A 112,938-nucleotide genomic window follows, 5' to 3' on the forward strand; every position below is an offset into this window, starting at 1 on the left:
ACGACGTGGTGCGCTCGGCGGCCCGGCCGTAAGCACAAGCGACGGGAGAGGAGTTCACCACCAAGGCACCAAGACACCAAGAATCCTCGCGCCCGGCACACCGTGGACTCTTGGTGTCTTGGTGCCTTGGTGGTGAAAGCCCCCCGCGCTAGGCCAGCGTCACTTCTTCGAACCGCGCCCGCCGGTCCGCTCCACGTCCACCTCGGTCTTGCGGGCGGTTTCGCGCACCGTTTCCTTGTGCTCCGTGGTCGACTTCGTCAGTTCGACCTCTCCGATCAGGCGGGCGGCCTTGCGGACTTCGGCCTCCTCCGTGGTTTCGGTCATGTCCACGCTGGTCTCCTTGAAGGCCTTTTCCGCCTCCTCCGGACTCAGTTCGCGGTCAGCCTCGCGGTGCCGCACCCGGACCTTCTCCTCCTCCAGGGTCAGCGTCTTCTCGACCGGCCGTTCGGTGACGTGGGTGCTGGCGCGCACGCCCCGGACCACCCGACGCTTGCCGATCCGCACCTGCTCCTCCACCTCGGGCAGGACCTTGCGCTCGCCGCGCGCGCTCTTCTCACCGGAGCCGCGCTCCGGCTGCTCCTCCTTCTCATCCTCGTAGACGTCCACGGCGCGGGCCTCGCTGCGTTCCAGGCGGGAGCGTATCTCGTCCGCCTGGTCGTCCTCGACCTCGACCGCGATCACCGCGGCCCCCTTGGCGATGGCGCCGGAGAAGGCGCGGGCGTCCTCCTCGTCGATCCCGAATTCGGCCAGCGCGGAGGCCAGGTCGTCCCGCGGCGTGTCGAACAGTTGGACGCTCTCCTCCGGGCATCCGGCCTTCGTCAACTCTTGGCAGGCCCGGTGGGCCGGCTCGGGCGTCTGAAACAGTCCGATGACGGTCATCGACATGCGTGGTCTCCTGTGTTCCGGTGTGGGGTATTCCCGTGTCGGCTGGGGCGGGGCGGGCCGTTCGGCGTCCTCCCGCTCCACCGTGACTTCGGATCGGCGGACCGGCACGCGGTCCCGGTAGCGGCGGATCGTGCGCCGGCGCGTCACATGCACCTCTTCGACCAGGCGCAGGCGCATCACGACGACGGGCACCTCCTCGACCACGGGAATGATCAGGGTGTCGCCTTCCCGCCGCTCGGCCGGGGCTTGGTCGACCCAGGCGCCGACCGGGACGTGCTCGACCACCACCTCCGTGGACTCAAGCGGCTCGTCGATCTCCTCGATTTCCTCAAGGACGCGCCGGTGCACATGCACGATCCCGGTCGGCCGGGCGTGCTTCTCGATCTCGACGGTTTCCTGGACGACGGGAATGACGACGCGTGTCGGTTCGGCGTCGGTGGTCATGACGGGAGCCTCACGAATGGGAAGTGCCGGACGTCGCGCGCGCCGCAAGGCGCCAGCCGCGTGCAGTCCCATCAACAGGGCCTTTCCGGCTCCGTTCCGCACCCGCGAAGACCAATACGGGCGATGCAAACACCCTTCTTTCGAAGGTGCCTTGTCGTCCATCTACCGTTTCAGTGCTTTGGCAATGCTTCCGGCACTGCAATCCGATGGGGCTTGGCGCGCTCGCGGTCTTTTCCCGCAGTGCACATCCATTCAGAAAGAAAAAGAGCGACTCCAAAGAGCCGCCCTTCCTCCCTTATCGTCCCGCCCAGCTTGCGGTCGGCGCTTGCGGTCAGTACAGGCCGCCGGTCCCCACCGTCGCCGACGACGGGGCACCGGGCGCCACCCCGGCCGGGGCCGCGCCATAGGCGCCCGTGGCGGCCGGATCGCCGAAGCCGCCGCCGGGCAACGCCGCCCCGGTCAGGCCGCCCTCCCCGCCTCCCCCGCGGGCCGAGCCGTCGAGCACGAGCTGCGGCTGGTCGGGGTTCGGCTCGGTGCCGGGGATGAAGGCCTCCCAGATCGCCTTGCGGTCGCCGGGCGAGGCCAGGCGCCCGGTTTCCGGGTTGACGCGGACGAGGCGCAGGCCGCGCGGCACGCGGAACGGCGTCGCCGGCTTGTCCTTCAGCGCCACCTCCAGCACGTCCTTGACCACGGGGACCGCGGCGGAGCCGCCCGTCTCCTTGGCGCCCAGGGAACGCGGCTGGTCGAAGCCGATGTAGGTGCCGACCACCAGATCGGGCGAGAAGCCCATGAACCAGGCGTCGTTGCTGTCGTTGGTGGTGCCGGTCTTGCCGGCCAGCGGCTTGCCGAGCGACAGCAGCTTCGTCGCCGTGCCGCGCTGGACCACGCCTTCCAGGATGGAGACCATCTGGTAGACGGTGCGCGGGTCGTTGATCTGCTCGCGCGTGTCGGGCACGGCGGGCACCGCAACCCCGTCCTTCCACGCCACGTGGTTGCAGCCCTCGCAGGCGCGGTTGTCGTGGCGGAAGATGGTCTTGCCGTTGCGGTCCTGCACCCGGTCGATGAAGGTCGGGGTGATGCGCTTGCCGCCGTTGTCCAGCATGGCGTAGGCGGCGGCCATGCGCAGCACGGTCGTCTCGCCGGCCCCCAGCGACATCGGCAGGTAGGGCTGCAGGTTGTCGACGATGCCGAACTTCTCGGCTGTGGCCTTCACCTTGTCCATGCCAATGGCGTTGGCGAGGCGGACGGTCATGACGTTGCGCGACTTCTCGATGCCCACGCGCAGCGGCGTCGGGCCGTAGAACTCGTGGCTGTAATTCTCCGGCCGCCAGATCGGCTGGCCGTGGCCGGGGTCGTATTCAAAGGGCGCGTCCATGACCAGCGACGACGGGGTGAAGCCCTGGTCCAGCGCCGTCAGGTACACGAACGGCTTGAAGGAGGAGCCCGGCTGCCGCATCGCCTGGGTGGCGCGGTTGAAGGCGCTCATGTGCGGGGAGAAGCCGCCGACCATGGCGAGCACCCGGCCCGTGTGCGGGTCGAGCGCGACGAGGCCGCCCTGCACCGCCGGGATCTGCCGCAGGGCGTAGCTGCCCGGCGGGTAATCCTTGCCCTTCTCGTCCTTGCGGGCCGGTTCCACCAGGATCAGGTCGCCCAGCTTGGCGACGTCCGACGGCCGGCGGATGTCGGGGCCGAGGCGGTTGTCGTCCTTCTGGGCGCGCGCCCAGCGCAGCTCGGCCAGCGGCACGCGCCCGCGCGCCCCGTCGGGCAGGCCGATGTCCAGCGCGTCGGCCGCGTCGTCCTTCAGCACGACGGCGAGGTGCCAGCCCTCCGACCCGGCGGGCGGCGCCATCCCGGCCAGCTTCTTGGCCCAGTTGTCGAAATTGTCCATCTTGCCGACCGGCCCGCGGTAGCCGTGGCGCCGGTCGTACTGGACGAGGCCGGTGCGCAGCGCCTTGGTCGCCGCGTCCTGGAGGACCGGATCCATGGAGGCGCGCACCGACAGCCCGCCCTCATACAGCGCCTGCTCGCCGTACAGCTTCACCAGTTCGCGCCGGACCTCCTCGGCGAAATACTCCGAGGTCACATATTCCTGCTCGTCGCGCTTGCGCACGGCCAGCGGCTTGGCCTGGGCGGCCTTGGCCTCCTCCGGGGTGATGTGCCCGTCATCGGCCATGCGGCTGATGACCCAGTTGCGGCGGGCGAGCGCCGCGTCGCGCTGGCGTTCCGGGTGGTAGTTGCTGGGCGCCTTGGGCAGGGCCGCGAGGTAGGCGGCCTCCTCGATGTCCAACTCGTCCAGCCCCTTGTTGAAGTAGTTCAGCGCCGCCGCCGCCACGCCGTAGGACCGGAAGCCGAGGAAGATCTCGTTCAGGTACAGCTCAAGAATGCGGTCCTTGCTGAAGGCGCGCTCGATGCGCACGGCCAGGATCGCTTCCTTGATCTTGCGGGCGAATGAGACCTCGTTGGTCAGCAGCATGTTCTTGGCGACCTGCTGCGTGATGGTCGAAGCGCCCATGGGCCGGCGGTCGCGGCCCAGGTTCTCCACGTTGGTCAGGATGGCGCGGGCGATGCCGATGGGATCGACGCCCTTGTGCTCGTAGAAGTTCTTGTCCTCGGCCGCGAGGAAGGCGTTGATCACCCGCTTGGGCATCGCGTCGATCGGCACGAACACGCGCTTCTCCGACGCGAACTCCGCCAGCAGGCGCCCGTCGCCGGCGTGCACGCGGGTGGTCACGGGCGGCTGGTAGTTGGCCAGCTTCGTGTAGTCGGGCAGGTCGCGGTCGTAATAGTCCAGCACATAGACGAATCCCCCGGCTCCGACCAGCACGAGCATGACGAGGGCCATCAGGACGGACAGAATCAGGCGCATGACGAATCCCAAACAGGCCAATTCCCAAACGGGCAGAACGGCGGGCCGCCCGCTCCCCTGGGGAAGCGGCCGGACCGTCCGATGAGCGGCATCCTACACCGCGGAAGCCGGCACGCCGACTCCCACGCAGGCATGTCAGGAAAATGTGACGCCCACAAGGCGCATGCAAGAAAGTGGTATCGGTCCATCCCGAATACCCGCGCCGCGTTTCCGTCAGGGGTAAGCGCTGCGGGGTGGGCCGCTTCCCGCGCTCAGCTCTTCGCCCTCAGCTCTTCTTCGCGGCGCCCAGCCACTTGAAGTAGGAGTCGATCGCCCGCAGCAGCGCGCGGCCGAATCGTTCGCGGTGCGCGGCCTTGGTCAGAAGCCCGGCGTCCTGCGGGCTCGACAGGTAGCCCATCTCGACCAGGGCCGACGGCATGTCGGGCGCGGTCAGCACGGCGAAGCCGGCCTGCCGGATCGGCTTGTTGGGAATGACCGTGACGTCGCGGCGCAGATGGTCCAGCGCCAGGTTCGCGAAGCGCTTGGAGTGGTTCATGGTGTCGCGCTGCGCCAAGTCGATCAGGATCGTCGCCACCAGGTCGTTCTCGGCCGACAGGTCCATGCCGGCCAGCGCGTCGGCCCGGTTCTCCTTGGCGGCCAGGTTCTCCGCCTCGCGGTCCGACGCCTTGTCGGACAGGGTGTAGATCGACAGGCCGCGCATGTTGCTGGCGCCGATGCTGTCGGCGTGCAGCGACAGGAACAGGTCGGCGTCGGCGTCGCGGGCGATGGCGACGCGGTCGCGCAGGCGGATGAAGACGTCCTTGTCGCGGGTCAGCTTGACCCGGTAGCGGCCGGACCCCTCCAGCTGGCGCTTCACCTCGCGCGCCATGGCCAGCGTGATGTCCTTCTCATAGATGCCGCCGACGCCGATGGCACCGGGATCGACGCCGCCGTGCCCCGGGTCGATGACGACCAGCGGCTTTTCCGGCACCGCCCGGTCGGGGTTCGGCGCGGAGCGCTGCGGCGCCGGCTGCGGGATCGGCGGCGTCATGGCCGCGGCGGCGGGCAGGATCGGTGCGGGCTGGTACGGCGGTGGGGCCGGCACCGGCCGGCCGGCGCTCACCGCGGCACTCTGGGGCGCCTCCACGGCCGGCGCGCGGGCCGGCGGGGCTTTGGCGGCCGGAATATTGGCGGCCTGGGCGAACTCCGCGGCGGTGGCCCGCACGACGTCCAGCACGAAGCGGGGCTTGTGGCCGTCCCTGGACGGGATGGTGAAGGCTTCCGACACCTTGACCGGCCCCGTGGTCTCCACGACGAGGCGGGAGGCGCCGCCCTCGCGGCCTTCGAACCGGTAGCGCGTGACCAGCCCCTTGCCGGCGACCGTTGCCGCCCCGCCGGGCCAGCTCACGTCCGGCAGGTTGACCACGACGCGGTAGGGATCGGCGTGCACCGAGACCGCGAAGGCAACCGATTCGCTGAGTTCCAGGACCAGGCGTGTCTTGTCCGGATGCAAGCCGAGCCGCGCGTCCAGCACCTCCACCCGCTCCTGCGCGGGCGGCGGAAAGGGCAGCGCCGCGGTGGTTTGCGCGTGGACCGGGCACGGAGTCAGCGCGACCGCCCCCGCAAGAGCGCCCAGCACGACGACGATCATCGCGAGCATTCGGGCCATCGCATCCACCAAACCGCAACACGGCTACAGCCAGCCATGACCTATAGCTTAGCGGAATCAACATCTTCAACGACAACGGTGAGACGGCGCGCGAAATCGGCGAACAGGGTGCCGTTCCTGCAACAGTGCACAGCGACCGCGGAGAAGCGCCGCAGGGCGCGGAGTCCGCCGGCCAAGCCCGCGCCGGCTGCGGCGACGGTGGGCGCGACCGATTGCGGCGGCATGTTCGTTTCACCGAATTCCACCGTTGTGCAAGTTTTCATGCTTGTCTATGGTAGCCCTGCGACATACCGCGACCCACCAGACCACTTCCGCGGGGGGATTTCCCTCCAAGGCAGACCTGTGGCGTCGCCCGCGGACCTTCCCGGCCGACTTCGATCATCGGCCGCGGTCTGGGGCGTGACGCGTCTGGGTTGCCGGTGAAAGGGACGAAACCTCGAAGCTGGCGCCGGCCGAAACTCCGGCGCCCGGAGTCCGAAGTCCGTCTCGTCCTGGCTGCTTCACCAGCGCCGTTCGACGAGGTTGGGGCCGGTTCCGCAGGCTTCGCACACAACGATGACGCGTCCGGGCGGCCCGATCGTCGCACGGGCACCCCGGGGGCGTCATGGGGATCTTGTATGGCCAAGCGCATGCTGGTGGACGCCACGCACCCGGAGGAAACCCGGGTTGCCGTGGTCAATGGTAACAGACTCGAAGACCTCGACTTCGAAATCGCGACCCGGAAGCAACTCAAGGGCAACATCTACCTTGCCAAGGTGACCCGGGTCGAGCCGTCGCTCCAGGCGGCCTTCGTGGAATATGGCGGGAACCGCCACGGCTTCCTCGCCTTCTCGGAAATCCATCCCGACTACTACCGCATCCCGATCGCCGACCGCGAGGCCCTGCTGGCCGAGGAGCGCCGGCTTGAGGAGCAGGCCGAAGCCCGCGCCGAGGCCGCGGCCGACGGCGCCGTGATGGCCGAGCCGATCCGGCCGGAGCAGGTGGTCGAGGAATTCTCGCCGATGCCGTCGAGCTACGGCGAAGACGCGGGTGTCGAGGGCGACGCGGACGGCGAGACCGACGGCTACGCCACGGCGACCGCCGACGCCGATGACGCGGTTTCCGCCGGGTCCTTCACCGACGCCGCCGGCGGCGACGTGGATGGCGAGACCGACGGCGAGCAGGCCGGCGAGGACGCCGTCAGCCCCGACGTGATCGGCGGCGACGAGGTCGAGGACGCCCACCGCCGCCGCACGCGCCCGCTGCGCAGCTACAAGATCCAGGAGGTGATCAAGCGCCGGCAGGTCATGCTAGTCCAGGTCACCAAGGAGGAGCGCGGCAACAAGGGTGCTGCGCTCACCACCTACCTGTCGCTGCCGGGCCGCTACTGCGTGCTGATGCCGAACACCGGCCGCGGCGGCGGGATTTCCCGCAAGATCACCAACCCGGCCGACCGCAAGCGCCTGAAGGAGATCCTGTCGGACCTCGACGTGCCGGAAGGCATGGCGGTCATCCTGCGCACCGCGGGGCTGGAGCGCTCCAAGCAGGAGATCAAGCGCGACCTGGAATACCTGCTGCGCCTGTGGGACGACATCCGCGTCCAGACGCTGAAGTCCTCGGCGCCCTGCCTCATCTATGAAGAGGCGAACCTCATCAAGCGCTCGATCCGCGATCTCTACAGCGACGACATCGACGAGATCTGGGTGGAAGGTTCGGCCGGCTTCAACACCGCGCGCGACTTCATGCGCATGATGATGCCGAGCCACACCAAGCGCGTCATGCAGTACCGGGACGAGACGATCCCGCTGTTCCACCGCTACCAGGTGGAAACGCAGATCGACGCGATCCACAGCCCGGTCGTGCAGCTGCGCTCCGGCGGCTACATCGTCATCAACCCGACCGAGGCGCTGGTCTCCATCGACGTCAACTCGGGCAAGTCGACGCGCGAGCGCAACATCGAGGAGACGGCCTACAAGACCAACCTCGAAGCCGCGGAGGAGGTGGCGCGCCAGCTCCGCCTGCGCGACCTCGCGGGCCTCATCGTGATCGACTTCATCGACATGGAGGAGCCCCGCAACAACGCCGCGGTCGAACGCCGCCTCAAGGAGGCGATGAAGAACGACCGGGCGCGCATCCAGCTCGGCCGCATCTCCGCTTTCGGCCTGCTGGAGCTGTCGCGCCAGCGCCTGCGCCCGTCGCTGCTGGAAACCAACTTCGAGCGCTGCCCGCACTGCTCCGGCACCGGCGTCATCCGCTCGGTCGAATCCTCGGCGCTGCACGTGCTCCGCGCCATCGAGGAGGAGGGCATCCGCAAGCGTTCGGCCGAGATCACGGTCTTCGTGCCGACCCGCATCGCGCTCTACATCCTCAACCAGAAGCGCGTCGAGCTGACCAAGATCGAGGAGCGCTACCGCTTCCGCGTCATGGTCCAGGCGGACGACACGCTGATCGCCCCCGACCTGCGGCTTGAGCGCGTCAGGGCCCGCACGCCGGAGGACGACGTCCCGCTGGTCAGCGCCGAGCGCGTGCTGGCCGAGACCGACCGCATCCTGGCCGCCGAGGCCGAGGAAGCCGAGGAGGAGGTCGTCGAGGAGACCGCCGCCGAGGCCGAGACGACCGAGCGCGCCGAGGCCGTCGCCGGCGAGAGCGAAGGCGACCGCCGTCGCCGCCGTCGGCGCCGCCGTGGCCGCGGACGCGACCGCGAGGAGGGCCGTCCGGTCCTGGCGAGTCCGGCCGCCGACCGCGAAGCCGCGGACGCCGAGGCGGGCGACGCCGAGACCGACGGCACCGAGGTGGACGAGGAAGCCATCGAGCGCGCCCAGATCGACGCTCCGGAGTTCGTGATCAACGACGTCGATGTGCGCCATCACCTCGACGCCGCGAACGACGAGGGTGAGGACGAGGCGGACGCCGAGGAAGGCGACGAGGCCGCGGGCGAGTTCGCCGGCGAAGGCGAAGGCAACGGCGACGCCAACGGTGAGCGCAAGAAGCGTCGCCGCGGCAAGCGCGGTGGCCGCCGCCGGTCGCGCCAGCGCGAGGGCATGGAGGGCGAGGCCCAGTCGGATGAGGTCGCGGAAGCCGTGGCTGAACCGGCCGCTCCGGTCCCGGCCGCCCAGGGTCCGGTCACCGAGGAGCCGATCGACTTCGATTGGATCCTGACCACCGGGGAGCCGGCCGAGGTTGCGGCCGAAGCCGCTCCGGAAGCCCCGGCGGAGACTCCGGCCGTGGAGGAAGCGCCGGCCAAGAAGCCGCGCAGCCGTCGCGGCGCCAAGGTGAAGGCCGAGGCCGCGGACGTGGCGGAGACCGTGTCGGCCGAGGCGCCGGCCCCCGCGCCGCAGCCGGAAGCGCCCCAGACGGCAGCGCCGAAGGGCCGCAAGGGGAGCAAGGCCCCGAAGGCCGCCGCGGCCGAGCCGAAGGCGGAAAAGCCGGCGAAGGCTCCGGCCAAGGGGCGTGGCCGCAAGGCCGCCGCCGCCGAGGCTCCGGCCGAGCCGGCGCCCGCTCCGGCCCCGGCTCCGGTTGCCGAGGAGGCCCAGCCCGAGTCTCAGGCCGAGCCGAAGAAGCGCGCGCCGCGCAAGCGGAAGGCCGCGGCGGAAGCCCCGGTCGAGGCGGCGCCGGCTCCCGCGCCGGCCACCCCGGCTCCGGTTGCCCCGACCCCGGTCGCCGAGGAGGCCGCTCCGGCCGCCAAGACGCGGGCTCCGCGCAAGCGGAAGGCCGCCGCGGAGGCTCCGGCCGAGGCGGCGCCCGCCCCCGCGATCAGCGAGCCGGCCCCCGAGCCGGCCGCCGCGGAAGAGAGCCAGCCGCCGGCCAAGCCGCGGCGCGGCTGGTGGGCCCGCTGACGGCAAGCCGAACGCCGATTGGGCCAAACGCAGACTGGAAAAGGCGCCTCAGGGCGCCTTTTCTGTTTCATACGGGTGTTTCGACAGGCAGAACGGGTTGCGACGATGAGCAAGGCTTTCACGCGGGAGAACGACTCGGCTGACGACGATGACGGCGACGATCCGAAGCCCCTGCCCGCCGGCTTCAAGAACTACATGACGCCCGCCGGCTTCCAGCGGATGCAGGCGGAACTGCGCAACCTCCTGCGCGTCGAGCGGCCGAAGGTGGTGGAGGTCGTGTCCTGGGCGGCCGGCAACGGCGACCGCTCGGAAAACGGCGATTACCTCTATGGCAAGAAGCGCCTGCGCGAGATCGACCGGCGCATCCGCTTCCTGAACAAGCGGCTGGAATCGGCGGAGGTGGTGGATCCCACGCGCCAGACGAATCGCGACCGCGTGTATTTCGGCGCGACCGTCACCTACGCCCGCGAGGACGGGGCGGAGAACACCATCACCATCGTCGGCGCCGACGAGGTGGACCTGGACCGCGGCCACGTCAGTTGGATCTCGCCGATCGCCCGCGCCCTTCTGAAGGCCCAGGAAGGCGACCTCGTGGACCTGCGCACGCCCGCGGGCGTGGAGCAGATCGAGGTGGTCGCGATCACCTATCCGGGGGATGAGTGAGGGTTCTGGAGTTGGGCCCCCCTCCCAACCTCCCCCCACTTCGCGGGGGGAGGGGCTTTGGTCGCGGAGCGGCGGAGTTCCCTCCCCCGTCGAAGATGGGGGAGGGTTAGGGTGGGGGCCCAGTTCCAGAACTCCTACAACAACCCCAACCCCTCCAGCTCACCCCGCAGCCGATCCGCGCTGCTGAAATGGTGGGCGACCATGCCGACCATGCGGGCGGCTTCCACGTTGGCCGCGCTGTCGTCGATGAAGAAGCAGTCCTCCGCCACCAGCCCATAGCGGTCCAGCAGCAGGCGGAAGATGGCCGGGTCGGGCTTGACCAGCCGTTCCTCCCCCGACACGACGATGCCGTCGAAGACGTTCAGGAAGTCGAAGCGCTGGCGGGCCAGCACGAACTTCTCGGCCGAGAAGTTCGTGATCGAATAGACCGGAGTTCCCCGCCCCTTCAGCTCCAGCAGGATCTCCGGCGTTCCCGGCATCGGGCCGGGCACCATGTCCTCCCAGCGCTCGTGGTAGGCGCGGATCAGCTCGGCGCAGTCCGGGTAGGCGGCGGTCAGGGTCGCCACCGCCTCGTCCCACGGCCGGCCGCGGTCCTGCTCCAGGTTCCAGGCCGGCGTGCAGACCGTCTCCAGGAAATGCTCCATCAGGTCCTCGTACCCCTCGAACAGCTCGCGGTAGAGATGCCGCGGGTCCCATTCGATGAGCACTTGCCCGATGTCGAAGACCACCGTCGTCGGAGCAGCCATGGCCGGGTCAGCCCTTGCGCGCGGCGCCGACGAGGCGCTTCATCTCGTCCAGCTTGATGGCGCCCGGCACCAACTCGTCGCCGAAGATGAAGGCCGGCGTGCCGCGGATGCCCAGCTGCTCGGCCAGCGCCTGGTTGCTGGCGATCACCTTCAGGACGTCGGGGCTCTCCATGTCCTTCTTCAGCTTGTCGCCGTCGATTCCGACCGACTTCGCCAAACGCATGATGGTGTCCTCGTCCAGCTGGCCGCGGTGGGCCATCAGGGCGTTGTGGTACTCCACATACTTGCCCTGCGCGCGCGACGCGAGCGCCGCCTTGGACGCGACGACCGACGCCGGGCCGAGGATCGGGAACTCCTTCAGCACGAAGCGGATCTTGCCGTCGTCCTTGATCAGCTTCTGCGTGTCGCCCTGCACGGCCTTGCAGTAGCCGCACTGGTAGTCGAAGAACTCGACCACCGTGATGTCGCCCTGCGGGTTGCCGACGACCGGGTCGGCCGGGTTCTGGAACAGCGCCTTCTTGTTGGCAGCCAGCGCCTGGCGGGCGCGGTCCTCCTCGGCCTGCTTCTGGCGCTGCTGCAACGCGTCCACGGCCTCCAGGATGATTTCCGGGTGCTGCATCAGGTAGTCGCGCACCACCCCTTCGATGGCCTTGCGCTGGGCGTCGTCCATGGTGGACTGCGCCTGGACCGCGACGGGGGAAAACGCCGCCAATGCTGCGGTCAGCATCAGGACGGCGGGGCGGAAGCGGGTCATGGGGAAAAACCTCCGGGTGCGGACGCGTGCGCTGGTCATTGAATGGATACTTGTGACGGGGAAAGTGCGGCCGGGCAAGTCAACTCCCCGCGACCCGACCGCCAACCGTGCGCGCGGGTCATTTCCCACCCGCCTGCCCACGGATGTCCTGAGCGCGCAGCCAGCCGGGGGAGCCCGCCGGCAACAGCTTTTCCGCCCGTTCCGCCTGGGCGCGGGCCATCGGCTTGTCCCCGCGGGCGAAGGCTTCCTCCGCGGTGGCGTAGGCGACCATGCCGTTGTTGCCCTTCATGCTCCAGGCCTGGGCCTGCAGCCGCCACAGGAAGGAGGACTGGCCCTGCTGCGACTTGGCGGCGACCTGGAGATTCTTAAGCGCTTCGTCGGCAAGGCGTGGGTCGTTCTGCTCCAGCAGCGCGTGGGCGAGCGACACGCGGATGGAGTTGGCGTCGGGCTGCAGCTCGATGGCTTTGCGGTAGGGGGCGACGGCGTCCGGGGCGCGGCCGGTCTGCAGCATCAGATCGCCCTTCACCTCGTACATGAAGGGGTTCTTCGGCTCCTGCGCGATCAGCCCGTCGACCAGCGGTAGCGCCTGCTTGACCTCGCCGCGCCGGAAATAGGCGTAGGCCCGGCCGTAGCGCGCCACGAAGGACGGGTCGTCCGCGCGGTAGCGGCGCAGCGCCCCGTTGGGGTCCAGATAGGCGTACAGCTTGGCCTGGATGCGGCGGAACTGCTCGTTCCAGGCGGCGGGGATCGGCCTGTTGCCGTAGCGCGAGTTGGCGACGAAGCGCTCCACCGAATCCAGGCGCTCGCGGGTCAGCGGGTGGGTGCGGCGGTAGCCGGCGTCGGGGTCGCTGGTCAGCAGCGGATCCTCGTTCACCCCCAGCTTTTCCAGGAAGGTCTCCATGCCGCGGGCGGAGATGCCGGACTGCTCCAGGTAGGACAGGCCCGCCTGGTCGGCTGAAGACTCCTGGCTGCGCGAGAAGGACAGGAAGTTGCGCTCCGCCAGATGCTGGCCCAGCATCAGGCCGGCGGCGCCGGCACCCGCGTTCTTGGCCGCGATGCCGCCGAGCACGCCGATGCCCATGCCGATCAGCGAGGACAGGAACGCGTTCTCCATGGCGTCGGCGCCGCGCACCAGATGGCCGCCGGCGATATGCCCGGTCTCGTGCGCGATCACGCCCAGCAGCTGCCCGGCGTCGTCGACGTTCAGCAGCAGGCCGGTGTGCAGGAAGATGTTCTGCCCGCCGGCGACGAAGGCGTTGATGGTGTTGTCGTTGACCAGGATGATGTTCACGGCGGCGGCATCGATGCCGGCGGCCTGGAAGATTGGCCGGGCCATGTCGCGGATGATATGTTCCGTCTCGGCATCGCTGAGGAGTTGCATCTCCTGGCGGCGCTGCGCGCCCGCGGGCGGCGTCCAAGACAACACCATCACGGCGACCATGGCGACAACCGAAACGAGCCTGCTGGGCTTGCGCACCGTTACGACCTCCGAACAGCGGATCCCGAAACACCGGATGGCGGAACCACCGAAAACCTCGGCCCATTCCACACGCCGAATCTGGCGAGGGTTGGGCGCGATTGCCATAGTGGCAGCACTGCTTCCGGGCTGCGTCAACACCAAGTACAAGACGAACGCCCCGGTCCAGAGCTATGTGGTGGCGGACGAGCCGCGCGCCGCCTCCATCGGCCGCGACATCATCGCGCAGGGCGGTCGCGCCGGCGACGCCGCGGCGGCGATGGCGCTGGCCATGGCGGCCACCCTGCCCTCCCGCGTCGGGCTGGCCGGCGGCGGCGTCTGCGTGGTGTTCAACGCCGCCAAGAAGGAAAGCCGCACGCTCGACTTCCTGCCCCGCCCCGCTGGCTCCAATGGAACCGCCGTGCCCGCCTTCCTGCGCGGCGTCTACGCGCTCCAGGCCGGGGCCGGCGTGATGCGGTGGGAGCAGGTGGCCGTGCCCGCGGAGCAGTTGGCCGGGGGCGGCGCCACCGTCAGCCGCGCGCTCGCCCAGGACCTGTCGGCCAACGCCGCGCGCCTGTCCGCCGATCCGGAGGCGCGGCGCGTCTTCCTCCCCACCGGCGTTCCGCTGGCGGAGGGCGCGCCGATCCGTCAGCCGGACCTCGCCGCCAGCCTGTCGCAGGTCCGCCGCGGCGGTGTCTCGGCGCTCTACGGCGGCCCGCTGGGCGCCACCGTCGGCCCGGCGCTCGGCATCGACCAAGCCGCGCTGCGCGGCTACCAGCCGCGCTGGGGCGAGACCGCGTCGGTGCCGCTGGGCATCGTCTCCATGCAGTTCGCCCAGCTGCCGGAGCGCGAGTCGGGCGCCGCGCTGGTCGCCGCCTGGAACGCCGCCGCCGACCTGCCCCCGGCCCAGCGCGCCGCCCGCGTCGCCCAGGCGCTGGGCGCCACCGGCAACGGCACGAACGCCCCCGGCGCCGGCCTCGCGGTGATCGACCCGGAGGACAATGGCGTGGCCTGCACCTTCACCATGGGGGCGCCCTTCGGCACCGGCCGCATGATTCCGGGCACCGGCATGCTGGCCGCCCAGGGCGTGACCCGCGCCGATTTCGGCGCGCCGGGCCTGCTCGCCAACGCCATCGTTGGCCGCACCCAGTTCGCTGGCACCGGCACGGCGTCGGGCAGCGACGGCCCGTCCGCCGGCCCGGCCGCGCTGCTGTCCACCGCCCTGCCCGCCGCGCTGGAGAAGCAACCCGGCGACGCCATCCAGGCCGCCCGCCCGGCCTCGGCCCCCGGCCGCGCCAGCTTCGTCGCCTGCCAGACCTCGATCGAGAGCGGCTGGAAGGAATGCCAGATCGCCGCCGACCGCAACGCGCACGCCCTCGGATTCCTGGTCGAAACGCCGCGCGAATCGGACTAAACCAAGCCCACCGGGACTCACAGCCTAGTTTGGGATCATGAGCAAGCAGCCGAAAGTCTCCACCCGGGGCGCCATCCCGCCCTTCTTCGTCATGGAAGTCATGCGCGCCGCCGCCGAGCGTGAGGCCGCCGGGCTGGAGGTCCTGCACATGGAGGTCGGGCAGCCCTCCACCGGCGCGCCGAAGGGCGTGCTGGAGGCCGCCCACCGCGCCTTGGACACCGACGTGCTGGGCTACACCGGCGCGCTCGGCATCCCCGCGCTGCGCGCGGCCATCGCCCGCTGGTACCAGGACCGCTACAAGGTTGCGGTGCCGGAACGTCGCGTGGTCGTAACGACCGGCTCCTCGGGCGCCTTTCAGCTGGGCTTCCTGGCCGCCTTCGATCCGGGCGACCGGGTCGCCATGGCCTCGCCCAGCTACCCGGCATACCGCCACACGCTGACCGCCATCGGCGTCGAGCCGGTGGAGCTGCCGACCGGGCCGGAGCACCGGTTCCAGCCGACCATTGCGCTGCTGGAACAACTGGACAAGCCGATCCAGGGCCTGATCGTGGCGAGCCCCGCCAACCCCACCGGCACGATGCTGAGCCGGGAAGAGCTGACGGAGATCGCCGCCTGGTGCGACGCCAATGGCGTGCGCCTTGTGTCGGACGAGATCTACCACGGCCTGACCTACGGGCCGGAGGCCGTCACCGCGGCGGAGGTCAGCGAGACCGCGCTGGTGGTGAACAGCTTCTCCAAATACTTCTCGATGACCGGCTGGCGGCTCGGCTGGATGGTCGTGCCGGACGACCTGATCCGCTCGGTCGAATGCCTGGCGCAGAACCTGTTCATCTCCGCCCCGACCCTGTCGCAGGCCGCGGCCGTCGCCGCCTTCGACTGCACCGCGGAGCTGGACGGCCACGTCGCCCGCTACGCCCGCAACCGCCAGATCCTGCTGGAGGAACTGCCCAAGGCCGGCTTCGACAAGCTGGCGCCCGCCGACGGCGCCTTCTACGTCTACGCCGACGTGTCGGCCATGACCGACGACAGCGAGGCCTTCTGCAAGCGCATCCTGGCGGAGACGGGCATCGCCTGCACGCCAGGCATCGACTTCGACCCGGCCCGCGGCCACCATTTCGTCCGCTTCAGCTTCGCCGGTTCGGAAGCGACCATCGCCGAAGCCGCCCGGCGGCTGATCGCGTGGAAGAAATAAAAGACACAGGACCGTAGGTTGGGTGGAGGCGTCAGCCGAAACCCAACACACGCCGCATCGCGACGATGTTGGGTTGCGCTGGCGCTCCACCCAACCTACGCATTTTTCTCAGGATCAGTACGCGTATTCCTTGAACACCGGGTCGACGCTGCCGCCCCAGGGGCCGTTGAACTTCGCCAGAAGCTCGTCGGCCGGGGTTTCGCCGCTCTCGGCGATGCTGACCAGCGTGTCGAGGAAGTGGCTTTCGTCGTCGCCCCAGTTGTCGTTGCGGGCGCGGCGGACGAGGCCGTCGCGGGCGATGGCCAGCACCTCCAGCGCGACCTCGCGCACCGTCCGGTTCCGGAAGGTGGTGCGCAGGCCATGGCGCGGCACGTTGGCGCGCAGGTGCGCACGCTCTTCCGTCGTCCAGTCCTTCACGAGGTCCCAGGCGGCGTCGAGCGCCTGGGCGTCGTACAGCAGCCCGACCCACAGCGCCGGCAGGGCGCACAGCCGCCGCCACGGGCCGCCGTCGGCGCCGCGCATCTCCAGGTACTTCTTCAGGCGCACCTCGGGGAAGGAGGTGGTCATGTGGTCGGCCCAGTCGGTGATCAGCGGGGTTTCGCCCGGCAGCACCGGCAGCTTGCCGTCCATGAAGTCGCGGAAGGACAGGCCCGCGGCGTCGATGTACGCGCCGTCGCGGTAGACGAAGTACATCGGCACGTCGAGCAGATAGTCGACGTAGCGCTCGAACCCGAAGCCGTCCTCGAACACGAAGGGCAGGTCGCCGGTGCGGTCGGGGTCGGTGTCGGTCCAGATGTGGCTGCGGAAGGACTGGAAGCCGTTCGGCTTGCCCTCGGTGAAGGGGGAGTTGGCGAACAGCGCCGTGGCGATGGGCTGCAGCGCCAGGCTGACGCGGAACTTCTTCACCATGTCGGCTTCCGACGCGAAGTCCAGGTTCACCTGCACGGTGCAGGTCCGCGTCATCATGTCGAGGCCGAGGCTGCCGCGCTTGGGCATGTAGTCGCCCATGATCTTGTAGCGGCCCTTGGGCATCCACGGGATCTCGTCGCGGCGCCACTTGGGCTGGAAGCCCAGACCCATCATGGCGATGCCCAGTTCGCCGCCGACCTCCTTCACCTGGCGCAGGTGGCGGTGCACCTCGGCGCAGGTCTGGTGCAGGGTCTCCAGCGGCGCACCGGACAGTTCGACCTGCCCGCCGGGCTCCAGGGTGATGTTGGCCATGCCCTGGGTCAGGGCGATGATGTTGCCGTTCTCCTCCACCGCGTCCCAGCCGAAGCGCTGGAGGCGCTTCAGCAGTTCACCGATGCCGTCCGGCCCGTCGTAGGGCAGCGGACGATTGTCGGAGACGCGGTAGGCGAATTTCTCGTGCTCGGTCCCGATGCGCCAGTCCTGGGCCGGCTTGGAGCCGGATTCCATATACGCCACCAGCTGGCGGCGGTCGGTGATCGGTTCACCACGCGTCTTCGGAGGTGCGGACATGAATGCTCCCGCTATCGAAAATCAAACGGCCGGGCCGGCCGGATCAGCCGGAGACCGGAATGGCGGACGTGTGTCGCCGCCCTCGGCCGTCCAGTCCCCCGAAAGGGCCTGCCAGCAGGCGAGCGCGGCCACCACCGCCGTGTCGGCCCGAAGGATGCGGGGCCCCAGGCCGACGGGGACAACAGAGGGTAGTTTACAAATTTCGTCAAGTTCCGACTGTGCAAAGCCGCCCTCCGGCCCGATCAGGAAAGCCGCCGGTCCGCGGCCCCCGTTATGCGCAGTATCGCGCACCGCCTCGGCGATCGGGCGTACGTTGCCGGCTTCCGCGCACAGGTACAGCGTACGCCCCTCCGGCCAGCCGGCCAGCGCCTTGTCCAGCGGCACGGGGTCGGACAGTTCCGGCACGGTCAGCCGCTCCGACTGCTCGGCCGCCTCGATGGCGTTGGCGCGCAGGCGGTCGGTGTTGACGCGGTTCGGGTCGGTGCGCCGGGTGAAGACCGGCCACAGCCGCGACACGCCCATTTCCGTGGCCTTTTCGGCCACGAAATCGATGCGGCCGCGCTTGATCGGCGCGAAGAGCAGCCAGAGGTCCGGCCCGTCCGCCTGGGCGCGCCGCTGAACCGTGACGGTCAGCGAGCACCAGCCCTTGCCGAACCCGTCGATTTCGGCCAGCCACTCCCCGTCCTTCCCGTTGAAGACGGCCACCGCGTCGCCCTTGTCGAGCCGCAGCACGTGGCGCAGGAAATGCGCGCGTTCATGGTCGAGCCCCACCGCCTGGCCCTCGGCCAGGGGGCTGTCCACGTACAGGCGCGTTTTCGGCTGGTCCGACATCAGTTCTCATCTCCCCACATCGCGCCCGACTATAGCGGCAACAGCCGATGGACTGCGAGCGTTCGGGTCCGCCTTTTCGCCGACCTTTCCGCAGGGCAGCCCGGCCTTGCGGCGCCCGGAGTCGGCCGTTACCCTGCCCCCGCCCGCCCCACCTCCGACCGATGCGCGAGTTCGCCATGACCAGCCCCGCCTCCCCCGCTCCCGCCCCCGGAGACTACACGGACATCCGGGTCGGCGACTGGATCGACCGTTACGCTCCGGCACCGATCCGCCCCTACCTGCGGCTGGCGCGGCTCGACCGGCCGATCGGGACGTGGCTTCTCCTGTTCCCGGGCTGGTGGAGCATAGCGCTGGCCGGCGCCGGGCCGCTGCCGGACTTGTGGATGATGGCGCTGTTCGGGATCGGGGCCGTGGTCATGCGCGGGGCCGGCTGCACCGTGAACGACATCCTCGACCGCGACTTCGACGCGATGGTCGAGCGGACGCGGACGCGGCCGATCCCCTCCGGCCAAGTGTCGGTCAAGCAGGCGCTGGCCTTCCTGGTGTTCCAGCTGCTGATCGGGCTGGCGATCCTGGCGCAGTTCAACGGGCTGACCATTGGGCTGGGCGTGTTGTCGCTGGTGCTGGTCTTCACCTACCCGCTGATGAAGCGCATCACCTGGTGGCCGCAGGCCTTCCTGGGGCTGACCTTCAACTGGGGCGCCCTGATGGGCTGGACGGCGGTGCGCGGCGAGTTGGAGTGGCCGGCGCTGGCGCTCTACGCCGCGGGGATCGTCTGGACACTGGGCTACGACACCATCTACGCCCACCAGGACAAGGAGGACGACGCCCGCATCGGCGTGAAGTCCACCGCCCTGCGGCTGGGCGACCAGAGCAAGATTTGGATCTACGGCTTCTACACCCTGACCTTCGTGGGGATCGGCATCGCCGGACGGCTGGCCGGGCTGGGCGGCCTGTACCTGCCGCTGCTGTCGCTGGCCGCCCTGCAACTGTCCTGGCAGGTGGCGACCTGGAACCCCGACGACCAGACCGACTGCCTGACCAAGTTCAAGTCCAACCGCTGGTTCGGCTGGCTGGTCCTGGCCGCGATCCTGGCCGGGAAAGTATAAGGAGAATCGTAGGTTGGGTGGAGGCGCAGCCGAAACCCAACATCGTCGGCGCGGCAAGGTGTGTTGGGTTGCGCTTCGCTTCACCCAACCTACGGTGCCGCCTACGGTGCCGAGATGCCGTTACTCCGCCGACAGTTCGGCGACGGCGCTGGAGCCGGGTTTGCGGCCGGGCATCAGGGTGCGCAGGCCGTCGACGGAGGCAACCTCGCCCTTCGCCAGCGCGGGGCCGGCCGGCTTGCGGCGCGGCAGCACGGAAACCACCGCGCCCTCGTGCTTGGCAGCGTTGCTCGTCGTGCTTGAGGTCGCGAGGGACGCCATCAGAACCTGCGGCTTGCGGCCCGGAACGGCGACGGCGCGGCCCTTCAGCGAGGCCTCCAGCAGGCGGGGCCCGGCGGAGGCCGGCTTGCCGCGGCCGTGCGGGGCGACCGTGAAGCCGGTGTCGATGCCCGAGTCGTTGGCGTCCAGCGTGCGGCCGCGCGGGGCCTCCCCTTCCGGCAGGATGAAGCCGTAGGTGGTGTAGACGCGCAGGCCCAGCTGGTCCGACGGCTCGTGCCAGACGCGGACGGCCGACCAGTCGTTGCGGGCCGACACGTCCACCACGCGCATGTTGCGGCGCAGGCCGTTGCGGTCCAGCCAGGAATGGTCGACCTCGATGGTGCGGCGGTCGACGATGTGGCTGACCAGCGAGACGTGGCCGCGGCTCAGCCGGCCGGAGCGCTTGAAGACCAGGACCGACCCGAGCGCCGGGTGCTTGTCGCGGTCGTACTGGCCGGCGGCGTGGTTCCACCAGGTCCAGGCGTCGCCCTGGATGGTAAAGTCGGAGATGGCGCGGACGGTGCGGACGCAGTCGCCCACTTGGGCGTAGGCCTTGGATATGGCGGTGGGGCTAAGCGCGAAGAGTGCCGCGAACGAAACGCAGATCGCCAGTCCCCTCGACCGCATGTCGACCCCATGCCTTTGTTTTGTCTCTTTCGACTGGGTAACACGGGCCGGCTGGCGAGTCTACTCCGTTTGAATTATGTAACCAAAACGGGCTGTGGACAGATCAACCATGCGGCCCTCGCACAGCCGGGAATCCAACATGACCACGCTTTCTCCGAACGACTTCGTCCGGACCAACACGACCGTCGCGACGACTCCGTTGCTGCCGGAAATCCGCCTTCATTTGGCAACGGAAGTCACGCCGTTGTGGGAAGCGACCGAGGAGACCTTGCGCGAGTCGAACGTGCCGCCGCCCTACTGGGCCTTCGCCTGGCCCGGCGGGCAGGCCGTGGCGCGGCTGGTGCTCGACCGGCCGGACCTCGTCGCCGGCAAGTCGGTGCTGGACTTCGCCGCCGGCACCGGGCTGGTGGGCATCGCCGCTATGAAGGCCGGCGCCGCGCGCGTGCAGTCCTGCGACATCGACCGCTTCGCGCTGGCCGCCATCGCGGTCAACGCCGAGCTGAACGGGGTGGAGGTGAAGGCCGTCAGCGCCGACCTGGTCGGCCGCGACCTGCCGGGCATCGACGTCGTCCTGGCCGGCGACGTCTGCTACGAAAAGCCCATGGCGGAACGCGTCACGGCTTGGCTGCGCGGGGTCGCGGCGACGGGCACGCTGGTCCTGCTGGGCGATCCCGGCCGCGCCTACGTCCCGACGACCGGCATCGAGCGCGTCGGCCGCTACACCGTGCCGACCTCGCTGGAGCTGGAAGACCGGGAAACGCGCGACACCACCATCTGGCGCCTGCTGCCGGAGTGAGCCTCCCTTTTCCTTGACGCGGCGCGATCCGCGCCGATGCTAGGCGCCCCACATCCTTTGACCAGCGACGGACCGTCCATGCCTTACACCTCTCTGCGCGACTTCATCGACCGGCTGGAGAAGACGGGGCGTCTGGTCGTGGTCCGGGAACCGGTCTCCACCGTGCTGGAGATGACCGAGATCCAGACCCGCCTGCTGGCCGAGGGCGGGCCGGCGGTGCTGTTCGAGAACGTGATCAAGGCCGACGGCACGCGGTCGGAGATGCCGGTGCTGGTCAACCTGTTCGGCACGGTGGAGCGCGTCGCCTGGGGCATGGACCGCGAGCCGCACGAGCTGCGCGCGGTCGGCGAGACGCTGGCCTTCCTGAAGCAGCCGGAGCCGCCGGGCGGCTTCCGCGAGGCGCTGGAGCTGATCCCGCTGGCCAAGACCGTGCTGTCGATGAAGCCGAAGACCGTCGGCTCCGCACCCTGCCAGGAGGTGGTGCTGACCGGCGACCAGATCGACCTCGGCCGCCTGCCGGTGCAGAGCTGCTGGCCGGGCGAGCCGGCGCCGCTGATCACCTGGCCGCTGGTCGTCACCAAGGGGCCGACCGGCAAGCGCGAGGACGACTTCAACCTCGGCATCTACCGCATGCAGGTGCTGGGGAAGAACAAGACCATCATGCGCTGGCTGAAGCACCGCGGCGGCGCGCAGCACCACCACCGCTGGCAAGCGAGCGGCAAGCGCGATCCCCTGCCCTGCGCGGTGGTGCTCGGCGCCGATCCCGGCACCATCCTGGCCGCCGTCACGCCGGTGCCCGACACGCTGTCGGAATACCAGTTCGCCGGGCTGCTGCGCGGCCGGAAGGTGGAGCTGGTGGACTGCAAGACCGTCCCGCTGAAGGTGCCGGCCCAGGCGGAGATCGTGCTGGAAGGCCATGTCAGCCTGGACGAGTACGCCGACGAGGGGCCCTATGGCGACCACACCGGCTACTACAACTCGGTCGAACCCTTCCCGGTCTTCACCGTCACGGCGATGACCATGCGGCGCAATCCGATCTACCTGTCCACCTTCACCGGCCGCCCGCCCGACGAGCCCTCCGTCCTGGGCGAGGCGCTGAACGAGGTGTTCATTCCCCTGCTGATCCAGCAATTCCCGGAAATCGTGGACTTCTGGCTGCCGCCGGAGGGCTGCTCCTACCGCATCGCGGTGGTCAGCATGAAGAAGGCTTACCCCGGCCACGCCAAGCGCGTGATGATGGGGGTCTGGTCCTTCCTGCGCCAGTTCATGTACACCAAGTGGGTGATCGTCGTGGACGACGACATCGACGCGCGGAACTGGAAGGACGTGATGTGGGCGATGAGCACCCGCATGGACCCGGCCCGCGACATCACGGTGATCGAGGGCACGCCGATCGACTACCTGGACTTCGCCAGCCCCGATTCGGGCCTCGGCGGCAAGGTCGGGCTGGACGCCACCAACAAGTGGCCGCCGGAGACCAAGCGCGAATGGGGCCAGAAGATCCGCATGGACCAGTCGGTGGTCGACGAGGTCTCCCGCAAATGGGACAGCTACGGCCTGCCCGGCAGCGGAACGCCCATCTGGAAATAGCCGTCCCTTCTCGCCAAGGAGGCCCGCCATGCCCCGCTCCCCCGCCCATCCCATCGGCACCGTCCGCCTGGACTTCCGGCCGGGCAGCAAGACGGCGGAGGACCTGTCGGTGGTGGAGCGGGCGGGCAACGCCCTGTTCGCCGCGTCCGACGAGGGGGCGGAGTTGGTCCGGCTGGTCACCGCGGACGGGGGCGCCAGCTACCGCGAGGACGCGGCCTTCCCGCTCGCCGGCATCTTCGACCTGCCGGCCGGACCGGACGAGTCGGCGGAGGCGGACATCGAGGGCATGGCGGTCGCCGACGGCTGGCTGTGGGCCGTCGGCTCGCACAGCCTCGCCCGCAAGAAGCCGCGGGCGAAGGACGACGACGCGGCGGCGCTGGGGCGCCTGACGGAGGTCCGGCGCGATCCCAACCGTTTCCTGCTCGGCCGCATTCCCCTGCGCATGGACGACGGACAGCCTCCGGAACCGGTCCGCAAGCACCAGGGGAACACCGCGCGCTGCCTGCCCTTCAAGCCCGGCGGCAACGCCCTGACCAAGGCGCTGGCCGACGACGCGCTCCTCGCCCCCTTCCTGGCGATCCCGGCCAAGGAGAACGGCTTCGACGTCGAGGGGCTGGCCGCCTGCGGCGACCGCCTGTTCCTGGGGCTGCGCGGCCCGGTCCTGCGCGGCTGGGCCTGCATCCTGGAACTGGCCGTGGAGGAGGACCCGGACAGCCCCGACCACCTGATGCTCCAGCGCATCGGGCCGGACGACGCAAAGGTCCGCAAGCATTTCCTGGACCTGGACGGGCTGGGCATCCGCGAACTGGCCTTCGACGGCGAGGATCTGGTGATCCTGGCCGGGCCGACCATGGACCTGGACGGTCCTGTAGCGCTGTGGCGCTGGACCGACGCGCTTGAGGCCGAGGACCAGAGCCTCGTCCGCGGTGACCGTCTGGTCCGCCTGCTCGACCTCCCCTTTGGCGAGCGGGCCGACCACGCCGAGGGCATCGCCCGCGTCCCGCGCGCCGGCGCCTCCCCCGCCCTGCTCGTCGTCTACGACAGCCCGGCCCCGGAACGGCGGCACGGCGACGGCGTGGACGCCGACCTGTTCGCCCTGCCGTCCCGCTACGACCCGGCGAATTCCTTCCTGGCGTGAGCGTTCGCGTCGGTCGGTGGTTCACCACAGAGACACGGAGGCACAGAGGGATGATTCTCTGTGTCTCCGTGTCTCTGTGGTTCATCGCCTCTCGCCAAGCCTACGTTGCCAGACCAGCAACAATCAGTGCACAACTAAGCGGATTATCCCAATCCCGATCACGGCTAGTCTTGCCCTCAGACGACACCGGCCCCGGCACCAACGCCAATGCGGGCCACCACTCAGGGACAAGGAGACCACGCCATGATCGATAATCGCACCGCCCCCTACGCCGCCTTCCTGCTGCGCGTCAGCCTGGGCCTTCTCTTCATCGCCCACGGGCTGGTCCTGAAGGTCCTGACCTTCGGCATCGCCGGCACGGTCGGCTACTTCGAGAGCATCGGTTACCCCGGTGTCTTCGCCTACCTTGTCATCCTGGGCGAGATCGGCGGCGGCCTGCTGCTGGTGGCCGGCGTCTTCACCCGCTGGATTTCGCTGGCCCTGCTGCCGATCCTGATCGGCGCCACGCTGCAGCACATCGGCAACGGCTGGGTCTTCTCGGCGACCGGCGGCGGCTGGGAGTTCCCGGTCTTCTGGACCGTGCTGCTGCCCATCCAGGCCCTGCTGGGCGACGGCGCCTTCGCCCTGAAGCTGCCGACCTCCACCCAGACCGTTTCCGTGCAGGACCGGCTCGCCTGAACTAGGTCATCGGGTAGACGAGGAAGGGGCGCGCCTGAGGCGATATGCCCCTTCCTCTTCTGTGCGGCGCTCCCATTTGCTAGACAGGCGCGAGACCTAGCGGAGACCGTGATGCCCGTTTCGACCACCTCCCAGAGCGACGTTCTGAACCTGCTGGAAGACCTGATCCGCAAGGCCAAGGGCGCCGGGGCCGACGCCGCCGACGCCGTTCTGTTCGACAGCGCGTCGCTTTCGCTGAGCCAGCGCCTCGGCAAGACGGAAAAGCTGGAGCGGTCCGAATCGGGCGACCTCGGCCTGCGGGTCTTCGTCGGGAAGCGCCAGGCCATCGTCTCTTCCACCGACCGCAGCGCCAAGGCGCTGGACGAACTGGTGGAGCGGGCCGTCGCCATGGCCCGCGTGGTGCCGGAAGACCCCTTCACCGGCTTGGCCGACCCCGACCAGCTGGCGCGCGAGTTCCCCGACCTCGACGTGCTGGACCTGTCCGAGCCGACCGCCGAGATTCTGATCGAGCGCGCCCGCATCGCCGAGGAAACCGCGCTCGCCGTCGAGGGCGTCACCAACTCCGAAGGCGCCGACGCGAGCTGGAGCCGCTCCACCATCGCCATCGCCGCCTCCAACGGCTTCAAGGGCAGCTACGGCGTGTCGCGGCAGTCGCTGTCCGTGTCCGTCCTCGCCGGGACCGGCACGGGGATGGAGCGCGACTACGACTACGACAGCAAGGTCTACGGCGCCGACCTCCGCGACCCCGCCGCCATCGGCCGCGAGGCCGGGGAGCGTTCGGTGCGCCGCCTGAACCCGCGCCGGGTGAAGAGCTGCAAGGTCCCCGTAGTGTTCGACCCGCGCGCCTCGCGCGGCATCCTGGGCCACCTCACCGGCGCCATCAGCGGGCCGAGCATCGCGCGCGGCACCAGCTTCCTGAAGGACAAGATGGGCCAGCAGATCTTCGCGGCGGGCATCACCATCGTGGACGACCCGCATGTGAAGCGCGGCCTGCGTTCCCGACCCTTCGACGCGGAGGGCATCGCCACCAGCCGCCGCAACCTGATCGAGGACGGGCGTCTGACCACCTGGCTGCTCGACCTGCGCTCCTCCCGGCAGCTCGGCCTGTCCACCACCGGCCACGCGGCGCGCGGCACCTCCGGCCCGCCGGGCCCGGCGCCGGCCAACGTCTACATGGCCCCCGGCGCGAAGAGCCGCGACGACCTGCTGGCCGAAATCAAGGACGGCTTCTACGTCACGGAACTGATGGGTATGGGCGTCAACGGCGTCACCGGCGACTACAGCCGCGGTGCGGCCGGCTACTGGATCGAGAACGGACAGCTCGCCTACCCGGTGAACGAGCTGACCATCGCCGGCAACCTGAAGGACATGTTCCTGAACATGGAGCCGGCGAGCGACCTGGAACTCCGCTTCGGCATGGACGCCCCGACCGTCCGCATCGACGGCCTGACCATCGCGGGTATGTGACACACCCCAACGGGGCGCTCCTTCGGGGGCGCCTCGTCACCACCGCTCACGCGGCCTTTGCGCACCTGACAGGGTGCGGCAAATCATCATGCATGCGTGTGGGTGTTGCGCGCCCCTCCCGCGTCGCGCGAAATGCCGGTGCGTACGGGGTGGCGGGTGGTCCACCACTCCCGCCGCACAACGGAGGGTACGAGGATGCGAGAACTCCTCACTCTCCTGATCCTGGTCCTGGACCTGATCAAGCGGCTGCTTGATCTCCTGACCTAAGATCGGGCCTGGAGGATGGGGGTAGCAGCCCCCGTCCTCCTAGCCGAATAGTGGGGTCGGCGCCCCCGCCTGTCAACCGGCGCCCCGCGCCCGCCCCTGCGTCCCTTCGCCCTACCGCCCCTTCCCGAGCGTCAGCGCACCACGTTGCGGACGATGTCCGCGATGGTGCCGTGCACGGCGTCGAGGATCAGCATGTCGGCGCCGGCCAGGATGCATTCCCAGCCGTTCATGCAGACCGGAACCCGCTGGCGCAGTTCGATGGGCGCCATCTTCTTGGCGATGCCCGGCGGCAGGGGCTTTCCGCGCGCGAGGTTCTTCGCGATGCCCGGCGGCAGAGCGGACGCCCCGACCGGGTGATCCACGAAATAGGTGCGGATGACGTTCACGTCGGTGCGGCTCACGACAACCGTGGAGCCGCCAGGACCGCCACTCTCGCGCTTGCCTCCGCCCTGTCCCTTTCCGTGGCCGCTTCCGTGACCATTGCCTGGGCCGGTGTCATCGGCCGAGGCCGCTCCATGGCCCTTCCCATGACCGCCGCCCTGACCTCCTCCAGCCCAGTCCGGCTTGTCCGCCAACGCCGGACTCGCCACGGCGAGCGAAGCCAGCAGCGCCAGTGCGGCCCGTTCGATCCGATGCTTGCGCATTCTGCTTTTCCCTCACCCGCAACGGCCATGAGCCGCCGATTCCGCTCACGCTAAAGGCGCCCGGCCCCGAACGCCCATACTCCAATCGATTTAGCCGAGGAGACCAGGGCGTGGCCTGTTGCAAGGAAGGGATAAGCGAAGCGAAGCACTCAGACGGCCCCCACCAGCATCGGCAGCGTCCAGGGCGCCAGCGCGATCTCCACCGGCAGGCGCGCGATGACGTCGCCGTCGCCCTGCACCGCGTCGCCCTCCGGCCCCTCGATCGTCACGCGCTCGGCCGGCACGATCCGGTAGTCGGGGAATCGCGGCAGCCGCCCCGCGGTCACCCCCCAGATGTAGCGGACCGCGTTCCACCGCCCCGCCCCCGGGAACAGGCAGACGTGCAGGCGCGGGTCGGACAGCCGGGCTTCCGGCGCGCAGACGAATCGCCCGGCGTAGAAATGCCCCTTGGCGACGATCACCGACGCCGCCTCCTCCACCACGCCGTCCACCGTCACCCGGTAGCGCGTGTCCCGGTAGGCGGCGAGCTGCGCCAGCGTCTCCGTCACATAGGCGCCCTTGCCGATCAGGCGCTTCAGCCGCGGGTCCACCCGCTCCACCACCTGAGCGTCGAGCCCCGTCCCGGCCATCATCGCGAAGCAGCGCCCGTTCGCCACGCCCAGATGCACCGGCAGCGGAGCCCCCTCCGCCAGCACCGACGCCATCCCCTCCACGTCGAAGGGAAGGCCCAGTTCCTGCGCCAGCACGTTGGCGGTGCCCAGCGGCACGATCCCCAGCGGCACCGGCGGCATCCCGCCGCGCGCGCCGAGCCCGTTGACCACCTCGTTGATCGTCCCGTCGCCGCCGGCCGCCACCACCGCGTCGTAGGCGCCGGGCGCCACCGCGCGGGCCATCGCCTCGGCGTCGCCGCGCCCGCCGGTCCCCTGGACGGTCACCTCCGCCGCGAAGCGCTGGTCGAGTGCGTCCAGCACCGCGCGCAGGCGCCGCGCCCGGCACGCGCCGGCCACCGGATTGTGGATCACCAGGAACCGCCGCCGCAGGAATGGCGCGGAGTCGGGATGGCAGGGCGCCGTGGCGGAGACGGTCAGCAACAATTCAGCCCTTTCGTTCCAAGGCGCATTCATTGTTACGCGCCAATGACAGAATTAATACGGGGTCGTTTCAGCATTACGACAACAGCAAGAAGTCTTCTTAAAATCACCGACAGCACTTCCTGCGCCGTACGGGAGGGATTGTCAATAGCGACATCTGTGGCTATACGGACCCCGTCTTGACTACATCTTGTCTCAACGACGAGGGAGTGGGGCATGAGCGCCTCAGCCGAGGTGACGCGGTACCGCAGCGTCTGGATATCCGATGTCCACCTGGGAACCCGCGGGTGCAAGGCGGAGTTCCTGCTGGATTTCCTGAAGCACCACGAATCCGAATACCTCTACCTCGTCGGCGACATCGTCGACGGCTGGCGCCTGCGCAAGACCTGGTACTGGCCCCAGGCGCACAACGACGTGGTCCAGAAGATATTGCGGCGCGCGCGCAAGGGCTCGCACGTCTACTACATCCCCGGCAACCACGACGAGGCGGCCCGCGACTATGTCGGGCTGCAATTTGGCGGGGTGCATGTGGTCGACGAGCTGGTCCACGTCACCGCCGACGGCCGGCGCTTCCTGGTGACGCACGGCGACCGCTTCGACGTCGTCGTGAAATACGCCAAATGGCTGGCCTTCGTCGGCGACAACGCCTACGTGGTCCTGCTCCAGGCGAACACGCTGTTCAACTGGGCGCGGCGCAAGCTGGGCTTCGACTACTGGTCGCTGTCCGCCTTCCTGAAGCACAAGGCCAAGAGCGCGGTCGAGTTCATCGGCCAGTACGAGGACGCGCTGGGCGACGAGGCCCGGCGGCGCAAGGTGGACGGCGTCATCTGCGGGCACATCCACACCGCGGAAATGCGCGACATGGAAGGGATCCTCTATTGCAACGACGGCGACTGGGTCGAATCCTGCACCGCGTTGGTCGAACACCCCTGCGGCCGGCTGGAAATCATCGATTGGGCGGCGGAAATCCGCCGGCGGTCGTCGGTGAAGGCCCTGCCCAAGCCCGAGACGAAGCCGGCGGCGAAGGCGGCGGCGTGAACATCCTGATCGTCTCCGACGCCTGGTTGCCGCAGGTCAACGGCGTGGTGCGCACCATCAGCACGGTGCGCGCCGAGTTGGAGGCGATGGGCCACCGGGTGGAGGTCATCGGCCCCGACCGCTTCCGCACCGTGCCCATGCCCACATACCCGGAAATCCGGCTGGCGCTCGGCGCCGGGCGCCGGCTCTGGTCGATGATCGACGCGCTGCGGCCCGACTGCATCCACATCGCGACGGAAGGGCCGCTGGGCTTCGCCGCGCGGCGCTATTGCCTGAAGCGGGGCAAACCCTTCACCACCGCCTACCACACCCGCTTCCCGGAATATGTGCGCGACCGCGCGCCGGTGCCGCTGGCGCTCAGCTACGCGGTGGTGCGCCGCTTCCACAAGCCGTCCTCGGCGGTGATGGTCGCCACCCCGTCGATCGAGAACGATCTGGCGGCGCGCGGCTTCAGCAACATCCGGCGCTGGACCCGCGGCGTGGACACGGAGCTGTTCCGCCCCCGCGCGAAGGGCTTCCTCAACGTCCCCCGCCCGATCTCCCTGTATGTCGGCCGCGTGGCGGTGGAGAAGAACCTGGAGGATTTCCTTCGGCTCGACCTGCCCGGCACCAAGATGGTGGTCGGCGACGGCCCCGCCCGCGCGGAGCTTCAGCAGAAATACCCCCACGTCGTCTGGGCCGGCGCCAAGCATGGGGAGGAGCTGGCCCGCCATTACGCGGAGGCCGACGTCTTCGTCTTCCCCTCGCGCACCGACACCTTCGGACTCGTGCTGCTGGAGGCGCTGGCCTCGGGCGTGCCGGTCGCCGCCTACCCGGTGCCCGGCCCGCTGGACGTGGTCGACGGCTCCGGCGCCGGCTGCCTGGACGAGGACCTGAAGCGCGCCATTGAGACCGCCCTGACCATCCCCGCCCAGCGCTGCCGCGATTACGCCCTCAGCTACTCCTGGCGCCGCTCGGCGGAGCAGTTCCTGTCGAACCTGAAGCCGTTCGGCTGAGCTGCATCCTTGCCCCTCTCCCTGCCCCGCAGGGAGAGGGGCAAGAAAACCTCACGCCGCGCGGATGCGCCGCAGGAAGTCGTCCACGCTCTCGCGCAGCCGGTCGGCCTGGCGGTGCAGGCCGTCGGCGGCGCCCAGCACCTCGCCGGCGATGGCGCCGGTCTCCGACGCGGCGCTGGTCACGCGGTCGATGGTGTGGGTGACCGCCTCCGTTCCGCCGGCCGCCTGCTGGGCGTTGCGGGCGATCTCCTGCGTGGCGGCCGTCTGCTGATCCACCGCGACCGCCACGGTGGCGACGATCTCGTTGATGCGGCTGATCGTCGTGCCGATGCCCTTGATCGCGTCGGCGGAGCTGCGCGCCGCGTCCTGCATCCCGGCGATCTGGGCGGAGATGTCCTCGGTCGCCTTGGCCGTCTGGTTGGCGAGGTTCTTCACTTCCTGCGCCACGACCGCGAAGCCCTTGCCGGCCTCGCCCGCCCGCGCCGCTTCGATGGTGGCGTTCAGCGCCAGCAGGTTGGTCTGCGACGCGATGTTGGTGATCAGCTGGAGCACGGCGCCGATCTTCTGCGCGGCGTCCACCAGCCCGCTGACCGTGCCGTTGGTGCGGTCGGCCTCCTCCACCGCGGAGCGGGCGATCTGCGAGGACTGGGCGACGTTGCGGCTGATCTCGCCGATCGACGCCGTCAACTCTTCGGACGCCGACGCGACGGTCTGGACGGCGCTCGACGCCTGCTGGGCGGACGATGCCACCTCCAGCGACTGGCTGTTGGTCGCCGCGGCGATCTGCGACATGCGCTCGGCGTGGGCCCTCATATCGTCCGACGCGGCCACGGTGTTGCCGACGATGGACTTGATGCTGCCCTCCAGGCTGTCGGCGAGCCCGTGCAGGATGGCGCGCTTGCTGTCCTGCTCCGCCGCCGCGTAGGTCTCCAGCAGGAGTTCCAGGTCGAGCCAGGTCACCCGGCTCAGCGCCTCGCGCATCGCCGCCTTGTCCGCCTCCTTCCGGCCGCCGAACAGGGAGGAGCCGCGCCTCGCGCCCACATCCGCCAAGCCAAGCTCCCGGATGATCCCGCTGGACACGGTGTGATGGCAGATGGCGACGGCGTAGCCGGGAACCCCGTTGTCGTAGAAGGCCTGCGCCAGCGTCCGCGCCGATTCCAGGAAGCCGTCGCCAAGCCGCCCGGACGCCACCCGCGCCCAATGCGCCAAGCGCACCTGGTGCACCTCCGGCGTCTTCAGCGCGGCCTGGATTTCCGGCCAGGCTTCGAACGACCCATGCCATTGCTCCAGCAGCGCGGGCAGTCGGCGCGCGGCGAACTCCGCGTTCCTGCCGAGGAGGACGATGTCCCCCTCGGTGATGTTGAAGGCATGAAGCCGCTTCTCCTGGCTCATGCGATCCTGGTCCCCCGCCACCATCCGCCTCATCCCCCCGTTGCGCGCGCGGTGCGGTCCCCGATCATCGCCGGACCGTGACCGCGCATCTGTATAAAACTCTAAATTCTTTGTACGTAACGCCGGGCGCCCTGGATTTGCCCAAAAACGACATACACCGTTATGCAACGGTACCAGGGAGGCTTGGTCGAGGACTAGGCCGAGCGGTCGCGCCGGTCACCGCGCAAAGCCTTACCTCTGCCACAAGGCACCGTGCTAAAGTGGTGGGGTCCGCGGCCGGGAAACCGGCCGCTTGTGCTTTTCGGATGGCGTTTCGACCCGAATGTTGCAGTCCCTCTACCGCGGCCTGACGACCCTTGCCGGGCCGGCGGTGCGTCTCTACCTCGACCGTCGCCGGGCCGCCGGCAAGGAGGACTCCGCCCGCCAGGCGGAGCGGTTCGGCGCGGCCTCGCGGACCCGCCCGGCCGGCCGGCTCGCCTGGATCCACGCCGCCAGCGTGGGGGAGGCCAACTCGGTCCTGGTGCTGGTCGACCGCCTGCTGGACCGGTCGCCAGACTTGACCGTGCTGATGACGACGGGGACCGTGACCTCGGCGCAGCTGATGGGGCGCCGCCTGCCCGCACGCGCGATCCATCAATATGTGCCGGTGGACCTGCCCGACGCGGTGAACCGCTTCCTCGACCATTGGCGGCCCGACGTGGTGCTGTGGACGGAATCGGAGATCTGGCCGAACCTGCTGGCCGCCGTGCGGTCGCGCGGCATCCCCGCGGCGCTGGTCAACGCGCGCATGTCGGAACGCTCCTTCGCGCGCTGGCGCTACGCGTCGGGCCTGATCACGCCGCTGCTGTCCACCTTCCAGGTCACGCTGGCCCAGTCGGAGGGCGACGCGGAGCGGCTGCGCAAGCTGGGCGCCCGCGCCGTCGCCAGCGTCGGCAACCTGAAATTCTCGGCCGAGCCGCCGCCGGCCCGCCCGGACCAGCTCGCCGCCCTGCGGGAGGCCTGCGCCGGCCGGCCGGTGTGGCTGCACGCCAGCACCCACCCGGGGGAGGACGAGGTCGCCGCCGCGGTGCACGAGGCACTGGCCACCCGCCTGCCCGGCCTGCTGACCATCATCGCCCCGCGCCACGCCAACCGGGGCGCCGACATCGCCGCCCTGATGCGGGCCCGCGGCCTCGCGGCGTCCCGCCGCAGCGAAGGCGCCCTGCCCGACACCACGGACGCCGTGTACATCGCCGACACGATGGGGGAGCTTGGCCTGTTCTACCGGCTGGCCCCGGTGGTGTGCATGGGCGGCTCCTTCGTGCCGCACGGCGGGCAGAACCCGGTGGAGCCGGCGCAGCTCGGCTGCGCGGTGCTGTACGGGCCGCACATGTGGAACTTCGACGAGATCACCCGCCAGCTGGAGAGCGCCGGCGGCGCCCTGCCCCTGGCCGACGCCGCGGCCCTGACGGAGGCGGTCGGGCGCCTGCTGGCCGACCACGAGGCGCGCGGGCGCATCGTCGCGGGGGCGGCCAGCGTCACCGACCGCAACCGCCGCATCGTCGACCGCGCGCTGGAGGTCCTCGACCCCGTCCTCGGCGCCGGCGGAATCCGGTCCGCCGCATGAGGCCCCCCGCATGAGGACCGTCACATGAGGACTCCGGGCTTCTGGTACCGCACGGCTGGCCCTGCGGATTCGGCGTTGGCCTGGGCACTGTCCCCCATCGGGACGCTCTACGGCCTCGCCGGCCGGCTGCGCATGGCCACGCGCCAGCCCGCGCGCGCGGCGGCGCCGGTGCTCTGCGTCGGCAACCTCGTGGCCGGCGGCGCCGGCAAGACTCCGGTCTGCATCGCTGTGGCCGAGGCCTTGAAGGCGCGCGGGATCGAGCCCGCCTTCCTGACCCGCGGCCACGGCGGGCGGGAGCGTGGCCCCTTGCTGGTCGACCTCGCCCACCACGACGCGGCCGGCGTCGGCGACGAGGCGCTTCTGCTCGCCGCGCATGGTCCTTGCTGGGTGGCGCGCGACCGTGCCGCCGGGGCCGGGGCCGCCGTCGCGGGTGGTGCGGCGGCCATCGTCATGGACGACGGCTTCCAGAACCCGGCGCTGGCCAAGGACCTGTCGCTGGTCGTGGTGGACGGGGCCGTCGGCTTCGGCAACGGGCGGCTGGTCCCCGCCGGTCCCCTGCGGGAGCCGGTGGCGCGCGGCCTTTCCCGCGCCGACGCCGTGGTGGTGCTGGGCGAGGATAGGACCGGCGTCGAGGCGCAGATCGCCGCCGCCTCCGCCCGCCCGCTGCCCGTCCTGCACGCCTGGCTGGAGCCCGCGCCGGAGTCCCGCGCGCTCGCCGGCCGCGCCGTGCTGGCCTTCGCCGGCATCGGCCGGCCGGAGAAGTTCTTCGCCACGCTGGAGGATCTCGGTGCCAACGTCGTGGACCGGGTCGGCTTCGCCGACCACCACCCCTACCGGCCGGAGGAGGTGATGGCCCTGGTCGACCGCGCCGCCATGCTGGGCGCCGTGCCCGTGACCACCGCCAAGGACGCCGCCCGCCTGTCCGACGAGCTGCGCACGCTGGTCCGCGTGGTGCCGGTGCGGGCGGCGTGGCGCGATCCCGCGCTGCTGGACCGATTTCTGGACCGGCTTATCGAAGGCGGAGCGTCCCATGGCTAAGCCCCGCGGCCCCCTCGCGAAATGGCTGCTGCGCCGGGTCGGCTACCCGCTGGAGGCGGCCTTCGTGTTCGGCATCGCCGGCCTGTTCCGCGCCCTGCCGCTCGACGCGGCCTCCGCGCTCGGCGGGCGGATCGGCCGCACGGTCGGCCCCTTCCTTCCCGGCAGCCGCACCGCGCGCCGCAACCTGGAGCGCGCCTTCCCGGAGAAGCCGCGCGCGGAGATCGACGCGATCCTCCGCGGCATGTGGGACAATCTGGGCCGCGTCATCGCCGAATACCCGCACCTGGACGAGATCGGCGGCTTCGGCCCCGGCGGTCGGGTGGAGGTGATCGGCGCGGAGCACATCGACGCCCTGCGCGAGGACGGCAAGGCTGGCATCCTGGTCTCCGGCCATTTCGCGAACTGGGAGGTGCAGTCCGTCACCTCCCGCAAGATGGGGGTGGAACTGGCGGGGGTCTACCGCGCGCCCAACAACCCCTATGTCGGCGCGCTCCTGATCGATCTACGCAGCGCCGCGGGCGGCACCCACATCCCCAAGGGGGCGGAGGGCGCGCGGACCCTGCTCCGTGTCCTGTCGAAGGGCGGGCATGTCGGCATGTTGATCGACCAGAAGATGAACGACGGCATTCCCGTCCCCTTCTTCGGCCGCGACGCCATGACCGCCCCGGCGGCGGCGCAGTTGGCGCTGCGGCTCGGCATCCCCTTGGTGCCGGCGCGGACGGAACGGCTGGGCGGCGCGCGCTTCCGCATCACCGTCCTGCCCCCGGTGGAGCCGCCGGCCACGGGCGACCGCAACGCTGATGTGCGAATTTTGATGGAGCGGTTGAACCATCTGTTGGAGCAATGGATTCGGGAGCGCCCGGCCGAATGGCTGTGGGTGCACCGGCGCTGGCCCAACTGACCGCAAGCCCCGCGTTCCATCACAGGTTCTTTTGAGAGGTTTCCCGCCATGGCCCTGCCGCTCGACCCGCACCTCGTGCAGCTCTACCTGATCGCCGCGATCGTCCTGGTCCTGGCGCCGGGGCCGGATTCGCTGCTGGTCCTGTCGCGCAGCATCACCGACGGGCGCGACGCCGGGGTCGTCGCCACCATCGGCATCACCGTCGGCAACCTCGTCCACTCCACCCTGGCCGCCGCCGGCATTTCGGCCCTGATCGCCGCCTCCCCCGCCCTGTTCGACCTGCTGCGCTACGCCGGCGGGGCCTACCTCGGCTGGATCGGCGCGCGGGCGTTGTGGAGCGCGCTCAGCGCGGCCCGGGCGGACAAGGGGGCCTCCGCCATCGCGTCCGAATCGGCGCCGGCCAGCCGCGTCTTCCTCCAGGCGCTGCTGACCAACCTGCTGAACCCGAAGGTCATCCTGTTCTACCTCGCCTTCGTGCCGCAGTTCGTCGCGCCGGAACTGGGCCACGTCGCGGTGCAGACCTTCGTTCTGGGCGCCATCCTGGCCGGGCTCGGCTGCGCCTACCTGCTCGGCGTGTCGGCGCTCAGCGCCGGGGCGGCGCGCAAGGTCCTGGCCAGCGCGCGGGTGAAGGCGGTGCTGGACGGCGTCGCGGGCGTGCTGTTCCTGGGCTTCGCGCTGCGCCTGTTGCTGACCGACCGCCGCATCGCCTGATTCCGCCCTTCCAATGCAGGAAAAACGCCACAGAGTCTGTGGACGCGGGTGCATTGCGGTGTCATAGTGCCGCCCGCGTTAAGACTCAGCTATTCCGTTGGGGCCTATTCCCTTGGGCCGCACAGCCTTTCCGACCGCGAGCGACGATGAGCGAGAAGATCTCCCTGATCACCTGGATGGCGAACATCCACATCCGGTTTGTGACCTGGCGCCGGGGCACGAAGGTCGGCACCGACCGCTTCGGCAACGTCTATTACCGCGCCAAGAGCGCCCATCCCGGCGTGAAGGAGCGCCGCTGGGTGCTGTACAACGGCGAACCGGACGCGTCGAAGGTTCCGCCGGAATGGCACGCCTGGCTCCACCACACCACCAAGGAGCCGCTGCCGGAGGGGAACAGCCAGTTCCACAAGCCCTGGCAGAAGGAGCACATCCCGAACCAGTCGGGCTCGCTGCAGGCTTACCGGCCGCCGGGGCACCAGTATGCCGGCGGGCAGCGCGTGGCCGCCACCGGCGACTACGAACCCTGGACGCCGAGCTGAGACGCCGCCGGCACGCACCGTCAGCCGCGTCTCCTTAGGAAATTCGCATGCGCCGCAACGTGATCGAAACCGTGCTCGGCGGGGTCGTCCTCGCCGTAGCCGGCTTTTTTCTCGCCTTCGCCTACACCAGCGCCGACCTGCGCAAGGTGAACGGCTACGAGATCACCGCCAACTTCTCCAGCATCTCCGGCCTCCAGGCCGGCGCGGACGTGCGCATCAGCGGCGTGAAGGTCGGCTCGGTCACCGAGCTGACGCTCGACCCCAAGAGCTATCAGGCGGTCGTGCACATGTCGATCCACCCGGACATCAAGCTGCCCAAGGACACCGCGGCGCTCATCGCCTCGGAAAGCCTGCTCGGCGGCAAGTTCCTGGCGCTGGAGCCCGGCGGGGAGCCGGACATGATCAAGCCGAACGGCCGCGTGGAATACACGCAGAGCACGCCCGGCATCGAGCAGCTGCTGGGCCAGGTCATCTTCTCGCTGCAGAACATGAGCAAGCCCGGCGGCCAGGCCGGCGAACAGCCGCCGCCCCCGGCCGGCGAGAACCCGAAGATGTGATCCCGGCCCGCCGATGGCGTTGCCGTCCGGTGCAGGATCGCCACGACGACGAAAAAAGGGGCCGAAAGGCCCCTTTGCTCGTCTCAGATGCAGGAACCAACCACACGCGCCGGCGTTTCCTCCGCAATTCGCGATAAACAGGAGGGACCGAAGATGAAGGCGCGTGTTCTGGCGGTGCTTGGTCTCAGTCTGCTCGCCGCGGCTTGCGGCACCAACACGGAAGAGAAAGCGGGGAGCGGCGCTCTCGGCGGGGCTGCGGCCGGCGCGGTCGTCGGCGGCCCGGTCGGCGCGGTCGTCGGTGCCGGCGTGGGCGCCGGGGTCGGCGCCGGGACGCAGAAGGTCGAGGACCGCTACGGCAACGGCACGTCCGACTCGAAGAAGGTCCAGGGCCAAAAAACGACGACGACGCGGCAGACGACGACCCGCAACGACGCGACGACGGGTGCGGCGAACCGCAGTACGACGACCACTCCGGCCACGACCAACCCCGGCCCGGCCGGCACCTCCGGCAGCACGGCCGGCGGCACGACGACCGCCCCGGCCGACACCACGACCGGCGCCACTGGCACCACCCCCAACGCCGGCGGCAGCGCAGCCCAGTGAGACCGCGCAGGTCACGGTCCACTCTAGTGGACGGCGGCACGCTTCCGGGTTAGAAGGCTGGCGGGTTAGAAGGCAAGCGGGCATCCCCCGCGCCGTTCGACAGCACGGAAGCGATCCGACGTGACGAACCTGAAGAACCGTTTCGGCAAGAGCCTGTTCGGCGCGGCCCTCGTGGCCGCGCTTTTCTGCGCCCAGGGCACGCCCGGCGCCGCCCCGGTGCCGGAGGAGATGGTCAACCGCCCGGCCGCCAAGCTCCAGGGCCTGGACAAGATCACCGCCCGCACCACCACCTTCACCATCGCGGTCGGCGAGACGAAGCTGCTCGGCAGCCTGCGCATCACGTTGCGCGCCTGCAAGGAGAACCCGCCGGTGGAACCGCCGGAGGCCGCCGCCTTCCTGGAGGTGGTCGAGAACAAGCCCGGGGAGCAGGCGGAGGCCATCTTCAGCGGCTGGATGTTCGCCTCCAGCCCCGCCCTCTCCGCCATGGAGCACCCGATCTACGACGTCTGGGTCCTCAGCTGCGCGGACAACTGACCGCGCGACAACGTTTCGGGCCTCACCCCTCTCCGCCCAGCAGCCCGGCGATGGCGCGGTCCTGGTCGACGCCGCGGAAGTCGGCTTCCACGGCCAGCGCCGCGGCCAAGCGGCGCCGATACTCGGCGCGGGGGATTTCCTGCGCGCCGAACTGGCTCAGGTGCTCGGTCACGAACTGCGCGTCCAGCAGCCGGTAGCCGCCCGCCCGCAGCCGCGCCACCAGATGGACCAGCGCCACCTTGCTGGCGTCGGTCACGCGGCTGAACATGCTCTCCCCGAAGAAGGCGCCGCCCAGCGACACGCCGTAGAGCCCGCCGACCATCCGGCCGCCGCTCCAGCACTCCACGCTGTGGGCGCAGCCCATTTGGAACAGGTCGGTGTAGAGCCGCAGGATGTCGGCGTTGATCCAGGTCTTCGGACGGTCGGGGGTCGGCTCCGCGCAGGCCTCGATCACCCCGCGGAAGTCGCTGTCGAACCGCAGATCGAATGGACTGCGCCGCACGGTCTTGCGCAGCTTGCGCGGCACGTGGAAGCCGTCCAGCGGCAGGATGCCGCGCCGCTCCGGGTCGAACCAGTACAGTTCCTCCGAGTCGGCGCTCTCCGCCATCGGAAAGATGCCGGCGGCGTAGGCGCGCAGAAGCAGCGGTGCGGACAGGTCGATCATCGTCAACACTATATCCGTTCGACCCCGCCCACCGGCAACGGCGATCATGGGGACGCCCCGACGGATCCACTTCCGCGCGACAGGCGCCGCCCACCATGGTATGCAACGCTCAATCGAGCCTTTTGGGGGAGTCACGTCATGCGGAAGGTTCTGTCGGCCATCGCCCTCGCGGCGGTTGCACTCCTGTCGGCGACCGGCACGTCCTGGGCGCAGCGCCGGGCGGAGCCCGGTGCCTTCGACTATTACGTCCTGACGCTGTCCTGGTCACCCGCCTTCTGCGCGAAAGCCAAGGGGTCGTCCGATCCCGACCAGTGCGGCATGGACCGCAAGTTCGGCTTCGTCGTCCACGGCCTGTGGCCGCAGAACGCCGACGGCGGCTACCCCGCCAACTGCACCCGCGACCGCAGCGTTCCCAAGGCCGTGGTGGACCAGATGATGCCCATCATGCCCAGCGTCGGGCTGATCGTCTACGAATGGGCCAAGCACGGCACCTGCAGCGGCCTGAACGCCACCGATTACTTCACCCGCCTGCGCGAGGCCTACGCCAAGATCAAGGTTCCCGAACCGCTGCAATCGCCCGACCCCGACCTGTCCGTCCCCGCCATGCAGGTGGAGCGGCTTTTCGTCCAGGCCAACCCCGGCCTGGCGCCGGAGTCGGTCGCCGTCGTCTGCTCCAAGCGCGACGTGGCGGAGGTCCGGATCTGCATGAACAAGGATCTGGGCTTCATGCCCTGCGGGTCCCGGATCGTCGACCGCTGCCGCCGCGACGCCGTCCTCACCGCAACCCGGTAAGCGTCCGGGCCGCCGCCATCTGGCCAAAAGATGAGGAACGCCGCCGGCCTCCGCCGGTTGACCGGTAGGTCGGGATCGCCCGATCAACACCGGTTCGATGGAGGCCACAATGGCAACGCAAGAAGCACGGCACGCCCGCGGCCAGGACCGCAGGCACCAGCCGCGCGGCTGGGATGACGGCAGACGAAGCAACAGCGGACAGGCGGGCGACGAGGGGCTGTCGCGCGCGCTGGGGTGGTTCAGCATCGGCCTGGGGCTGGCGGAACTCACCGCGCCCAACGCCGTCGCGCGCCTGATCGGCATCCCGGAGGACGACTCGAACCGGCGCATGCTGCGCGCCTTCGGCATGCGCGAGCTTGCCAACGGCGTCGGCATTCTGGCGCAGCCGCGCGAATCCGGCTGGATGTGGGCGCGCGTCGGCGGCGACCTGATGGATTTGGCCTTCCTCGGCAACAACCTGCGTTCCCACGAGTCGCAGCCGAACCGGATCGCGGCGGCCGCGGCGGCCGTCGCCGGGGTGACCGCGCTCGACGTGCTGTGCGGCCAGCGCATGGCGCAGGACGGCGACAGCCAGTCCCACGGCGCCAACCGCCTGTGGAGCCGCCACATCGACGTCCGCCAGACCGTGGCGATCAACCGCAGCCCGGAGGAGATCTACACCTTCTGGCGCGACTTCCGGAACCTGCCGCGGTTCATGAGCCATCTGGAGCGGGTGGACGTCCAGGACGACCGCCGCTCCCACTGGGTTGCCAAGGCGCCCGCCGGGCGCACCGTCGAATGGGACGCCGAGGTGACCGAGGACCAGCCGAACCAGCGGCTCTGCTGGCGTTCGCTGGAGGGGGCCGACGTCGACAACAGCGGCGAGGTGCGCTTCGAACGCGCGCCGGGCGACCGCGGCACGATCCTGCGCGTGGATATGCGCTACACCCCGCCCGGCGGCATCGTCGGCGCCATCGGGGCGAAGCTGTTCGGCGAGGAGCCGCAGATGCAGGTGCGCGACGACCTGCGCCGCCTGAAGCAGGTGCTGGAGACGGGCGAGGTCACGGTGGCCGAGGGCTCCATGGCCCTCACCCACCCGGCGCAAGCCTGGCCTTCTCACACCCAACCGGCCCTCACCCAACCGGCCCACACCCAAACGGCCAACTCGGGCCGCTGACAGGAGGATCACGGCCATGAAGGCGAACTGCTGGCACGGCAAGAAGGACATGCGGGTCGAGAACGTTCCGGACCCGAAGATCCTCAACGCCCACGACTGCATCGTCCGGATCACCTCGACGGCGATCTGCGGCTCCGACCTGCACCTCTACAACGGCTTCAACCCCGCCATGCAGCCCGGCGACATCGTCGGCCACGAGTTCATGGGCGAGGTGGTGGAGGTCGGCAAGGGCGTGCAGAAGCTGAAGGTCGGCGACCGCGTGACCGTCCCCTTCCCCATCTCCTGCGGCAGCTGCCTGTCCTGCCAGCGCAACCTCTTCTCCGTCTGCGAGAACTCCAACCCCAACGCCGCGATGGCGGAGGAGTTGTGGGGCCATTCGCCGGCCGGGCTGTTCGGCTATTCGCACCTGCTCGGCGGCTACCCCGGCGGCCAGGCGGAGTACGCGCGCGTGCCCTACGCCGACGTCGGGCCTTTGAAGATCCCGAGCGAGCTGGACGACGAGCAGGTCCTGTTCCTGACCGACATCCTGCCGACCGGCTACATGGCCGCGGAGCAGTGCGACATCCAGCGGGGCGACACGGTCGCCGTGTGGGGCTGCGGCCCGGTCGGCCAGTTCGCCATCCTCAGCGCCTTCCTGCTGGGGGCGGAGCGCGTGATCGGCATCGACCGCTTCGAGTACCGCCTGCGCATGGCCCGCGAGAAGTGCAAGGCCGAGACGCTGAACTATGCCGAGAACGACGTCCACCACGCCCTGATGGAGATGACCGGCGGGCGCGGCCCGGACGCGGTGATCGACGCCTCGGGCATGGAGTCGCACGGCCTCGGCCTCGCCGGCGCCTACGACCGCGCCAAGCAGGCGATGATGCTGGAAAGCGACCGGGCGGTGGCCCTGCGCCAGGCGATCATGGCCGTGCGCAACGGCGGCGTGGTGTCGGTGCCCGGCGTCTACGCCGGCTTCGTCGACAAGTTCCCGATGGGCTCGGTGATGAACCGGTCGCTGACCATCAAGACCGGCCAGACCCACGTCCAGCGCTACCACCACCACCTGCTGGAGCGCATCCAGAAGGGCGAGATCGACCCGACCTTCATCATCACCCACCGCCTGCGCCTGGAAGACGCCCCGATGGGTTATCAGGTGTTCAACGACAAGCAGGACGAGTGCATGAAGGTCGTGCTGAAGCCTTGACAACCAAGGAATTGAACCACAGAGGCACGGAGACACAGAGAATCATCAAACTCTGTGTCTCCGTGTCTCTGTGGTTCATCCCCGACAAACAAAAAGCCCCTCTTCCCACGCGGAGAAGAGGGGCTTTTTGGTCAGAAAGACTCACTTCTTCGCCATCAACTGTTCGAGCCAGTGGATGTCGTAGTTGCCGTCGATGAAGTCCTGCTGCGCGATGATGCGCTGGTGCAGGGGCAGCGTCGTGTCCACGCCGCCGATCACGTATTCCTCGATCGACCGGCGCAGGCGCATCAGGCACTCGTTGCGCGTCGTGCCGTGGACGACCAGCTTGGCGATCAGGCTGTCGTAGTGCGGCGGGATGCGGTAGCCGTCGTACAGCGCCGAATCGACGCGCACGCCCAGGCCGCCCGGCGCGTGGTAGCCGTCGATCTTGCCCGGCGACGGCAGGAAGGTGTCCGGGTTCTCCGCGTTCACGCGACACTCGATCGAATGGCCCTGGAAGCGGATGTCCGACTGGCCGTAACCGAGCGGGGCGCCGGTGGCCACGCGGATCTGCTCGCGCACCAGGTCAATGCCGGTGATCATCTCGGTGATCGTGTGCTCGACCTGCAGGCGGGTGTTCATTTCGATGAAGTAGAACTGCCCGTCCTCGAACAGGAACTCCATCGTGCCGACGCCGCGGTAGCCGATGGCCGCCGCCGTCCGGGCCGCCAGGTCGCCGATGAAGGCGCGCTGCTCGGCGTTCAGCGCCGGCGACGGGGCCTCCTCGATCACCTTCTGGTGGCGCCGCTGCACGGAACAGTCGCGCTCGCCGAAATGCACGCAGTTGCCGTGCTCGTCGCCGAGGAGCTGGATCTCGATGTGCCGGGGCTTGCCCAGGTACTTCTCGATGTAGACCTCGTCGTTGCCGAAGGCGGCGCGCGCCTCGCCGCGGGCCAGCTGGTAGGCTTCCTTCAGCTGGTCCGGGTTGCGGGCCACCTTCATGCCCTTGCCGCCGCCGCCGGCCGCCGCCTTGATCAGGATCGGGTAGCCGATTTCGCGGCCGACCTTCTCCGCCTCCTCCAGCGTCGGGACCGGGCCGTCGGAGCCGGGAACGACCGGCAGGCCTTGATCCATCACCGTCTTCTTGGCGGTGACCTTGTCGCCCATGACGCGGATGTGCTCCGCCGTCGGGCCGATGAAGGCGAAGCCGTGCTCCTCCACCATCTCCGCGAACTGGGCGTTCTCGGCCAGGAAGCCGATGCCGGGGTGGATGGCGTCCGCCCCGGTGATCGCCGCGGCCGACAGGATGGCCGGAATGTTCAGGTAGCTTTCGCGGGCCGACGCGGGGCCGATGCACACGCTTTCGTCCGCCAGGCGGACGTGCATGGCGTCGGCGTCGGCGGTGGAATGCACCGCCACGGTCTGGATGCCCATCTCGCGGCAGGCGCGGTGGATGCGCAGCGCGATCTCACCACGGTTCGCGATCAGGACCTTCTCGAACATCGCCAAGGGATGGTCCCCGCTCACTCGATGATCATCAGGACTTCGCCGAACTCCACCGGCTGGCCGTCGGAGATGAAGATCTCCGACACCGTGCCGCCGCGCGGAGCCTTGATCGGGTTCATCACCTTCATCGCCTCGATGATGAGGACGGTCTGGCCGGCCTTTACCGTGTCGCCGACGCGCACGAAGGGGGCCGAGCCCGGTTCCGGCGCCGCGTAGGCGGTGCCGACCATCGGCGAGGTGACGGCGCCCGGATGGCTGGCCGGCTTGCCCGCCGGAGCGGCGGCGGCGATCGGGGCCGGGGCGGCCGCGACCGGAGCGTGCACGGCGACGGCCTGGGCGGCGGTCGGGCGGGTGACGCGGATGCGCTTCTCGCCCTCGGCAAACTCGATCTCGCTCAAGCCCGTCTCACGCAGGAGATCCGCGAGCTTGCGGACCAGATCGCCGTCGATGTCGAAGCTTGCCATGGTGTTCGTAATTCCCGTGTTCCTTAGTCGCGCTCGAGGATATTCGCCATGGCGTCCAGCGCCAGCAGATACCCGTGCGGGCCGAAGCCGCAGATCATCCCCTTGGCCACCGCGGAAATGTGCGAGTGGTGGCGGATGGCCTCACGCTTGTAGATGTTGGAGAGATGCACCTCGACGATCGGCAGCTCGGACAGGATCAGCGCGTCCATGATGGCGACGGAGGTGTGGCTGTAGGCGCCGGCGTTGATGACGATGCCGTCATGTTCCGTGCGCGCCTGCTGGATCCAGGAAACGAGTTCTCCCTCGTGGTTCGACTGCCGGAAATCGACGACCAGCGACAGCTGTTCGGCGCGTTCCTGGCAGGCGGCCTCCAGGTCGTCAAGCGTCATCGAGCCGTAGATGTGCGGTTCGCGCACACCCAGCATGTTCAGGTTCGGCCCGTTAAGGACCAGAACGGACGCGTCGATGGCCACGGGCCACGCCCCTTTTCCAAGATCAAGACCGCGCGTTTATAGCACTTTGCGACGGACAGGCAATGCCGATGGGCCGTCGTTCCGCCCGATTGCGGCGATTGTCCCCCTTCGACGCTGTCCGGAAGGCAAAAGTCGCCCCACCGGCACCCTCCCCGCCCCTCATCACCGGCTGTGGCCGAGGTGGCGCTTGACGATCTCCTCGAAGGCGCCGGACTCCTTCAGCTTCTTCAGGCCGGAGTTGAAGGCGGCCATCACCGCCGGCGCCTCCGGGTTGGCGCGCGACAGGACCAGATGCTGCCCGACGCGGGCGTAGGGCTGGTCGGCGACGCGGATGTCGCGCTCCGCCACCACGTTGGCGACGGCGGCCTGGCCGGTGAACTCGTCGATGATGAAGGCGTCCACGCGGTCGGTCGCGACCATGCGCACGCAGGCCGGCAGGTCGGCCGGGCTTTCCCGGACCAGATCCCCGTTGGCGACCATCGCGGTCAGTTCCGTCGGCAGCGCGTAGCCGACCGGCGCGCAGACCGAATGCCCCTTGAAGTCCTGGGGGGTGCGGAACTCCATCGGCGTCCGGGCGGAGAGGTAGACGAGTTGCCGCACCTCCATCAGCGGGTCGGAGAACAGCACCTCCGACTCCCGCTCCGGCGTGCGCACGTAAGGGAAGCTGCCCAGATACTTGCCGGCCACCACCCCGTCGTAGCCGCGTTTCCACGGCATGAAGCGGACCTCGTAGCCGAGGCCCACCGCCTTGAAGGCGCCCAGCACCACCTCGGTCAGCATGCCCCCGTGGGGCAGGGTCTCGCCGGTGAAGGGGGCGAAGTCGTTGCCGGTGACGAGATCGAGGCCGGAATCGAGCAGAGCCGCGCGCGCCGGGCCGGCCGTCGCCACGAGCATCAGCGCCGCCAGGACCGCCCGCATCCCGCGCGTCCACCGGCCCCGAATCCGCCCGCCCAAGCTCTCCCGCGCCCGCATCCCCTGTTGCCCCCGCCCCCGCCTGCCGTCCCCGCGCCCATTCAGTCCACGCCGTGTAACGCCCGCGACGTGTAGCGAGGCAGCCCCGGCCTGTAAAGCGGTTTCACCTTGGCGTCACTTGCGACACCGGCCGTTTCCCTTCGCGTACCGATAATAAAGGGCGCCTAATCTCACCCAAATCCTTGCGGACCGTCTCACTCCGCCGCGGCCGCGGCCTTCTCCGCCGCCTTCATCCGCTTGCCGGCGGGGTCGGTATAGATGTCGTTGATCCGCTGCACATGCTCGGCCACCGCCTCGCGGATGCCGAAGATCCGCTTTTCCGCGCCGGCGCCCCAGCCCGCCGGACGCTTGCGGAAGATCGAACGGAAGAAGCGGGTGTTGCGCAGGAATCCCGCGCGCAGGTTCAGGTCGACGTCGCCGAACCGCTCCGGCAGGGTGCGGGCGACGCGGCGTGCGGCGAAGGCGCGCAGCCAGAGATGACCGGCGGCGAACAGCCCGCCGACCAGCAGCGCCGCGACCATTCCGCGCACCGGCAGGCCGGCGGCCCAGGCCGGCCGCGCCTCGCCCAGCCAGGACAGGAAGGCCGGCACCGTGTCCGACCCGACGAGGCTGGCGATTCCGCCGAACAGCGCGACCAGCAGGACCGTCCACACCGCGTCGCCGATCAGCACCAGCTTGCGCCAGCGCTTCAGCGCGGCGGTCAGCTGCGGCACCACCTCGCCGCGCAGCTCCTTCACCAGGCTGTCGATCATGCCGACGATGCGGTAAGCGCGGGCGACCTCCACCTCGTTGATGCGCTCCTGGATTTCCGCGAGGTCGGAGTCGCGCCGCGCCTCGTAGCGGGCGCGCACGGCCTCGTCCTCGATGGCGACGGCCGACTTGCCGTCGTAGATCGCGTAGAAGCGGCCGGACACCAGCCCGGCCTGCGCGATGGCCCGCTGCCACGCGCCGAACACGGCCTCCAGGTTGTCTTCCTTAGCCGTGGTGTCGATCTGGTTCAGGATGTAGCAGACCTTGCGCGCGTCGGCGCGGTCCACCGTCTTGGCCACCAGATGCTTCAGCGTGTCCTGCATCGCGCCGGGTTCCGGGTGGCGACCGTCGAAGAAGACCAGCACGAGGTCCGACAGCTCGACGATGTGGTCGACCAGCCGCAGGACGGAGCGGCGCTGGTCGTCGGCGTCGAAGCCCGGCGAGTCGATGAAGATCTTGCCGCGCGCCCGTTCGCCGGACAGCGTCTTCAGCTGCAGATAGTTGTCGATGCGCTTTCCCTCCCCGGCCGCGACCTTCTCGATCTCGTCGGCGATGCGGTAGAAGGGAAAACGCGGGTCGGCGTTGAGCGCGGTGCCGGGCAGCGCCTCGCGCCGCGTCTCCGGCCCGTGGCAGATGACCGTGAACTTGTCGTCCACCGCCTGGTTGCCGGTGTTCTGCAGCGGCGCGCCGAGGTAGCCGTTCAGGAAGGTCGACTTGCCGGCCGAGAAGGTGCCGAGCACCGCGATCATCGGCCACCAGGGAATGCGCGTGGTCAGGGATTCGTGCCGGCCCAGCACGCCCAGCCCGGCCAGCAGCCGGTCGAACTTGCGGAAGGTCGGGATGACCGGAAGAAGGTTCGGGTTCTCCGCGCGGAGGTGCGCGTCCAGGGCCGCGAGGCGCTGCTGGAGGGCTTGCCTGGGGGTCATGGCCGGCGGGTTCCCGTATGCTGTGAAGACAAGAGTGCGACGACAAGGTTGTGTCAGGCGCCACTCTCTAGCACGACCCGCCGGGGCGGAGGGGAATGAAATCGGCGTGACGGTTCTACGCCGCGGGCGCGCGAACCCGCCCGGACGGCGACGTCCTGTGACTTTGGAGGGACCGCCGGACGAAAAGGCCGGCCGCACGCGTTGTCCCCCGCATGGTGCGCGACGACGACCCGGACCCTTCCCCCACGCCCGACTCCGTCCGCCTGACGGCGGACGAGCTGGCCTTCCTGCTCGGCGATCCCGCGGCGCAGACGCGCCGGGCGGAGCGCAACGCCCGCGCCAACCGCGTCCGGACGGAACGGCGGCACGCCGACCCGTCCTACGCGGAGCGGCTGCGCACCGACGAGCGCGAGCGCCAGCGCCGGCGGCGCGCCAAGGCGGCCATCGGCCAGCCGGAGCGGGATCCGAGCCCGCCCGCCCCCCTGCCCGCCCTGACGACGGAGGAGGCGCGCGCCCGCCTGACGGCTTTCCTGGAGCAGGCCGGCACGCCGCAGGCCGCGCAGCTGCGCGGCCGGGCGGAGGCGCTGGACCGCTACGTCGAAGGCTTCGTCGTCTACCGCGCCCTGGCCGCGAGCGGAGAGCGCCCGACCCGCGGCGCGCTGGCCGCCGCCCTGAAGGCGCAGTACGGCCGGTCCCTCACCCCGTCGCAAATACAGAATTTGCGTGACCGGATCGAAGGATTCGCCAAGCCCGGCGGCCCCTGGCACCCACGCTTCCAGCCCCCGTCCGACAGCGGCGGGTGAGGCCCGATACAGTGCGTCACGCAGCCGCCGCGAATCCGCCCTGTTACGGTCCTGAAACGTCGTTAATACGGCGTTAACCAGTTCCTTAACGAGCCGTTAAGCCCGACAAGGCCGGTCGGACATCGCCATCAGGGCTGGAAAGCGCTGCGTGACAGGCTGTATCAGCCACGGCCAGTATCCCCGCTCCTGGGTCAGAGGCCGATCAGCACCGCCAGCTTGGCCCGGACATCCTCCAAGGTCGACGCCGGCACCGCGGCGCCCACGGGAATGACGGGCCGGGCCAAGGTGTCGATGCTGCGCACGTGGCTCGTGAGGATCTCGCCGGACAGAGGAAGCCCGTCCGGCAGTACGACGCTCGTCCCGAAGGGGCGGATCCGGGAGGTGATCGGGCAGACGATGGCAAAGCCCGAGGCCTGCCAGAAGGCGACCGGCGACAGGACCAGCGCCGGCCGGCGGCCGCCTTGCTCCCGCCCGGTGCGCGGGTCGAAATCGGTCCAGATCAGGTCGCCGGCGTCCGGCTCGTAGGTCATTCCGGCACGTCCTCGCGGCCGGCGTCCGGCCCCCAGTCGAAGGCGTCGCGCATGGTGTCCGGCGTCATCCCCGCCAGAAGTTCGGCAAGCGCGTAGCGCGGGCGGGCCACGGAAATGACGATGCGGTCGCCCTCCGCCTCCACGTCGACCCGGCTGCCGTCGGACAACCCGACGCGCCCGGCGATGTCCTTCGGGATGCGCAGGCCGAGGCTGTTGCCCCAACGCGAAATCTGAACTTGCACGGCAGCCTCCGGATATCCGATGTATATCCTAACTGGTCGTTCGTCCGGTGAAAAGGAAGGGCTGCCGGTCAGAACTCCTTCCAGTCGTCCTCGTCCGCGGCGGCGCGCTGGAGCGCTGCACCGGCGGAACGGCGGGCCGGAGACGTGTGGACCGGCGGGCGGGTCGGCGCAATGGCGCGGCGCAGCGTCGGCGTGGCCGGAGCCGGCGCGGCCTCCACCGCCACCGTGTCCAACTTGAAGAAGCCGACCAGCGCGCGCAGGTCGCCCGCCTGGCTGGCGAGCGACTGGGCGGCGGCGGTGGTCTCTTCCACCAGCGCGGCGTTCTTCTGGGTCATCTCGTCCATCTGCGAGACGGTGGCGTTGATCTCGTCCAGCGCGGAGGCCTGCTCGGAGGAGGCCGCGGCCATCTCGGCGATCAGGCCGGCGACCTGCTGCACGCCCGACACGATGCCGCCCAGCGCGTCGCCGGCCTTCTTCACCAGGTCGACGCCGTCGCGCACCTGGCTGTCGCTGTCCAGGATCAGGCTTTTGATCTCCTTGGACGCCTGGGCGGAGCGCTGGGCGAGGTTGCGCACCTCCTGCGCCACCACCGCGAAGCCGCGGCCCGCGTCGCCGGCCCGCGCCGCCTCCACCGCCGCGTTCAGCGCCAGCAGGTTGGTCTGGAAGGCGATCTCGTCGATCACCCCGATGATGTCGGTGATCTTGCGGCTGGCGTCCTCGATCCGCCGCATCGCCTCGATCGCCGACCCCGCCACGGCGCCGCCCGACTCGGCGGAGTTGCGCGCTTCCGACGCCACGCTGTTGGCGCGCTGGGCGTTGTCGGCGTTGGAGCGCACGGTGGCGCCCAGCTCCTCCATGCTCGCCGCCGTCTCCTCCAGCGAGGAGGCCTGCTGCTCCGTCCGCTCGGCGAGGTCGCTGGAGCCCATGGACACCTCGGACGCGGCAGCGGAGATCGCCGCGGTGGCGCGCAGGATCTGGCCGACGATCTCCGACAGCTTGGCGGAGGTGGCGTTGACGTCGGTCTTCAGGGTCTGGAAGGCGCCCTGGTAGTCGCGCTCGACGCGCTTGTTGAGGTCGCCCTGGGCGAGCGCGCTGAGCACGGCGCCGAGGTCGGCGATGACCGCCTCCACCGTGTCGGTCAGGCGGTTGATGCCCTGCGACATGGTCTTGTAGAAGCCGTCCTTGCCGGCGAGGTCGAGCCGGCGCGACAGGTCGCCCTTGGACACGCCGTCGATCAGCTGGGCGATCTCCTCGCCGATGGCCTGCTCGCGGGCCCGCTTGGCCTCCTCCTCGCGGCGCTCCTGCTCCAGCCGGGCGCGCTCGGCCTCGTCCATCGCCTTCTTCTCGATGGCGTTCTCCTTGAACACCTGCACCGCCTGCGCCATCCGCCCGATCTCGTCGCGGTCGGCCAGCGCCGGGATCGTCACCCCCAGGTCGCCGCCGGCCAGCGCCGTCATCGTCCCGGTCATCGCCGTGACCGGCTTCACGATCGACCGCGCCACCGCCCAGGCCAGCAGCAGCCCGAACAGGAAGGCGCCGCCGGCAATGGAAAGGTTGGCGGAGAAGGTGCGCTCCAGGCTCTCCTCCGCATCGGCCAGAACCGCCTCGCGGTCCTTCGTCTCGCTCGCCACCGTGCGGTCGGTCATCTCGGCGAACTCCGCGCCGCGGGCCGCCATGGAGTCGATCAGCCGGGCGCCCTCGGTCATCGCGGTGGCCGTGTCGCGGAAGATCTGCACGTAACGGTCGGACAGCTGGTCGGCGTCCTGGGCCATGCGCTTGCGCGCCGGGTTGGCGAGCCGGTCGCCCAGCTTGCGGATCACGCCGTTGAAGGCGTCGTTGCGGGCCGACACCTCGGCGGCGGCCTTCTCGCTGGGGCTGGTGAAGAAGCGCGAGGCGGCCAGGCGGGCCAGCAGCAGCCGCTCCTGCGCTTGGCCCGCGAGCGCCGCGGCCTCCATGTCGCCGTCCGCCATCAGGCCGGCGGCCAGCTGCGACATCACGTCGCGGGCCTTTTCGCCCGCCGGGACGAGCTGGTCGTCGTACAGCCGGTCGCGCCGCTGCCGCAGTTCGACCAGCTTGCCGAAGTCGGCGACGTAGCCGTCGAACAGCTGGGCCATCCGCTCCAGCGCCGCGCGCCGTTCGCCGACAGCACCCTCCAGCGCGGCGCGGAGCTGCCTGGACAGGCCGGACTGCACCTTGCGGACCTGCTCCGCCACGGCCATGTCGCCGGAATTGTTGAAGTTCACGACCAGCCGGCGCATCTGCGCGACGTTGCCGTCGATGTCGGAGATTTGCAGCGAGTGGCTGCTCACCGTGGCGTAGGAGCGGAACGCGTCACGCACGGTGCCGAGCCCCGCCACGCCCACGGCGACGACCACCGCAAGCAGGACCAACACAACGGCGAACCCGAAGTAAATGCGGGTTCCGACCTTATAGCGCCCCGCGAGACTGCCTTCCTGCATCGACCTGTTCCCCTGGCTGCTGCCCGGCGGCGGGTCGCCCCGCCCCGCCGGAGCCGCCCCGGCCCCGCGATGGAGACCGGCGCGCATACGACGAGATGCCAACTATCGGAATTTGATTATCAAAGCGTTTCCAGGCCTGAGTTGTCGCGAAAAATCTCCGCCCATCTTCAATCAACGCTCATCATGCAGCCACAAGACCTGCCGCCGTGCCCGGTGCCCCGCGAATACCGCCCGAAAAACGCCGTCAAATAGTGGCGGCGGCAACGGGATGCGTCGTGGCCGGCGGACGGTTTCGCAACTTCAGCGAGACTTGGAAGGAAACAAACGCGCTTTTCCGGATTTTCGGGATAACTTTTGTACCATATCCGATTATGTTCTGTCTTCGCATGGACACGAAACAATATCATCCAAGATTTCGCTTGCCCGTTTTCAAGCGATGTGTGAACAATGCGGCGATGATTCGAAAGTCCAACACATTGGTTTGAAAGCATTGGAGTGCCGGGGCGATGAGTGAACCAACGGCGCGAAAGAGGGGGCGGCGCGGATCGCCGGAATCCTGGTCTGTCGATGCGCATGTCGGGCAGCGCGTACGCATGCGCCGCACCTTGCTGGGCATGAGCCAGGAAAAACTCGGCGAGGCGATCGGCCTGACGTTTCAGCAGGTCCAGAAATACGAGCGCGGGTCGAACCGCATTTCCGCGGGAACGCTTTATCGTTTGGGACAAGTGCTTGACATTCCGGTCAGCTTCTTCTTCGATTGTTATGACGACCCGCACGCGCCGCTCCGCCCGCCCCGTGGCGTGGACGGCGGTCCCGTGGCGGAAAGCGTGATCAGCCGGCGGGAGGCCCGCCTGCTGCGGCTGTGGCGCGCCGCCCCGGATTCGGTGGCCGACGAGATGCTGTCCCTGCTCGGCTCGCTGTCGCCCCACCTGGGCGACCCGCGGGAGGAGGAGGACAGCGCCGCCGCGGCGCCCGCCCCGCCGCCCGCCCCGGCGAAGCGCATCGCCACGCCGCGCGTGAAGGCCGAAAAGACCTCCAACGGCAAGCCGCGGCGGCGTCACGGCGCCGTGTGGGACCCGACCGACATCTACCGCGCCGCCAAGTCTACGAAGGTCACCACCTGATTCCCGGCCGCGCCGGTCCAGCCGCCGCAACGACGACTCCGCGACAACGAAAAAGGCCCCCCGCGCCGGCGAGGGGCCTTTTCGCTGCGAATGACCGAGCCGTCAGAAGCGCAGGATCGCCGCGGTCGACGCGCCGGAGGGCAGTTCGCCCTTGGCGACCACATGCACCTCGCCGCCGCGCAGCAGGGTCTCCATGGTCGCATGCTCGACCAGATCGATGGCGCCGTCCGTCTCGTGGTGGAGCGGGAAGGCGCGGTGGTAGTCCTCGCGGTAATGGCCCCAGATACGGTCGTTCTCCGCCACCAGCAGGACGCCGACCCGCCCCTCGCGGGCGGCCACCATGGTGTCCTCGACGCGGGTCATGGTCCGTTCGGCGGTGCTGCGGTCGCCGTGCAGGGCGTTGAAATGCTCCAGCGCGGCGCGGCGCGCCTGGTCGAACATCGGCTGCACGACCGCGTAGGCGCGGCGGTGGATCTCCTCCGGCTCCAGCGCGTCGGGGTTGGCGAACACGCCCTTCTCGATCAGCGCGCGGGGGTGGGTGTCCTTGCGCACATGGCCCTGGATCTCGTCCTCCGCGACCAGCACGAGCGGACCGTGGAAGAGCTTCAGGTGGTCCTGCACCTTGGCGCAGACCCGGCCGATGTAGGAGATGAGGTGCGCCTTGCGCAGCTCCTCCGGATCCTCGCCGAAGTTGTGCGTCTTGACCATGGCGATGCTGCCGCGGTCCGTGCGGTCGCCGTGGCGGGCCGGCGGGGCGGAGTTCAGGTTGTTCTCGTCATAGTCGGTTTCGGCGTGGATTTCCGCCACGCCGTGCGGCAGGTCCACATCCTCCTCCGCGATGCCGTGGCGGGTGGCGGAGAACAGGCGCGCGCGCCCGGCGGTGATCGCCAGGATCATGAAGTTGCCGTCGTCCGCCAGCAGCGGCAGCAGGGGCCGCACGGTGAAGCGGGAGTTGACGCAGACCTCCTCCGGCAGCTCGATGGGCACGCGGTGGATCGCCGTGACGCCCTTGGCCAGGAACACGGCCAGCCCACGGTCCATGTGGCGCCAGAACTCGCCCTGGTCCAGCAGGTTCGCGACAGGCTTCATGAAGCTTTCGGCGTCGGGCCGGCGCAGGCCGTGCTTCTCGCACAGCGCGTCCTGGGCCTTCGCCATCAGGTTCCTCAGCCGGATCACATCCTGGCGGATTTCGCGCCCGGCGATGTGGGTCGGCATGAAGATGGACACCGCCGGGGCGGTGTCGACGGCCAGCAGCCGCTCAAGATCGTTTTTGCAGAACATCGCCTTCACGTCGCTTGTTCGGGTGTGCCTGTCGGCAGCAACCGGCGCGTCGGCGTATGGTTCCTGGGGCCTATCGACTGGGCAGGACGCGGGGCAAGGCGCCTATGACGTGCCCCCGCGTCCGCGTCAAAAAGGGGCCGTCACCAGCTGCGCACCGGCCCGACGTCCAGGTGGACGAAGCCGCTGCGCGGGTAATAGCCGACGCCGCCCAGCTCCAGCTCCATGGCCGCGTCGGCGATGGCGCCGAGCTCCACGTCCGGCAGCCGCACGTCCACCGCCATGCCGCGGGTGTGGTAGCTCTGCTTCGCGACCCCGCGGGAGCGGCGGCGGGCCACGGCGTTGGTCCGCTTGGAGCGGTAGCCGCAGATGATCCGGAAGGGTTCGTCGCTGTCCACCGCCTGGTGCACGCGGGCCAGCAGGTCGAACAGGCGCGGGTCGAAGCGGCAGACCTGCTTGGCGCGGTGGTCGCGCAGCAGCACGTCGAGCTTGCGCAGGGCGTCGGCCTTGTAGGCGCCGTCGGCCCAATAGACTCCGCTGAAATGCTCGTTGGTGTTGACGTTGTGCAGGGCGATCCGGCGGACGCCGCCGGCCAGGGGGGCCGCCATCGCGGGGGCGGCGGGTATCACGGCCGGGACGGCCATGGCGGTCAGCGTGGCGGCGGCGAAGGTCAGAAACCCGCGGCGGCCGGTCGCGCGCCCGTTCATCGGCGCGGCACGGTCGTCAGTCCCCAAAAGTCATCCCTCCCGTCTTGCGTTCGGCCGTCTTGCGTTCGGTGGAGCGAGGCGCGCCGGATCCATCGCCGGGCACCCCTATGGATGGAATGGGTATGTCCAAAATATTGTGGTCATACCCAACGATTATCCCTATAGGCGAGGCCCGGGACGCGATCAACCCAAAATCCGCACGGAAAGGTCACAATGAAGCCGAATCCGCTCTCCCGCCGGCTTTGGCAGGAAGGACACACCGGCGGACGGGAATCGATACGGAGGTGTTAGGCCGCTCGAAGCCTGGGCTTGGGCGTACTACATAAGCATGGACGATTTCCCGGCCACCTTCGGCCGGGCGGCCATCTCCCAGCGCGAAGGACACGCCATGCACGCAACCCAGATGCTTTCCGCCAAGCGGGCCTTCGCCGCGTTGACGCTGGCGGCCTCGCTCCTCGCGGGTGCGGCATCGGCGCAGGCGGCCTCCTACCGCGACTCGCTGGGCGGCTGGGCCGACCGGCTCGACGCCGCCGCGGCGGAGCTGGAGGCGATGCCGGAACAGCCCATCACCCGAATCGGCCGCGGCCCGCTGCTGAAAAAGGGCGTCTCCGGGGAGCGCGTGGCCCTGCTGACCCAGCGGCTGGTGGAGCTGGGCTTCCTGACCGAGGCGCAGCGCACCGACCTGTTCGACGAGTCGGTGGACGCGGCGGTGCGCGCCTACCAGGTGGCGCAGGGGCTGCGCCCCGACGGGCTGATCGGCGGCGGCACGCGGGCGGCGCTCGACCGCTCCACGCCGGAGGCCGCGCAGCAGATGCGGCGCAGCGCCGCCGACATGCGCGTGCTGCGCGACAGCGTGCCGGACACCATCGTGCTGGTGAACCTGCCGAGCCAGACCACCACCCTGGTCCGCAACGGGGAGGAGGTGCTGACCATGCGCTCCATCGTCGGGCGCCCGTCGCGCGAGACGCCGATGCTGCAGGACCGCATCACCCACGTGATCGTCAACCCGACCTGGACCGTGCCGCCCACGGTGCTGAAGGAGGACAAGCTGCCCCTGCTGCGCAGCAAGGGCACGCCCGGCATCGACAACGCCGTCGTCTACCTGGACGGCGCGCCGGTGGAGCCGGCCCTGGTGGACTGGAACGGCGTGTCGCCGCGCCGCGTGCGCATCGTGCAGCAGCCGGGCGACCACAACGCGCTCGGCCGGTTCCGCTTCAACCTGACCAACTCCTACAGCATCTACCTGCACGGCACGAACGACCCCAAGCTGTTCGACCGGGAGATCCGCACCGTCAGCTCCGGCTGCGTGCGGCTGGAGGACGCCCGCGGCATGGCCGAGGCGCTTCTGGCGGACGAGCATGTCAGCCCGGACCGCCTGACCCGCATGCTCGACAAGCCGGAGCCGCAGTGGGTGAAGCTGACCCGCCCGGTGCCGGTGCGCTTCGTCTACTGGACGGCGACGGTGGACGCCGGCGACCGCGTGCACCTGCACCCGGACATCTACGACCTGAACGAGGATGGCGGCGGAGCGGCGGCCCCGTCGCCCGTTCCGGCGGCGAACCCGCAGGCTGCCGGCGCCCCGGCGCAGCGGGCGTAGCGGAACCCGCCAAGTTCACCGGCTGAGAAGGGATTCACCACGAAGACACAAAGACACAAAGAATTTCACAAAGGAGCCTCTCCATAAGAGCGCGCCGGCAGCAAGGCCGAAACCCCTTTGTGACGTTCTTTGTGCCCTTTGTGTCTTTGTGGTGAAAACCCCTTTATGACGCGTGCAACTCCGAGTCGGAGCCGGCGGCGCGCCAGACCTTGGAGGCGGTGGGGCCGGTGTCGCCGGTGGTTTCCACATACTTCACCGGGTCGCCGGTCTTCAGCTCGTCCAGGTTCACGTTCAGGCAGCTGTTGCGGTGGAAGTACAACTGCGTGCCCGTGTTGGTGATGATGAAGCCATGGTCCTCGTTCGGGAACAGCTGGGCGACGCGGCCCGGCTGTTCCGGATCGTGGGTCTTCACGTCGCGGCGCAGCTTGTCCTTGTATTCCTTCAGCTGCCGTTCGGCCGCCTCGAAGGCGTCGCGGATCGAGGTCCGGGCGTCGGGGTTGGCGTAGCGCTCCTTCGCCTTGTTCGGCTTGCGGCTGACCACGATGTCCTGGCCCGGCACCATCAGCTCAATGTGCACGTCGTAGACGTTGCCGGTCTTGTGCTGACGGTGCGTGGCCTCCACGGCGACGCGCATGCCGACAAGACGGTCGAACAGCTTCTCCACCTTCTCCGCCCGCTCGCGGATGTAGGCTTCCAGCTCCGGCTGGGTGTCCATGTTGTGGAAAGCGATTTCCAGGTTCGTGTCCATGGGGGGTCCTTCTTCAGCACGGAAGACAAGCGGGGCGGGAGGGAGGCGGGCACCCACGGCCGACACGATGCCGGTCAGCGGCCGCGGCGCGACCGCCGCGGCGTGCGGGGCTGCGCGACGGCTTCCGGGGCCCCGCTGTCGGCGGTCGCCGGAATGGGGTCGCGGTCCCCGGCGCCGGGGATCTGGAACTCCTCGCCCTGGTCGGCGATGCCCGGCATCTCGCCCTGGTTGGCAATGCTCAGCACCGGCTCGACCGGTTCCGTCCGCTCGGCGGTGTCGTCCGGCCCGTGCGACGGGTTCGGCAGCAGCGTGTCCCGGTAATTGTCCTCGATGGCGATTTCCTCGCGGGCCAGTTCCCAATGGTCATGGGAACGCCCCTCCGGCCGCCCCTCGCGCTCCCAGATCTGGTAGGCGCGCTTCTCGATCCGGCTTTCCAAAGACTCGGCCATCCGGGCCCTCTCCTTCCTGGTTCGCCTCACGCGGTGTGCGGCAAACTTAACCGGAAGGACGGGTGTTGGTTCCGCGCGCGGACGCCCACACGCACCGGGGGAAATGCCTCGATGCTTCGAACCCCTGCCCTTCGAACCATTGTCGTTTGAATTAATACCAAAGGGGTGGTATTCGACGGACACGAACGACTGTCGCGGTGTTGAGACGCCCGGCACGGCATCGGGATGGGACACCGGTGGGGACAGACATCGTGCGCGCACCGCGACCACCCGCCAGCCGCCTCCATCGCATTCGCAAGACCGCTGCCGCGCTAGCTCTCGCCGTCCTGGCCGCCGCCCCTCAGCCCACCCGCGCTGCCACCGCGCCGGCCGAACCGAAGGCTCTGCTGCAACTCGGCCTTTACCAGAAGGACGGGGAGGCGTGGTGGGCGTGGGAAAGCCTGCGCCGCGCATCCCCGAACCTGGCCGACGGGCTGAGCCCCAAGGTCGTGCCGTTGGACGCGAAGCGCCAGGGCAGCGGCGTCGCCCTGCGCGCGACTGCCCCGGCCGGCCTCGACGTCCAGGCCCTGTGCCGCCGCATGGTCGGCGCCGGCTTCGGCTGCCTTGTCCTCGACGCGCCTCCCAACCCGGCCCCGCCCCCGGCTCCAGCCCCGACTCCGGCCTCCCAGGCCGGCACGGACGGCGCCTTCACCTATGGGCCGGACGATGCGCGGACCATGGCGGACATCGAGCGCCACGGCCGCCGCAAGGGCCGGCTGGGCGCCGTGATTCCCGACACCACCTGGGACGTCACGCCCGCGGTCCTGAAGCGGGAGAACTGGAACCTCTGCGCGCTGACCTTCGACGACGGCCCGCACCGGGTGGTGACGCGGCAGATCCTCGACGTGCTGAACCGCGAGAAGATCCGCGCCACCTACTTCCCCATTGGCAAAGTCGCGGAGAGTCAGGGCGAGGTCATCCGCGACTTCATCGCGGCGGGGCACGAGATCGGCAACCACAGCCTGACCCATTCCGACCTCCGCGCCCTGACGCCGGAGGCGCAGCGCTTCGAGATCGCGGAGGCCAACCGCATCCTGCGCGGCTTCGGCGCCGACCCGGTGCTGTTCCGCCCGCCCTACGGGCGCTACACGCTCGACCTGCTGTCCATCGCGCGCGACGAGCGAATGAGCCCGGTCCTGTGGACCGTGGACACCCGCGACTGGCAGGTCCGCGACCCGGACAAGATCGTGCAGCACGTGAAGACGGAGGCCGGCACCGGCAGCGTCCTGCTGCTGCACTCCACCTACCCGTCGACGCTGACAGCCCTGCCCCGCGTGATCGGGGAGATGCGCGCCAAGGGCTGCGAGTTCGTGACCCTGTCGGAATGGATCGAACGCATGCGCCTGCTGGCCAGCGACCCCGTGGTCAGCGCCAGCGCGACGAGCGGCGCGACGCGCAATTAGAAGAACAATTTCACCACCAAGGCACCAAGACACCAAGAATCCCCGCGCCCGGCACCGGGTGGATTCTTGGTGTCTTGGTGCCTTGGTGGTGATCCCCCCCGCTACTTCCCGGTCTTCTGCTTGCGCAGCTGGACATACTTGCGGATCGTCGCGTCGACATCGGCCGGCAACATGCTCCAGGCGCCGGCGACCCGGCCGTCCCGCACGTCGGTGATGCCCACCGTCGCCGGAAAGGTGAAGTTGCCGTAGGGGTCGGCCACCCGCACGGTGATTCGTGCGGTCTGTTTGGCGACCAGCGATCCGTCGAAGCCGGTCGCCACGAAGCCCTGGCTGTTGATCGAGGCCAGCGGGAAGCTCTTCCCGTCGAACTCGATGCAGCTGCCGGGCGCGTCGCCGCGGCGCGTGGCGGCCGGCTTCTTCTTGTCGCTGACCGAAACCTTCAGGAAATCGAACATGCCCATGCGAGCCCCCGCTGCACGCCGGGCCGCGCGGGCCCCCGCGGCGATTTAAGCGCGGAGGTCATGCGCAGGGCAACAACTTCCCGCCCTCTGCCCACCTGTCGATCACGCGTCGCGCCGCAAGGCCTCGCCCGCGCGGCGCGCGCACAGCAGCGTGAAGGGCAGCAGGGTGACCAGCACGGCCGCCATGCCCAACAGCACGGTCACCGCCGAGGCCGCGTCGGCCGACGCCAGATACGAGGCGAGGTTCGCCAGCAGATGGAGCATGACGGCGGCCAGCGCGGTCGCCGTCAGGGCGGGAGACAGGAAGCCGGACGGCCTTCGGGCGGCTGGACCCGTGCTTCGGCCATCGCTTCGGGCCACGCGCGTCCACCGCTGGCGCGGCGGCGGGCAAGACGTCCCGTAGACATCCAGCATGCGCACCTCCCTTTCGTCGCGCGCCCGATGCGACGCATCGGACCGGGCATCGGACCGGAACATCACCACTATAGCGGCGAAACCCCGCAAAACCTAAAATCTGAAGTGTTTAGCCCGATCGGCCGACTCGGGCGCCGGAAGGCCATGCCGTGCCGACGGCGTATTACCTCGCGGCTAGGCTCTCCACAGACTCTGTGGATAACTGTGTTGACAAGCCCCGGGCAATCTCGATTCGCCCCAAGCGCCGCAAGGCCCTGACCCGTTTTGCCCATTTTCTGGGCAGAGCACCTAAGCTATTGATATTCGGGCTATAATTGTTGTTTCCGTGTTGCCGCCGCGCCACGGCCTGTCAACGGGATTCTGCCGGTCCCCGCCCAGCCCGGCCAATTCGCCGCGCCCTGTGCCCTGTTGACAACTGACTGTTCGGGGATCTCGCAAGGGGGACCCGCTCACTCTTTTCGACAAAGCCCGGGGTACGCCATCCGACCGGCGGCACCGCCGGCGCGCCTGCGCACAATAGACCGACCGTCGTAGGACAGTGGTGCGCCCGGCGCGCGCTCCCGTTCCCAAGACGGCGCGGAGGCGGACGGCGGCGGCCGACTTGCGCCACCGTCCCCGTCCCGGACCGATTCCGCTTCCGTTCCTTCTCGGATGCTTCGCCGCTGCTTGGTTGGATGCGCGGCTCACGCCGCCGGGCAGGCGCCCTCGGCCAGAACGACGGTCACGGCGGTGCCGCCGCCGGGCCGGCTGTACAGGCGGATGCTGCCGCCCATGCGCTCCACCATGGCCTTGCTGATCAGCAGGCCGAGGCCGCTCCCCAGCTCCCCATCGGCGCCGGGGGAGGCGTGGTGGTGGTCGATGCGGAACAGGTAGGGCAGCACCTCCTCCGGAATGCCGACGCCGTTGTCCTGCACCCGAAGCGTCACCCGCCCGTCCGCAGCCGTGGCCGACAGCATCACGATGCTGCCCGACAGGGAGAAGCGCACCGCGTTTTCGATCACATGGCGCAGCACGGTGGTCAGGCCGGTCAGGTCGCCCAGCACATGGGTCGCGACGATGCGGTTGATGATCAGCACGTCGCGGGCGCGGGCGCGCGGCTCCAGCTCTTCCAGGATGTCCTGGAGCAGACCGCCCACCTCGTACACCCGCAGGTCCATCGAAATCTGGTTCAACTGCAGGCGCGACCACTGCGACAGGTTCTCGATGGTCCGCATGATCTGCCGGCCGGCATCGCTGCACAGGGCGGCGTAGTCGCCCAGCCCGTCTCCTGTCCCGTCTCCTGTCCCGTCTCCTGTCCCGCCTCCCCTGGCGGCGGCAGGCGGAGCCGCCGCCACGTCGGCGCTGATCATCTGGGTGGCGCCCAGGATGGCGCTCAGCGGGTCCTTCAGGTCCTGACAGATCTGTCCGAGGAAGCGGTTCATGCGGGCCACGGTGTCGGCCAGATGCTCCCGCTGCGCCTCGTGCCGCATCTCCGTCTCGTGCCGACGCGAGATGTCGGTGACGAAGATGCAGGCCCCGCGGACCGCGCCGCTGTCGTCGTCGAGCCGGGAGTCGTTGAAGATCGCGTAGAGCGGCTGCCCGTCCGACCGCATCAGCGTCACGTCGTAGGAGCGGTGCGGGACCAGATCGCGCATCACCACCTGCCGCTCCATCACGGCCCGGCTCTCCTCGGCGACGTAGCTCAGCAGGTGGGTGCCGACCAGTTCCCCCTTGCGGTAGCCGAGCATCGCGCACAGCGCCGGGTTCACATGGACGGTGACCAGGTCGCGATCCACGACCCAGCAGCCCTCGGACGTCCGCTCCAGCACCGTACGGTCGAGATCGTCCCAACCCGACTTCCGGCGCTCGGCTTTCGACAACAGCGTCAACATGGCCCCTCCCGAGTCATCCCGCGCCGGCCCGAATCATACGTTGCGATTGTTCGAACGCTTCAGGACTCAACCGGCGCCGGATGATAGTCTCCGGCCATGCTGCGGAGCAACAAAGGTTGGGTTTCGATTCTGTTAAACTTTAGCTCCCGATTCGCCGATTTGACCGGATGTCTCTTTCCTATTTGAAACACACGCCCGGATGCCCGTTGAGCGAGTCCACGGGCACCGCCAATACTGCCCGATCCCCGAGCGTTTATTGATTCGGCGCGGTCGCCGCCCAGCAGCGCAGCACCTCTGCGACGCTCCAGGCCTGGGAGATGCAGCCGCGCGGGCGGAAGGGGGGCTCCGCGTCGAAGATCTCCGCGATGGTGCCGATGCCCGCCTCGTCCAGGTGCGGGATGAAGCCCTTCAGCAGCTCCCGCGCGCCCGCATGGTCGTCGGGGTGAACCTTCAGCCAGGCGTCGACGTAGGGGCCGATCAGCCAGCCCCACACCGTGCCCTGGTGGTAGGCCGCGTCGCGGGCGCGCAGGTCGCCGAAATACTTCGGCTTGTAGTCGCGGCTGCCCGGCGCCAGGGAGCGCAGGCCGACCGGCGTCAGCAGCTTCTGCCGCACCGTCTCCACCACCGGCTCCCAATGGCTGCGGTCGAGCACCGGGTTGTCGAGCGAGATGGCGAAGATCTGGTTGGGCCGGCAGGAGGCGTCGTCGCCCTGCTCCCCGTCCACCACGTCGTAGAGATGGCCGGAATGCTCGCACCAGAAGCGCTTGTTGAAGGAGACGCGGGCCTGCTCCGCCAGTTCCTCCAGCGGGCGGGCGGCGTCGGCCTCGCCCTCCTCCGTCAGCCATGAGGATGTCAGGCGCAGCGCGTTGTACCAGAGCGCGTTGATCTCCACCGCCTTGCCCCGGCGCGGCGTGACCACCCAGTCCTCCACCTTGGCGTCCATCCAGGTGAGCTGGTAGCCCTCCTGCCCCTGGCGCAGCAGCCCGTCGCGCGGGTCCACCCCGATGCCGAAGCGGGTGCCGCGGCGGTGCTGGTCGATGACGTCCAGCAGCTTGGGCAACAGCAGCTGCAGGGTGTGCCGGTCGTTGGTGGCGCGGAGGTAGCGGTTCAGCGCGTGGAAGAACCACAGGGTCGCGTCGGCGGTGTGGTACAGCCCCTCGTCCTTGCCGTCGGGGAACATGTTGGGGATCAGCCCCTGGCGGATGTAGTGCGCGAAGGTGCGCAGGATCCAGCCCGCCTCCACATGCCGCCCGGTGGTCAGGGTCAGCCCTTCCAGGCTGATCATGGTGTCGCGGCCCCAGTCGGTGAACCAGTGATAGCCGGCGATCACCGTGCGCACCTCGTCGCCCTCGGCGCGGGCGCGCATCTGGTCGGCGACGCGGCCGGCGGGGACGAAGATGAAGCTGTCGGCCGACAGCACCAGCTCCGCCATAGCCCCCTCGCGCAGCGCCGGGTGCGCGGTGTGGACCAGCCGCCGGCGCCGCTCCGTCTCGAACCGCAGCACGTCGTCGGGCGGCAGGGCCCAGATGCGCTGCCAGGATTCGGTCGCCGCGACGAAGCTGATGGTCTGCCCCTGCGACAGCGGCCCGCTGAAGAAGCCGGGCGACCAGAGGGAGCCGCGCGATTCGTAGCCCCGGTCCGCCTCCACGGAGTAGAAGACGTCGCGCCGCGCGCCGCCGTCCAGCGTCAGGGGAAGCTCCGCCCCCTCGATCGCCATGCGCAGCACCGGCAGGTCGGGGCCGGCCCACACCTCATATTCGTGGCCGCGCGCGGTGATGCGGTAGTCGCGGGCCAGCGGCTGGTCCACCGCGGCCTCCAGCTTGCGGAAGGCCAGCACCGGGCGCAGCCGCAGGTGGACGGGTTGGTCCGCCTTCACGATGCGGTAGGTGACGTGCACGATGTTCTGCCGGTGCGGCATGACCACCTGCTTTTCGATCACCACCCCGTCGAAGTCGTAGCGCCAGACCGGCAGCCCCGCCTCCATGCGGAACTCGGTCAGGCCGGAGGGGGAGCCGTTGTGCCAGTGGTCCGGGTCGGGGTTGTAGCTGCCCAGCCGGCGCTCGGTGCCGTCCGGCTGGATCAGCACGTCGTTCACCTGGCTCAGCATCACCACGCGGCCGAGCGGCGCCGGCAGCGCCGCCACCAGCAGCCCGTGGTAGCGCCGGGTGACGGCACCGGACAGGGACGACGACGCGTAGCCGCCGAGCCCGTTCGCCACCAGCCATTCGCGCGAGAGCGCGGCGTCCGGCGCGGATTGCAGCACGTCGCGCTCGATCTTGCGGACGAAATCAGCCATGGGTCTCCTGCTCGGTTTCTCTCGTGTCAGGGTTCTTGGGCTTTGGATCGCCGGGTACCAGCACCACGGCCGCGTGGCCCGGGATGTGCCATTCCTCCCCCGCGTCCACCGGGGCCGTGCCGCAGCCGCCGTAGCGGGTCGCCTCGCTCGACCACAGCGGTGCCCAGTCCTTGCCAAGCGGCGGGGCCAGCAGCGGTTCCGGGACCACCCGCAGCGTCAGGTCGCGCCCCAGGTTGACCAGAAGCAGCCGGTCGTCGCCGTCCTCCTCTCCGAAGAAGCGCAGCACGAAGGCCTCCTCCGCCAGCACGGCGCCGTCGAGCCCGCCGACCCGCTGGGCGGCGAACACCGGATCCTCCCGCCGCAGCCGCAGCAGGTCGCGGTGGAGATTCCAGGTCTCCGCGTGCGTCTCCCGCTCGCCGTGGTCCAGCTTGGAGCGGTGGAAGGTCGCCTCGTCGTGGGGCTTCTTCAGGCAGCCGCGCATCTCCGGCGTGGCGAGGCTGGGGAACTGCGACAGGAACTCCGCCCGCCCCTCCTCGACCTTTTCGGCCAGCCAGGGCTCGTGGTCGGCGAAGTAATAGAAGGGCGCGCTGGCCGCGAACTCCTGCCCCTGGAACAGCATCGGCGTGCCGGGGCCGAGCAGCATCAGCGCGGTCATCGCCTTGTAGCGGCCGGGCGAGGTCAGCGCGTGGGCGCGCAATCCCTTGCCGGAGTTGGCGATCTGGTCATGGTTCTGGATGAAGGTGACGAAGGCCGGGCGCGCCAGCCCGAAGGCCGGCATCCCGCGCCGCTTGCCCTGCCACCTGTACCATTGCCCCTGGTAGAGGAAGCCGTGCTTCATGGCGGAGACGAACTCCTGCGGCGTCCCCTTGTAATCGGTGTAGTAGGCCTCGTTCCGGCCGGTCAGCGCGACCATGGCGGAATGGTGGAAGTCGTCGTTCCAGATGGCGTCCAGCCCGAATCCGCCCTCCGTCACCGGGCGCACCATGGTGGCGTGCTGCGGCTCGTTCTCGCCGATCAGGATGGTGTCCCGCCCGCCCGCGGCGTCGCGCACGGCTTGGCTGATCTCCTGCAGGATGTGCGGGCTGGAGCCGTCGAAGATCTGCTGCGTGGCGTCCAGCCGCAGGCCGTCCAGGTGGTATTCGTCCACCCAGAACGCCGCGTTGCCGCGGAAGAACTCCCGCACCGGGCCGGAGCCCGGGCCGTCGAAGTTGATCGCGTCGCCCCACTCGTTGTCGTATTTGTCGGTGAACCAGCTGTCGGAGAAGCAGGTCAGGTAGTTCCCGCTGGGGCCCAGGTGGTTGTAGACGACGTCCAGGATGACGGCGAGGCCCAGCGCGTGCGCGCGGTCCACGAAGCGCCGCATACCGTCGGGATCGCCGTAGAGGCGCGTCGGCGCGAACAGGTCCACCCCGTCGTACCCCCAGCCGAAGCGGCCGGCGAACTCCGCCACCGGCATCAGCTCCAGCACCGTGACGCCGAGATCGGCCAGATGCGGCAGTTCCCGCACCGCGGCCTCCCAGGTGCCCTCCGGCGTGAAGGTGCCGATGTGCATCTCGTAGACGACTTGGCCCTTGATCGGCCGGCCCTTCCAGTCCCCGTCGGTCCAGGCGAAGCGGCCGGGGTCGACGACCTGCGACGGCCCGTGCGGCCCGTCCGGCTGGAAGCGCGACGCCGGATCGGGATAGAGCTTCTCGCCTCCGTCCAGGCGGAAATTGTACAGGCTGCCGACAGGCACGCCCTCCACCATTGCCGAGAAATAGCCGTCGGATTCCGCCTTCAGCTCCACCGACCGCCCCTCGCCGTCCTGGGCAGGCTCGATCACCATGGCCACGCGGCGGCATTTCGGGGCCCAGACCCGCGCGTGCACCCGGTCGCCCGGTAACACCTCCACGCCCATCGGTTGGCGGCGCGACGCCGCCGGACCGGACAGGGACAAGGGAGACGCCAACGCATGGCTGTCGGGGCTCATGGGTGCTTGACCTTCGTGCGGCATTGAGTGGACCATCGGTTCCCCACAACAGGCGGCGGGCCGGGTTGATCCCGAAAGATCAGTGTCCGGCTTGCCTTTCGTACAATTCCTGTTGAAACCAACACCCCCACCCGCAGATCCTTCCGACGGAAATTCCCGGCCGAAATTCCATGAGCATGACCCAGCGACGTCCGCGCATCCTGATCTGGAACGAATTCCGCCATGAACGGATGAACCCGGCCGTCGCCGCGCTCTACCCGCAGGGCATCCACGAGGCGCTGGCCGGCCCCTTGCGCGCCGCCGGGCTGGAGGTATCAACCGCGACCCTCGACGACCCCGGCCACGGCCTTGCGGAGGACCGTCTGGACGGCATCGACACGCTGGTCTGGTGGGGCCACAAGGCGCACGCGGAGGTGCCGGACGAGGCGGTGGACCGGGTGAGGAAGCGCGTGACGGAGCAGGGCATGGGCCTCGTCGCCCTGCATTCCAGCCACTTTTCCAAGCCCTTCCTGGCCCTGATGGGCACCGGCTGCTTCCTGAAATACCGCATCGCCGGCGAGAAGGAACGGCTGTGGGTCGTCGATCCCGGCCACCCCGTGGCGGCGGGCATCTCCGACTGCATCGAACTCGACCATGAGGAAATGTACGGGGAGCCCTTCGACGTGCCCCCGCCCGACGACCTCGTCTTCCTCAGCTGGTTCCAGGGCGGGGAAGTCTTCCGCAGCGGCTGCGGCTGGCGCCGCGGCCTGGGCCGCGTCTTCTACTTCCGCCCCGGCCACGAGACCTACCCCACCTACCACCACCCGCAAATCCAGCGCGTGATCCTGAACGCCGTCCACTGGGCCGCAAGGCCGGAGGGGCTGGAAGCCCCAGTGCGGGGGCGCCGGGAAACGCCGCTGGAGCCGTTGGGATGAAGGTCTCCAACTCCCTCTCCCCTCCGGGGAGAGGGTCGGGGTGAGGGGGTTGCGCTTGTGCCGAACGTACCAGCGAAGCCGAGCCCCCTCACCCTAACCCTCTCCCCGGAGGGGAGAGGGGACGAGGCTACACCCGCTCCCCGAAGCTCTCCTTCGCCGCGTCAATCACGGCCGGATGGGCGCGCAGCGTGTTCAGCGCATCGTCGCAACGCTCCTCCACCTCCAGCGTCACGATCACGTCGGTGGCGCCGCCGCGCTCAGAATCGCGCTCCTCGCGCCCGGTCTGGACGACGTGGCCGCAGCGGTCGCGCAAACCGCCGACGATCTCCGCCTCGACGCCGCGCCCCTTCTCGGCCGGATAGGCGTAGACGAGCTTCATGGCCATCCTCCCTTTCGCGTCACGGCGTGAAGACGACCCGCATGCAGTCGTCGATCTTTTCCTTGAACATGCGGTAGCCGCGCGGACCGTCGTCCAGCGACCACTTGTGGGTCAGCAGGTAGGACGGGTCCAACTCGCCCTTCTCGATGTGCTCGAACAGGCGCTTGACGTAGCGTTGGCCGTGCTGCTGCCCCATGCGGAAGGTCAGCGCCTTGTTCATCGCCGCCCCCATGGGGAACTTGTCGATGAAGCCGCCGTAGACGCCGACGATGGACAGGGTGCCGCCCTTGCGGCAGCACTCGATCATCTGGCGCAGCACCGCCGGGCGGTCGTTCTCCAGCCCGATGGCCTGCTTGGTACGGTCGTACCAATACTCAATGCCGGTGTCGTAGCCGTCGGCCTCCATGCCCACCGCGTCGATGCAGACGTCCGGGCCACGCCCGCCGGTCATCGCCAGCAGCGCGTCGTAGACGTCCACGCGCGTGTAGTCCAGCGGCTCCGCCCCGGCCTTCATCTGGGCGGCCTCCAGCCGGTACGGGTAGCGGTCGATGCCGATCACCCGCTCCGCCCCCATCAGGTAGGCGCTGCGGATCGCCATCTGCCCGACGCCGCCACAGCCCCAGACCGCGACGATGTCGCCCTTCTTGATGCCGCCCATGTCGGCGGCCATGTAGCCGGTGGGCACCGCGTCCGACACGAACACCGCCTTCTCGTCGCTCACCCCCTCCGGCACGCGGAAGCAGTTGGTGTCGGCGAAGGGGACGCGGATGTATTCGGCGTGGCTGCCCGCGTAGCCGCCGAAGGCGTGGCTGTAGCCGAAGATGCCCGCGGTGCAGTGCCCGTAGGCGGCCTCCTCATAGGCCGGCTGCGGGTTGGAGTTGTCGCACAGCGAATATTCCTCGTGCTGGCAGTGCCAGCATTTGCCGCAGCCGATGATCGACACGGTGATGACCCGGTCGCCGCGGTTCAGCCGCAGCACCTCCGGCCCCTTCTCCACCACCTCGCCCAGGAACTCGTGGCCGATGACGTCGCCGGGCTTCATGGTGGGGACATAGCCGTCGATCAGGTGCAGGTCCGACCCGCAGACCGAGGACAGGTTGACCTTGATGATGGCGTCGTGGGGGCCGAGGATCGTCGGGTCCGGCACCCGCTCCACCCGCAGGTCGTTGACGCCGTTCCAGCAGAGCGCCCTCATTCCATCACCTCCCGCATGCCGCGGTTCCCGCGCGGTTGCCCCTCGATGGTCGGAAGCTCGCCGGCCTCCATGATCCGCTTCAGCCGGCGCAGCGCCTCGCGCGCCTGCTGTTCCGGCGCGGAGCCGAACAGGCGCGACACGGCGCGCCCGCCCGCTCCGGCCGGCGGCTGGTAGACCAGCGTCAGCCGCACCTCCGTCCCGCGGTCGCCCGGCGCCGGCTTGAACATGACGGAGCCACGGTGCGGAAGCTGAGCGCCCTCCAGCGTGTGCCAGGTGATCAGCTCGTTCTCCCGCACCTTGTCGAGCGCGCTGTGCCAGACGACCTCCACGCCGCCGGGACCGTGCGCCTTCCAGCGGCTCTCCGTGTCGGACAGCACCTCCACCGCGTCCAGGTGGGGGAACAGCTCCGTCAAGTTGCGGAAGTTGCGCCAGTGGCGGAACAGCTTGTCGGGCGGGGCGGCGACGGTGACGTTGGCCTGGGTGGTCGTCGGCTCCCGCTGCGCCGCCGGCAGCAGCCCGGCCACGCCGGGCAGCCGCTCGGCCACGTCACCGAGATCGCCGAGCCCGAAATCGCCCTCGCGGACACGCCGCGCCACCGGCTCGGCGATCGGCACGCCGGCCGCCCCGGCGAGGAACAATCCGCCGCCGAGCGCGGCCAGCGCCCAACTGCCGCGCCGCAAGCCCGCCAGCCCCAGCGCCGTGCCGCCCATCATGGCGACCCAGCGCTCCGTTGTTCCGGAATGGACCGTTCCGGAATGAGTCGGGCCGGAACGGCCTTCCGTCACCGCTCCCGCGCTCATTGGCCGTTCTTCTTCAAGAGGTTCAGCTCGTAGAGGCCCTTCATCAGGTAGTCGTGCAGGTCGATCCGCTCGGCGATGTCCGTGTAGTGGGAGGCGTCCGGCGCCCGGCCGGCCTCGTCCAGCGCGCGGTCCCACTGGTTGCCGGCGAAATCGCCGCGCCCGACCATCATCACGGCGCGCAGTTCCGTCCGCTGCTCCGGCGACAGGCCTTCCAGCATGCGGGTCAGCTGGTCCAGCGCCCCGCTGGCGTCGGTGGACATGATGTTGAGCGCGTCGAGATCGGTGGGGTTGCGCGAGCCGCGCTCGGCGCGTTGTTCGCCGAGATCGATGTTCCGCATGCCGGCGAGGAAACGCTGACGGTCGGCCATGGCCTCGTGGGCGAGGTCGGCGGCCTGCTTCACGGTGTCGACGGAGATCTGCTTGAACATGGTTCGCACTTCTTCTTGACGGTTTCTACGGCTTTGCCCGGCGCCAACAGCCGGGCTGCGGGTTCGTCGCGGTTGGCGTCGTCGCGGCGGTCGGCGCGCTCAGCTGCTGCGGTTGCGCTGCTCGTCGGAGGCGCCGCGCGCCCCGCCGGACCCCGAACCGCGCTCGCGTCCTTCCGAGCCGGACTGGTTCTGGCCAGGCTTGTTGCCCACCGCCTTGTCGGGGTCGACATGGCCGGCCTTCGCCGCCTTGCCGGGACCGCCGCTCTGGTGCTTTTCCTGCTCGGTGTCGTGGTTGCTGCGTGACATGGCGCATCTCCCTTTTATGGCTCTCCGCGGACAACCGTGGATTCGCCGACGAGGTTCCGAAGCAACACGGGACGGGAGCGCGGTGTTAGCAGGAGGAAAGAAACGCAACCTGGAGAGACACCCATGCCGCTTCTGTCGGCCGAGATCGACGAACGCGTGGAGGAGGGCTACCACCCCGTCCGTCTGGACAGCGACCGGGGGACCATCGAGGCGCGCTTCACCCCGGCGCCGGAGGGCAAGGGCCTGAAGGGCGACCTCGCCGTCATCTGGGTTGGCGGGATCGGCGGCGGTTTCGACACGCCGGCCCGCGGACTCTATCCCCGCCTCGCCGCCGACCTGACGCAGGCCGGCATCGCCTCGCTGCGCATCCGCTTCCGCAACCCCCACGACCTGGAGGAGGCGGTCTACGACGTGCTGTGCGGCCTGACCTTCCTCGGCCAACAGGGCATCCACCACACCGCGCTGGTCGGCCATTCCTTCGGCGGCGCGGTGGTGATCCAGGCCGCCGCGTCCAACCGCGGCGCGGTCTGCACGGTGGTGACGCTGGCGTCCCAGGGCTTCGGCGCCGACCCGGTGAAGGATCTCGCCTGCCCCATCCTGCTGATCCATGGAGAGGCCGACGAGATCCTGACGCCAATGTGCTCCATCCACGTCCACCGCATGGCGCGCGAGCCCAAGAAGCTGGTCCTGATGCCCGGCGCCGGCCACTGCCTGGACGAAACCGCCGAGGCCGTCTGCCGCGAGGTGCGCGACTGGCTGACGGAGAAGCTGCTGGCTCTTTAGCGCAAGGCAGATGCCGCGAATCCCCGGCCCAGCGCCAGGGGCGGAGGCGTTAGGGTGCGCGAAAATCCCGATACCCGGAGCCCCCGATGCTCGGCACCCTGACCATCCTCCTCCTCTGCCAGCTGGCGGGTGAGCTGATCACCCGCGTCCTGCACCTGCCCGTTCCGGGGCCGGTGATCGGCATGGTACTCCTGTTCGTCGGCCTGCTGGTGAAGGGCGACGTGCCGGCGCCCTTGCAGGACACGGCGGGCGGCATCCTGCGCCACCTGTCGCTTCTGTTCGTGCCGGCCGGCGTCGGCGTGATGGCGCACCTGCACCGGCTGGGGACGGAGGCGCTGCCCATCGCCGCGGCGCTGTTCGGCAGCACGCTGCTCGGCATCGCCCTGACCGCCTGGGTCATGAGTGCCCTGTCACGCAACGGGGAGGACCGGTCGTGAGCCCCGATTTCCACGAGATCTGGGTGTACCTGTCGGCCAGCCCGCTCGCCGGCCTGACCCTGACCCTGGTCGCCTACCAAGCCGGCCTGTGGGTGTTCGAGCGGTTCGGGCGGCGGCCGATCCTGAACCCGGTGCTGATCGCCGTGCTGCTGATCGCCGGCCTGCTGACCGCGACGGGCGTGGAATACCGCACCTATTTCGACGGCGCGCAGTTCGTCCACTTCCTGCTCGGCCCGGCGACGGTGGCGCTGGCCGTGCCGCTCTACAAGCAGTTCAACGAGGTGCGCCGCTCCGCCCCCGCCCTGCTCGTGGCCCTGCTGGCCGGCTCCGCCGCGTCGGCGCTGAGCGCCGTCGGGATCGCCTGGGCGCTTGGCGCGTCGCAGCGCACGCTGCTGTCGCTGGCGCCGAAGTCGGTCACCTCCCCCATCGCCATGGGCGTGTCGGAGCAGATCGGCGGCCTGCCGTCGCTGACCGCGGTCTTCGTGATCCTGACCGGCATCATCGCCGCCTCCCTCGGCACCTGGGTGCTGAACCTCGTGCGGGTGAAGGACTGGCGGGCGCGCGGCTTCGGCATGGGGGTGGCGGCGCACGGCATCGGCACCGCCCGCGCGCTCCAGGTCAACGAGGTCGCCGGCGCCTTCGCCGGCCTCGGCATGGGCCTGAACGCGCTGGCCACCGCGATCCTGCTGCCGGTGCTCTACCATCTGATCTTCGGATGAGAACCCAACCTACGCGACAACATTGTTTCGCGGAATCGCCGCTTGACACACCGAGCCTGTCTGCGCACAGTACGCGCCATGATCCGCATCGACCACACGAACGCCCTTCTGCGACTTATCACCCCGGCGCTTTGAAGCGTCCGGGTGTTTGCGTTCGTCTGCCCTTTTCCCTGGTCGAAGTGTTGATTTTCCCATGAGTGCCTGCTGCACGCGACGTGTCTCCCGGTTGGGGCCGGGGCTGCGACTTAGAAACGGTCGCTGAGCCCGCCCGGCAGCTTGGCGACCGTATCCCCGCCGGTCCAACCACGACACGAGACACCGCCCCGCGAGATGCCAGGGCCCCTTAGGGATCGAAAAGCACCATGAACCACATCGCCACCCCGACCACCGCCGGTGCCGCCCGCCACGAGAAGTACACCCCCTTCCCGCAGGTGAAGCTGACCGACCGCCAGTGGCCGAACCGCACCATCGAGAAGGCGCCGGTCTGGTGCTCCGTCGACCTGCGCGACGGCAACCAGGCGCTGATCGAGCCGATGGGGCCGGACCGCAAGCGCGCGATGTTCGACACGCTGCTGAAGATGGGCTTCAAGGAGATCGAGATCGGCTTCCCGGCCGCCTCGCAGACCGACTTCGACTTCTGCCGCGAGATCATCGAGGGCGGCAAGATCCCCGACGGCGTCACCATCCAGGTGCTGACCCAGTCGCGCGAGGAGCTGATCCGCCGCACCTTCGAGGGCATCAAGGGCTCCAAGCGCGCCATCGTCCACCTGTACAACTCGACCTCCGAGTTGCAGCGCCGCGTCGTCTTCGGTCTGGACCGCCAGGGCATCATCGACATCGCCGTCGCCGGCACGGAGCTGATCAAGCGATTGGCCGCTGAGCATCCGGAGACCGAGGTCGTCCTGCAATATTCGCCGGAGAGCTTCACCGGGACGGAGTTGGACTTCGCCCTGGAGATCTGCGAGGCGGTGATGGAGACTTGGGGCGCCAGCGCCACCAACAAGGTCATCCTGAACCTGCCGGCGACGGTGGAGATGTCCACCCCGAACATCCATGCCGACCAGATCGAGTGGTTCTGCCGCAACCTGAAGAACCGCGACGCGGCGATCATCTCGCTCCACCCGCACAACGACCGCGGCACCGCCGTGGCGGCGGCGGAGCTGGGCATGATGGCCGGCGCCGACCGCGTGGAGGGCACGCTGTTCGGCAACGGCGAGCGCACCGGCAACGTGGACGTGGTGACGCTGGCGATGAACCTGTTCACCCAGGGCGTCGATCCGGAACTGCGCATCGACGACATCAACGAGATCGTCCGCGTCTCCGAATACTGCACGCAGCTGCCCGTCCCGGCCCGCCACCCCTACGCCGGCGAGCTGGTCTTCACGGCCTTCTCCGGCTCGCACCAGGACGCCATCAACAAGGGCCTGAAGGCGCTGACCAAGTCCAACTCCAACAAGTGGGAGGTCCCGTACCTGCCCATCGACCCGCAGGACCTGGGCCGCAGCTACGAGGCGGTGATCCGCATCAACAGCCAGTCGGGCAAGGGCGGCATCGCCTACGTGCTGGAGAAGGACTACGGCATCCAGATCCCGCGCCGTTTGCAGATCGAGTTCTCCAAGGTCGTGCAGCGCATCGCCGACGAGACCGGCAAGGAGCTGACCCCGGCCGACATCCACGCCGCCTTCAAGGCCGAGTATCTGGACGCCGAGCAGCCGCTGGCCCTGATCGAGCATTCGACCGAGCCGCGCGGCCCGAACTCCGGCGTGCGCGTCCTCAACGTGGTGGTGTCGCGCGACGGCAAGCCCGCCACGCTGAAGGGCTCCGGCAAGGGCCCGATCGACGCCTTCCTGGACGCCCTGCGCCAGGGCGCCGGCATCGACCTGCACGTGGTCGACTACCGCGAGCACGCCGTCGGCGAGGGCGAGGACGCCCAGGCCTGCGCCTTCGTCGAGGTGAAGACCAAGGACGACCGCACCCTGTTCGGCGTCGGCATGGACGCCGACATCGTGACGGCATCCTTGCGCGCGCTGGTCAGTGCCGCGAACCGGGCGGTGAAGTAAGGGGAAAGGTGTCGGCAGTTGGGCCCCCACCCTAACCCTCCCCCATCTTCGACGGGGGAGGGAACTCCGCCGCACCAACGCCAAGTCCCTCCCCCCGCGAAGTGGGGGGAGGTTAGGAGGGGGGCCCAGCACGACCACTCCCCGCCCGACGCGACCATTCCCCACGCCTGACGAGGCACCTCCCCCACCCCACCTTGCACCCCCGTTCCCCGCCGCCTATAAGGACGCAACGGACAGACACCCGTCCTTTCTTTCGGTCCGGCGGCAAGGAACAGCGCATGATCGTGGTCACCGGTGGGGCCGGTTTCATCGGCTCGAACCTCGTGGCGGCCCTGGCCGCGCGCGGCATCACCAACGTCGCGGTGATCGACCGCTTCGGCACCGACGAGAAATGGCAGAACCTCGCCAAGCGCGAGGTCGCGACCCTCGTGCCCCCCGAAAACACGCTGGCCTTCCTCGACCAGTTCGCGGCCGAGATCGACGTGGTCTTCCACCTCGGCGCCATCTCCGCGACCACCGAGCGCGACGTGGACAAGATCGTCGCCAACAACGTCGCCCTGACGCTGGATCTCTGGCGCTGGTGCAGCTGGCGCGGCGCGCGGCTGATCTACGCGTCCTCCGCCGCGACCTACGGCGACGGATCGGCCGGCTTCGACGACGACGGGTCAAGCGAGGCGCTGGCGAAGCTCCGCCCGCTGAACGCCTACGGCTGGTCCAAGCACTTGGTGGACCGCCGCATCGCCCGCGTGGTGGGCGAAGCCGACATCGTCCCGCCGCAGTGGGCCGGCCTGAAGTTCTTCAACGTCTACGGCCCCAACGAGCAGCACAAGGACGACATGATGAGCGTCGTCGCCAAGCTGTTCCCCAAGCTCCAGGCCGGCGAACCCGCCCGCCTGTTCAAGTCGCACCGGCCGGAGTTCGAGGACGGCGGGCAGCTGCGCGACTTCATACATGTTGACGACTGCGTCGCCGTGATGCTGTGGCTGTACGACAACCCGCAGGTCAACGGCCTGTTCAACGTCGGCACCGGCAAGGCCCGCAGCTTCAAGGATCTCGCGCTCGCCACCTTCGCCGCCATGGGGCTGGAGCCGCGCGTCGAGTATTTCGACATGCCGGAGCATCTGCGCGGCAAGTACCAGTATTTCACCGAGGCCAAGACCGAACGCCTGCGCGCCGCCGGCTTCACCCAGCCCTTCACGGAGCTGGAGGAAGGCGTTCGCCGCTACGTGCAGGATTTCCTGTCCCAGCCCGACCCCTATCGCTGATCCTTCTATCCCCTCTCCCCTCTGGGGAGAGGGTTAGGGTGAGGGGGTCCCGCAACGCCTGCGCTTTTGGTTCCCCGACATCCCCCTCACCCCGACCCTCTCCCCAGAGGGGAGAGGGAGCGGGAAAAAGCAACAACAAGAGGCATTCGCCGCGCATGCTCGCCCTCGCCTTTCCCGCCATCGACCCGGTCGCCGTCGAGTTCGGGCCGATCGTCATCCGCTGGTACGCGCTGGCCTATCTGGCGGGCTTCGTGCTGGGCTGGCGCTACTGCCTGCATCTGGCGCGCACCAACCCCGGCCGCCCCTCGCCGGAGGACTTCGACGACTTCCTGACCTGGGCGGTTGTCGGCGTGATCCTGGGCGGGCGCACGGGATACGTGCTGTTCTACAATTTGCCCTTCTACCTGGAAAACCCGCTGGACGCGCTGAAGGTCTGGCACGGCGGCATGTCCTTCCACGGCGGACTGCTGGGCGTCGTCGTGGCGATCCTGCTGTTCTCGTGGAAGCGCGGCATCTCGGCGCTGGCCTTCGGCGACCTGATCGCGGCGGCGGCCCCCATCGGGCTGTTCTTCGGCCGCATCGCCAACTTCATCAACGGCGAGCTGTACGGCCGCGCGGCGCCCGACGTGCCGTGGGCGATCGTGTTCCCGCGCGACCCGCTCCAGCTGCCGCGCCACCCCAGCCAGCTCTACGAATCCTTCCTTGAGGGGGCGGTTCTCTTCATCGTGCTCTTCATCGCCGTGCGGATGCCGGCGGTGCGGCAGCGGCCGGGCATGGCGGCGGGCATCTTCTTCATCGGCTACGGCCTGTCGCGCATCATCGCGGAGTTCTTCCGCGAGCCCGACGCCCAGCTGGGCTTCCTGTTCGCCGGGGCCACCATGGGCCAGCTGCTGTCCCTGCCGATGGTCCTGTTCGGCGTGGCGCTGGCCCTCTACGCCGCGCGCCGCCCGGCGGTTGCCTGACCGCCCTTCCGCCGTAGGTTGGGTGGAGCGAAGCGCAACCCAACATCCCCGTTACGCTGTTGGGTTCCGCCTTCGGCTCCACCCAACCTACGAATGACCGTTCGCCATGACCGACACCCCCGACAGCCTCGCCCAGCATCTCGCGCGCCGCATCCTGCTCGACGGGCCGCTGTCGGTCGCCGCCTTCATGGCGGAGGCGCTGGGCCATCCGCGCTTCGGCTACTACATGCGCCAGGACCCCTTCGGCGTGTCCGGCGACTTCACCACGGCGCCGGAAATCAGCCAGATGTTCGGGGAGCTGGTCGGCCTGTGGTGCGTCGACACCTGGGCGCGCCTCGGCGGGCCGGCCCCCTTCCACCTCGTCGAACTCGGCCCCGGCCGCGGCACGCTGATGCAGGACGCGCTGCGCGCCGCGTCCCTCGTTCCCGCCTTCCGGCAGGCCGCCCAGGTCCACCTCGTCGAGACGAGCCCCACCCTGCGCGACCGCCAGCGCCAGACGCTCAAAGACCTGCCCGTCACCTGGCACGACCGCCTCGACGACGTCCCCGACGGCCCGATCCTCATCATCGCCAACGAGTTCTTCGACGCCCTGCCCATCCGCCAGGTCCAGAAGACCAACCACGGCTGGTTCGAGCGGCTGGTCGACCTCGACCCCGACTCGCCCCCCGACGCGCCCCGCTTCCGCTTCGTGCTGGAGGCCTTCGGCAGCTCCGGCGCGCGGCTGGTGCCGGACCGCTTGCGCGACGCGCCGGAAGGCGGCGTGGTGGAGGTCTCCCCCGCCTCGCAAGCCGTCGCCCGCCTGATCGGGGAGCGGCTAGCCGCCCAGCCCGGCGCCGCCCTGGTCATCGACTACGGCTACAGCCACGGCCCCGCGGTGGGCGACACGCTCCAGGCCCTGCGCCGGCACGCCTACGCGCCCGTGCTGGAGGCGCCCGGGGAGGCCGACCTGACCGCGCATGTGGACTTCGCCGCCATCGCCGCCGCCGCGCGGGACGGCGGTGCCGAAAGCTTCGGCCCGGTGGACCAGGGCGACTGGCTGGTCCGCCTCGGCATCCATCCGCGGGCAAGCGCGCTGAAGCGCAACGCCACGGCGAAGCAGGCCGGCGACATTGATTCGTCACTCAACCGCTTGATCTGCCACGATCAAATGGGCACCCTGTTCAAGGTCCTCGCGCTCGCCACCCCCGGACTGGGGGCCCCGGCCGGTTTCGAGGCCCCATAACAACGAGACCGGCACAGCAAAGGGACGGGTCTGTGATCACGCTTGGCGCGCTGAACGACATCACCCACATCCGACACGCCTTCTTCACCCGCACGGGCGGGGTTTCCACGGGGCTCTACGCATCGCTCAACGTCGGGTTCGGGTCCGGCGACGCGCCGGCCGCCGTGGCGGAGAACCGCGCCCGCGCAGCCGCCCGGCTGGACGTGACGCCGGACCGGCTCGTCACCTGCTACCAGGTGCACAGCCCGACCTGCGTGGTCGTCACCGAGCCGTGGCGGCCGGAGAACGCGCCCAAGGCCGACGCCATGGCGACGAACCGGCCGGGCATCGCGCTCGGCATCCTGTCGGCCGACTGCGCCCCGGTGCTGTTCGCCGACGAGAAATCCCGGGTGATCGGCGCCGCCCATTCCGGCTGGAAGGGCGCCAAGGGGGGCGTGCTGGAGGCGACCGTCGCCCGCATGGTGGAGCTGGGCGCCAAGCCCGGCCGCATCGTCGCGGCGATCGGCCCCTGCATCGCCCAGCGCTCCTACGAGGTCGGGCCGGAATTCCCCGGCCCCTTCCTGGAGGAGGACGCGCGCAACCGCGACTATTTCGCGCCGGCGCGCAAGCCCGGCCATTTCCTGTTCGACCTCGTCGGCTACGTCGCGCGCCGGCTGGGCGACGCCGGGGTCGAGGTGATCCAGCGCTGCCCCAACGACACGGTGGTGGAGGAGGACCGCTTCTTCAGCTACCGCCGCTCCTGCCTGCGTGGCGAGACGGACTACGGCCGCGGCCTGTCGGCCATCGTCCTCCAGGGCTGATCCGTTGGGACGAGTCGAGGACGGAGGTGGGGCGGGAGCGGCACCACCGCCGTTCCCGCCCTCATCAGTTCGAACCACTGATTGATTGCGATCCAACCCATATGGGGTAAGATCGACTCCTGCGTGAACACGTTTCGCAAGGGAGGCCGGGATGCAGCTCGACTGGCGCGACGAAATGGTTCTCGACAACGGGGGCCTCGACACCGACCACCGGCTCCAGCACGAACTGATCCGCCAGTTCGTCGACCTCCCCGGCGAGGAGGCGAAGCGCGACCACGCCCTGGCCCTGCTGGAGGAACTGCGCAACGTGTCGTCCCGCCATTTCCTGCGGGAGGAGCGGATCCAGGCCTCCATCCGCTACCCGCAGATCGAGGAGCACCGGGCGCAGCACCGCCGGCTGGCGGGCCTGCTCGACGAGATCATCGACCAGGTGGAGGCGCGCGAGTCGGTTTTCACCTACGCCTACACCAAGAGCAAGGCGGACGAGCTGCTGCAATTCTGGTTCTTCGACCATTTCGCGAAGGCCGACATGCGCCTGAAACCACACCTTGCCAAATTCGCCGTACGGTGACGCTTCCGCCATGCGGAACGCGCAGGGCCGGACTTCTGCGACCTCTTGGAGCGTCCGTCATGGAACGTTTACATAGGCACGCCCCTTTGTTATGGTCCGCCGCGTTTTCAAGGGGCGACGTCGGGTCTACTCCGACGCGCGCCCTGAAACCTTTTCCCTGCAGAGAGAGCCGACTGCGATGAAGGTGCTTGCCGGCAACAGCAACCGTCCGCTGGCCGAGGCCATCTCCACCTGTCTCGGCGTGCCGCTGACCAAAGCGAGCATCCGCCGGTTTTCCGACATGGAGGTGTTCGTCGAAATCCTGGAGAACGTGCGCGGCGAAGACGTGTTCGTGGTCCAGTCGACGTCGTTCCCGGCCAACGACAACCTGATGGAGCTGCTGGTCACCATCGACGCCCTGCGTCGCGGGTCGGCCCGGCGCATCACGGCGGTCCTCCCCTACTACGGCTACGCGCGCCAGGACCGGAAGACCGGCCCCCGCACGCCCATCTCGGCCAAGCTGGTCGCCAACCTGATCACCCAGGCCGGCGCCAACCGCGTTCTGACGATGGACCTGCACGCCGGCCAGATCCAGGGCTTCTTCGACATCCCGACCGACAACCTGATGGCCGCCCCGGTGTTTGAGAAGGACATCCGCGCGACCTTCGAGGACATCGGCGAGGTGACGATGGTGTCGCCGGACGTCGGCGGCGTGGTGCGCGCCCGCTCGCTGGCCAAGCGTCTGGACGCCGACCTCGCCATCATCGACAAGCGGCGCGAGCGCGCCGGCGTGTCGGAGGTGATGAACATCATCGGCGACGTGAAGAACCGCCGCTGCATCCTGCTGGACGACATCGTCGACTCGGGCGGCACGCTGTGCAACGCCGCGGTCGCGCTGATGGACGCGGGTGCGAAGTCGGTTCACGCCTACTGCACCCACGGCGTCCTGTCCGGCGGCGCCGTCGCCCGCGTGGCCGTCTCCCCGCTGGAGCAGCTGGTCACCACCGACAGCATCCAGGCGACCGAAGCGGTCCGCGTGTCGCGCAACATCCGCCAGCTGACCATCGCCCCGCTGCTCGCCGACGCCATCACCCGCATCAGCGAAGAACGCTCGGTGTCGAGCCTGTTCTCGTAACGGCAGCCAACTTATTCTGCGACGAACGAACGGAGCGGCCCCGGCTGCTCCGTTTTCGTTTGCGGGCGTGCGCGTTGTTCCGGAAGCCGCGCCGCCGGCCACCGACCGGCCACTCCGCGCTTGACGCCGGCCCCCGCATGGCTTAATCACCGCGCCCACGCGTCAGCACCCCTGGAGGCTGGCGCTTTTTTCCGTTCGAGGAGCATTCCTATGACTCAGATCGTTCCGCTCAGCGCCGAAACGCGCGACCGGGCCGGCAAGGGGACCGCCCGCCAGACCCGTCGTGATGGCCGCATTCCGGCCGTGATCTACGGTGACAAGCAGGCCCCCGTTATGATTTCGCTGGAGAAGTTCACGTTCACGCGTGTCCTGCACCAGCCGGGCTTCTTCACGCACCTGTTCGACATCACGGTCGACGGCGCCACCCACCGCGTTCTGCCGCGCGACGTGCAGTTCCACCCGGTGACCGACGTCCCGCTGCACGTGGACTTCCTGCGCGTGTCGGCCGAGACCCGCACCCACGTCCAGGTTCCGGTCGAGTTCGTCGACCAGGACAAGTCCCCGGGCCTGAAGCGCGGCGGCGTGCTGAACGTCGTCCGCCACGAGCTGGACGTGTCCGTCTCCGCCGGCAACATCCCGGAGCACATCACGATCTCCTGCGAGGGCTTCGACGTCGGCGATTCGATCCACATCTCCGCGGTGAAGCTGCCGGAAGGCGTCACCTCGACGATCACCGACCGCGATTTCACGATCGCCACCATCGTCGCTCCGTCGGGCCTGAAGTCCGAGGGCGCCGAGGAGGCCGCCGCTTCCTAACGCGGGAATCGGCACTGGTTGCGACAGGGGGCTTCGGCCCCCTGTTTCGTTTGTAGGATAGGGAGTTTTCGCCATGCTGCTGCTGGTGGGATTGGGCAACCCCGGCGCGGAGTACGCGCGCAACCGGCACAACATCGGCTTCATGGCGGTCGAGGAGATCGCGCGCCGCCACGGCTTCAGCCCCTGGCGCAAGCGCTTCCAGGGCCAGACCGCGGACGGCACGGTGGCCGGCGACAAGATCCTGGCGCTGGAGCCGCTGACCTTCATGAACGTGTCCGGCCAGTCGGTCGTCGCCGCCCTGCAATTCTTCAAGCTGAAGCCCGAGAACGTCGTCGTCATCCATGACGAGCTTGACCTGCCCCCCGGCAAGATCCGCGTCAAGAAGGGCGGCGGCCACGGCGGGCACAACGGCCTGCGCTCCATCGACAGCCACATCGGCAAGGACTACTGGCGCATCCGGCTCGGCATCGGCCACCCCGGCAACAAGGATCTGGTCAGCGGCTACGTCCTGCACGACTTCGCCAAGGCCGACCAGACCTGGCTCGACCCGCTGATCGACGCCGTCGCCGACAACTTCCCCCTGGTCGTGAAGGGCGAGGCCGAAAAGTTCATGAGCAAGGTGGCGCTCGCGACCGGCCCGGGGAAGTAGCGGGCCACCCCTCCCCCACTTCCCGTTTGCGCTTTCGTCCCCCACGTAGGATAAAGCGCCCCAATTCCTGACTTTTCCGACGGCGAGCACCCCCATGGGCTTCAACTGCGGCATCGTCGGCCTGCCGAACGTCGGCAAGTCGACCCTGTTCAACGCGCTGACCGCCACCCAGGCGGCCGAGGCGGCCAACTTCCCCTTCTGCACCAAGGAGCCGAACGTCGGCCGCGTCGGCGTTCCCGACCCGCGGCTGGACAAGCTGGCGGCCATTGCCAAGTCGCAGAAGATCATCCCGACCCAGCTGGAGTTCGTGGACATCGCCGGCCTGATCCGCGGCGCCTCCAAGGGCGAAGGGCTCGGCAACCAGTTCCTCGCCAACATCCGCGAGGTGGACGCCATCGTCCACGTCCTGCGCTGCTTCGAGGACGACGACGTTACCCACGTGGAAGGCAACGTCGATCCCCTGCGCGACGCCGAGGTGGTCGAGACCGAGCTGATGCTCGCCGACATGGAAAGCCTGGAGCGCCAGCTCACCAGCCTCCAGAAGAAGGCCAAGGGCGGCGACAAGGACAGCAAGATCAAGGCCGACCTGATGGAGCGCGCCCTGAAGGTCCTCCAGGACGGCAAGCCGGCCCGCGTCGTCGAGGTCAGCGAGGAGGAGAAGCCGGTCTTCAAGCAATTCATGCTGCTGACCGCGAAGCCCGTCCTCTACGTCTGCAACGTGGAGGAGGCCTCGGCCGCCACCGGCAACAGCCTGACCGCCAAGGTCGCCGAGAAGGCCAAGGCCGAGAACGCCGGCATGGTCGTCATCTCCGCCGCCATCGAGGCCGAGGTCGCCCAGCTGTCCGACGCCGCGGAGAAGACGGAGTTCCTGGAGTCCCTGGGCCTGGAGGAAACCGGCCTGAACAAGCTGATCCGCGCCGGCTTCCAGCTGCTGGACCTGATCACCTTCTTCACCGTCGGCCCGAAGGAGGCCCGCGCCTGGACCGTGCGCCGCGGCGCCAAGGCCCCGGAAGCGGCCGGCGTGATCCACACCGACTTCGAGCGCGGCTTCATCCGCGCCGAGACCATCGATTTCGACAGCTACGTCACGCTGGGCGGCGAGCAGGGTGCCAAGGACAACGGCAAGATGCGCCAGGAAGGCAAGGAATACGTCGTCCACGACGGCGACATCTTCCACTTCCGCTTCAACGTCTAACCATCAACGTCCCCTCCCCCGTCGAAGATGGGGGAGGGTCAGGGAGGGGGCCCAACGCAACCACTCCCCTCCCCGTTGCCAATCCGCCGCACCCAAGCCCTCAATCGCCCCGCCCCATTCTTATCACCACAGCACAGGTCGTTAACCCTTTCGTAACCACGGAAAAACCGCTTAACTACCCTTGAAATATGGTTAACAAACCGGTCTTCGACTGTTAAGGCCGGGGTGTTGAACTGGAGGGGGTATGGCGGTGAACCAGAAGGCGTTCAGCGACACGGGCACCGAACCGGGCCTGAACCGGCCCACGGAGCCCACCCTTGCGCCGATCGGCACTCCGGGAACCTTCACCGACCGCATCCGCGAGGCCATCGAGCGGAACGAGCTTCGCCTCGCCTACCAGCCGCAGGCCGACGTCGAGACCGGCCGCCTGACCGGGTTCGAGGCACTGTCGCGCTGGCGCCTGGACGACGGCACGGTCATCCCGCCCGACGTTTTCATTCCCATGGCGGAGACCAGCGACGCCATCCACCTTCTGGGCGAATGGTCGCTGCGCCGCGCCTGCCAGACGGCGGCGCGCTGGATGCACGACGGCATCGCCGACCTGCCGGTGGCGGTCAACCTGTCGGCGCGCCAACTCGACGACCCGGGCCTGGCCCGCACCGTGCTCGGCATCCTGGCCGAAACCGGCCTGCCCGCCGCCAACCTGAAGCTGGAACTGACCGAAACCGCCCTGTTCGAGCACAGCGACTCCTCGCGTGAGGTGCTGACCCGGCTGCGCGGCGCCGGGGTGCGGCTGGTGCTGGACGATTTCGGGACCGGCTATTCCTCGCTGTCGCTGCTGCGCCGCGTGCCGGTGGAGGCGCTGAAGATCGACAAGCACTTCACCCAGGCGATGGTGGACGACCGCGACGCCGCGGCCATCGTCCGCGCGATCATCGACATGGCCCACGCGCTGGGCATGCAGGTGATCGCCGAGGGGGTGGAGACCAACGACCAGCTACTGTTCCTGCGCGCCTATCGCTGCGACCGCATCCAGGGCTATCTGCTGGCGAAGCCCCTGCCGGAAGACGAGATTCCGGACTTCATCCAGCATCGCGACGCGACGCCGACAGGCGGATGACGCGCTCCGTCTCGTCCCACTCCGTCAGTTCGGCGGCCTCGTCCACCGTGACCCAGCGCGCCTCCAGCGCGTCGTCGGCGCAGACCGGCTCGCCCTCCGGGCTGTCCGCGGCGACCTCCACCAGGGTGTAGTGGAACTGCACCGCGCCGGCATCGTCGAGCGTCATGGCATCCACCACCGTGACGACCTCCGTCGGCACCACATGCAGGCCGGTTTCCTCCAGCGCCTCGCGCACGGCGGTCTCGAACACCGTCTCTCCAACCGCCTGCGCCCCGCCCGGCAAGCTCCACTGCCCCATCCGCGGCGGCCGTCCCCGGCGGATCAGCAGCACGCGCTCCCCACGCCAGACGATAACGCCCACCCCCACCCAGGGGCGGTCCGGATATTCGCGGCTGGAACGGTCGTCCGGAGCGGCAGTGGGTGTGTCGGCCATGGGGATCCCTCGTTGTGCTTGACCCCGACGCTAACCCAGGCGGACAGTCGGACGCCAGGGGACAAGACGCAGGACCTCATCCCATGAAACTCGCCCCATGAAGCTGAACGAGATCCGCACCTTCGTGGCCGTGGCCGAGGCGCAGTCGGTGCAGGAGGCCGGCAACCGGCTGGGGCTGACTCAGTCGGCGGTGTCGCGCCTGATCCAGCGGCTGGAGGCGGAGCTGGGCGTCGCCCTGTTCGACCGCCAGACCAAGCCGCTCGTCCTCACCCGCGACGGGGAGCAGGCGCTGGCCCACGCGCGCCGCGTGTTGCAGGCGACCGACGATCTGTCCGACGCCTTCGCCGCGGTCACCCGGCCCCGCGGGTTGCTGCGCCTCGGCGTCGCCCATGTGCTGACCACGCTGACCGCGCACCAGCCGCTGGACACGCTGCGGGCCGCCTTCCCCGACCTGACGGTCCGGCTGCATTCGGACTGGAGCACCCCGCTGATGGAGCAGGTCCGCAACGGCACGCTCGACGGCGCGGTGGTCCTTCTGTACGAGGGGCAGGTTCCGCCCGAGGATCTCGCGGCCACCTGCGTCGGGCGGGAGCCGGTGAGCATCATCGCCCCGCCCGGGCGCCGCGATCCAACGATCCACGACATGAACGCGCTGGGCTGGGTGCTGCAGCCGGACGGCTGCCGGTATCGCACCTCGCTGACGGAACTGCTGGCCCGGCACGGGTTGCCGCTGAACATCGCGGTGGAGGCCTTCGACCAGTCGCTGCTGGTGTCGCTGGTGGCGCGCGGTGTCGGATATGGGCTCGCCCCGCTGCGCCTGATCGCGCCGGTCACCCGCGCCACCCCGATCAGCACGGTGAACGTCCCCGACTTCGACCTGACCGTCGCCGTCTGGCTGGTCCGCGCCCGCTTCACCGGCCGCATCGGCCCCGTCTTCGACGCGCTGGAGGACAGCCTGCGCGCCGAACTGCCGTCCCGCTTCCCGTCGCCTTCCCTGCCGGTGCTTCATTCCGCCGCTGAATAACCTTGTTTCCCGTTATGAATTTGATGAAAAGCCTGCCCCGCCCTATGGTGTCGTGACCAATCGTCAGGCTCTCCAACCTGGACAAGAGCCGGCACGGGCAGAGGGAGAGACTCCGTGAGCAGCAGCAACCAGCCGGGCCCGGTCGCCACACCGGCCGCCACACAGCGGTCCTGGCAGACGCCGGGATTCGTCATCGCCTGCGGGTGCCTGATCGCCATGCTGGCCTTCGGCCCGCGCTCCAGCATGGGCCTGTTCATCAAGCCCCTGTCGGAGGCGAACGGCTGGGGCCGCGACGTCTTCGCGCTGTCCATCGCGCTGCAAAATCTCCTGTGGGGCATCGGCACGCCGATTGCCGGCGCGCTGGCCGACCGCTACGGACCGGCGCTGGTGCTGGGGATCAGCGGTGTCTTCTACGCGGCCGGCCTCGCCCTGATGTCGGTGGCCGACAGCCAATTGCTGCTGCACCTCAGCGCCGGCCTGCTGATCGGCATCGGGCTGGCCGGGGCGTCCTTCGGCATCGTCATCGCCGGCTTCAGCCGCATCGTCCCGCCGGAGAAGCGGTCCTGGTCGATGGGCATCGCCACCGCGGCCGGATCGCTGGGCCAGACGCTGTTCGCGCCGATGGGACAGGCCTTCATCGCCGCCTACGGCTGGCAGACGGCGCTGGTGCTGTTCGGCGCGACCATGATGCTGATCCCGGTCTTCGCCGCCTCTTTCGCCGGGGCCGGCGGGGGGCGGAACGCGCCGGTGGTCACTGGGGCCGACATCGGATTCGCCGCGATGATCCGGCAGGCGTTCCGGCACCGCAGCTACGTGCTGCTGGTCACCGGCTTCTTCGTCTGCGGCTTCCAGCTGGCCTTCATCACCACGCACCTCCCGCCCTACCTCATGGGCGCCGGCATCAGCCCCAGTCTGGCGTCCTGGGCCATGGGCCTGATCGGGCTGTTCAACGTCATCGGCTCCTACGCGTCCGGCGTGCTGGGCGGGCGGATGAGCAAGCGGTACCTGCTCTGCGCCAACTACGCGCTGCGCGGCATTTGCACGGCGATCTTCATCCTGATGCCGGTCACGCCGGCGACGGTGGTCGTCTATTCCGCGGCGATGGGCCTGCTGTGGCTGTCCACGGTGCCGCCGACCTCCGGCCTCGTCGCGCTGATGTTCGGCACGCGCTACCTCGGCATGCTCTACGGATTCGCTTTCCTCAGCCACCAGATCGGCGGCTTCCTCGGCGTGTGGTTGGGCGGCGTGCTGTTCGAGCGCACGGGGTCCTACGACGTGGTCTGGTGGGCCAGCGTGGTGCTGGCGCTGGCGTCCGCCGCGGTCAACTGGCCGATCGCCGAGAAGCCCGCCCCGTCGTCCCTGACCGCGCAGCAGGCCAAGGCCTGATCCCGGAGAGCCACCGCCCATGACGCCCGCCGCCCCCTCCTCTCCCAGCTTCGGCCACGGCTTCGCGCTGGCGCTCGGCGCGCTGGTGCTGGCCGCCTGGACGGCGGTGATGGGCGTCTCCCTGAAGCAAGCCGCGTTGGAGGAGGAGGCCGGCGGCACGGTGCTCGCCGTCTTCCCGCCCTCCACGCCCACCGGCGAGGCCTTCGCCGCGGTGATCCGCGCGGGTGGCGAGCCGCTGCGCCAGACCTGGATCCCCTTCGCCTGGGTCGTCCGCGCCGAGGGCGACGGCTTCGTCGGCCGACTGAAGCGCGAGGGTGCCGTCACCGCCTATGGCGAGCTTCCCGTCGGCCCGGTGCTGGGCGGCTGCGCCGTGGTGTCGCTGGACGACAAGCGGCCGGTCGGCTTCCAGTTCAAGTGATGTCACGGAACCGTCATCAAGCGGAAACACGACAACAGAACGGGTATTGACAACCCCCGCGAGGAGGAGCAGGCTATTCCTCAGAGCAACACTGGTTGAGGTGAAGACGCGGATGACCCCGCGGAAAGTTGGCTCAAAGGCCAGCTTCTCAGCTCTGCAAATGTTCCGTAGCCAGGAGGGTGAACTGATCATGAGTCCACCTGCGCTTACTTGAGGAAGCCGACCCGTTCGGCCACACAGTTCTGAACATTGCCGTTGAGACGGCTCAACCATTGCGGACGTCTTGAGACAATCCGCAGAAAACCCCCGCCCCTCGCGAGCGGGGGTTTTCGTTTTTCTGCACGGCCGTAGATCGTAGGTTGGGTGGAGCGAAGCGCAACCCAACACACTCCGCATCGCGACGACGTTGGGTTCCGGCTGCGCCTCCACCCAACCTACGAAGCCCCGTCCCACCCCCAAAGAAAAACCCCTCCCCCACGGGCGTGGGAGAGGGGCAAAGGCGAGTGTCGCTCGGCAGAAATCCCCCAGCCCAAAGCCGGGGGGAAACGATCACATCAGTACATGTGCTGGCCACCGTTGATGGACAGCGTCGAGCCGGTGATGAAACCGGCGTCGTCGCCGACCAGGAACAGCACGCCGCGGGCGATCTCCTCGGCCTTGCCGAGGCGGCCGACCGGGATGCGGGCGACAATCTTCTCCAGCACGTTCGGCGGCACGGCGCGGACCATGTCGGTGTCGATGTAGCCCGGCGCGATCGCGTTCACGGTGATGCCCTTGGCCGCGCCTTCCTGGGCCAGCGCCTTGGTGAAGCCGTGGATGCCCGACTTGGCGGCGGCGTAGTTCACCTGCCCGTACTGGCCGGCCTGGCCGTTCACCGAGCCGATGTTGACGATGCGGCCGAAGCCGCGCTCGCGCATGCCGTCGATGACGTTGCGGCACAGGTTGAAGCAGGAGGTCAGGTTGGTCGCGATGACGTCGTTCCACTGCTGCGGCGTCATGCGCTGCAGCACGCCGTCGCGGGTGATGCCCGCGTTGTTGACCACCACGTCGACCGGGCCCAGCTCGGCCGTGATCTTGGCGATGCCCTCCTTCACCGCGTCGAAGTCCGACACGTCGAACTTGTAGACGGCGATCCCGGTGCGGGCGGAGAACTCCTTCGCCTTTTCGTCGTTCCCGGCGTAGTTGGCGGCGACCGTGTAACCGGCGTTCTTCAGCGCGACGGAGATGGCCTCACCGATACCACGCGTTCCACCCGTGACGACTGCAACTCGAGCCATTGGCTCCTCCCCCAAAGCGTTGACGTGGATTCGTTTTAAGTTTCTGTATGCACGCTCATACGAAACGGGCCGCACCCCGAGGGGAACGGCCCGTCTTACTCATCAGCCCCGCTCGACGCAGAGGGCGATGCCCATGCCGCCGCCGATGCACAAGGTGGCGAGGCCGCGCTTGGCGTCGCGCTTCTGCATCTCGAACAGCAGGGTGGTCAGGACGCGGGCGCCCGACGCGCCGACCGGGTGGCCGAGCGCGATGGCGCCGCCGTTGACGTTCACCTTGGACGTGTCCCAGCCCAGGTCCTTGTTGACGGCCAGCGCCTGGGCGGCGAAGGCCTCGTTCGCCTCGATCAGGTCGAGGTCGTCGACGGTCCAGCCGGCCTTCTTCAGCGCGAGGCGGGAGGCCGGGATCGGGCCGGTGCCCATGATCGCCGGGTCGACGCCGGCGGTCGCCCAGGACACGATGCGGGCCAGCGGGGCGACGCCGCGCTTGGCGGCGTTGTCGGCGCTCATCAGCACCAGCGCGGCGGCGCCGTCGTTGATGCCCGACGCGTTGCCGGCGGTCACCGTGCCGTCCTTGGCGAAGGCGGCGCGCAGCTTGGCCAGCGTCTCGATGGTGGTGCCGTGCTTCGGATACTCGTCGTCGCCGACGATGACGTCACCCTTGCGGCCCTTGATGGTGACCGGGATGATCTCGTCCTTGAAACGGCCGGCCTTCTGCGCGGCCTCGGCCTTCTGCTGCGACGCGGCGGCGAAAGCGTCCTGCTCATCGCGGGTCAGCTGCCACTTCTGGGCGACGTTCTCCGCCGTGTTGCCCATGTGGTAGCCGTGGAAGGCGTCCCACAGGCCGTCCTTCAGCATGGTGTCGAGCATCTCGGCCGAGCCCATCTTCACGCCGTTGCGCAGGTGCATGACGTGCGGGGCCTGGCTCATGCTCTCCTGGCCGCCGGCGACGATGACGTCGGCGTCGCCGTTCAGGATGGCCTGGTAGCCGAGCGCGACCGAGCGCAGGCCCGAGCCGCAGAGCTGGTTGATGCCGAAGGCGGTCGCCTCGGCCGGGATGCCGGCGTTGACGGCGGCCTGACGGGCCGGGTTCTGGCCCTGACCGGCGGTCAGGATCTGGCCCAGGATCACTTCCGTCACCTCGGCGGCCTCGGTCTTGGCGCGGCTCAGCGCTTCACGGATGGCGACCTCTCCCAGATAATGGGCGGGCACGGAGCTGAGCGCCCCGTTGAAGCTGCCGATGGGGGTACGCGCTGCACCGGCGATGACGACCTCGGTCATGTTGACGCTCCTCGAATTTGACAGTTTTATTTTCGTATTGAGTGACGCTGGGAGTGCGAAAAAACTTTATGCGGGTCTTTTGCGCAACGCAAGACACCTCTCTGGCTGCGGTTATCCTGCCGCAGTAAGCCAATCGGCCAGGGGACGCCATACGCCTGTTTCCGCGCCGGCGCTGACCACCATGCCAATATGGCCGAGCGGTGGGCTAATCATTTGAGCCCTAGCTATTGTTCTTGCGAGCGCCGCCGCGGATTGGGGCGGAACGATCCGGTCGCGTTCGGGAATCAGCGCCAGCGTGGGAACTTTGATGCGCGCGGGCTCCACCGGCTCCCCGGCGACCAGCCAGTTCCCGCCCGCGGTGTCGTTGCGCCCGTACCAGCCGGCCAGCGTGTCGCGGGCCACGGCGGCGACCAGCGGCACCCCGTCGTTCAGCCAATCCTCCAGCGCGACGAAGGCCAGCGCGGCGCGGCTGTCCGGGTCCATGCGTGCGAACTGCGAGAATTTCTTCAGCGCCAGCAGCGGGTCGAGCTGGGCGAACAGCGCCTGCAGCGCGTCCACCGGCAGGTCGCCCCAGGCCTCGATCATCGGCCCGAAGGGCTGGAAGAAGGCGGCGGCCCGGCGGGCCAAGCTTGCGTCCTCCGCGTGGAAGTCCCAGGGCGTGGCCATCAGCACCAGCCCCGCCACCTCCTTCGGCCGGCGTTGCGCCAGCGCCGCGGCGAGCAGCCCGCCCATGCAATAGCCGACCACCGGCACCGGCCGCCCGGTCGCCTCCACCGCCGCGGCCAACGCGCGCTCCAGCCGCCCGGCGATGTAGTCGGTCAGCGTGAAGCGCCGCTCCAGCGGGCCGGGGGTGCCCCAGTCGATCAGGAAGGGCCGCAGGCCCTGCCCGGCCAGCCAGCGCATCAGGCTTTTGCGCTCCGACAGATCCAATATGTAATGACGGTTGACCAGCGACGGCACGAACAGCACCGGCGTGCCGGAGCCGCTTCCCAACGCCCCATAATCGAGCAGGCGCGACGCACCCTCCGTCCAGATCACCGGCGGGTCGGGCAGGTCGCGGCGGTAGGGATGGTGGCGGTAGCGCTCGATCCCCGTGAGCGCGAGGTCGAGCTGGCGGCGGACCGCGCGGTCAACCGCTCCGGCGAGGGCGTCGGCGTCGGTCCGGGCGATCTGGCGGCGCAGATCCTCCGCCCGGTCGCGCAGATGCGGCTTCCATGGCAGCGATCCGTTCCTCAAGTGCGGCAATGCGGCCGAGGAGCTGAGCAACGACGACGCCACCGTCGCCAGATGCAGCGCCAGCGGTCGCGGCCCCGTCCGCAGCCTGGGGCGCGCGTCCGGCGTCCCGGTCCCCGCCGCGCTCACGTGATGCTCCATCCGCAGAGGGTGCCGGCGTCGGGTTCCAGCCGCGGCCCGGCGGAGTGGCGAAGGTGAATCCGGCGGGGCCGAACAGGAAGGGCGCCATGGCCCCGGCGCCTTGCGCCATCATCTGGACGGCGCGCGCCATGGTGTCCGCCACCTCGGGATCCGCGGCACAGGCCGCCCATTGTTCCTGCCACAGGTCGAGGTACCGTTGCGCGAGCGTTTCCAGGGACGGGATGTCGGAGTCGGACGATTCGGCCATGGACGGCAGTATAGGTCGCCCCTAGCCTTCTTTGCCAGAGGCGCGTCGATCCGTACGAAAATGTCGCGATTTCCGCAAAGCCGGGCCTTTCCGCGCCGCCGCACGGCCGCCCCTCGCAGCGCTGCGGCACAGCACTGGACAGCGTGCATGGCTTCGAGTAGTGCTTATATCTTGAACAGCCCTGCCGAGTGCCCCTTCTTGAAAGAAACCGCGATGGCCGACAAGGAAGACCAGAAGTCCGCTCCGATCACGATCAAGAAGTACGCCAACCGGCGGCTCTACAACACCGCGACCAGCAGCTACGTCACGCTGGACCATCTCTGCCAAATGGTCAAGGACGGGCTTGACTTTGTGGTCTATGACGCCAAGACGGGGGAGGATATTACCCGCTCCGTCCTGACGCAGATCATCGTGGAGGAGGAGAGCAAGGGCCAGAACCTGCTGCCCATCAGCTTCCTGCGCCAGTTGATCGGCTTCTACGGCGACAACATGCAGTGGATGGTGCCGCGCTACCTGGAATATTCGATGCAGTCTTTCGCACGGAACCAGGAACAGATGCGCGACTACTTCCAGAACACCTTGGGCGGCATGTTCCCGTTCGGCCGCCTGGACGAGGTGAGCAAGCAGAACTTCGCGATGTTCGAGCGGGCGATGCGCATGTTCTCGCCTTTCGGTGGCAACGAGGAGGGGCAGGAGTCGCCCCAGCCGCCGAAGCCCGCCACCACGGCCCCGGTTCCCGCCCCCGCGACCAGCGCCGGCGGCCACACCTTCGACGAACTGCAGAAGCAGATCGACGAGCTGCAGAAGCAGATCGCCAGCATCGCCAAGACGCCGAAGCCGGCCAAGCCCGAAGGGAAGTGAGCGCGGCAGACCGCTTCCGAACGGCCGAATCATCAAGGGCGGGGGGTTCCCCCGCCCTTTTCTTTTTTGGCACCAGCGCCCCTCCCGGCTGTTTCATGACCGTCGAGGTCCCAAGGGAGGAACGACCATGAAAACCGAATTGAACGTCACCATGGAACTGGATGTCGCCGACCCGCAGGAGGCAAGCCGCTTCGAGGAGAAGCTGCGCGGCTGGCTGCGGCACCAGAGCCAGGTCGTGTCGGTGTCCAGCACCAACACCGGGGTCGGCAACGACATCGCCTGGCGCGAAGCCCGCAAGGAAGCCTTCGGCTCGCCGCTGCAGAACCCGTTCGCGCCGGGGCGTGGGCGTTAACCTCTCCGCACCGCTTGCCCCCTCCCTTCCCACGCTGCGCGTGGGCCCCTTCCCTCCCCCGCTTCGCGGGAGAGGGAGAGATCCCCTCCACCGCGAAGCGGGGGAGGGTTAGGGAGGGGGCAAAAGCTTGAGGGGGCGAAAGCTTGAGGGGGCAAATGCTTGAGGGGGCGCCCCCTACCCCCGAAACAAATGCGGCACCATCGCCGCGTCCGACCCGACGCGCGGATCGGCCGACTCGCGCACCGACATGCCCAGGCACTTGTCGCCGACGATCCAGGCGTGCAGCACGGCGTGCACCCCTTCCTCCTCGAAGATGAAGGGCGTTTCCAGGAAGACCCGGCCGCCGGGGAAAGCGTCGCTTCCCGTGTCCGACACCACGCGCCCGTGCACGATCATGCGCTGGGCCGCGTCGTCCAGCCCGAACAGGCTGCGTTCGGTGACCGCGTCGCCGCCCCCCAGATCGGCGGCGTCGAAGCCGGCGCGGCACAGGTTCGGGTGGCGGGGGTAGAGCCGCCACAGATGCGCCAGCAGCCCGTGGTTCGACATCAGCCAGCACCACAGCGGCGACAGGGCGCTCATCCCGCCGGACCGCAGCCTGTGCAGGAAGGTGTCGTCGGCCAGCCCGTGCCAGGGATAGATCTTGGCCAGCCAGGACATCGGCTGCCCCTCGTCGTCGACGAAGCGGCGGCCGTCCCAGCCGATGCTCTGCAAGGGCAGCAGGTGCGTGCCGATGCCGGCCTCGGCCGCCGTGGCGGCCAGATAGACCAGCTCGCTCTCGCGCACCGGGTCGGGGGTGGCGCAGGTCAGGTGGACGCGGCCGCGGGCCGGCAGCCCGGCCGACAGCTCCTCCCACCGCTCGACCAGCCCCTCGTGCAGGCCATTGAACTGGTTGGCGTCGGCGGCCAGCGCCTCGCGCCAGTTGCGCTGGATGATGGAGGCGGCGAACAGCCCTTCCGGCGTGTCGTAGTTGCAGGCCAGCAGCCGCACCGAATCGCGCCCGTCATAGGCCAGCGTCAGCCGCCCGACCAGCGGGCCGGCGCGCTCGTTCAGACGCCCGCTCGCCCAATAGTCGTTCCAGGAGGCCTCGACCAGCCGAGCGACCTCGCCGCGCATGCCGAGCTGGGCGAGCAGCCGCCCTTCCACCACGGCGCGCACGGCCTCGCGCGCCATGGTGTGCAGCTCGTCCGCGACGCTCTCGATCAGGTCGATCTGGGCGGCGGTGAACTCATAGCGGACGTCCTCGCGCCAGAAGGCCCCGGCGTTCATCGCCCGGACGCCGTACGGGTATTTGCGGAGCCCCGGCCGCCAGTCCGCCCGGGGTTTTATGATCACTCTGCGCATGGTGGATTTCAGGCCGCCCGGATCAACACGAACTCGTCACGCACAACTCGTCAACATCAGGCCGCCGGCGTTCGTCCCGGACACTCCGGGCCGGACACAGGGCGGGGGCGGATCATCGCGGCGCAATCGCCTCAGCACAAGCCCGATCCGGGGGCGCTCCCCCGTTTTTCCCGGCGGGTTCCCAACACTTTCCGCACCGCGGCACCCTGGCCCCATCCGGGGCGCGACCATCCGCCGGCACCCTCAACGCAGGGTTGGCGTGGCTCCACCGGATAGCCCAACCTGGATCCCAACCTGGATCAAGGCAAACCCTCGCCGCACCGGCTACACTGACCATCGGATTCGGCCGTCCTCGTGGACGGCGCTGGAGATTCGGCCGTCCTTGCGGACGGCGCTGGAGACCGCGGCGCCATGGCAGCGAAGGTTTCCCTCAGGACCGCGATCGGGCTCGGCCGGCGCTTCCTCGGCCTGGCCGGCGGCTATTGGCGCGGCCGGGGCGGCTGGCCGGCGTGGTTGCTGACCGGCGCGCTCTTCCTCCTCACCGTGGCCCAGGTCTTCGTGCCGGTGATGATCAACCTGTGGAGCCAGCGCCTGTTCGACGCGCTGGAGCAGCGCGCGCCGGACCGGCTGCTGGCGATGATCCTGGCGGCCGGCGGCATCATCGTCTTCAGCGTCGGCGTGACGGTGGCGCACCTGCGGGTAAAGCGTCGGCTCCAACTCGGCTGGCGGGCGTGGCTGACGCGGAGGCTGCTGGACCGCTGGCTGTCCGACGGGCGGGAGGCGCGACTGGCCGCGCTCGCCGACGGCCTCGACAACCCCGACGGCCGCATCGCGGAGGACATCCGCATCGCCACGGAGCTGGCCATCGACCTCGGCCACTCCCTCACCTACTGCGCGCTTCTGCTGGCCGGCTTCACCAACATCCTGTGGGCGCTGTCCGGCCCGGCGGAGCTGGAGGTCGCCGGCGTCACGCTGGTGATCCCCGGCTATCTGCTCGTCATGGCCCTGCTCTTCGCCGCGGCGGGCGCCGGCACGGCCATGCTGCTGGGCCGGCCGCTGGTGCGCGCGGTGGAGCGCCGCCAGGGCTGGGAGGCCGGCTTCCGCTTCGGCCTCGCCCAGGTGCGGGAGAACGCGCCGGCCATCGCCGCGCTGCACGGCGAGCCGGCGGAGCGCGACCGCCTCGCCGCGCTGTTCACCAGCGTGCGCCGCGGCTGGAACCGGCAGACCAACGCGCTGACCGGTGTCATGAGCTTCGGCGCGGCCTATTCCGTGCTGTCCACGGCCTTCCCCATCCTGGTCGCCGCCCCCGGCTACATCGCCGGGCGGATCACGCTGGGGGTGCTGATGCAGACCGCCCAGGCCTTCCAGCAAACGGTGGCGGCGCTGTCCTGGCCGGTGGACAACCTCGCCAACGTGGCCCAGTGGGCGGCCTCGGTCGAACGCGTGCTCGGCCTGGACGAGGCGTTGCACCGTCTCGACCCGCCCTGAACACCCGCCCCGATGGCCCAAAAAGCGAAGGCCCGGGGGCTGTCGCCGTCCGGGCCTTGGATCGTCTCGCTTTGGTGAAGCCCCTGAACCGGGGGAGGAAGATGGTGGAGCCAAGGAGGATCGAACTCCTGACCTCTACAATGCCATTGTAGCGCTCTCCCAGCTGAGCTATGGCCCCACGATGCTCTTCCAGACCATCTTTCCAGTATTCACCAGAGAAGATGGTGCGCTTGGAGGGAGTCGAACCCCCACGGCCTTTCAGCCACTAGGACCTGAACCTAGCGCGTCTACCAGTTCCGCCACAAGCGCGTGTCTTTTACTTCATCCCCGCGTCTCTTGGGGTGACGCGGGAGCGCTGATATAGCCGCCCTGCCGCCCCCGCTCAAGCGAAATCGTCATCGCCCCGTCACTTTTTTGCGAAGCCCGAACGGGGTGGGCGCCCAAGGACCGCCGGTTGAATGATTTACGATTTGTGCACCACCACTGTGCAACAGGAGGGTGCCGCCAAACGCCTTGCGCGGCGCGCCCGAGCATAGGAGACGCCGCGATGCCCGCCAGCCCCATCGGCACGGAATTCCTGGTGAACGCCACGACCAGCGGCGACCAGTCCGCCCCCGCCGTCGCCCCGCTGGCCGGCGGCGGCTTCGTCGTCACCTGGGTGGACGGCAGCCGAAGCGCCGACGACAGCAGCGGCACGGCGGTGCGCGGGCAACTCTACGACGCCCGCGGCGCCAAGACCGGCGCGGAGTTCCTCGTCAACACGACCACGGCCGGCAGCCAGGAGTCCCCAGTGGTCGCCGGCCTTGCCGGCGGTGGCTTCGTCGTCACCTGGATCGTCAACGCCGCGGTCTACGGCCAGCGGTTCGCCGCCGACGGAACCAAGCTCGGCGCGGAGTTCTTCATCGGGGGGAACGGGCCCCTCACAACCATAATCCTCGGCGACGGCAAAGCCAGATTTCTCAACTACAACTCGGAAGGCCCCTACGCCTCGGCGCCCGACGTCATGGCGCTCCCCGGCGGCGGCTTCGCCGTGACGTGGAGTTCCATCACGCTGGGTGCCGGCGGGATCGTCGGCCAGGCGTTCGACGCCACCGGCGCCAAGGTCGGAGCGGGCTTTGGCCTGTTGATTGATGCGGGCGGCGTCCAGGTGAGTCCGGACGTCACCATAGCCAAGCTGGTCACCCTGGACGACAAAGCCAACCTCCTGCTGACGAACAGAACGTCCGGCTGGTCGGACGTCACGCCTCTTGCCGGCGGTGGGTTCCTCACCGTCTGGACCACCGCGGGCAAGGTCGGATCGGCGGCGGGCGACACCGACATCCACGGCCAGTTGTTCGACGCGGCGGGCAATCTGGTCGGGTCCGACATCCTCGTCAACAGCACCACGGCCGGGGCGCAGTCGCGTCCCACGGTGGCGGCGTTGCCCAGCGGAGGCTTCATCGTCGCCTGGACCGACGTCAGCCAGACCGGCGCGGATGGCAGCGGCAGCGCGGTCCGCGCCCAGACCTTTTCGGCGGCGGGCAAGAAGGTTGGTCTCGAATTCCTCGTCAACACGACCACCGCAACCGCGCAGGCGAGCCCCAGCCTCGCCGTGCTGCCCGACGGGACGGTTGTCGCCGCCTGGGCCGACGGCAGCGGATCCGGCGCCGACACCTCCGGCTCCGCCGTGCGCGCCCAGCTGTTCACCGTCGCGCCCACCGACCCGGCCCGCCGCCTTCTGGTGAAGGACGGCAGCGGCGACCGCGAGGTCCAGATGGACCGCTACGCCGGGCCCCTCCCCTGGCTGAGGAACCAGTATGTCGGCCAGTCCGGCGGCGAGGCCGCCGTCGGCAGCGACGAGGCCGATTTCCTGAACCTGCAGGCCGGCGACGACGCGGCGGAGGGCAAGGGCGGGAACGATGTGCTGGACGGCGGCAACGGCTCCAACTTCCTGACCGGCGGCGGCGGCACCGACACCTTCTTCGTCGATGGCCGCGTCGCCGGCACCACCTGGTCCACCGTCACCGACTTCGGCCAGGGGGAGTGGGTCACCGCCTGGGGCTGGACGCCGGGCACCTCCACCGTCACCTGGGCCGACATGCAGGGGGCCGAGGGCTACAAGGGCACCACCGCTCACATCGACACCGACGGCAACGGCGCCATCGACCTCAGCATCACCTTCACCGGCAAGACGGCCGGCAGCGTCCTCGCCACGCCGGGCCAGAGCGGCGCCGACCGCTACCTCGCCTTCACGCTGGGGTAAGCGGCGGCACCGCAACGCGCCGCGTCGGAGGTTGCCGCGTCAGAGGTTGATGAAGGCGATGTAGCTCTGGTCGCCCTGGCTGCCGGTCGTGGCCGTGATGGCCCCGACCGCCTTGCCGGCGAAGGTCACGCTGGCGTCGATGGTGCCGTCGCCGTTGATGTCCACATGCGCCGTGGCGCCCTTGTTCCCATCGGCGCCGCCCATCTCCTCCCAGGTCAGATTGGACGTGCCGGGCTTGTAGCCCCACAGGGTCGCCCACTCCCCCTTCTCCAGGTCCATGATGGTGGACCAGGTCGCTTGCGGGTTGCGGCCATCGATGAAGAAGGTGTCGTTGCCGGCGCCGCCGACCAGCCAGTTCGACCCCGACCCGCCGTCGAGCACGTCGTCGCCCGCCCCGCCGTCCGCGGCGTCGGTGCCGCCCAGCAGGTTGATGAAGTCGTTGTCGGCCGAGCCTTTGACGACCTCGTTGCGGCCGTCCCCCATGAAGGCCCATTTCAGGGTCGGGACCGGCCCCTCGTAGGCGTAGGCCTTCACGGTTTCGGTCACCCCGTCCACAACGCGCTGCATGTCGGTCGAAGGGCGCGTGTCCACCGGCGGCGGCGTGGTCGTGTCGGTCGGGGGCGTGGGTGCCGGGGGCGTGGTGTCCGGCGGCGTGCCGGCATTGCCGTCCGACGACCGGTTCAGCGTCGCGACGAACAGGTCGGTCAAGCCGTTGGTGTCGCCGTCGACCACGTTGTCGGCCATCGTGGCGAAGAGCAGCCGCGTGCCGTCGGCGCTCAGGCTTTCGCCGGTGACGTCGGCGTTCAACTGGCTGCCGTCGGCCGCGAGGCTGACGCGCCGCACGGCCCCGGTGTCGAGGTCCTTCAGGAACACGTCCTTCGTACCGTTGGTGTCGCCCTCGACGAGGTTGCCGGCGTAGCTGGTGAACAGGACCGACTTCCCGTCCGGGCCGAAGGTGACGCCGCGGCTCGTGCCGTCGGCCGGAGTGCCGTCAACCGCCGTGCTGACCAGGCGCGTGGTGCCGGTCGTCAGGTCGCGGACATACACGCCCGCCGATCCGCCATTGTTCGCGTCGAGGCCGGCCACGTCGCTGGTGAAGAGGAGATAGCGGCCGTCGGCCGACAGGGCCTGGGCCGTCGACATGCCCCCGTCGGGAAGCGAGCCGTCCGGCAGCCGGTCGAGCCGGTCGACCTGGTTGGTCTCCCGGTTGAGAAGGCGCAGCGCCCCGTTGTTGGTGTAGACGAGGAACTTCCCGTCGGACGACAGCACCGGATCCGTGGCCGTGAAGGGGGCCGGAGAATCGGAGTTGCCGTAGGCGTTGAACGATCCCGTCTCAAGGTCGCGCAGCACGACCGACGTCGACTGGGCCTGATGGATGCCAAGGCCGGTGCTGACGTAGGACAGGGTCTTGCCGTCGGCCGAGAGGGCGAGGTTGGCGATGCTGTTGGTGCCGCCGTTCAGGGTCGTTTCGGCGCCGGTCGCGACGTCGCGGATGTGGATGAGCGTGCGCGGGCTGCTGTAGGCGTCCGAGACCGGGTCGACGCTGGTGTAGAGCAGCTTGCTCCCGTCGGCCGAGAAGCCGACCACCCCCAGCAGCCTCGACTGGGTGTCGTCGAAGGCCGGCATCTCGATCCGCGTGACGGTGCCGGTCTGCAAATCTCTCAAGAACAGGTCCGGCAGGTCGTTGCTGTCGCCAGCCACCAGATTGCTCGCGCCGCTGGAAAAGGCGACGTAGCGGCCGTCCGCCGAAATCACGCCGGTGCTGCCATCGTCGGCCTGCGTGCCGTCCGCCGCCGTGCTGACGCGCGTCACCGCAGCAACTCCCCCCGCCCCGCCGTTCAGCGCGTCGGCTCCGCCATTGAGAATAGCCATTTCTTTGGCTCCATCAGCTATCGACTTTGACCAATGGTTGCAAAATCCGATCGAGGTCCTGCTTTCTCAATGGTGCCCACGGATAATGGCCGTTGGGGCGGAAACAACCTTTTCAGGCATTCCCCATGCTCCAGAAAACAATCACTGGATGTATACGAAATTGCGTACGGGATATCCGGGCCGTCGCGGCGCCGCTTGGCGGGACTGCGGGGATGAAGACGGGGGGAAAAGCAAAAGGGCCTAGCCGATGCCTCGGCTAAGCCCTTGCGAAACTTGGCGGACCCGATACGATTCGAACGTACGACCTCTGCCTTCGGAGGGCAGCGCTCTATCCAGCTGAGCTACGGGTCCAGCGTGGTGGAGGCGCACCATAGCGAAGTCGTTCACGGAGTGCAAACACTCCTTTCGACTTTTTTCGCCTCCCTTCCGAGGCCCCCTACTTCGCCGCCACCCCTACTTCGCCGCCACCAGGTCGCGCGGGCCGCGGTCGGCGCCGCTGGCCAGCGGGCTCTTGGGGTCCTGGATCCAGGTGGCGATGTCGTCCAGCACCACCTGCCCCTTCAGGTCGCGCAGCAGCATGTGCCAGCCGTCGGGATAGACGGCGACCACGTTGCCTGCGTGCGCTTCGAAGTCGCGGATGGCGCGGTTCACCGGCGTCTTGGGCAGCACCTCCTCGTGCGCGCCGTAGAGCACCAGCGACGGCACCTCCATCCGGCCGCAGGCGGCCAGGGCTGCGCCCATCAGGTCGGTCAGCCCCTCCAGCGCGTCGACGCGGGAGCCCTTGATGACCAGCGGGTCGCGGCCCAGCGCGCGCAGCATCTCGATGTTGTCGGAGGCCTGGATCTTCAGGTCCTTCGGCGGGTGCACCACGATCCCCGGCATCAGGTTGTAGCTGACCCACAACAGCGCGCGCGGGACGAAGCCCATGGTCTCGCGCCCCCACACGGCCGGGGCGACCAGGATCGTGCCGTCGGCGCGCGGCGGGTTCGGGGAGGTCATGGCGGTCAGCACCACGGCCCCGCCCATGCTCTCGCCCATCAGGTAGAGCGGCGCGCCGGGGTGGCGGGCGCGCACCTGCTCGGCCGCCGCCCGCACGTCGGCGACCAGCGTTTCCGTCCCGGGCCAGATGCCGCGGTTCTGCGTGGCGCCGAATCCGCGCTGGTCATAGGCGTAGGTGGCGACGCCATGGGTGGCGAGGCTGCGCCCGGCGCCCTCGAAGGCGTTGGAATAGTCGTTGTAGCCGTGGAGCGCCAGCACCACCGCCTTGACCTGGCCGTCGGCCGGCAGCCAGGCGCGCATCGGCAGCTCGAACCCGTCCGCCGCGACGAAGGCCTGGTCGGTCAGGCGCGGCTGCGTGATGGCGTTGCCCATGGGCTGGAAGGTGGCGGTGCAGGCCGACAGCACCAGCCCCATCCCCATCACCAATAACCCCGCCCTGAACCGTCCCCCGAAACTCCCCCCAAAGCGCCCGCCAAGCCGCCCCCTAAGCCGCATTATGCACACCCTCCCCGCGCGCGTGCGCACCGCCGGTCAGCTGCAGGAAGATGTCCTCCAGGTCCGATTCCTCGGTGCTGAGATCGATGACGCCGAGCCCCGTGGCGGCCAGCGCGGCCAGCACGCCGTCCACCCGCTGCCGGCTCGGCTGGTAGCGGACTACGATGTGGCGCGGGCCCGCCAGTTCGGCGGTGAAGCCCGACAGCGCGGCCGGCACGGCGTCCAGGTCGCGGTCCACGGTGATTGTCAGCGCCTTGGCGTCGACGCGGCGCAGCAGCTTGGCCGTCGGCTCGCAGGCGACGACCGCGCCGTGGTTGATGATCGCGATGGTGTCGCACAGCTCCTCCGCCTCCTGGAGGTAGTGCGTGGTCAGCAGCACCGTGGTGCCCTCGCGGTTCATCTTGCGAACGTGTTCCCACAGCTGGATGCGCAGCTCCACGTCCACGCCGGCGGTGGGCTCGTCCAGCACCAGCACGGGCGGGCTGTGCACCATGGCCTTGGCGACCATCAGCCGGCGCTTCATGCCGCCGGACAGCGACCGCGCGTAGGCGTCGGCCTTGTCCTTCAGGCCCACGGCGTCCAGCAACTCCTCCGTCCGGCGCTCCGCCTTCGGCACGCCGTACAGGCCGGCCTGCAACTCCAGCATCTCGCGCGGGGTGAAGAAGGGGTCCATGTTCAGTTCCTGGGGAACCACGCCGATCGAAGCACGAGCTTGCCTGGGATGGGCGTCGATGTCCGTCCCCCAGATGGAGACGGCGCCCTCCGTCTTGTTGACGAGGCCCGCCAGAATATTGATTAGGGTGGACTTCCCGGCGCCGTTCGGGCCCAGCAGGCCGAACAGCGATCCGCGCGGGATCGCCAAGTCGATTCCCTTCAGCGCGAGCTTCGGGCCGGCTTTTCCGGCGGGACGGTAGGTCTTGGTGAGGCCGCGGACCTCGACGGCGTGGGCCGGCAGGTTGACGGGATTGAGGGGGGCGTGCGCAACCATGTGGGTCGAAACGTGGCCTTTCCGGTCTAGCCCAGAGTCCCCGAAGCTTCCCAGCTTTAAGGACCCGAGTCCAATCACTTGATCCGTGCGGCGCGTTCGGTATGATCCGGCCCGCCCGCGCGCGTGCCTCATTCGGTGGGCATCTTAACGATGGCGTTATCGCGCGAGTGTGTCAAAGTGGAGGATGTCTGCCATGCAACCGATCGAAACGATTGAAGTGGAAACCCTGACCGTTGGCTGCGACGGCGGCGGCGGTGCGCTGGGCCATCCGCTGGTCTACCTGACGCTGAGCGCCGAGGGCCGCGCCGAGTGCCCCTACTGCTCGCGCCGGTACGTCCTGAAGGAAGGCGCCAGGACGGGCACCCACGGCCACTGAGGCCGGGTACCCGCAGATCCCCAAGAGACAGGGCCGGAGCGATCCGGCCCTTTCTTTTTGCCCACTCGTTCCCTCTGCGGAACGATGCCGCACCGGCCACGATGGGCCTTTCATTGCAATTGTGAAAAATATAAAACGATCTGCCTTGACGCGCGCCGCGATCCGCCTTCTACTTTTTCGCGGCGCACAAAGAGGCACAAGTCGAAATCCTTCGTTCGAGTTCGAATAATGCTTTTCCCCGAGGGTGCCGCTCTTGCGTCAGATGAGGCCCGATCCATGAGCCAAGAGACGGAAGAGCAGTACAGAAGTATTTTCGAGAACGCGGTCGAGGGCATTTATCAGACCACGGTGGACGGCCGTTACCTGCGGGTGAACCCCGCGCTGGCGCGGATATACGGCTATCACTCGCCGGAGGACCTGACCGACAACCTGACGGACATTGCCGGGCAACTCTACGTCGATCCCGGCAAGCGCGAGGCCTTCGCCCACCTGATGGCGGAGCGCGACGTGGTCACCAACTTCGAGGCGCGCGTCTTCCGCCGCGACGGCTCGATCATCTGGATCGCCGAGAACGCGCGCTGCGTGCGCGACGCCGCCAACCGCATCCGCTACTACGAAGGCACCGTCCAGGACATCACCGAGCGCAAGCAGCACGAGGAGAAGATCCGCCTGCTCGCCACCGTGTTCGAAAGCGTGGCGGACGGCATCCTGATCGTCGATCCCGACATGACGGTGCAGGCGGTCAACCCGGCCTACGAGGTGATGACCAGCTTCCAGCGGGAGGAGCTGCTGAACCGCCCCCTGGTGCTCTTCGCGCCGGGCTCGCACGAGCGCAGCTTCATCGAGGACATCTGGCGCACGGCACGCCGCGACGGGCGCTGGCAGGGCGAGGTGACCAGCTTCCGCCATTCCGGCGACGCCTTCGCCGCCTCCCTGTCGGTCACCGCGGTGCGCGCGCCGGGCGGGGCGCTGGAGCACTATGTGCTGACGCTCGCCGACATCAGCCAGCGCAAGTACCAGGAGCACCAGATCCGCTACCAGGCCAGCTTCGACCGGCTGACCGACCTGCCCAACCGCTGGCTGGTCTGCGAACGGCTGGAGGAGGCGATCACCCGGGCGCAGCGCATGCGCACCAAGGTGGCGGTGGCCTTCCTGGACCTGAACCGCTTCAAGCAGGTGAACGACACGCTGGGCCACCACGCCGGCGACGACCTGCTGAAGCTGGTGGCCAAGCGCCTGCGCAACTGCACGCGGGTGTCGGACACGGTGGGCCGGCTGGGCGGCGACGAGTTCCTGATCGTGGCCCCGGACGCCGCCGACCGCGCCTCGGGCGCCCGGCTGGTGGAGAAGATCCTCTATTCGATGGGCGAGCCCTTCGCCGTCCACAACCAGGAGCTTTTCTGCGGCGCCTCCATCGGCGTGGCCTTCTACCCCGACGACGGGGAGACGGCCGACCAGCTCCTGCGCAACGCCGACCTCGCCATGTACCACGCGAAGCGCAACCCGGAGTGCAAGTTCGTCTTCTACGAGGACGGCATGCGCGAGCGGACCGGCTTCACCCTGGGTCTGGAAAGCGACCTGCGCCGCGCCGCCGTGACCGGCGACGAGTTCGAGCTGCATTTCCAGCCCAAGGTGGAGATGGAGCACGGCAGCCGAAGGGTCATCGGCGCCGAGGCCCTGATCCGCTGGCGCCACCCGGTCCGCGGCCTGGTCAGCCCGGCCGAGTTCATCCCGCTGGCCGAGGAAACCGGCCTGATCTGGGAAATCGGCGCCTGGACCCTAAGGGACGCCTGCCGCCGCCTGTCCGGCTGGATCGCGTCGGGCCTGGAGATCGCCTCGGTCTCCGTCAACCTCTCCCCCCGCCAGTTCCAGGACGCCCGCCTCGTGAACTTCGTCCGCGACGTGGTCGAATCCACCGGCGTCCCGCCCGAACGGCTGGAACTGGAACTGACCGAAGGCGCCATGATCGGCGACATCGAAAAGGCGGTGACGATCCTGCACGGCCTGAAGGACATCGGCGTCCGCCTGTCCATCGACGACTTCGGCACCGGCTATTCCTCGCTGGCCTACCTGAAGCGCTTCCCCATCAACACCCTGAAGATCGACCGCAGCTTCGTCCGCGACATCGTCCAGTCGGCGACCGACCCGGCCATCGTCGGCACCATCGTAAACCTCGCCGACAGCCTGGGCTTCGACACCATCGCCGAAGGCGTGGAAACCGAGGAGCAGGCGGAAATGCTGCGCCGGCAGAGGTGCACGAGAATCCAGGGGTTCCTGATCAGCCGGCCGTTGGATGTGGACGCGTTCGAGAGGTTTGTTGCGGAGAGCAATGTGGAGCGGGAAGTCCCTACGAATTAGCAAATCGCCCAGAACGCGAGAATAAACATTAGATGCGCGCCATCTCAATGCTTAGCACATATTTCCGAGGAGTTCGCTGTGAAACCAAAGATATTCATCGCATCTTCGGTTGAGAACCTTGATATTGCTTATGCTGCTCAGGAAGCACTGGAGCACGACGTCGAAGCCACAGTTTGGTCCCAGGGAGTATTCACTCCATCGAGAACAGCAATGGCGTCTTTGATAGACGTACTGGACGACAGTGACTTCGGTTTATTCATATTTTCGCCGGACGATATCGTAAACTTTAGAGACTGTTCGCTCAATGCCGTCCGAGATAACGTAGTTTTTGAATTAGGTTTGTTTATTGGAAGATTGGGGAGTGACCGCTGCTTTATGGTCGTCCCGAGAGGTGTTGAAGACCTTCATTTTCCAACCGATCTCTTAGGCCTCACACCTGCAACCTACGATCCTGATCGACAAGATGGCAACATGGTTGCTTCTTTGGGGCCCGCTTGCAATCGCATTCGGAAAGCTATTGCGCGAATCGGCCTTTTAAAGACCCAAACTTTGCAGGCAATGAATGCGATATCTGAACCGGCCTTTGCGCCAATTTCCGATCAAAATGATTGTATCCTTTTGATCCAATCTTGGATGGGCGCAAGGACAGAAGACGATAACTGTAGAGCAATCCGATATACTGACGTTGATAGAGAGTTAAAGTTACTCCCAGGATCTGCAGAAAAGTACATTCAGAAGGCAGCCGAGAATTGGGACTACAAGTTAGAACGGAAGGGGAAAGATTTCATACTGTTCGCGAAAAATTACATTTACTTCTAATAGCATCCCACAGTTCGTAGGTTGGGTGAAGCGCCAGCGCAACCCAACACACGCTGCCATGGGAAGGCTGTTGGGTTTCGCTTGCGCTCCACCCAACCTACACTCCTACACTCCAGTATCCGTCGCCACCGCTCGCCGCACTGTATCTGGGCTCTGCGCAATAACCTTCAACAGCGTCTGCGCCGGACCTTCCGGTTCGCGACGATGGTTCTCCCAATCGCGCAACGTCCAGACATTGACGCCAAAGTCGCGCGCGAACTCCTCTTGGGTTAAGCCTAGCTGTTTGCGCAGGAAGCGCACATCCGGATAAGGGCGGCGCACGGTGAAATGTTCCACATCGACGCCACCAAGACTTGGTGCGGTGTCGGGATCCTCGGCGATCTGGCGCGCAATCTCTTCATCGGTCGTGGCACGAACCTTCGCCATGTCGGTCGCTCGGGCCTTCGCCGCGTCATCCAGGGAAAAAGGCTTCATAGACTCTTCGCTCCTGCCGATCCGCCCGCCGGGCGGAAATGATCCAACGCATCGGTTCGCCGTCATCACTGGTCCGCCATGTGTAGACGACGGCGAACACCAACCCGTCGGTGCGCCCAAGGGCGATGATCCGCTCCTCCCCATAATTCCGCCGGGCATCCTCCCGCTCGATCGTGGGGCCGAGAAAAACACGGGCGGCGTACAGAAAACCGAAGCCGCGCTCCCGCTCGTTCTTCTCGCTCTTGGGCGGGTCAAATCCGATTAAGTCACTCAGCATGATATGGCATTGCCCTATTTGGCGACAAGGAGCATGTTGCATTTTCCGTCACGGGAACTCCGCCAACCCTACCCAACGCGTAGGACAGACCGGAAGTGACCCACCCTGAAGCCATGTTATGGCGCAACACCCCGGAATGCTGGCTTTGTCGCAATCAGTTCTGACAAAATCCCATTCTCTATGGTGAGAGCCTGACCAAAAATCTCAATTGACGAAAACCAGATCTTCAGCTCGCCCGGCGCGGGCTTATGCTCGCCACGTGCCATCGCCATCAGCCGTGCTTTTTGCTGCTCATAGGTGGCGATGCTCACCGTCACACTCTGTTCGGTCATTGCCGCAGCCATTTCTTTTCGTCTTCGCCCCCACGCCCTGTGAGGGATCTTGCATACTCAGATACTCGCGCACGGATGCTTGTGCATGCACACGCTAGAATGTGAGCGTTGCCCTGTCAAACATAAATACGCGCAGCGCGAGTCATGTTACTTTCCTCCATCAAGTCATTCTCTTTCGAAGCATTACCGCCACCTCCTCGGCGCCCGCGCCGCGCTTGAGACCAGCGCGCCTGATCTTGGTGCCTTGGTGGTGAAATCTCTTGCGCATCACGCGCTCCGCGGACGATTAACCACAGAGACACGGAGACACAGAGGGATTTTTCCCGCCCCTCCCCCACCAGCGGCTCACCACCCCACCCGGCCCCCCTCCGCATCGATCTCTGTGTCTCCGTGTCTCTGTGGTTCCCCACCGCTCCGGTTGCGTCCCACCACCAAATCCGCTAGGATCAAAGTCACAAACGGGCGAGATCCGCCCAATGCGACATCACCGCGTTTCATGTTTCATAGCGTTTCACGGTGTTTCATTCCGCGCGCCGAAATCCGCCCGGCGGCGCCCCCTCGACTCTCGGCGCGCCTTCGGCCATGGTAGCGCCCCAAAGGGAAGAGACCGCGCCATGTCCGACGAAAAGACCGCCGACGAAAAGACCGCCGACGAAAAGACCGCCGACCAGACGACCGAAGCGACCGACACGCCAGCGCCCGCCCCCGCCGGGGACGGCAGCGGCCTGTACCTCGTGGACGGGTCGGGCTTCATCTTCCGGGCCTTCCACGCCCTGCCGATGCTGAACCGGCCGGATGGAACGCCGGTGAACGCGGTGTTGGGCTTCTCCAACATGCTGCTGAAGCTGCTGGCGGACCTGAAGGCCTCGGCGGTGGCGGTGGTCTTCGACTCCAAGCGGCTGAACTTCCGCAACGACTTCTACCCCGACTACAAGGCCCACCGGCCGGAGCCGCCGGAGGAACTGAAGCCCCAGTTCGCCCTGATCCGGGAGGCGACGGAGGCCTTCTGCCTGCCCTGCCTGGAGCTGGAGGGGTACGAGGCCGACGACCTGATCGCCACCTACGCGCGCCTCGCGGTTGAGGCCGGGCGCGAGGTGACCATCGTGTCCTCGGACAAGGACATGATGCAGCTGGTGCGGCCGGGCGTGCGGATGCTCGACCCGCTGAAGAACAAGCCGATCGGCCCCGACGAGGTGTTCGAGAAGTTCGGCGTCGCCCCCGACAAGGTGGTGGACGTGCAGGCTCTGGCCGGCGACAGTGTGGACAACGTGCCGGGCGTGCCGGGCATCGGCGTGAAGACCGCGGCCCAGCTGATCACCGAGTACGGCGACCTGGAATCCCTGCTGGCGCGCGCCGGGGAGATCAAGCAGCCGGCCCGCCGGCAGAAGCTGATCGACTACGCGGAGCAGGCGCGGATCTCCCGCCGCCTCGTCCTGCTGGACGACCACGCCCCGCCGCCGAAGCCGCTGGAGGAGCTGCGCGTCCGCGAGCCCGACCACCAGAAGCTGATCGACTTCCTGAAGGCTCAGGGCTTCCGCACCATCGTCGGCCGGGTCGAGGCGGAGATGCGCAAGGACGGCACCATCGCCGACGGCGCCGGTGCCTCCCCTGCCCCTGCGCCGACGACGGCAACGCCGACCCCGGCCCCCGCGGGCGAGGCGCGCAGCCGCCCCGCCCCGCCGACCGACGTGGAGAAGCGCTACGAGCTGGTCCAGGACCTCGGCGCGCTGGCCGCCTGGGTGGAGCGCGCCCGCGCCACCGGCATCCTGGCCGTGGACACGGAGACGGACAGTCTGACGCCCGCCACCGCGACGCTGGTCGGCATCTCGCTGGCGACGGAGCCGGGGCTGGCCTGCTACATCCCGCTGGCCCACAAGGCCGCCGGGGCCGCCGCCGCGGGCGAGCTGTCCTTCGACACGGCGGAGGCGCCGCCGCAGATCCCCGTCGCCGACGTCATGGCGGCGCTGAAGGACGTTCTGGAAGACCCGTCGGTCCTGAAGATCGGCCACAACTTCAAGTTCGACCACCAGCTGTTCGCCCGGCACGGCGTCCGCGTGGCGCCGGTGGACGACAGCATGCTGATCTCCTACGTGCTGGAGGGCGGCGCCCACGGCCACGGCATGGACGAGCTGGCGGAGCTGCACCTCGCCTACCGCCCGATCTCCTACGCGGAGGTCTGCGGCACCGGCAAGGCGAAGATCACCTTCGACCGCGTGCCTCTGGACAAGGCCCTGGCCTACGCGGCGGAGGACGCGGACATCACGCTGCGCCTGTGGCGGGTGCTGAAGCCGCGCCTCGTCGACGACCGCATGGTCACCGTCTACGAGACGCTGGAACGCCCGCTGGTCCCGGTCATCGCCGATATGGAATCCTGCGGCATCCGCGTGGACCGCGCCGCACTCGCCCGCCTGTCCCAGGACCTCGCCATCCGGCTGGCGGAGATCGAGACGGAGGTCCACAAGCTCGCCAACCGCAGCTTCAACATCGGCTCGCCCAAGCAGCTCGGCGAGATCCTGTTCGACGAGCTGAAGCTCGGCACCGGCAAGAAGGGCAAGACCGGCGCCTATTCCACCGATTCGAGCGTGCTGGAGGAATTGGCGGAGCAGGGTCACACCATCGCCCAGCGGGTGCTGGACTGGCGCCAGCTGGCCAAGCTGAAGAGCACCTACACCGACGCGCTCCAGGCCCAGATCGTGGAGGGCACGGAGCGGGTGCACACCGCCTTCGCCATGGCGGTGACCAACACCGGCCGCCTGTCCTCGACCGACCCGAACCTGCAGAACATCCCCGTCCGCACGGAGGAAGGGCGCAAGATCCGCCGCGCCTTCGTCGCCGCCCCCGGCCACAAGCTGATCTCCGTCGACTATTCGCAGATCGAGCTGCGGCTGGTCGCGGAGATGGCGAACATCGCCGCGCTGAAACAGGCCTTCCAGGACGGCATCGACATTCACGCGGCGACCGCGTCCCAGGTCTTCGGCGTGCCGCTCGACCAGATGACCTCTGAGATCCGGCGCAAGGCCAAGGCGATCAACTTCGGCATCATCTACGGCATCTCCGGCTTCGGGCTCGGCCGGCAGCTCGGCATCATGCCGGGCGAGGCCAACGCCTTCATCAAGGCCTATTTCGAGCGCTTCCACGAGCTGAAGGTCTGGATGGAGGCGACCAAGGCCTTCGCCCGGCAGCACGGCCATGTGGTGACCCTGTTCGGCCGGCGCTGCTACATCCCGGGCATCCACGAGAAGAACGCCGCCCGCCGCGCCTTCGCCGAGCGCCAGGCCACCAACGCCCCCATCCAGGGCACCGCGGCCGACATCATGAAGCGCGCCATGGCCCGCGTCCCCGCCGCCCTGAAGGACGCCGGCTTCGACGACGTCCGCATGCTCCTCCAGGTCCACGACGAACTGCTGTTCGAGGTGCCCGAGGCCAAGGCGGAAGCCGCCGCAAAGCTGGTGCGGGAGGTCATGGAAGGCGCCGCCACCCTCGGCGTCCCCCTGGTCGCCGAAGCCGGCATCGGCGACAACTGGGACGAGGCGCATTGAGGGGGCGCCATACCCCCCACTCTCAATCCAAAAAGATGTCCGCCGCCAACTCCGCGCCCGGCTGCACGGCGTATTGATCCAGGTTGGTGATGCCCTCCTCCGCCAGCACCTCGTCGTCGATGAAGAAGTGGCCGGTGGTGGTCTTGGCGTCCCGGGTCAGAATGGCGTGGGCGGCGTCGGCCAGGATGTCGGGCTTGCGGCAGTTCTCGAACTCGGCGGCCCCCTTCAGCATGGCGACGGCGGCCGTGCCGATGATGGTCCGCGGCCACAGGGAGTTCACCGCCACCCGGCCGCGGAACTCGGCGCTCATGCCCAGCGTGCACAGGCTCATGGCGTATTTGGCGATGGTGTAGGCGGTGTGGTGCTGGAACCAGCGCGGGCTCAGGTTCAGCGGCGGCGACAGGGTCAGGATGTGCGGGTTGTCCGCCTTCAGCAGGTGCGGCAGGCAGGCCTGGGAGCAGGCGAAGGTTCCCCGCCCGTTGACGCCCATCATCAGGTCCCAGCGCTTCATCGGCGTCTCCAGCGTGCCGGTCAGGCTGATGGCGCTGGCGTTGTTGACCAGGATGTCGATGCCGCCGAAGGCCTGCACCGTCTTCGCGACCGCGTCGGCCACCTGGGCCTCGTCCCGGATGTCGCAGAGGATGGGGAGAGCCTTGCCGCCCGCGGCCTCGATCTCCTCCGCGGCGGAATAGATGGTGCCGGGCAGCTTGGGGTGCGGCTCCGCGGTCTTGGCGGCGATGGCGATGCTGGCCCCGTCGCGCGCGGCGCGCAACGCGATGGCTTTGCCGATGCCCCGGCTGGCGCCGGTGATGAACAGCGTTTTCCCCTGCAGCGACCACGTGCCGGTCATGACGTTCCTCCCCCGTGTGGCGAACCGTGCCCCGGGGCGACTGCGCGCCGGAACCGGCCTCTTGCCCACCATGCTATCACAGATCCCGGGCAGGGCGTCCAGACGCATGGGTTACGCAATTGCCCTATGCGTCATGCAGCGACTTCCGGTTACAGTGGCGGCGTCCCTCCCGCCCGCCGAGCACCGCGTCCTTGCCCCTCCTGGCCCGCCTGATTCTGCTCCTCGCCCTGCTCGTTCCCGCCGCGCCGGCGCTGGCCCAGGCGGTGGCGCAGCATCTGTTTTTCGAGGCGGTGACCGACGACGTTCCCGCCGACTTGCCCTACGAGGCCCGCCAGCGCCTGACCGAACGGGCGCGCGACGAGATTGTGCCAGCCGTGCTGCGGGACGGCGGCATAGACTTGGCCGGGGCCGCGACCGATCTGCGCATGGGCGGCTACCAGCGGCGCACCAACCCGTCGCTGCACATGGCGGTCACCCTGGGGGACGGACCGGCCGACCGACTCGCCGCGGCGCTGGCCTGGGTGCTGGACCAGGACAGCGTTCTGGTCGCCGATTTCGCCAGCGCGGACGGGGCGACCGGCTACGCGCTGGTCCGCTTTCTGGTCTGCTTTCCCGGCGGCACGCTGACTCCGGACCACGCCCAGCGCTTCTTCCTGGCCGCGGCGGCGGTCGAGGACGGGCTTGGCGGGGGTTACACCGCCTTCGGGGACACGATGCTGTTCCTCAACCTGCGCGGCGCCGACGGGCGGCCCTTCAGCGGCCTGTCCGACGCCGACTTCACCGCGGCCCTCGGCCGCGCCGTGGCGACGTTTCCCGGCGCGGCTCTCGCCGAAACCGGGCGCGCCGACGCGCGCCTGATCGAGCGGCCATCGGCCGCACCCTCCCCCACCCTGGCGCCGCTGCGGGCACGGCACGCGGCGCTGGTCCTGCAAACCCGAACGCCGGAACCCGCAAGATGACCCTGCCCGACCGCCGCTCCGTCCTCGCGCTGGGCGCCGCCGGCCTCGTATCCTTCTCTCTGCCAACCCGCGCACAAGGCTTCACGCCGGGGCTCGTCTACGCCGTGGGGCAGAAGTTCGACAAGAGCTTCAACGAAGGCGCGCTGGCTGGGGCGGAGCGCTTCAAAGCGGCCAGCGGCGTGCCCTACCTGGAATACCTGCCGGCCGGCACCGCGCAGTTCGACCAGGCGGTGACGTCCCTGCTGCGGCGCGGGGTGACGGACCTTGCGACGATCGGCTTCTACTACGCCGCGCCGCTGGCGAAGCTGGCGCCGAAGCACCCTACCGTCCGCTTCACCATCGTGGACGCGGTGGTGGAGGCCGCGAACGTGCAGTCGGTGACCTTCAAGGAGCAGGAGGGCTCCTTCCTCGTCGGGGTGCTGGCGGCTCTGGCGTCGCAATCCGGGACGGTCGGATTCATCGGGGCGCTCGACATCCCCTTGATCCGCAAGTTCATCGCCGGGTTCGAGCAGGGCGCGCGCCACGCCCGGCCGGACGCCACCGTGCTGGTCAACTTCGTCGGCACGACGCCGGCCGCCTTCAACGACCCGACGACCGGGGCAGAGGTGGCGAAGGCGCAGTTCCAGCGCGGCGCCGACGTGGTGTTCGCCGGGGCGGGCGTGTCCAACTTCGGCATCTTCGCCGCGACCAACGACGCGGGACGGCTGGCGATCGGGGTCGACAGCAACCAGAATCACCTCTACCCCGGCCGCATCCTGACCTCCATGCTGAAGCGCGTCGATCTGGCGGTGGAGAGCGCCTTCCAGGCGGGCCGGGCCGGGACCTGGGCACCCGGCCTCCGCGCGCTGGGGCTGGCCGAAGGCGGCGTTGACTACGCGGTGGACGAGAACAACCGCTCGCTGCTCACTCCGGCCATGCTGGAGGCGGCCGAGGCGGCGCGGCGCGCCATCGTCGCCGGGCGCATCGCGGTGACCGCCTGATCCCCTACACGTAAAGCGGCTCCACCGCGGTGGCGAAGGACAGGTCGGCGCCGCGCAGGGTGTCCACCGTCGCGCGGATGCGCGTCAGGTCGGCGCCGTGCAGGATCGCGCGGGCGAGGCTGGTGTCGCGCAGGTCGGCGCCGGTCAGGCTGGCCTCCGCGAGGTTGGTCGGCCACAGCCGGCTTCCGTCGCCGGCCAGATCCACGGGGCGCAGCTTGGCCCTCCACAGCTTGGCGCCGGCGAGGTTGGAGCCACGCAGGTTGCAGCCGGACAGGTCGGCGCTGGTGAAGTCCGCCTCCCGGAGGTCGCAGTAGGACAGGTCCGCCATGACCAGCTTCGCCCCGGAGAAGTCGGCCCCGCGCAACCCGCAGAAGCGCATCACGCTGCCGGCCAGAAGCTGGTTGGCGAAGTTGTAGCCGCGCAGGTCGATGCGCTGCATCTCCAGCCGCACCCCGGTCCCGCCGCTGCGCTCGACCCAGAGCTGGTGGGCCGAGATGGCGTCGGCCAGCCGCCCGGCCGGGCTGATCAGCCCGGTGCCGTCCACGTCGATTCCCCGCCGTTCCAGCCGCTGGCGCAGCCCTTCGTCCAGGCGGGCGCCGCACAGCAGCACCCCGTCGAGCGCGGCGCGCTCCATCACCGCGCCGACCAGGTTCGCCCCGATCAGGACCGCCCCGGACAGGTCGCCATTGGAGAAATCCGCCCCCTCCAGGTCGCAGCCGGAGAAGTCGCACTGCGCCATGCGGGCCTCGACCAGGATCGCGCGCGCCATTTTCGACCCGATGAAGGTCGTGCTGCCGTCGGCGTTGCCGGCGGGCTTCCGCTCGTCCGCTCCCAGCATCATGCCCTGGCGCAGGTCGGCGCCGCGCAGGTTCGCACCGGTCAGCGTGGCGCCCTCCACCCGCGCCCCGCGCAGGTCGGCGGCGATCAGGGACGCGCCGGTCAGGTCGGCCTTGGACAGGTCGGCGGCGAACAGGTCGGTGTTCGACAGCTCCGCCCCGGCCAGCCGCGCGGCGGAGAGGTTGGCGCCGCTGAGCTTCGCGCCGCTGAGGTTGATGCGGTTCAGGCCCAGCCGCGACA

Annotated in this window: 104 protein-coding genes and 3 tRNA genes (2 of these 107 running past the window's edge); 56 read left to right on the plus strand and 51 right to left on the minus strand. The window is 69.0% G+C overall.

Annotated elements, in window-relative coordinates:
• Positions 1 to 32: the end of an SGNH/GDSL hydrolase family protein gene (locus J2851_RS22885; protein ID WP_209769127.1), read on the plus strand. It extends 919 nt beyond the left edge of the window; 32 of the gene's 951 nt are visible here — the last part of the coding sequence; the start codon falls outside the window, past its left edge; its stop codon occupies positions 30 to 32.
• 127 nt (positions 33 to 159) lie between these two features.
• Here the strand turns inward: J2851_RS22885 and J2851_RS22890 are convergent, their stop codons facing one another.
• The 3 genes from J2851_RS22890 to J2851_RS22900 all read right to left on the minus strand — a co-directional run bounded on the left by J2851_RS22890 (position 160) and on the right by J2851_RS22900 (position 5,843).
• Complete coding sequence (locus J2851_RS22890) at positions 160 to 1,329, minus strand: DUF2382 domain-containing protein (protein WP_209769129.1); 1,170 nt, start codon at positions 1,327 to 1,329, stop codon at positions 160 to 162.
• A gap of 331 nt (positions 1,330 to 1,660) precedes the next feature.
• The gene (locus J2851_RS22895) at positions 1,661 to 4,195 is read right to left on the minus strand and encodes a penicillin-binding protein 1A (protein ID WP_209769131.1); all 2,535 of its coding nucleotides are present in this window, start codon (positions 4,193 to 4,195) and stop codon (positions 1,661 to 1,663) included.
• A gap of 265 nt (positions 4,196 to 4,460) precedes the next feature.
• Positions 4,461 to 5,843 carry an N-acetylmuramoyl-L-alanine amidase gene (locus J2851_RS22900; RefSeq protein WP_246500865.1) on the minus strand — a complete coding sequence of 461 codons (1,383 nt, stop codon included), beginning with the start codon at positions 5,841 to 5,843 and terminating at the stop codon, positions 4,461 to 4,463.
• 617 nt (positions 5,844 to 6,460) lie between these two features.
• Here J2851_RS22900 and J2851_RS22905 point away from each other — a divergent pair.
• Complete coding sequence (locus tag J2851_RS22905) at positions 6,461 to 9,658, plus strand: Rne/Rng family ribonuclease (RefSeq protein WP_209769133.1); 3,198 nt, start codon at positions 6,461 to 6,463, stop codon at positions 9,656 to 9,658.
• Between the two features lie 105 nt (positions 9,659 to 9,763).
• Complete coding sequence (greB, locus tag J2851_RS22910; protein WP_209769135.1) at positions 9,764 to 10,321, plus strand: transcription elongation factor GreB; 558 nt, start codon at positions 9,764 to 9,766, stop codon at positions 10,319 to 10,321.
• A gap of 134 nt (positions 10,322 to 10,455) precedes the next feature.
• Here the strand turns inward: greB and J2851_RS22915 are convergent, their stop codons facing one another.
• The 3 genes from J2851_RS22915 to J2851_RS22925 form a co-directional block, all read right to left on the minus strand.
• Entirely contained in the window at positions 10,456 to 11,067 is a 612-nt protein-coding gene (locus J2851_RS22915; RefSeq protein WP_209769136.1) for an HAD family hydrolase, read from the minus strand.
• Positions 11,068 to 11,074: 7 nt separating this feature from the next.
• Positions 11,075 to 11,821 carry a DsbA family protein gene (locus J2851_RS22920; protein ID WP_209769137.1) on the minus strand — a complete coding sequence of 249 codons (747 nt, stop codon included), beginning with the start codon at positions 11,819 to 11,821 and terminating at the stop codon, positions 11,075 to 11,077.
• A gap of 118 nt (positions 11,822 to 11,939) precedes the next feature.
• Positions 11,940 to 13,298 carry a M48 family metalloprotease gene (locus J2851_RS22925; protein WP_307420174.1) on the minus strand — a complete coding sequence of 453 codons (1,359 nt, stop codon included), beginning with the start codon at positions 13,296 to 13,298 and terminating at the stop codon, positions 11,940 to 11,942.
• Between the two features lie 109 nt (positions 13,299 to 13,407).
• Here J2851_RS22925 and J2851_RS22930 point away from each other — a divergent pair, with 109 nt between their 5' ends.
• Together J2851_RS22930 and J2851_RS22935 are read left to right on the plus strand one after the other, a co-directional pair.
• A complete protein-coding gene (locus J2851_RS22930) occupies positions 13,408 to 14,691 on the plus strand; it encodes a gamma-glutamyltransferase (protein ID WP_307420173.1) in 1,284 nt (427 codons plus the stop codon).
• Between the two features lie 37 nt (positions 14,692 to 14,728).
• Positions 14,729 to 15,883 (plus strand): pyridoxal phosphate-dependent aminotransferase, encoded by a 1,155-nt coding sequence (locus J2851_RS22935; protein WP_209769139.1) that lies wholly within the window; start codon positions 14,729 to 14,731, stop codon positions 15,881 to 15,883.
• A gap of 114 nt (positions 15,884 to 15,997) precedes the next feature.
• On the opposite strand, the gene J2851_RS22940 is transcribed toward J2851_RS22935, so the two are convergent.
• Entirely contained in the window at positions 15,998 to 17,362 is a 1,365-nt protein-coding gene (locus tag J2851_RS22940; protein ID WP_209769140.1) for a glutamate--cysteine ligase, read from the minus strand.
• Positions 17,363 to 17,383: 21 nt separating this feature from the next.
• Positions 17,384 to 18,193, minus strand: coding sequence for a 16S rRNA (uracil(1498)-N(3))-methyltransferase (locus J2851_RS22945; protein WP_209769141.1), 810 nt, complete (start codon positions 18,191 to 18,193; stop codon positions 17,384 to 17,386).
• A gap of 176 nt (positions 18,194 to 18,369) precedes the next feature.
• On the opposite strand from J2851_RS22945, the gene ubiA reads away from it, so the two are divergent.
• Positions 18,370 to 19,302, plus strand: a complete 933-nt coding sequence (gene ubiA / locus J2851_RS22950) for a 4-hydroxybenzoate octaprenyltransferase (protein ID WP_209769142.1) — start codon at positions 18,370 to 18,372, stop codon at positions 19,300 to 19,302.
• Positions 19,303 to 19,422: 120 nt separating this feature from the next.
• On the opposite strand, the gene J2851_RS22955 is transcribed toward ubiA, so the two are convergent.
• Positions 19,423 to 20,244, minus strand: a complete 822-nt coding sequence (locus tag J2851_RS22955; protein ID WP_209769144.1) for a CHAP domain-containing protein — start codon at positions 20,242 to 20,244, stop codon at positions 19,423 to 19,425.
• A gap of 139 nt (positions 20,245 to 20,383) precedes the next feature.
• Between J2851_RS22955 and J2851_RS22960 the strand changes: the two genes are divergently transcribed.
• From J2851_RS22960 to J2851_RS22980, 5 genes are all read left to right on the plus strand, one after another.
• Entirely contained in the window at positions 20,384 to 21,040 is a 657-nt protein-coding gene (locus J2851_RS22960; protein ID WP_209769145.1) for a class I SAM-dependent methyltransferase, read from the plus strand.
• A gap of 78 nt (positions 21,041 to 21,118) precedes the next feature.
• A complete protein-coding gene (locus tag J2851_RS22965) occupies positions 21,119 to 22,630 on the plus strand; it encodes a UbiD family decarboxylase (RefSeq protein ID WP_209769147.1) in 1,512 nt (503 codons plus the stop codon).
• 28 nt (positions 22,631 to 22,658) lie between these two features.
• Positions 22,659 to 23,768 (plus strand): DUF3616 domain-containing protein, encoded by a 1,110-nt coding sequence (locus J2851_RS22970; protein ID WP_209769149.1) that lies wholly within the window; start codon positions 22,659 to 22,661, stop codon positions 23,766 to 23,768.
• A 243-nt stretch (positions 23,769 to 24,011) separates the two neighbouring features.
• Positions 24,012 to 24,446, plus strand: a complete 435-nt coding sequence (locus J2851_RS22975; RefSeq protein WP_209769150.1) for a DoxX family protein — start codon at positions 24,012 to 24,014, stop codon at positions 24,444 to 24,446.
• A 111-nt stretch (positions 24,447 to 24,557) separates the two neighbouring features.
• Positions 24,558 to 25,913, plus strand: a complete 1,356-nt coding sequence (locus J2851_RS22980; RefSeq protein WP_209769151.1) for a TldD/PmbA family protein — start codon at positions 24,558 to 24,560, stop codon at positions 25,911 to 25,913.
• Positions 25,914 to 26,311: 398 nt separating this feature from the next.
• Here the strand turns inward: J2851_RS22980 and J2851_RS22985 are convergent, their stop codons facing one another.
• Together J2851_RS22985 and J2851_RS22990 are read right to left on the minus strand one after the other, a co-directional pair.
• Positions 26,312 to 26,824 (minus strand): anti-virulence regulator CigR family protein, encoded by a 513-nt coding sequence (locus J2851_RS22985; protein ID WP_209769152.1) that lies wholly within the window; start codon positions 26,822 to 26,824, stop codon positions 26,312 to 26,314.
• Between the two features lie 149 nt (positions 26,825 to 26,973).
• Complete coding sequence (locus J2851_RS22990) at positions 26,974 to 27,915, minus strand: diacylglycerol/lipid kinase family protein (RefSeq protein WP_246500867.1); 942 nt, start codon at positions 27,913 to 27,915, stop codon at positions 26,974 to 26,976.
• A gap of 216 nt (positions 27,916 to 28,131) precedes the next feature.
• Between J2851_RS22990 and J2851_RS22995 the strand changes: the two genes are divergently transcribed.
• A complete protein-coding gene (locus tag J2851_RS22995) occupies positions 28,132 to 28,953 on the plus strand; it encodes a UDP-2,3-diacylglucosamine diphosphatase (RefSeq protein ID WP_209769154.1) in 822 nt (273 codons plus the stop codon).
• Positions 28,950 to 29,948: a glycosyltransferase family 4 protein gene (locus J2851_RS23000; protein WP_209769155.1), complete on the plus strand. Its 999-nt coding sequence runs from the start codon at positions 28,950 to 28,952 to the stop codon at positions 29,946 to 29,948. The genes J2851_RS22995 and J2851_RS23000 overlap by 4 nt, the downstream gene beginning before the upstream one ends.
• Before the next feature lie 51 nt (positions 29,949 to 29,999).
• Here J2851_RS23000 and J2851_RS23005 read toward each other — a convergent pair whose 3' ends face one another.
• Positions 30,000 to 31,340: a globin-coupled sensor protein gene (locus tag J2851_RS23005; protein WP_246500868.1), complete on the minus strand. Its 1,341-nt coding sequence runs from the start codon at positions 31,338 to 31,340 to the stop codon at positions 30,000 to 30,002.
• Positions 31,341 to 31,662: 322 nt separating this feature from the next.
• On the opposite strand from J2851_RS23005, the gene J2851_RS23010 reads away from it, so the two are divergent.
• The 8 genes from J2851_RS23010 to J2851_RS23045 all read left to right on the plus strand — a co-directional run bounded on the left by J2851_RS23010 (position 31,663) and on the right by J2851_RS23045 (position 37,829).
• The gene (locus tag J2851_RS23010) at positions 31,663 to 32,946 is read left to right on the plus strand and encodes a 3-deoxy-D-manno-octulosonic acid transferase (RefSeq protein ID WP_209769158.1); all 1,284 of its coding nucleotides are present in this window, start codon (positions 31,663 to 31,665) and stop codon (positions 32,944 to 32,946) included.
• A gap of 24 nt (positions 32,947 to 32,970) precedes the next feature.
• Positions 32,971 to 33,984: a tetraacyldisaccharide 4'-kinase gene (lpxK, locus tag J2851_RS23015; protein WP_209769160.1), complete on the plus strand. Its 1,014-nt coding sequence runs from the start codon at positions 32,971 to 32,973 to the stop codon at positions 33,982 to 33,984.
• Entirely contained in the window at positions 33,977 to 34,885 is a 909-nt protein-coding gene (locus tag J2851_RS23020) for a lipid A biosynthesis lauroyl acyltransferase (RefSeq protein ID WP_209769161.1), read from the plus strand. Before lpxK ends, J2851_RS23020 begins: the two co-directional genes overlap by 8 nt.
• A gap of 48 nt (positions 34,886 to 34,933) precedes the next feature.
• A complete protein-coding gene (locus J2851_RS23025) occupies positions 34,934 to 35,596 on the plus strand; it encodes a LysE family translocator (RefSeq protein WP_209769162.1) in 663 nt (220 codons plus the stop codon).
• Positions 35,597 to 35,742: 146 nt separating this feature from the next.
• On the plus strand, positions 35,743 to 36,135 hold the full coding sequence (locus J2851_RS23030; RefSeq protein ID WP_209769163.1) for an NADH:ubiquinone oxidoreductase subunit NDUFA12: 393 nt from the start codon (positions 35,743 to 35,745) through the stop codon (positions 36,133 to 36,135).
• Positions 36,136 to 36,182: 47 nt separating this feature from the next.
• Positions 36,183 to 36,692: an outer membrane lipid asymmetry maintenance protein MlaD gene (mlaD, locus tag J2851_RS23035; RefSeq protein ID WP_209769164.1), complete on the plus strand. Its 510-nt coding sequence runs from the start codon at positions 36,183 to 36,185 to the stop codon at positions 36,690 to 36,692.
• Between the two features lie 153 nt (positions 36,693 to 36,845).
• Positions 36,846 to 37,295: a hypothetical protein gene (locus J2851_RS23040; RefSeq protein WP_209769165.1), complete on the plus strand. Its 450-nt coding sequence runs from the start codon at positions 36,846 to 36,848 to the stop codon at positions 37,293 to 37,295.
• A gap of 120 nt (positions 37,296 to 37,415) precedes the next feature.
• Entirely contained in the window at positions 37,416 to 37,829 is a 414-nt protein-coding gene (locus J2851_RS23045) for a DUF2155 domain-containing protein (protein ID WP_307420167.1), read from the plus strand.
• Positions 37,830 to 37,851: 22 nt separating this feature from the next.
• Here J2851_RS23045 and aat read toward each other — a convergent pair whose 3' ends face one another.
• Positions 37,852 to 38,493 (minus strand): leucyl/phenylalanyl-tRNA--protein transferase, encoded by a 642-nt coding sequence (gene aat / locus J2851_RS23050; protein ID WP_209769286.1) that lies wholly within the window; start codon positions 38,491 to 38,493, stop codon positions 37,852 to 37,854.
• Between the two features lie 138 nt (positions 38,494 to 38,631).
• Between aat and J2851_RS23055 the strand changes: the two genes are divergently transcribed.
• The 3 genes from J2851_RS23055 (at position 38,632) to J2851_RS23065 (ending at position 41,627) form a co-directional block, all read left to right on the plus strand.
• A complete protein-coding gene (locus tag J2851_RS23055) occupies positions 38,632 to 39,285 on the plus strand; it encodes a ribonuclease T2 family protein (RefSeq protein ID WP_209769166.1) in 654 nt (217 codons plus the stop codon).
• Between the two features lie 109 nt (positions 39,286 to 39,394).
• Positions 39,395 to 40,441 (plus strand): SRPBCC family protein, encoded by a 1,047-nt coding sequence (locus J2851_RS23060; RefSeq protein ID WP_209769167.1) that lies wholly within the window; start codon positions 39,395 to 39,397, stop codon positions 40,439 to 40,441.
• Positions 40,442 to 40,457: 16 nt separating this feature from the next.
• A complete protein-coding gene (locus tag J2851_RS23065; protein WP_209769168.1) occupies positions 40,458 to 41,627 on the plus strand; it encodes a zinc-dependent alcohol dehydrogenase in 1,170 nt (389 codons plus the stop codon).
• Between the two features lie 141 nt (positions 41,628 to 41,768).
• Here the strand turns inward: J2851_RS23065 and accC are convergent, their stop codons facing one another.
• From accC to J2851_RS23090, 5 genes are all read right to left on the minus strand, one after another.
• The gene (accC, locus tag J2851_RS23070; protein WP_209769169.1) at positions 41,769 to 43,109 is read right to left on the minus strand and encodes an acetyl-CoA carboxylase biotin carboxylase subunit; all 1,341 of its coding nucleotides are present in this window, start codon (positions 43,107 to 43,109) and stop codon (positions 41,769 to 41,771) included.
• Positions 43,110 to 43,129: 20 nt separating this feature from the next.
• The gene (gene accB, locus J2851_RS23075; RefSeq protein ID WP_209769171.1) at positions 43,130 to 43,576 is read right to left on the minus strand and encodes an acetyl-CoA carboxylase biotin carboxyl carrier protein; all 447 of its coding nucleotides are present in this window, start codon (positions 43,574 to 43,576) and stop codon (positions 43,130 to 43,132) included.
• 23 nt (positions 43,577 to 43,599) lie between these two features.
• Positions 43,600 to 44,049 (minus strand): type II 3-dehydroquinate dehydratase, encoded by a 450-nt coding sequence (gene aroQ, locus J2851_RS23080; protein ID WP_209769172.1) that lies wholly within the window; start codon positions 44,047 to 44,049, stop codon positions 43,600 to 43,602.
• 162 nt (positions 44,050 to 44,211) lie between these two features.
• Positions 44,212 to 44,967: a substrate-binding periplasmic protein gene (locus J2851_RS23085; RefSeq protein WP_246500869.1), complete on the minus strand. Its 756-nt coding sequence runs from the start codon at positions 44,965 to 44,967 to the stop codon at positions 44,212 to 44,214.
• 248 nt (positions 44,968 to 45,215) lie between these two features.
• Positions 45,216 to 46,697, minus strand: a complete 1,482-nt coding sequence (locus tag J2851_RS23090; protein ID WP_209769174.1) for a dynamin family protein — start codon at positions 46,695 to 46,697, stop codon at positions 45,216 to 45,218.
• Between the two features lie 212 nt (positions 46,698 to 46,909).
• On the opposite strand from J2851_RS23090, the gene J2851_RS23095 reads away from it, so the two are divergent.
• On the plus strand, positions 46,910 to 47,500 hold the full coding sequence (locus J2851_RS23095) for a hypothetical protein (protein WP_209769175.1): 591 nt from the start codon (positions 46,910 to 46,912) through the stop codon (positions 47,498 to 47,500).
• A gap of 191 nt (positions 47,501 to 47,691) precedes the next feature.
• On the opposite strand, the gene J2851_RS23100 is transcribed toward J2851_RS23095, so the two are convergent.
• From J2851_RS23100 to J2851_RS23110, 3 genes are all read right to left on the minus strand, one after another.
• Positions 47,692 to 48,030: a type II toxin-antitoxin system PemK/MazF family toxin gene (locus J2851_RS23100; RefSeq protein ID WP_209769176.1), complete on the minus strand. Its 339-nt coding sequence runs from the start codon at positions 48,028 to 48,030 to the stop codon at positions 47,692 to 47,694.
• Positions 48,027 to 48,272 (minus strand): AbrB/MazE/SpoVT family DNA-binding domain-containing protein, encoded by a 246-nt coding sequence (locus J2851_RS23105; RefSeq protein WP_209769177.1) that lies wholly within the window; start codon positions 48,270 to 48,272, stop codon positions 48,027 to 48,029. Before J2851_RS23105 ends, J2851_RS23100 begins: the two co-directional genes overlap by 4 nt.
• 68 nt (positions 48,273 to 48,340) lie before the next feature.
• Positions 48,341 to 50,731 (minus strand): methyl-accepting chemotaxis protein, encoded by a 2,391-nt coding sequence (locus J2851_RS23110; protein ID WP_209769178.1) that lies wholly within the window; start codon positions 50,729 to 50,731, stop codon positions 48,341 to 48,343.
• Positions 50,732 to 51,324: 593 nt separating this feature from the next.
• Here J2851_RS23110 and J2851_RS36735 point away from each other — a divergent pair.
• The gene (locus tag J2851_RS36735) at positions 51,325 to 51,855 is read left to right on the plus strand and encodes a helix-turn-helix domain-containing protein (protein WP_425514319.1); all 531 of its coding nucleotides are present in this window, start codon (positions 51,325 to 51,327) and stop codon (positions 51,853 to 51,855) included.
• 102 nt (positions 51,856 to 51,957) lie between these two features.
• On the opposite strand, the gene J2851_RS23120 is transcribed toward J2851_RS36735, so the two are convergent.
• Together J2851_RS23120 and mepK are read right to left on the minus strand one after the other, a co-directional pair.
• Entirely contained in the window at positions 51,958 to 53,136 is a 1,179-nt protein-coding gene (locus J2851_RS23120; RefSeq protein WP_209769179.1) for a baeRF3 domain-containing protein, read from the minus strand.
• A gap of 140 nt (positions 53,137 to 53,276) precedes the next feature.
• Complete coding sequence (mepK, locus tag J2851_RS23125; protein ID WP_246500870.1) at positions 53,277 to 53,867, minus strand: peptidoglycan L,D-endopeptidase MepK; 591 nt, start codon at positions 53,865 to 53,867, stop codon at positions 53,277 to 53,279.
• A gap of 301 nt (positions 53,868 to 54,168) precedes the next feature.
• Here mepK and J2851_RS23130 point away from each other — a divergent pair, with 301 nt between their 5' ends.
• Positions 54,169 to 55,437: a L,D-transpeptidase family protein gene (locus tag J2851_RS23130; protein ID WP_246500871.1), complete on the plus strand. Its 1,269-nt coding sequence runs from the start codon at positions 54,169 to 54,171 to the stop codon at positions 55,435 to 55,437.
• Positions 55,438 to 55,600: 163 nt separating this feature from the next.
• On the opposite strand, the gene J2851_RS23135 is transcribed toward J2851_RS23130, so the two are convergent.
• Positions 55,601 to 56,185 carry an HPF/RaiA family ribosome-associated protein gene (locus J2851_RS23135; protein ID WP_209769180.1) on the minus strand — a complete coding sequence of 195 codons (585 nt, stop codon included), beginning with the start codon at positions 56,183 to 56,185 and terminating at the stop codon, positions 55,601 to 55,603.
• A gap of 74 nt (positions 56,186 to 56,259) precedes the next feature.
• Positions 56,260 to 56,634: a DUF2934 domain-containing protein gene (locus J2851_RS23140; RefSeq protein WP_209769181.1), complete on the minus strand. Its 375-nt coding sequence runs from the start codon at positions 56,632 to 56,634 to the stop codon at positions 56,260 to 56,262.
• Positions 56,635 to 56,885: 251 nt separating this feature from the next.
• On the opposite strand from J2851_RS23140, the gene J2851_RS36600 reads away from it, so the two are divergent.
• Positions 56,886 to 58,076 (plus strand): polysaccharide deacetylase family protein, encoded by a 1,191-nt coding sequence (locus J2851_RS36600; RefSeq protein WP_307420161.1) that lies wholly within the window; start codon positions 56,886 to 56,888, stop codon positions 58,074 to 58,076.
• A gap of 101 nt (positions 58,077 to 58,177) precedes the next feature.
• On the opposite strand, the gene J2851_RS23150 is transcribed toward J2851_RS36600, so the two are convergent.
• From J2851_RS23150 to treZ, 5 genes are all read right to left on the minus strand, one after another.
• The gene (locus tag J2851_RS23150) at positions 58,178 to 58,537 is read right to left on the minus strand and encodes a hypothetical protein (RefSeq protein WP_209769182.1); all 360 of its coding nucleotides are present in this window, start codon (positions 58,535 to 58,537) and stop codon (positions 58,178 to 58,180) included.
• 102 nt (positions 58,538 to 58,639) lie between these two features.
• Positions 58,640 to 58,951, minus strand: coding sequence for a hypothetical protein (locus J2851_RS23155; RefSeq protein WP_209769183.1), 312 nt, complete (start codon positions 58,949 to 58,951; stop codon positions 58,640 to 58,642).
• A 683-nt stretch (positions 58,952 to 59,634) separates the two neighbouring features.
• Complete coding sequence (locus J2851_RS23160; protein WP_209769184.1) at positions 59,635 to 60,822, minus strand: PAS domain-containing sensor histidine kinase; 1,188 nt, start codon at positions 60,820 to 60,822, stop codon at positions 59,635 to 59,637.
• A gap of 253 nt (positions 60,823 to 61,075) precedes the next feature.
• Positions 61,076 to 63,118, minus strand: a complete 2,043-nt coding sequence (locus J2851_RS23165) for an amylo-alpha-1,6-glucosidase (protein ID WP_209769185.1) — start codon at positions 63,116 to 63,118, stop codon at positions 61,076 to 61,078.
• Positions 63,111 to 65,087, minus strand: coding sequence for a malto-oligosyltrehalose trehalohydrolase (gene treZ / locus J2851_RS23170; protein WP_211114420.1), 1,977 nt, complete (start codon positions 65,085 to 65,087; stop codon positions 63,111 to 63,113). Before treZ ends, J2851_RS23165 begins: the two co-directional genes overlap by 8 nt.
• Before the next feature lie 176 nt (positions 65,088 to 65,263).
• On the opposite strand from treZ, the gene J2851_RS23175 reads away from it, so the two are divergent.
• Entirely contained in the window at positions 65,264 to 66,001 is a 738-nt protein-coding gene (locus J2851_RS23175; RefSeq protein ID WP_209769187.1) for a ThuA domain-containing protein, read from the plus strand.
• Between the two features lie 127 nt (positions 66,002 to 66,128).
• Here the strand turns inward: J2851_RS23175 and J2851_RS23180 are convergent, their stop codons facing one another.
• The 5 genes from J2851_RS23180 to J2851_RS23200 all read right to left on the minus strand — a co-directional run bounded on the left by J2851_RS23180 (position 66,129) and on the right by J2851_RS23200 (position 69,109).
• Complete coding sequence (locus J2851_RS23180; RefSeq protein ID WP_209769189.1) at positions 66,129 to 66,380, minus strand: hypothetical protein; 252 nt, start codon at positions 66,378 to 66,380, stop codon at positions 66,129 to 66,131.
• 19 nt (positions 66,381 to 66,399) lie between these two features.
• Entirely contained in the window at positions 66,400 to 67,575 is a 1,176-nt protein-coding gene (locus J2851_RS23185) for a zinc-dependent alcohol dehydrogenase (protein WP_209769190.1), read from the minus strand.
• A complete protein-coding gene (locus J2851_RS23190) occupies positions 67,572 to 68,375 on the minus strand; it encodes an SRPBCC family protein (protein ID WP_209769191.1) in 804 nt (267 codons plus the stop codon). The genes J2851_RS23185 and J2851_RS23190 overlap by 4 nt, the downstream gene beginning before the upstream one ends.
• Positions 68,372 to 68,803 (minus strand): DUF3775 domain-containing protein, encoded by a 432-nt coding sequence (locus J2851_RS23195; RefSeq protein ID WP_209769192.1) that lies wholly within the window; start codon positions 68,801 to 68,803, stop codon positions 68,372 to 68,374. The genes J2851_RS23190 and J2851_RS23195 overlap by 4 nt, the downstream gene beginning before the upstream one ends.
• Positions 68,804 to 68,902: 99 nt before the next feature.
• Positions 68,903 to 69,109: a hypothetical protein gene (locus J2851_RS23200; protein WP_209769193.1), complete on the minus strand. Its 207-nt coding sequence runs from the start codon at positions 69,107 to 69,109 to the stop codon at positions 68,903 to 68,905.
• 123 nt (positions 69,110 to 69,232) lie between these two features.
• Here J2851_RS23200 and J2851_RS23205 point away from each other — a divergent pair, with 123 nt between their 5' ends.
• From J2851_RS23205 to J2851_RS23270, 14 genes are all read left to right on the plus strand, one after another.
• Entirely contained in the window at positions 69,233 to 69,892 is a 660-nt protein-coding gene (locus J2851_RS23205; protein ID WP_209769194.1) for an alpha/beta hydrolase, read from the plus strand.
• 86 nt (positions 69,893 to 69,978) lie between these two features.
• On the plus strand, positions 69,979 to 70,329 hold the full coding sequence (locus tag J2851_RS23210) for a CidA/LrgA family protein (protein ID WP_209769195.1): 351 nt from the start codon (positions 69,979 to 69,981) through the stop codon (positions 70,327 to 70,329).
• Positions 70,326 to 71,048, plus strand: a complete 723-nt coding sequence (locus J2851_RS23215) for an LrgB family protein (RefSeq protein ID WP_209769197.1) — start codon at positions 70,326 to 70,328, stop codon at positions 71,046 to 71,048. Before J2851_RS23210 ends, J2851_RS23215 begins: the two co-directional genes overlap by 4 nt.
• Positions 71,049 to 71,410: 362 nt before the next feature.
• Positions 71,411 to 73,108, plus strand: coding sequence for a 2-isopropylmalate synthase (gene leuA / locus J2851_RS23220; RefSeq protein WP_209769198.1), 1,698 nt, complete (start codon positions 71,411 to 71,413; stop codon positions 73,106 to 73,108).
• Positions 73,109 to 73,386: 278 nt separating this feature from the next.
• The gene (gene rfaD, locus J2851_RS23225) at positions 73,387 to 74,373 is read left to right on the plus strand and encodes an ADP-glyceromanno-heptose 6-epimerase (protein ID WP_209769200.1); all 987 of its coding nucleotides are present in this window, start codon (positions 73,387 to 73,389) and stop codon (positions 74,371 to 74,373) included.
• Positions 74,374 to 74,528: 155 nt separating this feature from the next.
• On the plus strand, positions 74,529 to 75,335 hold the full coding sequence (lgt, locus tag J2851_RS23230; protein ID WP_209769201.1) for a prolipoprotein diacylglyceryl transferase: 807 nt from the start codon (positions 74,529 to 74,531) through the stop codon (positions 75,333 to 75,335).
• A gap of 106 nt (positions 75,336 to 75,441) precedes the next feature.
• Positions 75,442 to 76,557 carry a class I SAM-dependent methyltransferase gene (locus J2851_RS23235; RefSeq protein WP_209769202.1) on the plus strand — a complete coding sequence of 372 codons (1,116 nt, stop codon included), beginning with the start codon at positions 75,442 to 75,444 and terminating at the stop codon, positions 76,555 to 76,557.
• A 32-nt stretch (positions 76,558 to 76,589) separates the two neighbouring features.
• Positions 76,590 to 77,357 (plus strand): peptidoglycan editing factor PgeF, encoded by a 768-nt coding sequence (gene pgeF, locus J2851_RS23240; protein WP_209769203.1) that lies wholly within the window; start codon positions 76,590 to 76,592, stop codon positions 77,355 to 77,357.
• A 151-nt stretch (positions 77,358 to 77,508) separates the two neighbouring features.
• Positions 77,509 to 77,928 carry a bacteriohemerythrin gene (locus tag J2851_RS23245; RefSeq protein ID WP_209769204.1) on the plus strand — a complete coding sequence of 140 codons (420 nt, stop codon included), beginning with the start codon at positions 77,509 to 77,511 and terminating at the stop codon, positions 77,926 to 77,928.
• Between the two features lie 178 nt (positions 77,929 to 78,106).
• Entirely contained in the window at positions 78,107 to 79,042 is a 936-nt protein-coding gene (locus tag J2851_RS23250) for a ribose-phosphate pyrophosphokinase (protein WP_014199935.1), read from the plus strand.
• Positions 79,043 to 79,252: 210 nt separating this feature from the next.
• Positions 79,253 to 79,858, plus strand: coding sequence for a 50S ribosomal protein L25/general stress protein Ctc (locus tag J2851_RS23255; protein WP_209769205.1), 606 nt, complete (start codon positions 79,253 to 79,255; stop codon positions 79,856 to 79,858).
• 73 nt (positions 79,859 to 79,931) lie between these two features.
• Positions 79,932 to 80,507 carry an aminoacyl-tRNA hydrolase gene (gene pth, locus J2851_RS23260; RefSeq protein ID WP_209769206.1) on the plus strand — a complete coding sequence of 192 codons (576 nt, stop codon included), beginning with the start codon at positions 79,932 to 79,934 and terminating at the stop codon, positions 80,505 to 80,507.
• 94 nt (positions 80,508 to 80,601) lie between these two features.
• The gene (gene ychF, locus J2851_RS23265) at positions 80,602 to 81,702 is read left to right on the plus strand and encodes a redox-regulated ATPase YchF (protein WP_209769207.1); all 1,101 of its coding nucleotides are present in this window, start codon (positions 80,602 to 80,604) and stop codon (positions 81,700 to 81,702) included.
• Positions 81,703 to 81,946: 244 nt separating this feature from the next.
• A complete protein-coding gene (locus tag J2851_RS23270; RefSeq protein ID WP_209769209.1) occupies positions 81,947 to 82,822 on the plus strand; it encodes a putative bifunctional diguanylate cyclase/phosphodiesterase in 876 nt (291 codons plus the stop codon).
• Here J2851_RS23270 and J2851_RS23275 read toward each other — a convergent pair.
• Entirely contained in the window at positions 82,785 to 83,255 is a 471-nt protein-coding gene (locus J2851_RS23275; RefSeq protein WP_209769211.1) for an NUDIX hydrolase, read from the minus strand. The genes J2851_RS23270 and J2851_RS23275 overlap by 38 nt on opposite strands.
• Before the next feature lie 97 nt (positions 83,256 to 83,352).
• Between J2851_RS23275 and J2851_RS23280 the strand changes: the two genes are divergently transcribed.
• From J2851_RS23280 to J2851_RS23290, 3 genes are all read left to right on the plus strand, one after another.
• Positions 83,353 to 84,279 (plus strand): LysR family transcriptional regulator, encoded by a 927-nt coding sequence (locus tag J2851_RS23280; protein ID WP_209769212.1) that lies wholly within the window; start codon positions 83,353 to 83,355, stop codon positions 84,277 to 84,279.
• 114 nt (positions 84,280 to 84,393) lie between these two features.
• The gene (locus tag J2851_RS23285; RefSeq protein ID WP_307420143.1) at positions 84,394 to 85,665 is read left to right on the plus strand and encodes an MFS transporter; all 1,272 of its coding nucleotides are present in this window, start codon (positions 84,394 to 84,396) and stop codon (positions 85,663 to 85,665) included.
• 19 nt (positions 85,666 to 85,684) lie between these two features.
• A complete protein-coding gene (locus J2851_RS23290; protein ID WP_209769214.1) occupies positions 85,685 to 86,083 on the plus strand; it encodes a hypothetical protein in 399 nt (132 codons plus the stop codon).
• Between the two features lie 554 nt (positions 86,084 to 86,637).
• Here the strand turns inward: J2851_RS23290 and phbB are convergent.
• The 3 genes from phbB to J2851_RS23305 all read right to left on the minus strand — a co-directional run bounded on the left by phbB (position 86,638) and on the right by J2851_RS23305 (position 90,000).
• Positions 86,638 to 87,360: an acetoacetyl-CoA reductase gene (phbB, locus tag J2851_RS23295; protein WP_209769216.1), complete on the minus strand. Its 723-nt coding sequence runs from the start codon at positions 87,358 to 87,360 to the stop codon at positions 86,638 to 86,640.
• A 102-nt stretch (positions 87,361 to 87,462) separates the two neighbouring features.
• Positions 87,463 to 88,638 (minus strand): acetyl-CoA C-acetyltransferase, encoded by a 1,176-nt coding sequence (locus J2851_RS23300; RefSeq protein ID WP_209769217.1) that lies wholly within the window; start codon positions 88,636 to 88,638, stop codon positions 87,463 to 87,465.
• Positions 88,639 to 88,749: 111 nt separating this feature from the next.
• Positions 88,750 to 90,000 carry an alpha/beta fold hydrolase gene (locus J2851_RS23305; protein WP_307420140.1) on the minus strand — a complete coding sequence of 417 codons (1,251 nt, stop codon included), beginning with the start codon at positions 89,998 to 90,000 and terminating at the stop codon, positions 88,750 to 88,752.
• 472 nt (positions 90,001 to 90,472) lie between these two features.
• On the opposite strand from J2851_RS23305, the gene phaR reads away from it, so the two are divergent.
• Both phaR and J2851_RS23315 read left to right on the plus strand, forming a co-directional pair.
• Complete coding sequence (phaR, locus tag J2851_RS23310) at positions 90,473 to 91,120, plus strand: polyhydroxyalkanoate synthesis repressor PhaR (protein ID WP_209769219.1); 648 nt, start codon at positions 90,473 to 90,475, stop codon at positions 91,118 to 91,120.
• A 127-nt stretch (positions 91,121 to 91,247) separates the two neighbouring features.
• On the plus strand, positions 91,248 to 91,472 hold the full coding sequence (locus J2851_RS23315) for a hypothetical protein (RefSeq protein WP_209769220.1): 225 nt from the start codon (positions 91,248 to 91,250) through the stop codon (positions 91,470 to 91,472).
• A gap of 174 nt (positions 91,473 to 91,646) precedes the next feature.
• On the opposite strand, the gene J2851_RS23320 is transcribed toward J2851_RS23315, so the two are convergent.
• Positions 91,647 to 92,813 (minus strand): glutathionylspermidine synthase family protein, encoded by a 1,167-nt coding sequence (locus J2851_RS23320; protein ID WP_209769221.1) that lies wholly within the window; start codon positions 92,811 to 92,813, stop codon positions 91,647 to 91,649.
• A gap of 411 nt (positions 92,814 to 93,224) precedes the next feature.
• Here J2851_RS23320 and J2851_RS23325 point away from each other — a divergent pair, with 411 nt between their 5' ends.
• A complete protein-coding gene (locus tag J2851_RS23325) occupies positions 93,225 to 94,301 on the plus strand; it encodes an SbmA/BacA-like family transporter (RefSeq protein WP_209769222.1) in 1,077 nt (358 codons plus the stop codon).
• Positions 94,302 to 94,403: 102 nt separating this feature from the next.
• Here J2851_RS23325 and J2851_RS23330 read toward each other — a convergent pair.
• Together J2851_RS23330 and J2851_RS23335 are read right to left on the minus strand one after the other, a co-directional pair.
• Positions 94,404 to 94,479 (minus strand) — tRNA-Ala (locus J2851_RS23330).
• Between the two features lie 44 nt (positions 94,480 to 94,523).
• Positions 94,524 to 94,610: transfer RNA gene (locus J2851_RS23335), tRNA-Leu, on the minus strand.
• Positions 94,611 to 94,848: 238 nt separating this feature from the next.
• Between J2851_RS23335 and J2851_RS23340 the strand changes: the two genes are divergently transcribed.
• A complete protein-coding gene (locus J2851_RS23340) occupies positions 94,849 to 96,543 on the plus strand; it encodes a calcium-binding protein (protein WP_209769224.1) in 1,695 nt (564 codons plus the stop codon).
• Between the two features lie 39 nt (positions 96,544 to 96,582).
• Here the strand turns inward: J2851_RS23340 and J2851_RS23345 are convergent, their stop codons facing one another.
• From J2851_RS23345 to J2851_RS23360, 4 genes are all read right to left on the minus strand, one after another.
• On the minus strand, positions 96,583 to 98,415 hold the full coding sequence (locus J2851_RS23345) for a TolB-like translocation protein (RefSeq protein WP_209769226.1): 1,833 nt from the start codon (positions 98,413 to 98,415) through the stop codon (positions 96,583 to 96,585).
• A 274-nt stretch (positions 98,416 to 98,689) separates the two neighbouring features.
• Positions 98,690 to 98,766, minus strand: a tRNA-Arg gene (locus J2851_RS23350).
• Between the two features lie 102 nt (positions 98,767 to 98,868).
• Positions 98,869 to 99,834 (minus strand): alpha/beta hydrolase, encoded by a 966-nt coding sequence (locus tag J2851_RS23355; protein ID WP_246500872.1) that lies wholly within the window; start codon positions 99,832 to 99,834, stop codon positions 98,869 to 98,871.
• A gap of 64 nt (positions 99,835 to 99,898) precedes the next feature.
• A complete protein-coding gene (locus tag J2851_RS23360; RefSeq protein ID WP_209769228.1) occupies positions 99,899 to 100,897 on the minus strand; it encodes an ABC transporter ATP-binding protein in 999 nt (332 codons plus the stop codon).
• A 193-nt stretch (positions 100,898 to 101,090) separates the two neighbouring features.
• On the opposite strand from J2851_RS23360, the gene J2851_RS23365 reads away from it, so the two are divergent.
• From J2851_RS23365 to J2851_RS23375, 3 genes are all read left to right on the plus strand, one after another.
• Positions 101,091 to 101,273: a zinc-finger domain-containing protein gene (locus tag J2851_RS23365; RefSeq protein ID WP_209769230.1), complete on the plus strand. Its 183-nt coding sequence runs from the start codon at positions 101,091 to 101,093 to the stop codon at positions 101,271 to 101,273.
• A gap of 276 nt (positions 101,274 to 101,549) precedes the next feature.
• Complete coding sequence (locus J2851_RS23370; RefSeq protein ID WP_209769231.1) at positions 101,550 to 103,631, plus strand: sensor domain-containing protein; 2,082 nt, start codon at positions 101,550 to 101,552, stop codon at positions 103,629 to 103,631.
• A 78-nt stretch (positions 103,632 to 103,709) separates the two neighbouring features.
• Positions 103,710 to 104,450 (plus strand): TIR domain-containing protein, encoded by a 741-nt coding sequence (locus tag J2851_RS23375; RefSeq protein WP_209769232.1) that lies wholly within the window; start codon positions 103,710 to 103,712, stop codon positions 104,448 to 104,450.
• Positions 104,451 to 104,555: 105 nt separating this feature from the next.
• Here the strand turns inward: J2851_RS23375 and J2851_RS23380 are convergent, their stop codons facing one another.
• The 3 genes from J2851_RS23380 to J2851_RS23390 all read right to left on the minus strand — a co-directional run bounded on the left by J2851_RS23380 (position 104,556) and on the right by J2851_RS23390 (position 105,512).
• Positions 104,556 to 104,924 (minus strand): helix-turn-helix domain-containing protein, encoded by a 369-nt coding sequence (locus J2851_RS23380; RefSeq protein ID WP_209769233.1) that lies wholly within the window; start codon positions 104,922 to 104,924, stop codon positions 104,556 to 104,558.
• The gene (locus tag J2851_RS23385; RefSeq protein WP_209769234.1) at positions 104,902 to 105,201 is read right to left on the minus strand and encodes a BrnT family toxin; all 300 of its coding nucleotides are present in this window, start codon (positions 105,199 to 105,201) and stop codon (positions 104,902 to 104,904) included. Before J2851_RS23385 ends, J2851_RS23380 begins: the two co-directional genes overlap by 23 nt.
• 116 nt (positions 105,202 to 105,317) lie before the next feature.
• The gene (locus J2851_RS23390; RefSeq protein WP_209769235.1) at positions 105,318 to 105,512 is read right to left on the minus strand and encodes a hypothetical protein; all 195 of its coding nucleotides are present in this window, start codon (positions 105,510 to 105,512) and stop codon (positions 105,318 to 105,320) included.
• 635 nt (positions 105,513 to 106,147) lie between these two features.
• Here J2851_RS23390 and polA point away from each other — a divergent pair.
• Positions 106,148 to 109,072 (plus strand): DNA polymerase I, encoded by a 2,925-nt coding sequence (gene polA / locus J2851_RS23395; protein ID WP_246500873.1) that lies wholly within the window; start codon positions 106,148 to 106,150, stop codon positions 109,070 to 109,072.
• A gap of 22 nt (positions 109,073 to 109,094) precedes the next feature.
• On the opposite strand, the gene J2851_RS23400 is transcribed toward polA, so the two are convergent.
• A complete protein-coding gene (locus J2851_RS23400) occupies positions 109,095 to 109,922 on the minus strand; it encodes an SDR family oxidoreductase (protein ID WP_209769236.1) in 828 nt (275 codons plus the stop codon).
• A 191-nt stretch (positions 109,923 to 110,113) separates the two neighbouring features.
• Here J2851_RS23400 and J2851_RS23405 point away from each other — a divergent pair, with 191 nt between their 5' ends.
• Both J2851_RS23405 and J2851_RS23410 read left to right on the plus strand, forming a co-directional pair.
• Positions 110,114 to 110,881, plus strand: a complete 768-nt coding sequence (locus J2851_RS23405) for a hypothetical protein (protein ID WP_246500874.1) — start codon at positions 110,114 to 110,116, stop codon at positions 110,879 to 110,881.
• A complete protein-coding gene (locus J2851_RS23410) occupies positions 110,878 to 111,861 on the plus strand; it encodes a BMP family lipoprotein (RefSeq protein ID WP_209769237.1) in 984 nt (327 codons plus the stop codon). Before J2851_RS23405 ends, J2851_RS23410 begins: the two co-directional genes overlap by 4 nt.
• 4 nt (positions 111,862 to 111,865) lie before the next feature.
• On the opposite strand, the gene J2851_RS23415 is transcribed toward J2851_RS23410, so the two are convergent.
• Positions 111,866 to 112,938 carry the 3' portion of a pentapeptide repeat-containing protein gene (locus J2851_RS23415; RefSeq protein WP_209769239.1) on the minus strand. 112 nt of this gene lie beyond the right edge of the window, so the window shows 1,073 of its 1,185 coding nt (coding positions 113-1,185); its start codon lies off the right edge, out of view; the stop codon is at positions 111,866 to 111,868.

Source organism: Azospirillum rugosum, from assembly GCF_017876155.1.
Lineage (GTDB): Bacteria > Pseudomonadota > Alphaproteobacteria > Azospirillales > Azospirillaceae > Azospirillum > Azospirillum rugosum.

Coding starts and splice junctions, on each gene's coding strand:
- J2851_RS22890 (WP_209769129.1), bottom strand. CDS start 1,329: ATGACCACCGACGCCGAACCGACACGCGTCGTCATTCCCGTCGTCCAG.
- J2851_RS22895 (WP_209769131.1), bottom strand. CDS start 4,195: ATGCGCCTGATTCTGTCCGTCCTGATGGCCCTCGTCATGCTCGTGCTG.
- J2851_RS22900 (WP_246500865.1), bottom strand. CDS start 5,843: ATGGCCCGAATGCTCGCGATGATCGTCGTCGTGCTGGGCGCTCTTGCG.
- J2851_RS22905 (WP_209769133.1), top strand. CDS start 6,461: ATGGCCAAGCGCATGCTGGTGGACGCCACGCACCCGGAGGAAACCCGG.
- greB (WP_209769135.1), top strand. CDS start 9,764: ATGAGCAAGGCTTTCACGCGGGAGAACGACTCGGCTGACGACGATGAC.
- J2851_RS22915 (WP_209769136.1), bottom strand. CDS start 11,067: ATGGCTGCTCCGACGACGGTGGTCTTCGACATCGGGCAAGTGCTCATC.
- J2851_RS22920 (WP_209769137.1), bottom strand. CDS start 11,821: ATGACCCGCTTCCGCCCCGCCGTCCTGATGCTGACCGCAGCATTGGCG.
- J2851_RS22935 (WP_209769139.1), top strand. CDS start 14,729: ATGAGCAAGCAGCCGAAAGTCTCCACCCGGGGCGCCATCCCGCCCTTC.
- J2851_RS22940 (WP_209769140.1), bottom strand. CDS start 17,362: ATGTCCGCACCTCCGAAGACGCGTGGTGAACCGATCACCGACCGCCGC.
- J2851_RS22945 (WP_209769141.1), bottom strand. CDS start 18,193: ATGTCGGACCAGCCGAAAACGCGCCTGTACGTGGACAGCCCCCTGGCC.
- ubiA (WP_209769142.1), top strand. CDS start 18,370: ATGACCAGCCCCGCCTCCCCCGCTCCCGCCCCCGGAGACTACACGGAC.
- J2851_RS22955 (WP_209769144.1), bottom strand. CDS start 20,244: ATGCGGTCGAGGGGACTGGCGATCTGCGTTTCGTTCGCGGCACTCTTC.
- J2851_RS22960 (WP_209769145.1), top strand. CDS start 20,384: ATGACCACGCTTTCTCCGAACGACTTCGTCCGGACCAACACGACCGTC.
- J2851_RS22965 (WP_209769147.1), top strand. CDS start 21,119: ATGCCTTACACCTCTCTGCGCGACTTCATCGACCGGCTGGAGAAGACG.
- J2851_RS22970 (WP_209769149.1), top strand. CDS start 22,659: ATGCCCCGCTCCCCCGCCCATCCCATCGGCACCGTCCGCCTGGACTTC.
- J2851_RS22975 (WP_209769150.1), top strand. CDS start 24,012: ATGATCGATAATCGCACCGCCCCCTACGCCGCCTTCCTGCTGCGCGTC.
- J2851_RS22980 (WP_209769151.1), top strand. CDS start 24,558: ATGCCCGTTTCGACCACCTCCCAGAGCGACGTTCTGAACCTGCTGGAA.
- J2851_RS22985 (WP_209769152.1), bottom strand. CDS start 26,824: ATGCGCAAGCATCGGATCGAACGGGCCGCACTGGCGCTGCTGGCTTCG.
- J2851_RS22995 (WP_209769154.1), top strand. CDS start 28,132: ATGAGCGCCTCAGCCGAGGTGACGCGGTACCGCAGCGTCTGGATATCC.
- J2851_RS23005 (WP_246500868.1), bottom strand. CDS start 31,340: ATGAGCCAGGAGAAGCGGCTTCATGCCTTCAACATCACCGAGGGGGAC.
- J2851_RS23010 (WP_209769158.1), top strand. CDS start 31,663: ATGTTGCAGTCCCTCTACCGCGGCCTGACGACCCTTGCCGGGCCGGCG.
- lpxK (WP_209769160.1), top strand. CDS start 32,971: ATGAGGACTCCGGGCTTCTGGTACCGCACGGCTGGCCCTGCGGATTCG.
- J2851_RS23020 (WP_209769161.1), top strand. CDS start 33,977: ATGGCTAAGCCCCGCGGCCCCCTCGCGAAATGGCTGCTGCGCCGGGTC.
- J2851_RS23025 (WP_209769162.1), top strand. CDS start 34,934: ATGGCCCTGCCGCTCGACCCGCACCTCGTGCAGCTCTACCTGATCGCC.
- J2851_RS23030 (WP_209769163.1), top strand. CDS start 35,743: ATGAGCGAGAAGATCTCCCTGATCACCTGGATGGCGAACATCCACATC.
- mlaD (WP_209769164.1), top strand. CDS start 36,183: ATGCGCCGCAACGTGATCGAAACCGTGCTCGGCGGGGTCGTCCTCGCC.
- J2851_RS23040 (WP_209769165.1), top strand. CDS start 36,846: ATGAAGGCGCGTGTTCTGGCGGTGCTTGGTCTCAGTCTGCTCGCCGCG.
- aat (WP_209769286.1), bottom strand. CDS start 38,493: ATGATCGACCTGTCCGCACCGCTGCTTCTGCGCGCCTACGCCGCCGGC.
- J2851_RS23055 (WP_209769166.1), top strand. CDS start 38,632: ATGCGGAAGGTTCTGTCGGCCATCGCCCTCGCGGCGGTTGCACTCCTG.
- J2851_RS23060 (WP_209769167.1), top strand. CDS start 39,395: ATGGCAACGCAAGAAGCACGGCACGCCCGCGGCCAGGACCGCAGGCAC.
- J2851_RS23065 (WP_209769168.1), top strand. CDS start 40,458: ATGAAGGCGAACTGCTGGCACGGCAAGAAGGACATGCGGGTCGAGAAC.
- accC (WP_209769169.1), bottom strand. CDS start 43,109: ATGTTCGAGAAGGTCCTGATCGCGAACCGTGGTGAGATCGCGCTGCGC.
- accB (WP_209769171.1), bottom strand. CDS start 43,576: ATGGCAAGCTTCGACATCGACGGCGATCTGGTCCGCAAGCTCGCGGAT.
- J2851_RS23085 (WP_246500869.1), bottom strand. CDS start 44,967: ATGCGGGCGGTCCTGGCGGCGCTGATGCTCGTGGCGACGGCCGGCCCG.
- J2851_RS23090 (WP_209769174.1), bottom strand. CDS start 46,697: ATGACCCCCAGGCAAGCCCTCCAGCAGCGCCTCGCGGCCCTGGACGCG.
- J2851_RS23095 (WP_209769175.1), top strand. CDS start 46,910: ATGGTGCGCGACGACGACCCGGACCCTTCCCCCACGCCCGACTCCGTC.
- J2851_RS23100 (WP_209769176.1), bottom strand. CDS start 48,030: ATGACCTACGAGCCGGACGCCGGCGACCTGATCTGGACCGATTTCGAC.
- J2851_RS23110 (WP_209769178.1), bottom strand. CDS start 50,731: ATGCAGGAAGGCAGTCTCGCGGGGCGCTATAAGGTCGGAACCCGCATT.
- J2851_RS36735 (WP_425514319.1), top strand. CDS start 51,325: ATGCGCCGCACCTTGCTGGGCATGAGCCAGGAAAAACTCGGCGAGGCG.
- J2851_RS23120 (WP_209769179.1), bottom strand. CDS start 53,136: ATGTTCTGCAAAAACGATCTTGAGCGGCTGCTGGCCGTCGACACCGCC.
- J2851_RS23130 (WP_246500871.1), top strand. CDS start 54,169: ATGGACGATTTCCCGGCCACCTTCGGCCGGGCGGCCATCTCCCAGCGC.
- J2851_RS23135 (WP_209769180.1), bottom strand. CDS start 56,185: ATGGACACGAACCTGGAAATCGCTTTCCACAACATGGACACCCAGCCG.
- J2851_RS23140 (WP_209769181.1), bottom strand. CDS start 56,634: ATGGCCGAGTCTTTGGAAAGCCGGATCGAGAAGCGCGCCTACCAGATC.
- J2851_RS23150 (WP_209769182.1), bottom strand. CDS start 58,537: ATGGGCATGTTCGATTTCCTGAAGGTTTCGGTCAGCGACAAGAAGAAG.
- J2851_RS23155 (WP_209769183.1), bottom strand. CDS start 58,951: ATGCTGGATGTCTACGGGACGTCTTGCCCGCCGCCGCGCCAGCGGTGG.
- J2851_RS23160 (WP_209769184.1), bottom strand. CDS start 60,822: ATGTTGACGCTGTTGTCGAAAGCCGAGCGCCGGAAGTCGGGTTGGGAC.
- J2851_RS23165 (WP_209769185.1), bottom strand. CDS start 63,118: ATGGCTGATTTCGTCCGCAAGATCGAGCGCGACGTGCTGCAATCCGCG.
- treZ (WP_211114420.1), bottom strand. CDS start 65,087: ATGAGCCCCGACAGCCATGCGTTGGCGTCTCCCTTGTCCCTGTCCGGT.
- J2851_RS23175 (WP_209769187.1), top strand. CDS start 65,264: ATGACCCAGCGACGTCCGCGCATCCTGATCTGGAACGAATTCCGCCAT.
- J2851_RS23180 (WP_209769189.1), bottom strand. CDS start 66,380: ATGAAGCTCGTCTACGCCTATCCGGCCGAGAAGGGGCGCGGCGTCGAG.
- J2851_RS23185 (WP_209769190.1), bottom strand. CDS start 67,575: ATGAGGGCGCTCTGCTGGAACGGCGTCAACGACCTGCGGGTGGAGCGG.
- J2851_RS23190 (WP_209769191.1), bottom strand. CDS start 68,375: ATGAGCGCGGGAGCGGTGACGGAAGGCCGTTCCGGCCCGACTCATTCC.
- J2851_RS23195 (WP_209769192.1), bottom strand. CDS start 68,803: ATGTTCAAGCAGATCTCCGTCGACACCGTGAAGCAGGCCGCCGACCTC.
- J2851_RS23200 (WP_209769193.1), bottom strand. CDS start 69,109: ATGTCACGCAGCAACCACGACACCGAGCAGGAAAAGCACCAGAGCGGC.
- J2851_RS23205 (WP_209769194.1), top strand. CDS start 69,233: ATGCCGCTTCTGTCGGCCGAGATCGACGAACGCGTGGAGGAGGGCTAC.
- J2851_RS23210 (WP_209769195.1), top strand. CDS start 69,979: ATGCTCGGCACCCTGACCATCCTCCTCCTCTGCCAGCTGGCGGGTGAG.
- leuA (WP_209769198.1), top strand. CDS start 71,411: ATGAACCACATCGCCACCCCGACCACCGCCGGTGCCGCCCGCCACGAG.
- rfaD (WP_209769200.1), top strand. CDS start 73,387: ATGATCGTGGTCACCGGTGGGGCCGGTTTCATCGGCTCGAACCTCGTG.
- lgt (WP_209769201.1), top strand. CDS start 74,529: ATGCTCGCCCTCGCCTTTCCCGCCATCGACCCGGTCGCCGTCGAGTTC.
- J2851_RS23235 (WP_209769202.1), top strand. CDS start 75,442: ATGACCGACACCCCCGACAGCCTCGCCCAGCATCTCGCGCGCCGCATC.
- J2851_RS23245 (WP_209769204.1), top strand. CDS start 77,509: ATGCAGCTCGACTGGCGCGACGAAATGGTTCTCGACAACGGGGGCCTC.
- J2851_RS23250 (WP_014199935.1), top strand. CDS start 78,107: ATGAAGGTGCTTGCCGGCAACAGCAACCGTCCGCTGGCCGAGGCCATC.
- J2851_RS23255 (WP_209769205.1), top strand. CDS start 79,253: ATGACTCAGATCGTTCCGCTCAGCGCCGAAACGCGCGACCGGGCCGGC.
- pth (WP_209769206.1), top strand. CDS start 79,932: ATGCTGCTGCTGGTGGGATTGGGCAACCCCGGCGCGGAGTACGCGCGC.
- ychF (WP_209769207.1), top strand. CDS start 80,602: ATGGGCTTCAACTGCGGCATCGTCGGCCTGCCGAACGTCGGCAAGTCG.
- J2851_RS23270 (WP_209769209.1), top strand. CDS start 81,947: ATGGCGGTGAACCAGAAGGCGTTCAGCGACACGGGCACCGAACCGGGC.
- J2851_RS23275 (WP_209769211.1), bottom strand. CDS start 83,255: ATGGCCGACACACCCACTGCCGCTCCGGACGACCGTTCCAGCCGCGAA.
- J2851_RS23280 (WP_209769212.1), top strand. CDS start 83,353: ATGAAGCTGAACGAGATCCGCACCTTCGTGGCCGTGGCCGAGGCGCAG.
- J2851_RS23290 (WP_209769214.1), top strand. CDS start 85,685: ATGACGCCCGCCGCCCCCTCCTCTCCCAGCTTCGGCCACGGCTTCGCG.
- phbB (WP_209769216.1), bottom strand. CDS start 87,360: ATGGCTCGAGTTGCAGTCGTCACGGGTGGAACGCGTGGTATCGGTGAG.
- J2851_RS23300 (WP_209769217.1), bottom strand. CDS start 88,638: ATGACCGAGGTCGTCATCGCCGGTGCAGCGCGTACCCCCATCGGCAGC.
- phaR (WP_209769219.1), top strand. CDS start 90,473: ATGGCCGACAAGGAAGACCAGAAGTCCGCTCCGATCACGATCAAGAAG.
- J2851_RS23315 (WP_209769220.1), top strand. CDS start 91,248: ATGAAAACCGAATTGAACGTCACCATGGAACTGGATGTCGCCGACCCG.
- J2851_RS23320 (WP_209769221.1), bottom strand. CDS start 92,813: ATGCGCAGAGTGATCATAAAACCCCGGGCGGACTGGCGGCCGGGGCTC.
- J2851_RS23325 (WP_209769222.1), top strand. CDS start 93,225: ATGGCAGCGAAGGTTTCCCTCAGGACCGCGATCGGGCTCGGCCGGCGC.
- J2851_RS23340 (WP_209769224.1), top strand. CDS start 94,849: ATGCCCGCCAGCCCCATCGGCACGGAATTCCTGGTGAACGCCACGACC.
- J2851_RS23345 (WP_209769226.1), bottom strand. CDS start 98,415: ATGGCTATTCTCAATGGCGGAGCCGACGCGCTGAACGGCGGGGCGGGG.
- J2851_RS23355 (WP_246500872.1), bottom strand. CDS start 99,834: ATGGGGATGGGGCTGGTGCTGTCGGCCTGCACCGCCACCTTCCAGCCC.
- J2851_RS23360 (WP_209769228.1), bottom strand. CDS start 100,897: ATGGTTGCGCACGCCCCCCTCAATCCCGTCAACCTGCCGGCCCACGCC.
- J2851_RS23365 (WP_209769230.1), top strand. CDS start 101,091: ATGCAACCGATCGAAACGATTGAAGTGGAAACCCTGACCGTTGGCTGC.
- J2851_RS23370 (WP_209769231.1), top strand. CDS start 101,550: ATGAGCCAAGAGACGGAAGAGCAGTACAGAAGTATTTTCGAGAACGCG.
- J2851_RS23380 (WP_209769233.1), bottom strand. CDS start 104,924: ATGAAGCCTTTTTCCCTGGATGACGCGGCGAAGGCCCGAGCGACCGAC.
- J2851_RS23385 (WP_209769234.1), bottom strand. CDS start 105,201: ATGCTGAGTGACTTAATCGGATTTGACCCGCCCAAGAGCGAGAAGAAC.
- polA (WP_246500873.1), top strand. CDS start 106,148: ATGTCCGACGAAAAGACCGCCGACGAAAAGACCGCCGACGAAAAGACC.
- J2851_RS23400 (WP_209769236.1), bottom strand. CDS start 109,922: ATGACCGGCACGTGGTCGCTGCAGGGGAAAACGCTGTTCATCACCGGC.
- J2851_RS23410 (WP_209769237.1), top strand. CDS start 110,878: ATGACCCTGCCCGACCGCCGCTCCGTCCTCGCGCTGGGCGCCGCCGGC.